This window comes from Mycobacterium sp. NGS50 (genome assembly GCF_059812545.1).
The window spans coordinates 113,830-195,061 of sequence record NZ_JCALCW010000004.1 but is presented as its reverse complement, the minus strand read 5'-3'; the positions used below and the strand labels follow the sequence as shown (position 1 = coordinate 195,061).

82 protein-coding genes and 1 pseudogene (1 of these 83 cut by a window edge) are annotated in these 81,232 nt (G+C 69.8%); 34 read left to right on the top strand and 49 right to left on the bottom strand.

Annotation, left to right across the window (positions count from 1 at the left end):
* Nucleotides 1–46 precede the first annotated feature (46 nt).
* Entirely contained in the window at nucleotides 47–727 is a 681-nt protein-coding gene (locus tag AC5Y36_RS04960) for a phosphoribosyltransferase (RefSeq protein ID WP_500039736.1), read from the top strand.
* On the opposite strand, the gene AC5Y36_RS04955 is transcribed toward AC5Y36_RS04960, so the two are convergent.
* From AC5Y36_RS04955 to AC5Y36_RS04885, 15 genes are all read right to left on the bottom strand, one after another.
* Nucleotides 724–1,062, bottom strand: coding sequence for a hypothetical protein (locus tag AC5Y36_RS04955; protein ID WP_500039735.1), 339 nt, complete (start codon nucleotides 1,060–1,062; stop codon nucleotides 724–726). The genes AC5Y36_RS04960 and AC5Y36_RS04955 overlap by 4 nt on opposite strands.
* A gap of 64 nt (nucleotides 1,063–1,126) precedes the next feature.
* Nucleotides 1,127–1,942: a DivIVA-like cell division protein Wag31 gene (gene wag31, locus AC5Y36_RS04950; protein WP_500039734.1), complete on the bottom strand. Its 816-nt coding sequence runs from the start codon at nucleotides 1,940–1,942 to the stop codon at nucleotides 1,127–1,129.
* A 204-nt stretch (nucleotides 1,943–2,146) separates the two neighbouring features.
* Complete coding sequence (locus AC5Y36_RS04945) at nucleotides 2,147–2,437, bottom strand: YggT family protein (protein WP_500039733.1); 291 nt, start codon at nucleotides 2,435–2,437, stop codon at nucleotides 2,147–2,149.
* A 105-nt stretch (nucleotides 2,438–2,542) separates the two neighbouring features.
* Nucleotides 2,543–3,172 (bottom strand): cell division protein SepF, encoded by a 630-nt coding sequence (locus AC5Y36_RS04940; RefSeq protein ID WP_500039732.1) that lies wholly within the window; start codon nucleotides 3,170–3,172, stop codon nucleotides 2,543–2,545.
* A 67-nt stretch (nucleotides 3,173–3,239) separates the two neighbouring features.
* A complete protein-coding gene (locus AC5Y36_RS04935) occupies nucleotides 3,240–3,977 on the bottom strand; it encodes a YggS family pyridoxal phosphate-dependent enzyme (RefSeq protein WP_500039731.1) in 738 nt (245 codons plus the stop codon).
* Complete coding sequence (gene pgeF, locus AC5Y36_RS04930; RefSeq protein WP_500039730.1) at nucleotides 3,974–4,678, bottom strand: peptidoglycan editing factor PgeF; 705 nt, start codon at nucleotides 4,676–4,678, stop codon at nucleotides 3,974–3,976. Before pgeF ends, AC5Y36_RS04935 begins: the two co-directional genes overlap by 4 nt.
* Before the next feature lie 44 nt (nucleotides 4,679–4,722).
* Nucleotides 4,723–5,874 carry a cell division protein FtsZ gene (ftsZ, locus tag AC5Y36_RS04925; RefSeq protein ID WP_500039729.1) on the bottom strand — a complete coding sequence of 384 codons (1,152 nt, stop codon included), beginning with the start codon at nucleotides 5,872–5,874 and terminating at the stop codon, nucleotides 4,723–4,725.
* Nucleotides 5,875–6,177: 303 nt separating this feature from the next.
* On the bottom strand, nucleotides 6,178–7,137 hold the full coding sequence (locus AC5Y36_RS04920) for a cell division protein FtsQ/DivIB (protein WP_500039728.1): 960 nt from the start codon (nucleotides 7,135–7,137) through the stop codon (nucleotides 6,178–6,180).
* Nucleotides 7,128–8,576, bottom strand: a complete 1,449-nt coding sequence (murC, locus tag AC5Y36_RS04915) for a UDP-N-acetylmuramate--L-alanine ligase (protein WP_500039727.1) — start codon at nucleotides 8,574–8,576, stop codon at nucleotides 7,128–7,130. The genes AC5Y36_RS04920 and murC overlap by 10 nt, the downstream gene beginning before the upstream one ends.
* Nucleotides 8,573–9,697, bottom strand: coding sequence for an undecaprenyldiphospho-muramoylpentapeptide beta-N-acetylglucosaminyltransferase (gene murG, locus AC5Y36_RS04910; protein WP_500039726.1), 1,125 nt, complete (start codon nucleotides 9,695–9,697; stop codon nucleotides 8,573–8,575). Before murG ends, murC begins: the two co-directional genes overlap by 4 nt.
* Nucleotides 9,694–11,286, bottom strand: a complete 1,593-nt coding sequence (ftsW, locus tag AC5Y36_RS04905) for a putative lipid II flippase FtsW (protein ID WP_500039725.1) — start codon at nucleotides 11,284–11,286, stop codon at nucleotides 9,694–9,696. Before ftsW ends, murG begins: the two co-directional genes overlap by 4 nt.
* Nucleotides 11,234–12,682 carry a UDP-N-acetylmuramoyl-L-alanine--D-glutamate ligase gene (murD, locus tag AC5Y36_RS04900; RefSeq protein WP_500039753.1) on the bottom strand — a complete coding sequence of 483 codons (1,449 nt, stop codon included), beginning with the start codon at nucleotides 12,680–12,682 and terminating at the stop codon, nucleotides 11,234–11,236. Before murD ends, ftsW begins: the two co-directional genes overlap by 53 nt.
* An 8-nt stretch (nucleotides 12,683–12,690) precedes the next feature.
* Nucleotides 12,691–13,770 carry a phospho-N-acetylmuramoyl-pentapeptide-transferase gene (gene mraY, locus AC5Y36_RS04895; RefSeq protein WP_500039724.1) on the bottom strand — a complete coding sequence of 360 codons (1,080 nt, stop codon included), beginning with the start codon at nucleotides 13,768–13,770 and terminating at the stop codon, nucleotides 12,691–12,693.
* The gene (locus AC5Y36_RS04890) at nucleotides 13,767–15,251 is read right to left on the bottom strand and encodes a UDP-N-acetylmuramoyl-tripeptide--D-alanyl-D-alanine ligase (RefSeq protein ID WP_500039723.1); all 1,485 of its coding nucleotides are present in this window, start codon (nucleotides 15,249–15,251) and stop codon (nucleotides 13,767–13,769) included. Before AC5Y36_RS04890 ends, mraY begins: the two co-directional genes overlap by 4 nt.
* Complete coding sequence (locus tag AC5Y36_RS04885; protein ID WP_500039722.1) at nucleotides 15,248–16,777, bottom strand: UDP-N-acetylmuramoyl-L-alanyl-D-glutamate--2,6-diaminopimelate ligase; 1,530 nt, start codon at nucleotides 16,775–16,777, stop codon at nucleotides 15,248–15,250. The genes AC5Y36_RS04890 and AC5Y36_RS04885 overlap by 4 nt, the downstream gene beginning before the upstream one ends.
* Nucleotides 16,778–16,914: 137 nt before the next feature.
* On the opposite strand from AC5Y36_RS04885, the gene AC5Y36_RS04880 reads away from it, so the two are divergent.
* The 4 genes from AC5Y36_RS04880 (at nucleotide 16,915) to AC5Y36_RS04865 (ending at nucleotide 18,213) form a co-directional block, all read left to right on the top strand.
* A complete protein-coding gene (locus tag AC5Y36_RS04880) occupies nucleotides 16,915–17,121 on the top strand; it encodes a type II toxin-antitoxin system VapB family antitoxin (RefSeq protein ID WP_500039721.1) in 207 nt (68 codons plus the stop codon).
* Complete coding sequence (gene vapC, locus AC5Y36_RS04875; RefSeq protein WP_500039752.1) at nucleotides 17,121–17,519, top strand: type II toxin-antitoxin system VapC family toxin; 399 nt, start codon at nucleotides 17,121–17,123, stop codon at nucleotides 17,517–17,519. The genes AC5Y36_RS04880 and vapC overlap by 1 nt, the downstream gene beginning before the upstream one ends.
* A 9-nt stretch (nucleotides 17,520–17,528) precedes the next feature.
* Nucleotides 17,529–17,663: a GH-E family nuclease gene (locus AC5Y36_RS04870; RefSeq protein ID WP_500039720.1), complete on the top strand. Its 135-nt coding sequence runs from the start codon at nucleotides 17,529–17,531 to the stop codon at nucleotides 17,661–17,663.
* A 139-nt stretch (nucleotides 17,664–17,802) separates the two neighbouring features.
* Nucleotides 17,803–18,213, top strand: coding sequence for a YbaB/EbfC family nucleoid-associated protein (locus AC5Y36_RS04865; RefSeq protein WP_500039719.1), 411 nt, complete (start codon nucleotides 17,803–17,805; stop codon nucleotides 18,211–18,213).
* 3 nt (nucleotides 18,214–18,216) lie between these two features.
* Here the strand turns inward: AC5Y36_RS04865 and AC5Y36_RS04860 are convergent, their stop codons facing one another.
* The 5 genes from AC5Y36_RS04860 to AC5Y36_RS04840 all read right to left on the bottom strand — a co-directional run bounded on the left by AC5Y36_RS04860 (nucleotide 18,217) and on the right by AC5Y36_RS04840 (nucleotide 23,812).
* A complete protein-coding gene (locus AC5Y36_RS04860) occupies nucleotides 18,217–20,145 on the bottom strand; it encodes a peptidoglycan D,D-transpeptidase FtsI family protein (protein WP_500039751.1) in 1,929 nt (642 codons plus the stop codon).
* 47 nt (nucleotides 20,146–20,192) lie between these two features.
* A complete protein-coding gene (gene ftsL / locus AC5Y36_RS04855) occupies nucleotides 20,193–21,275 on the bottom strand; it encodes a cell division protein FtsL (RefSeq protein WP_500039718.1) in 1,083 nt (360 codons plus the stop codon).
* A complete protein-coding gene (gene rsmH / locus AC5Y36_RS04850; RefSeq protein WP_500039717.1) occupies nucleotides 21,272–22,267 on the bottom strand; it encodes a 16S rRNA (cytosine(1402)-N(4))-methyltransferase RsmH in 996 nt (331 codons plus the stop codon). Before rsmH ends, ftsL begins: the two co-directional genes overlap by 4 nt.
* Before the next feature lie 313 nt (nucleotides 22,268–22,580).
* Nucleotides 22,581–23,012, bottom strand: coding sequence for a division/cell wall cluster transcriptional repressor MraZ (gene mraZ / locus AC5Y36_RS04845; RefSeq protein WP_500039716.1), 432 nt, complete (start codon nucleotides 23,010–23,012; stop codon nucleotides 22,581–22,583).
* A 392-nt stretch (nucleotides 23,013–23,404) separates the two neighbouring features.
* Nucleotides 23,405–23,812: an SCO2097 family morphological protein gene (locus AC5Y36_RS04840; protein ID WP_500039715.1), complete on the bottom strand. Its 408-nt coding sequence runs from the start codon at nucleotides 23,810–23,812 to the stop codon at nucleotides 23,405–23,407.
* A gap of 234 nt (nucleotides 23,813–24,046) precedes the next feature.
* Here AC5Y36_RS04840 and AC5Y36_RS04835 point away from each other — a divergent pair, with 234 nt between their 5' ends.
* Together AC5Y36_RS04835 and AC5Y36_RS04830 are read left to right on the top strand one after the other, a co-directional pair.
* Nucleotides 24,047–24,643, top strand: coding sequence for a GNAT family N-acetyltransferase (locus AC5Y36_RS04835; protein ID WP_500039714.1), 597 nt, complete (start codon nucleotides 24,047–24,049; stop codon nucleotides 24,641–24,643).
* 28 nt (nucleotides 24,644–24,671) lie between these two features.
* Nucleotides 24,672–25,373 (top strand): DUF3153 domain-containing protein, encoded by a 702-nt coding sequence (locus AC5Y36_RS04830; RefSeq protein ID WP_500039713.1) that lies wholly within the window; start codon nucleotides 24,672–24,674, stop codon nucleotides 25,371–25,373.
* On the opposite strand, the gene AC5Y36_RS04825 is transcribed toward AC5Y36_RS04830, so the two are convergent.
* Nucleotides 25,349–26,242, bottom strand: a complete 894-nt coding sequence (locus AC5Y36_RS04825; RefSeq protein WP_500039712.1) for a mycobacterial-type methylenetetrahydrofolate reductase — start codon at nucleotides 26,240–26,242, stop codon at nucleotides 25,349–25,351. The two genes, AC5Y36_RS04830 and AC5Y36_RS04825, sit on opposite strands and share 25 nt — an antisense overlap.
* 254 nt (nucleotides 26,243–26,496) lie before the next feature.
* Between AC5Y36_RS04825 and idsA2 the strand changes: the two genes are divergently transcribed.
* On the top strand, nucleotides 26,497–27,546 hold the full coding sequence (idsA2, locus tag AC5Y36_RS04820; RefSeq protein ID WP_500039750.1) for a bifunctional (2E,6E)-farnesyl/geranyl diphosphate synthase: 1,050 nt from the start codon (nucleotides 26,497–26,499) through the stop codon (nucleotides 27,544–27,546).
* A 15-nt stretch (nucleotides 27,547–27,561) separates the two neighbouring features.
* Nucleotides 27,562–29,076 carry an alpha-(1->6)-mannopyranosyltransferase A gene (locus tag AC5Y36_RS04815; RefSeq protein WP_500039711.1) on the top strand — a complete coding sequence of 505 codons (1,515 nt, stop codon included), beginning with the start codon at nucleotides 27,562–27,564 and terminating at the stop codon, nucleotides 29,074–29,076.
* On the opposite strand, the gene AC5Y36_RS04810 is transcribed toward AC5Y36_RS04815, so the two are convergent.
* The gene (locus tag AC5Y36_RS04810) at nucleotides 29,063–29,467 is read right to left on the bottom strand and encodes an Rv2175c family DNA-binding protein (RefSeq protein ID WP_500039710.1); all 405 of its coding nucleotides are present in this window, start codon (nucleotides 29,465–29,467) and stop codon (nucleotides 29,063–29,065) included. The two genes, AC5Y36_RS04815 and AC5Y36_RS04810, sit on opposite strands and share 14 nt — an antisense overlap.
* Nucleotides 29,468–29,537: 70 nt before the next feature.
* Between AC5Y36_RS04810 and AC5Y36_RS04805 the strand changes: the two genes are divergently transcribed.
* Nucleotides 29,538–30,677, top strand: a complete 1,140-nt coding sequence (locus AC5Y36_RS04805; protein ID WP_500039749.1) for a protein kinase domain-containing protein — start codon at nucleotides 29,538–29,540, stop codon at nucleotides 30,675–30,677.
* Between the two features lie 66 nt (nucleotides 30,678–30,743).
* Here AC5Y36_RS04805 and AC5Y36_RS04800 read toward each other — a convergent pair whose 3' ends face one another.
* From AC5Y36_RS04800 to AC5Y36_RS04790, 3 genes are read right to left on the bottom strand one after another with little or no spacing between them, the layout of a single operon-like run.
* Nucleotides 30,744–32,141, bottom strand: a complete 1,398-nt coding sequence (locus AC5Y36_RS04800; RefSeq protein WP_500039709.1) for a class II 3-deoxy-7-phosphoheptulonate synthase — start codon at nucleotides 32,139–32,141, stop codon at nucleotides 30,744–30,746.
* A 34-nt stretch (nucleotides 32,142–32,175) separates the two neighbouring features.
* Complete coding sequence (locus AC5Y36_RS04795; RefSeq protein ID WP_500039708.1) at nucleotides 32,176–32,667, bottom strand: polyadenylate-specific 3'-exoribonuclease AS; 492 nt, start codon at nucleotides 32,665–32,667, stop codon at nucleotides 32,176–32,178.
* Nucleotides 32,664–33,548, bottom strand: a complete 885-nt coding sequence (locus AC5Y36_RS04790) for a hypothetical protein (RefSeq protein WP_500039707.1) — start codon at nucleotides 33,546–33,548, stop codon at nucleotides 32,664–32,666. Before AC5Y36_RS04790 ends, AC5Y36_RS04795 begins: the two co-directional genes overlap by 4 nt.
* Before the next feature lie 82 nt (nucleotides 33,549–33,630).
* On the opposite strand from AC5Y36_RS04790, the gene AC5Y36_RS04785 reads away from it, so the two are divergent.
* Nucleotides 33,631–34,902 (top strand): glycosyltransferase 87 family protein, encoded by a 1,272-nt coding sequence (locus tag AC5Y36_RS04785; RefSeq protein ID WP_500039706.1) that lies wholly within the window; start codon nucleotides 33,631–33,633, stop codon nucleotides 34,900–34,902.
* Nucleotides 34,903–34,912: 10 nt separating this feature from the next.
* Here the strand turns inward: AC5Y36_RS04785 and AC5Y36_RS04780 are convergent, their stop codons facing one another.
* From AC5Y36_RS04780 to AC5Y36_RS04760, 5 genes are all read right to left on the bottom strand, one after another.
* A complete protein-coding gene (locus AC5Y36_RS04780; RefSeq protein WP_500039705.1) occupies nucleotides 34,913–35,641 on the bottom strand; it encodes a lysophospholipid acyltransferase family protein in 729 nt (242 codons plus the stop codon).
* 89 nt (nucleotides 35,642–35,730) lie between these two features.
* A complete protein-coding gene (locus AC5Y36_RS04775; RefSeq protein ID WP_500039704.1) occupies nucleotides 35,731–36,087 on the bottom strand; it encodes a hypothetical protein in 357 nt (118 codons plus the stop codon).
* Nucleotides 36,084–37,334 (bottom strand): ArsA family ATPase, encoded by a 1,251-nt coding sequence (locus AC5Y36_RS04770; RefSeq protein ID WP_500039748.1) that lies wholly within the window; start codon nucleotides 37,332–37,334, stop codon nucleotides 36,084–36,086. The genes AC5Y36_RS04775 and AC5Y36_RS04770 overlap by 4 nt, the downstream gene beginning before the upstream one ends.
* Nucleotides 37,327–37,764, bottom strand: a complete 438-nt coding sequence (locus AC5Y36_RS04765; protein WP_500039703.1) for an SRPBCC family protein — start codon at nucleotides 37,762–37,764, stop codon at nucleotides 37,327–37,329. The genes AC5Y36_RS04770 and AC5Y36_RS04765 overlap by 8 nt, the downstream gene beginning before the upstream one ends.
* 69 nt (nucleotides 37,765–37,833) lie before the next feature.
* On the bottom strand, nucleotides 37,834–38,229 hold the full coding sequence (locus AC5Y36_RS04760; RefSeq protein WP_500039702.1) for a polyketide cyclase / dehydrase and lipid transport: 396 nt from the start codon (nucleotides 38,227–38,229) through the stop codon (nucleotides 37,834–37,836).
* Between the two features lie 147 nt (nucleotides 38,230–38,376).
* Here AC5Y36_RS04760 and AC5Y36_RS04755 point away from each other — a divergent pair, with 147 nt between their 5' ends.
* A complete protein-coding gene (locus AC5Y36_RS04755; RefSeq protein WP_500039701.1) occupies nucleotides 38,377–40,179 on the top strand; it encodes an AMP-dependent synthetase/ligase in 1,803 nt (600 codons plus the stop codon).
* A 67-nt stretch (nucleotides 40,180–40,246) separates the two neighbouring features.
* Here AC5Y36_RS04755 and AC5Y36_RS04750 read toward each other — a convergent pair whose 3' ends face one another.
* From AC5Y36_RS04750 to AC5Y36_RS04735, 4 genes are all read right to left on the bottom strand, one after another.
* Nucleotides 40,247–41,380, bottom strand: coding sequence for a glycosyltransferase family 4 protein (locus tag AC5Y36_RS04750; RefSeq protein ID WP_500039700.1), 1,134 nt, complete (start codon nucleotides 41,378–41,380; stop codon nucleotides 40,247–40,249).
* A complete protein-coding gene (locus tag AC5Y36_RS04745; protein ID WP_500039747.1) occupies nucleotides 41,377–42,123 on the bottom strand; it encodes a hypothetical protein in 747 nt (248 codons plus the stop codon). The genes AC5Y36_RS04750 and AC5Y36_RS04745 overlap by 4 nt, the downstream gene beginning before the upstream one ends.
* A gap of 97 nt (nucleotides 42,124–42,220) precedes the next feature.
* Nucleotides 42,221–43,360, bottom strand: a complete 1,140-nt coding sequence (ripC, locus tag AC5Y36_RS04740; RefSeq protein ID WP_500039699.1) for a peptidoglycan hydrolase RipC — start codon at nucleotides 43,358–43,360, stop codon at nucleotides 42,221–42,223.
* Between the two features lie 155 nt (nucleotides 43,361–43,515).
* On the bottom strand, nucleotides 43,516–43,764 hold the full coding sequence (locus tag AC5Y36_RS04735) for a hypothetical protein (RefSeq protein WP_500039698.1): 249 nt from the start codon (nucleotides 43,762–43,764) through the stop codon (nucleotides 43,516–43,518).
* A 108-nt stretch (nucleotides 43,765–43,872) separates the two neighbouring features.
* Here AC5Y36_RS04735 and AC5Y36_RS04730 point away from each other — a divergent pair.
* Nucleotides 43,873–45,726, top strand: a pseudogene (locus AC5Y36_RS04730) (DEDD exonuclease domain-containing protein); the annotation flags it as partial.
* Here AC5Y36_RS04730 and trpD read toward each other — a convergent pair.
* The gene (trpD, locus tag AC5Y36_RS04725) at nucleotides 45,664–46,755 is read right to left on the bottom strand and encodes an anthranilate phosphoribosyltransferase (RefSeq protein ID WP_500039697.1); all 1,092 of its coding nucleotides are present in this window, start codon (nucleotides 46,753–46,755) and stop codon (nucleotides 45,664–45,666) included. The pseudogene AC5Y36_RS04730 and the gene trpD sit on opposite strands and share 63 nt — an antisense overlap.
* 124 nt (nucleotides 46,756–46,879) lie before the next feature.
* Between trpD and ctaE the strand changes: the two genes are divergently transcribed.
* From ctaE to AC5Y36_RS04700, 5 genes are read left to right on the top strand one after another with little or no spacing between them, the layout of a single operon-like run.
* Nucleotides 46,880–47,491: an aa3-type cytochrome oxidase subunit III gene (ctaE, locus tag AC5Y36_RS04720; protein ID WP_500039696.1), complete on the top strand. Its 612-nt coding sequence runs from the start codon at nucleotides 46,880–46,882 to the stop codon at nucleotides 47,489–47,491.
* Between the two features lie 8 nt (nucleotides 47,492–47,499).
* Entirely contained in the window at nucleotides 47,500–48,351 is an 852-nt protein-coding gene (qcrC, locus tag AC5Y36_RS04715; protein ID WP_500039695.1) for a cytochrome bc1 complex diheme cytochrome c subunit, read from the top strand.
* Nucleotides 48,348–49,517: a cytochrome bc1 complex Rieske iron-sulfur subunit gene (gene qcrA, locus AC5Y36_RS04710; protein ID WP_500039694.1), complete on the top strand. Its 1,170-nt coding sequence runs from the start codon at nucleotides 48,348–48,350 to the stop codon at nucleotides 49,515–49,517. Before qcrC ends, qcrA begins: the two co-directional genes overlap by 4 nt.
* A complete protein-coding gene (qcrB, locus tag AC5Y36_RS04705; RefSeq protein WP_500039693.1) occupies nucleotides 49,514–51,154 on the top strand; it encodes a cytochrome bc1 complex cytochrome b subunit in 1,641 nt (546 codons plus the stop codon). Before qcrA ends, qcrB begins: the two co-directional genes overlap by 4 nt.
* Complete coding sequence (locus AC5Y36_RS04700; RefSeq protein ID WP_500039692.1) at nucleotides 51,120–51,806, top strand: pyridoxine/pyridoxamine 5'-phosphate oxidase; 687 nt, start codon at nucleotides 51,120–51,122, stop codon at nucleotides 51,804–51,806. Before qcrB ends, AC5Y36_RS04700 begins: the two co-directional genes overlap by 35 nt.
* An 18-nt stretch (nucleotides 51,807–51,824) precedes the next feature.
* Here the strand turns inward: AC5Y36_RS04700 and AC5Y36_RS04695 are convergent, their stop codons facing one another.
* The 4 genes from AC5Y36_RS04695 to ctaC all read right to left on the bottom strand — a co-directional run bounded on the left by AC5Y36_RS04695 (nucleotide 51,825) and on the right by ctaC (nucleotide 54,943).
* Nucleotides 51,825–52,418 (bottom strand): DUF2561 family protein, encoded by a 594-nt coding sequence (locus AC5Y36_RS04695; RefSeq protein ID WP_500039691.1) that lies wholly within the window; start codon nucleotides 52,416–52,418, stop codon nucleotides 51,825–51,827.
* Complete coding sequence (locus tag AC5Y36_RS04690) at nucleotides 52,418–53,248, bottom strand: MmpS family transport accessory protein (protein WP_500039690.1); 831 nt, start codon at nucleotides 53,246–53,248, stop codon at nucleotides 52,418–52,420. Before AC5Y36_RS04690 ends, AC5Y36_RS04695 begins: the two co-directional genes overlap by 1 nt.
* Before the next feature lie 168 nt (nucleotides 53,249–53,416).
* A complete protein-coding gene (locus AC5Y36_RS04685) occupies nucleotides 53,417–53,836 on the bottom strand; it encodes a cytochrome c oxidase subunit 4 (RefSeq protein WP_500039689.1) in 420 nt (139 codons plus the stop codon).
* Nucleotides 53,837–53,845: 9 nt separating this feature from the next.
* On the bottom strand, nucleotides 53,846–54,943 hold the full coding sequence (gene ctaC, locus AC5Y36_RS04680) for an aa3-type cytochrome oxidase subunit II (RefSeq protein WP_500039688.1): 1,098 nt from the start codon (nucleotides 54,941–54,943) through the stop codon (nucleotides 53,846–53,848).
* Between the two features lie 174 nt (nucleotides 54,944–55,117).
* Here ctaC and asnB point away from each other — a divergent pair, with 174 nt between their 5' ends.
* Nucleotides 55,118–57,067 carry an asparagine synthase (glutamine-hydrolyzing) gene (gene asnB, locus AC5Y36_RS04675; protein ID WP_500039687.1) on the top strand — a complete coding sequence of 650 codons (1,950 nt, stop codon included), beginning with the start codon at nucleotides 55,118–55,120 and terminating at the stop codon, nucleotides 57,065–57,067.
* Nucleotides 57,068–57,138: 71 nt separating this feature from the next.
* On the opposite strand, the gene AC5Y36_RS04670 is transcribed toward asnB, so the two are convergent.
* Nucleotides 57,139–58,113 carry a carbohydrate kinase family protein gene (locus AC5Y36_RS04670; RefSeq protein ID WP_500039686.1) on the bottom strand — a complete coding sequence of 325 codons (975 nt, stop codon included), beginning with the start codon at nucleotides 58,111–58,113 and terminating at the stop codon, nucleotides 57,139–57,141.
* A gap of 174 nt (nucleotides 58,114–58,287) precedes the next feature.
* Between AC5Y36_RS04670 and AC5Y36_RS04665 the strand changes: the two genes are divergently transcribed.
* On the top strand, nucleotides 58,288–58,917 hold the full coding sequence (locus AC5Y36_RS04665; RefSeq protein WP_500039685.1) for an Rv0361 family membrane protein: 630 nt from the start codon (nucleotides 58,288–58,290) through the stop codon (nucleotides 58,915–58,917).
* Nucleotides 58,918–58,938: 21 nt separating this feature from the next.
* On the opposite strand, the gene AC5Y36_RS04660 is transcribed toward AC5Y36_RS04665, so the two are convergent.
* Nucleotides 58,939–59,295, bottom strand: a complete 357-nt coding sequence (locus AC5Y36_RS04660; protein ID WP_500039684.1) for a HesB/IscA family protein — start codon at nucleotides 59,293–59,295, stop codon at nucleotides 58,939–58,941.
* Between the two features lie 153 nt (nucleotides 59,296–59,448).
* Nucleotides 59,449–60,525: a glycerate kinase family protein gene (locus AC5Y36_RS04655; RefSeq protein WP_500039683.1), complete on the bottom strand. Its 1,077-nt coding sequence runs from the start codon at nucleotides 60,523–60,525 to the stop codon at nucleotides 59,449–59,451.
* Between the two features lie 69 nt (nucleotides 60,526–60,594).
* Between AC5Y36_RS04655 and AC5Y36_RS04650 the strand changes: the two genes are divergently transcribed.
* From AC5Y36_RS04650 to AC5Y36_RS04635, 4 genes are all read left to right on the top strand, one after another.
* Nucleotides 60,595–61,278, top strand: a complete 684-nt coding sequence (locus AC5Y36_RS04650; protein WP_500039682.1) for a DUF3043 domain-containing protein — start codon at nucleotides 60,595–60,597, stop codon at nucleotides 61,276–61,278.
* 13 nt (nucleotides 61,279–61,291) lie between these two features.
* The gene (gene cobT, locus AC5Y36_RS04645) at nucleotides 61,292–62,338 is read left to right on the top strand and encodes a nicotinate-nucleotide--dimethylbenzimidazole phosphoribosyltransferase (protein ID WP_500039746.1); all 1,047 of its coding nucleotides are present in this window, start codon (nucleotides 61,292–61,294) and stop codon (nucleotides 62,336–62,338) included.
* Complete coding sequence (locus AC5Y36_RS04640; protein ID WP_500039681.1) at nucleotides 62,335–63,066, top strand: adenosylcobinamide-GDP ribazoletransferase; 732 nt, start codon at nucleotides 62,335–62,337, stop codon at nucleotides 63,064–63,066. The genes cobT and AC5Y36_RS04640 overlap by 4 nt, the downstream gene beginning before the upstream one ends.
* Nucleotides 63,067–63,177: 111 nt before the next feature.
* A complete protein-coding gene (locus AC5Y36_RS04635) occupies nucleotides 63,178–64,443 on the top strand; it encodes a PGRS repeat-containing protein (protein ID WP_500039680.1) in 1,266 nt (421 codons plus the stop codon).
* A 6-nt stretch (nucleotides 64,444–64,449) separates the two neighbouring features.
* On the opposite strand, the gene AC5Y36_RS04630 is transcribed toward AC5Y36_RS04635, so the two are convergent.
* Together AC5Y36_RS04630 and gcvT are read right to left on the bottom strand one after the other, a co-directional pair.
* Entirely contained in the window at nucleotides 64,450–65,571 is a 1,122-nt protein-coding gene (locus AC5Y36_RS04630; protein WP_500039679.1) for a branched-chain amino acid aminotransferase, read from the bottom strand.
* Between the two features lie 23 nt (nucleotides 65,572–65,594).
* Nucleotides 65,595–66,689: a glycine cleavage system aminomethyltransferase GcvT gene (gene gcvT / locus AC5Y36_RS04625; protein ID WP_500039678.1), complete on the bottom strand. Its 1,095-nt coding sequence runs from the start codon at nucleotides 66,687–66,689 to the stop codon at nucleotides 65,595–65,597.
* A 32-nt stretch (nucleotides 66,690–66,721) separates the two neighbouring features.
* On the opposite strand from gcvT, the gene AC5Y36_RS04620 reads away from it, so the two are divergent.
* Together AC5Y36_RS04620 and AC5Y36_RS04615 are read left to right on the top strand one after the other, a co-directional pair.
* Nucleotides 66,722–67,813, top strand: coding sequence for an adenylate/guanylate cyclase domain-containing protein (locus tag AC5Y36_RS04620; protein ID WP_500039677.1), 1,092 nt, complete (start codon nucleotides 66,722–66,724; stop codon nucleotides 67,811–67,813).
* A 15-nt stretch (nucleotides 67,814–67,828) separates the two neighbouring features.
* A complete protein-coding gene (locus tag AC5Y36_RS04615) occupies nucleotides 67,829–69,352 on the top strand; it encodes a leucyl aminopeptidase (RefSeq protein ID WP_500039676.1) in 1,524 nt (507 codons plus the stop codon).
* A gap of 8 nt (nucleotides 69,353–69,360) precedes the next feature.
* Here AC5Y36_RS04615 and AC5Y36_RS04610 read toward each other — a convergent pair whose 3' ends face one another.
* Nucleotides 69,361–70,257 carry a hypothetical protein gene (locus AC5Y36_RS04610; RefSeq protein WP_500039675.1) on the bottom strand — a complete coding sequence of 299 codons (897 nt, stop codon included), beginning with the start codon at nucleotides 70,255–70,257 and terminating at the stop codon, nucleotides 69,361–69,363.
* Nucleotides 70,258–70,472: 215 nt separating this feature from the next.
* Here AC5Y36_RS04610 and sucB point away from each other — a divergent pair, with 215 nt between their 5' ends.
* Genes sucB through AC5Y36_RS04585 form a run of 5 tightly spaced genes read left to right on the top strand, consistent with a single transcriptional unit; the run spans nucleotide 70,473 to nucleotide 75,531 of the window.
* On the top strand, nucleotides 70,473–72,194 hold the full coding sequence (gene sucB, locus AC5Y36_RS04605) for a 2-oxoglutarate dehydrogenase, E2 component, dihydrolipoamide succinyltransferase (RefSeq protein ID WP_500039674.1): 1,722 nt from the start codon (nucleotides 70,473–70,475) through the stop codon (nucleotides 72,192–72,194).
* Nucleotides 72,195–72,200: 6 nt separating this feature from the next.
* Complete coding sequence (locus AC5Y36_RS04600; RefSeq protein ID WP_500039745.1) at nucleotides 72,201–73,112, top strand: TIGR01777 family oxidoreductase; 912 nt, start codon at nucleotides 72,201–72,203, stop codon at nucleotides 73,110–73,112.
* 13 nt (nucleotides 73,113–73,125) lie between these two features.
* Nucleotides 73,126–73,827: a lipoyl(octanoyl) transferase LipB gene (lipB, locus tag AC5Y36_RS04595; protein WP_500039673.1), complete on the top strand. Its 702-nt coding sequence runs from the start codon at nucleotides 73,126–73,128 to the stop codon at nucleotides 73,825–73,827.
* On the top strand, nucleotides 73,824–74,753 hold the full coding sequence (gene lipA / locus AC5Y36_RS04590) for a lipoyl synthase (RefSeq protein WP_500039672.1): 930 nt from the start codon (nucleotides 73,824–73,826) through the stop codon (nucleotides 74,751–74,753). The genes lipB and lipA overlap by 4 nt, the downstream gene beginning before the upstream one ends.
* A gap of 22 nt (nucleotides 74,754–74,775) precedes the next feature.
* Nucleotides 74,776–75,531 carry a DUF4191 domain-containing protein gene (locus AC5Y36_RS04585; RefSeq protein ID WP_500039671.1) on the top strand — a complete coding sequence of 252 codons (756 nt, stop codon included), beginning with the start codon at nucleotides 74,776–74,778 and terminating at the stop codon, nucleotides 75,529–75,531.
* Between the two features lie 10 nt (nucleotides 75,532–75,541).
* Here AC5Y36_RS04585 and AC5Y36_RS04580 read toward each other — a convergent pair whose 3' ends face one another.
* Nucleotides 75,542–76,003: an RDD family protein gene (locus AC5Y36_RS04580; protein WP_500039670.1), complete on the bottom strand. Its 462-nt coding sequence runs from the start codon at nucleotides 76,001–76,003 to the stop codon at nucleotides 75,542–75,544.
* Nucleotides 76,004–76,152: 149 nt separating this feature from the next.
* Here AC5Y36_RS04580 and glnA point away from each other — a divergent pair, with 149 nt between their 5' ends.
* Nucleotides 76,153–77,589: a type I glutamate--ammonia ligase gene (gene glnA, locus AC5Y36_RS04575; RefSeq protein ID WP_500039669.1), complete on the top strand. Its 1,437-nt coding sequence runs from the start codon at nucleotides 76,153–76,155 to the stop codon at nucleotides 77,587–77,589.
* Between the two features lie 79 nt (nucleotides 77,590–77,668).
* Here glnA and AC5Y36_RS04570 read toward each other — a convergent pair whose 3' ends face one another.
* Nucleotides 77,669–78,520, bottom strand: coding sequence for a putative endonuclease domain-containing protein (locus tag AC5Y36_RS04570; RefSeq protein WP_500039668.1), 852 nt, complete (start codon nucleotides 78,518–78,520; stop codon nucleotides 77,669–77,671).
* A gap of 199 nt (nucleotides 78,521–78,719) precedes the next feature.
* On the opposite strand from AC5Y36_RS04570, the gene AC5Y36_RS04565 reads away from it, so the two are divergent.
* Nucleotides 78,720–79,880 (top strand): hypothetical protein, encoded by a 1,161-nt coding sequence (locus AC5Y36_RS04565; protein ID WP_500039667.1) that lies wholly within the window; start codon nucleotides 78,720–78,722, stop codon nucleotides 79,878–79,880.
* A gap of 55 nt (nucleotides 79,881–79,935) precedes the next feature.
* Nucleotides 79,936–80,352: a DoxX family protein gene (locus AC5Y36_RS04560; protein ID WP_500039666.1), complete on the top strand. Its 417-nt coding sequence runs from the start codon at nucleotides 79,936–79,938 to the stop codon at nucleotides 80,350–80,352.
* Here the strand turns inward: AC5Y36_RS04560 and AC5Y36_RS04555 are convergent.
* Nucleotides 80,349–81,206 carry a TIGR03619 family F420-dependent LLM class oxidoreductase gene (locus tag AC5Y36_RS04555; protein WP_500039665.1) on the bottom strand — a complete coding sequence of 286 codons (858 nt, stop codon included), beginning with the start codon at nucleotides 81,204–81,206 and terminating at the stop codon, nucleotides 80,349–80,351. The genes AC5Y36_RS04560 and AC5Y36_RS04555 overlap by 4 nt on opposite strands.
* Nucleotides 81,203–81,232, bottom strand: partial view of a PaaI family thioesterase gene (locus tag AC5Y36_RS04550; RefSeq protein ID WP_500039664.1) — the final stretch only. 600 nt of this gene lie beyond the right edge of the window; the window shows 30 of its 630 coding nt (coding positions 601–630); its start codon lies beyond the right edge, outside the window; it ends in the stop codon at nucleotides 81,203–81,205. The genes AC5Y36_RS04555 and AC5Y36_RS04550 overlap by 4 nt, the downstream gene beginning before the upstream one ends.

Sequence of the window (81,232 nt, the reverse complement as noted above, 5' to 3'; positions counted from 1 at the left end):
CCAACGGGCTGTCACGTTTGCAAGCCGGTCGTAGGCTGGACAAAGCATGACTCGACCGCGCGGATTTCATCGGCGGACCTCGTGGCGCAGCTTCGGTGACCGGCGCGAGGCAGGTCGGGTGCTGGCCGAAGAACTCACCGCCTACCGCGACACCGGCGACGTCCTGGTGCTAGGTCTGGCGCGCGGCGGGGTTCCGGTGGCCTGGGAAGTCGCGCGGGCGCTAGGGGCGCCGCTGGACGTCTTCCTGGTGCGCAAGCTGGGGGTGCCGCAATGGCCGGAGTTGGCGATGGGCGCGCTGGCCACCGGCGGCCGGGTTGTGATGAACGACAACGTCATCGCCGATCTGCGTATCACCGACGACGAAGTGCAGGCCGTGATCGCCCGGGAGACGGCCGAGCTGCGTCGGCGCGAGGAGACCTATCGCGGCGGCTTGCCGCCCGCCGATCCCGGCGGCCGGACGGTGATCCTGGTCGATGACGGAATCGCCACCGGCGCCAGCATGGGTGTCGCCGTCTTGGCGGTACGGGCCGCCGCGCCCGATCAGGTGGTAGTTGCGGTGCCGGTCGGACCTACCGCGGTGTTCGAGCAATTCGGCCAGCAGGCCGACGACGTGGTGTGCGCGACGACGCCGCCGTCATTTCAAGCCGTGGGACAGGCGTACCACGATTTTCACCAGGTGAGCGACGACGAGGTGCGCACCCTGCTGACCACCCCGACCGTCGGTTAAGGGGCGGTCTTGTCGTCGGTTTCGGACTCGGCGTCCTCGTCCTCGTTCGACGGCTCGGCCTCATCGGCCTCATCGGCGGCGTCGGCCGCGTCATCGTCGCCAGGCTCGGAGGCTTCGTCCTGAGCGCTGTCGTCGGGCACATCCGATTCAGTCTCGTCCTCGGCGCTGCCCGGAACCCGGCGCCGCCGCTCCTGCACCGCGTCGATGATCAGCAGCAGCACGCCCAGCAGGCTCGCGCCGATGCACGCCCAGGCCACCACCGCGCTGCTGGTCACCACCGCGAATACCAGGGCGGCAAGCGCTATCACCGCCAGAATGAGCGCAATAATCAGCATCGGTCAACCTTCCAGCCGACGGGCACGCTACCTGACGCCACCGCGGCGACGGCCGGCGCCCCGATCAGTTATTGCCCCGGTTGAACTGGTTGAAGCCGCCGGTGTCGCTGCCCGCACTGGAGTCCACGGGCGCGGCCGAGCCGCGCTGCCCGAGCTCCTCCAACTGGGATTCCAGATAGGTCTTGAGCCGGGTCCGGTACTCGCGCTCAAAGGTCCGCAGTTGTTCGAGCCGGCCCTCCAGCACGGTGCGCTGCTGGTTGATGGTGCCCATGATCTCGGAGTGCTTGCGCTCGGCGTCGGCCTGCAAGGCGTCGGCCTTCTCCTGCGCCTGGCGCAGCTGGCTCTCCGAGCGGGACTGCGCGTCGGTCAGCATCGCGTCGGCACGCTGGCGGGCGTCGGCGACCGTCGTCTCCGCCTCGCGGCGGGCGTCGCCCAGAATCTGGTCGGCGTTGGTGCGGGCATCGGCCAGCAGCTTGTCCGACTCCGCCTTGGCGGTGCTGGTCAACCGATCGGCGGTGTCCTGGGCCAGGCTCATCAACCGGGCAGCCTTGAGGGCTTGCTCTTCGTTGGATGCCGCCGCCGGTGCCGCCGCCGCCGGGGCTTCGCGCACCGGTTCGCGCACCGGTTCGGGCTCGGGTTCGGGCTGGTAGAGCGGGATGGCCTGGGTCGGCTGAGCGCCCACGCCCGACCGCGCGCTCACGAGCTCCTGGTCGAGTTCGCTGACCCGCTGGCGAAGGTCGGAATTCTCCTCGATAAGCCGAGTCAGCTCGGTCTCTACCAGATCAAGGAAGGCGTCAACCTCGTCCTCGTTGTAACCGCGTTTGCCGATAGGCGGTTTGCTGAACGCCACATTGTGTACATCGGCTGGTGTAAGCGGCATTTTGTCCTGCCCCCTCGAGTCTTGACGGTCGTAACGATTCGGCAAGTGGAAGATCGCACTAAGTATCCGCTCGCCGTACTGTAACTGGCGCCCATCCTGTCACACCAGACGCGGCGGTCGCCCAGTAGCCCGATAATTAAGGGCGAATTTCAAACTTTTGCCACACGCCGTTGACGGGGCCGGCGGCGCGGCTGTTCGGCTGCGTTAATGCGCCGATTGGAACGCCAGCGTCATCCCGAACCAGGACAGCAGCAGCAACAACATCAGCGACAGGTCGAAGCGGACCATCCCGAGGTTCAGCGGCGGGATTAGCCGGCGCAACAACTTCACCGGCGGGTCGGTCAGGCTCAAGATCAGCTCCAGGATCACCACCAGCGCACCCCGCGGGTGCCAGTCCCGGCTGAGCGACCGGATGAACTCGATGACCAGCCGGAAGATGAGCAGCAGCCAGAACAGGAACAGCACGACACCAAGAATGTCGAAGAACCGCGCCACCTAAACCGACCTCACCGATGAGAAATAGACCCCGCTGACCGGCGGTCAGCCATGACAGGCCCCAGCCTACCCAGTCACTGCCAGCCGGCTCGCCGGCGAGGCTGACTATTGATAGGCGTAGAAACCGGTCTCGGCGATGCGGCGCCGCTCCTCCGGGGAGACGTTGACGTCGGCCGGTGACAGCAGGAAGACCTTGGTGGCCACCTTGTCGAACGAGCCGCGCAGCGCGAACGCCAGGCCGGCGGCGAAATCGACCAGTCGCTTGGCGTCGGCGTTGTCCATCGACACCAGGTCCATGATCACCGGGGTGCCGTCGCGGAACCGCTCGCCGATGGTGCGGGCCTCGCTGTAGTCCTTCGGGCGCAGCGTGGTGATCTTCGACAGCGGGCTGCTCTCGTCGAACATCATCGCCATCCGGCGCGGGTCCATCGCCAGCGCGCCGCGGGTGGAGCCACGCATCGACGTGAACCGCGGCCGCTCGAACTCGCGGGGCCGGAAGCGGGGCTCCTGCACATCCTCGTCGTAGCCGCCTTTGTAGCCCCCGGAGTAGCCGCCATCGTCGTAGTCGCGGTCGCGGCCCTCGTAACGGCCGCCGTAACCCTCGTCGGTGAACCGCTCTGAGCGACGCTGGTACCCGCGCGAGGGGGCACGGTCCTCGTCGTCGTAGTACTCGTCGTCGTAGTCCTCCATCGGCGCCATCCCGAAGTAGGCCTTGACCTTATGCAGTGTGCTCATCGCGTGACCCCTTCTAGGCTGCTGGCGACTCTGGTGTCTGTGATGAAGATGTGACTGGAGTGACTATTCACGGTGACCGTAACCGCCGTGGACCCATTAGCGCGGTACCGACACGCACACACGTAGAACCGTGTTTTACCGCGATTTCGAGGTCGCCGGACATGCCCGCCGACAATCCGGTCGCGTCCGGATGCGCATCCAGCACCCGGCGGTGCTGATCGCGCAACTGCGCGTAGGCCGTCTCGGGATCCCAATCCAGCGGCGGGATACCCATCAGACCAACCAGTTTCAGCGACCGCGCGGCGTCGATCCGGGCGCACAGATCGTCGATCGCGCCGGGCGCAGCGGGCGAAGTCGCGTCGACGCCACCGCGCTGCGGGTCGCCGTCGAGGCTGATCTGCAGGTACACCCGCAGCGGGTGTGCGCGCCGGGCGTCGGCCACCGCCCGATCCAGCGCATCCACCACCTCGGCGCTGCCCACCGAATGCACGGTGTGCGCCCACCCGGCGATCGAGGTGATCTTGTTGCGTTGAATCCGGCCCACCATGTGCCAGTGCACCGGGCGCGCCGGCTCCAGCGCGGCGAGGTCCGCCACTTTCGCCGACGCCTCCTGCACCCGGGACTCGCCGAAGGACCGGCAGCCCAATGCGGACAGAATCGCGACATCGGTGACCGGAAAGAACTTGGTGATCGGCAGCAGTTCGATCTCGCCGCTGTCGCGGCCGGCGGCCTGCGCGGCAACGTCGAGCCTGGTGCGCACCGCCGCCAGCGCCGCGGCCAATTCGGATTCCCGGCCGGTGCTCATTCCATCCACACCACCGAGGCCAGCCGACCGGTGGGCGCGTCGCGGCGATGGCTGAACAGGTTCGGGTCGGCCACCGTGCAGCGCGGGTCGATGTCGATGGCGCCGACGCCCAAACCCTTGAGCTGCCTTGCGATTCCAGCCCGCAGGTCAAGCCCCGGAGTGCCCGTTGCGGTGGTGGTGCGGCTACCCGGCAGGGCAGCCTCGACCTCGTCGGCCATCGCCCCGGGCACTTCGTAGTTGGCGCCGCTGACCGCCGGGCCCAGCAGCGCCGAGACATCCCGCGGCTGCGCTCCGGCGGCCACCATCGCCTCCAGCGTGCGGACCACCACACCGCGCTGCGCGCCGACGCGCCCGGCGTGTACCGCCGCGATGACACCGGCGCGCGCATCGGCCAGCAGCACCGGGACGCAGTCGGCCGTCACCACCGCCAGCGCCAGCCCACGCTCGCAGGTCACCAGCGCGTCGGTGTCGTCGAAGGCTGCCTCGCGGGGCCCGTCGACGACGGCGACCCGGTCGCCGTGCACCTGGTTCATCCACACCACCCGATCGACACCCAAGCCGATCCCCGAGGCCAGCCGGGCCCGGTTGGCCGACACCGCGGCGGGATCGTCGCCGACGTGGTCACCGAGGTTGAAGGTGTCGAACGGCGGCGCCGAGACGCCCCCGGCCCGGGTCGTCGTGACCCGGCGAATACGGTTCATGACCGACCGGGCAGTGTATTGGCAGACACGCTCGCGGCGGAAAGCTAGCGCCGCATGAACGGCGGCACGTCGACGTCGTCGTCGGCGACCCCGTCATCGCCGCCGCCACCGACGCTCACCGTCGCGCCGTTGGTGTGCACCGGCACGCTGACCGCCTCGACGGGCTCGAACAGCGAGGTGCCGACCTTGCCAGCCTTGCCGGGCGCGAACGCCTGGCCGCCGGCGCCGGTCGCGGCCTTGCGGCTCTGGCCGCTGGTGTCGAAGCCGGCCGCGATCACGGTGATGCGCACCTCGTCGCCCAGCGAGTCGTCGATGACGGTGCCGAAGATGATGTTGGCGTCCGGGTGCGCGGACTCCTGCACCAGCGAGGCCGCCTCGTTGATCTCGAACAGGCCCAGGTCGCTGCCCCCGGCGATGGACATCAACACGCCCTGGGCGCCCTCCATCGAGGCCTCCAGCAGCGGGGAGTTGATCGCGATCTCGGCGGCCTTGAGCGCCCGCCCGTCGCCGCGGGCCGAGCCGATGCCCATCAGCGCGCTGCCGGCGTTGCTCATGACGCCCTTGACGTCGGCGAAGTCCACGTTGATCAGGCCGGGGGTGGTGATCAGGTCGGTGATGCCCTGCACGCCGTTGAGCAGCACCTCGTCGGCGCTGCGGAAGGCGTCCATCAGCGACACCGCGGCATCGCCCATCTGCAGCAACCGGTCGTTGGGGATGACGATCAGGGTGTCGCAGCTTTCCCGCAGGGCGCCGATACCCGCCTCGGCCTGCCCGCTGCGCCGTTTGCCCTCGAACGAGAACGGCCGGGTGACCACGCCCACCGTCAACGCCCCGAGCTTGCGCGAAATGCTGGCCACGACCGGTGCGCCGCCGGTGCCGGTGCCGCCGCCCTCGCCGGCGGTGACGAACACCATGTCGGCGCCGCGCAGCAGCTCCTCGATCTCTTCCTTGGCGTCCTCGGCGGCTTTGCGGCCGACCTCGGGGTCGGCGCCGGCACCGAGGCCGCGGGTGGAGTCGCGGCCGACATCGAGCTTGACGTCGGCGTCGCTCATCAACAATGCCTGCGCGTCGGTGTTGATGGCGATGAACTCGACGCCCTTGAGGCCCTGCTCAATCATCCGGTTCACGGCGTTGACACCGCCGCCACCGATGCCCACGACTTTGATGACGGCCAAGTAGTTGTGCGGTGGGGTCATCACTCGTCTTCCTCCCGAGGACTGGGCGGGATCCGGTGGGATCCCGGTGGAACCATGGCCTGACGCCGAGCTTCCTGACCGTTTTCAAACCCTCAACCTCAACCAGAGGATTAGAGTTATGTCAAGTTGTTCCGCGCAATCAGAACCGTATGGCCGCGGCGTCGACGATTTGTGCAGGCGCGCCGAAGGTCGCCGGCGAAATTTTGGCCACCGGGCGTGAATATCACCGCGCTCGCCGCCGAGTGTGAAGCTGGCCTCACCCTCGCGATCGAACGTGAAGCTGGGTTCACGCCCGGCGGAGCGCTATTTGACGGTGGGAAGGCCCGGACTGGACACGTCGTAGGTATGCCCGGGCTGGGTCAGCACCGCGCTCAGCTTCTCGGCCTTCTCCACGGTCCGGTCGGTGGTCCCCCAGATCACCACCCGACCGTCGTTGAGGGTCAGCGTGATCGAGGAGACCGACGGGGCGGCGATCCGCCCCACCTGGCCGGCGACGTCGGGCGCCAGCGCGGTCAGCACCTGTAGTGCGGCCTTGGTCGCCGGATCCGTCGGGCCCGGGTCATCGACGTCGAGGAACGGCAGCTTGGGTGGGGGCGGTGCTGTGGCGAAGTCGACGCCGTCCCGGTCGAACAGGTGGGGACCATCAGCGAAATCCTTGGCCACCAACGGGATCCGCTCCACGATCGTGATCTGCAGGGTGGACGGGTAGTCGCGTTGCACTCGGGTGCTGGCCACCCGCCGGATCGCGGCGACCCGGTCGGCGACCTGGTCGGTGTCGATCTGCAGCAGCGGGGTGCCGACCCGCACCTGCGCGGCGGCAAGCACCTCCTGGTCGGTCACCACCTCGGTGCCGACGACCGCGACGCTGCGGGCCGACATCAACGGCGTGAAGTACAGGATGAGGCCGAGTCCGACCGCCAGCAGCACCGCGAGCACGGTCATCAGCACCATCTTCAGGCCGCGCACGGCGCCGCGGGCCGCGGGTTTGGCCGTATCGGCCGGCCGCCCCCGGGCGCGGCGTTTGGCCTCCAAGCGGGCTTGTTCGATGGCGCGGGCCCGGGCCTCGGCCTCGCGTCGTTCGGCGCGTTCCCGGCGGGCCCGCCGGCGTGGGCCCTCTTCGTCGGCCGCGGTGTCCGGCTCACCCGGGGATTCGGTGTCGGTCGCCGGTGCGGCCTCGTCGGCGGGTGCCTCGTTGGCGACGACGTCCTCGTCGGCGTCCGGCGCGTTGCGGCCCTCGTCGTCGCCGGGCGGGTTCAGCGCCACTGCCCCGGCTCCCGATTGGCCCGCACCTGCAGCGCGCTGACGATCTCCGGGCCCAGCAGCGTCACATCCCCGGCGCCCATGGTGAGGATGACGTCGCCCGGCCCGGCCGCCGCCGCCACCGCCGCCGCCACCGCGGAGAAATCCGGTACGTAGTGCACCGGGACGCCGACGCGTTCGGCGATGCTGGCGCCGCTGACCCCCGGTAGCGGCTGTTCGCGGGCGGCGTACACGTCCAATACGAATACCTCGTCGGCGGCGTCCAGGGCGGCGGCGAATTCCGCGGCGAAAGCCTGCGTCCGGGAATACAGGTGCGGCTGAAACACCACGACGGCGCGGCCGCGGCCGGACTCCTCCAGCAGCGCGCGGACCGCGGCCAGCGTCGCGCTGATCTCGGTGGGGTGATGCGCATAGTCGTCGAACACCCGCACCGACGCCGTGGTGCCGACCAACTCGAATCGGCGCCGCACGCCGTCGAATCCGGCCAGGCCGTCGAGCACCGACTCGACGGGAGCCCCGACCTCCACGGCTGCCAGCAGCGCACCCAGCGCGTTGAGCGCCATATGCTGGCCGGGCACCGACAGCCGCATCGCCTGCGGGTGCGGCTGTCCGGCCAGCTGGATGTGGGCGAGCGCGCCGGTGCCCTGCTGCTGCCAGTCCAGCAGCGTGGCGGCCCGCTCCGCGCCGGGGGTGCTGCCGTAGGTCAGGACCCGAATCCCCAGCGCCGCAGTGCGTTCGGCGAGAGCGGCCGCACCGGGATCGTCGACGCAGACCACCAGTGCGCCGCCCGGGGCGATGCGCTGCACGAACTCGTCGAACACCGCGGTGTAGGCGTCGGCGCTGCCGAAGAAGTCCAGGTGGTCGGCCTCGATGTTGGTGACCACCGCGACGTTGGGCGCGTACTCCAGCAGTGAGCCGTCGCTCTCGTCGGCTTCGGCGACGAAGCAGTCGCCGCTGCCGTGGTGGGCGTTGGTGCCCGCCTCGCCCAGTTCGCCACCGACGGCGAAGGACGGATCCAGTCCGCAGTGCTGCAGCGCGACGATCAGCATGGATGTGGTGGTCGTCTTGCCGTGCGTGCCGGTGACCATCAAAGTGGTACGGCCGTCCATCAACTTGGCCAGCACCGTGGGCCGCAGCAGCACCGGTATCCCCCGGCGTCGGGCCTCGACGAGTTCGGGGTTGGTTTTGGGGATCGCGGCGTGGGTGGTGATCACCGCGGTCGCGCCGCCGGGCAGCAGGTCCAGCGACGACGCGTCGTGACCGATCCGGATCAGCGCCCCCCGCGCGCGCAGGGCCCGCACCCCGCGGGACTCCTTGGCGTCAGACCCCGACACCTGCGCACCGCGGTCCAGCAGGATGCGGGCGATGCCCGACATGCCCGCTCCCCCGATGCCGACCATATGCACCCGCGCCAACTCGGGCGGCAGCGCCGCGGGACTCATCGCCGGCTCCGGGTCCGGGCGATCTCCAGCGCGGCGGCGGCGACGTCGTGTGCGGCGCGCGGATGCCCGACCCGGGCCGCGGCCGCGGTCATCGCGGCCAGCCGGTCCGGGTCGCCCAGCAGACCGGCGACGGTGGTGGCCACGAAATCCGGTGTCAGGTCGGCGTCGTCGACCAGCAACCCCCCGCCGCCGTTGACCACCGGCAGGGCGTTGAGCCGCTGCTCGCCGTTGCCGATCGGCAGCGGCACATAGATCGCCGGCAGTCCCACCGCGGACACCTCGGCGACCGTCATCGCCCCCGACCGGCAGATCGCCAGATCCGCTGCGGCATAAGCCAAGTCCATCCGGCTCAGATACGGCACCGCCACATACGGCGGGTCGCCGGGGCGGGGGTCGGGCAGCGCGAGAGTGTTCTTGGGACCGTGCGCGTGCAATACCGCGACCCCGGCCTCGGCCAGCGCACCCGCGGCCCCGGACACGGCGCGGTTGATCGACTCGGCACCCTGGGATCCGCCGAACACCAGCAGCACCCGGTCGTCGTCGCCGAAGCCGAACTCGGCCCGGGCACTCGCGCGCAGCGCCGCACGATCCAGCACGGTGATCGCCTCGCGGACCGGGACCCCGACCACGTCGGCGTCGCGCAGCCCGCAGTCGGGCACCGCGGCCAGCACCCGCCGTGCGCTGCGGGCGCCGACCCGGTTGGCCAGCCCGGCGCGGGCGTTGGCCTCGTGGATCAGCACCGGCACCCGGCGGCGGGCGGCCAGATACGCCGGCAGCGCCACGTAGCCGCCGAAACCGATCACCACGTCGGCGTCGACATCGCGCAGCACCGCGCGGGTCTGCCGCACCGCGCGGCGCACCCGCAGCGGCAGCCGCAGCAGGTCGCCGTTGAGCTTGCGCGGCAACGGCACCGGGGTGATCAGTTCCAGTGCGTAGCCGCGTTCGGGCACCAGCTTGGTCTCCAGGCCGCGTGCGGTGCCCAGGGCGGTGATGCGGACGGTGGGATCCAGCGCGGTCAGCGCATCAGCCACGGCCATTGCGGGCTCGACGTGGCCGGCTGTGCCGCCGCCGGCGAGCACGACTGACAATCCTGGCGCCGGCTGTGCAACCGAGTCGTTCACCCGTAACGCTGACCTTCCAGTGCGCGTGGGCGCCCCCGGGTGGGGCGCTGGCCGCTTCCATGATGCCTTGGCCGCTGCGCCGACCGTACCGCCGGACGGGGTCGCGCCGCCCGGGCGGCCGGTGGGGCCTTGCGGTCTGGTTTCCGCGGCGCATCACCGCGGCGGCTGCGCAGCCGGTCGCGCAGCGCCTCGACCCGGGTCGGTGCGTAGGGTTCGGGCAGCGGCAGCCGCAGCAGCCGGTTCATCCGGTCGTCGCTGCCGGCCCGCAGCGCGGCCACCGCCTCGGGTTCGTGCCGCGCCGCGTTGGCCAGCAGACCGACCATCAGCAGCGTTGTGGCCGTGGATGTTCCACCTGCCGAGATGAGCGGGAGCTGGATTCCGGTGACCGGAAGCAGACCGATCACGTAGCCGACGTTGATGAACGACTGCCCGATCACCCACAGGGTGGTGGCCGCGGTCAGCAGCCGCAGGAACGGGTCCGCGGAGCGGCGCGCGATGCGCATCCCGGTGTAGGCGAACAGCCCGAACAGCGCCAGCAGCCCGAAGGCGCCGACGAAGCCGAGCTCCTCACCGATGATCGCAAAGATGAAGTCGTTGTGGGCGTTGGGCAGATAGTTCCACTTGGCGGTGCCCTGCCCCAGCCCGTCACCGAAGACGCCGCCGTTGGCCAGTGCGAACCGCGCCTGTTTGGCCTGATATCCCGATCCCTGGGAGTCCGCGGTGGGGTCCAGCCAGGATTGCACCCGCGCCGAACGGTAGCCCTCGGAGATCGCCAACACCGCCGCGGCGACCACCACGGCCAGCAACGAGCTGCAGAACACCCGCAGCGGCAGCCCGGCGTACCACAGCAGGGCCAACAGGATGATCCCCAACGACACCGTCTGCCCCAGGTCGGGCTGGGCGACGATCAGGGCCAACGCGACCACGGCGGCCGGCACCAACGGGATCAGCATTTCCCGCAGCGTGGCCCGCTCCATGCGGCGCGCGGCCAGCAGATGCGCCCCCCAGATCGCGAACGCGATCTTGGTCAGCTCGGAGGGCTGCATCGAGAAGCCGTGGATGACGAACCACCCGCTGGATCCGTTGGAGACGGTGCCGATGCCCGGGATCAGCACCAGCACCAGCAAGACGATCGTCAACGCGAAGCCGGCGAACGCGATCCGCCGCATGAAGGCCACCGGCATCCGCAGCGCCAGGTAGAAGGCGACCAGACCGATCAACGTCCACAGCACCTGCTTGCCGAAGATGATCCAGGCCGACCCGTCGGCGTCGTAGGAGTGCACCCCCGAGGCCGACAGCACCATGATCAGCCCGAGCGTGGTCAACAGCGCGGTGACGGCGATGATCAGGTGAAACGACGTCATCGGCCGGCCCAGCCAGGCCCCGAAGCGGGTCCGGGGACCGGATGCGCCGGTTGCTGCCGGCTTTGCCGGGGCTTGGTCATTCTCCGCGAGACTTGATCCACTGCTAGACCCGTCGGCGTGGCGTCGCAGTGGGTTACGTGCCGCGAGGCGGCGGATTCCAGTCAGCACGCGATCAGCGGGTGGTTGCGCGGGCGGCGGCGGCGAACGCCTCGCCGCGAGCCGCATAGCCGGCGAACTGGTCGAATGAGGCACCCGCGGGCGCCAGCAGCACCGTGTCGCCCGCTCGGGCCAGGTCGCGAGCCGCCGCGACGGCCGCGGTCATCACACGAGAGCCCGCATCCGGCGCATCAACCACATGCACCACACGGGTAACAGGAGACGCACGCATAACTCGCATATCAATATCCTCACCCGTCACAATCTCAACAACGGGGACATCGGGCGCGTGTCGCGATAACGCGTTGGCAACCGCGGCGCGGTCCTGGCCGATCAGCACCACGCCGGCCAGCCGGGACGCGATCCTGGCCACCAGCTGCTCGACCGAGGCGCCCTTGAACAGTCCGCCGGCCACCCACACCACCCGCGGGTAGGCCAGCACGGAGGCTTCCGCGGCATGCGGGTTGGTCGCCTTGGAGTCGTCGACGTAGCTGATGCCGTCGGCGACGAGCACCAACTCGGCGCGGTGCCGGCCCACGGTGAACGACTCCAGGGCCGTGGCGATGGCCGGGGCCGGGACGTCGACGGCGCGGGCCAGCGCCGCCGCGCCCAGCGCGTCGAGGACCCCGACCGGACCGGGCACCGGGATCGAGGAGGCCGGCACCAACGCCAGCTCGTCGGCGAAAGCGCGGTCGGTGAGCAGGCCGTCGCGCACCCCCAGTTCGCCCGGGGCCGGGTCGCCGAGCCGAAACCCGACCCGGACCGGTGCCGGGGCCTGGTCCAGCAAGGCGGCTGCCGGTGCGTCGTCCAGTCCGACGACGGCGACCCGACCGGCCAGCACCCGGGCCTTGGCGGCGCTGTAGTGGGCCATGCCGCCGTGCCAGTCCAGGTGATCCTCGGCGATGTTGAGCACCGCGCCGGCCTCGGGTCGCAGCGACGGCGCCCAGTGCAGCTGGAAGCTGGACAACTCGACGGCCAGCAGCTCCGACGGTTCGTGCAGCACGTCGAGTACCGGGTCACCGATGTTGCCGCACAACAGGCTTCGGCGTCCGGCGGCGGTGAGCATGGCCTGCAGCATCGAGGTGGTGGTGGTCTTGCCGTTGGTGCCGGTGACCACCAGCCAGCGCCGGGGCGGCCCGTAGTGACCGGCGGCATCGAGCCGCCAGGCCAGTTCGACGTCACCCCAGATCGGCACGCGTGCCGCCGCGGCGGCGGCCAGCACCGGTGCGGTGGGCGGGAAGCCGGGGCTGGTGATCACCAGCGCGTAGTCGCCGATGCGGGCGACGGCGTCGGCCGCGGACACGGTGGGTACGCCGGCGTCGGAGTGGGGGGCCAGCGCACCCGGGTTGTCGTCGCACAACGTGGCCGCGACGTGCAGCGGGGCTAGCGCGGCCAGCACCGCCCGGCCGGTGACGCCGGCGCCGGTCACCAGCACCGGCAGTCCGGGCGACAACGGCGCCAGCATGGTCATGGTCAGTTGCCGGTGGCCGCGAGCCACTCGCTGTAGAACAGTGCCACGCCCAGCCCGCAGGCCATCGCGGTGAGCAGCCAGAACCGGATGATCACCGTGGTTTCAGCCCAGCCGGCCAGCTCGAAGTGGTGGTGGAACGGCGCCATCCGGAACACCCGGCGCCCGGTGCTGCGAAATGCCAGGATCTGCACCACAACCGAGGTGATCTCGGCGACGAACAGCGCCCCCAACACCACCGCCAGGAACTCGGTGCGACTGCATACCGACAGTCCGGCGATCACCCCGCCGAGGGCCAGCGAGCCGGTGTCGCCCATGAAGATCTTCGCCGGTGCGGCGTTCCACCACAGGAACCCGATGCAGGCGCCCGCCGTCGCGGCCGCGATCAGCGCCAGATCCAGCGGGTCGCGCACGTTGTAGCAGCCCAGGCCGGGGGCGGTCGCGCAGGCGTTGCGGTACTGCCAGAAGGTGATCAGCACGTAGGCCGCGGTGACCATCGCCATGGCGCCACCGGCCAACCCGTCCAGGCCGTCGGTGAAGTTGACCGCGTTGGACCAGGCGCTGACCAGCACCACGCAGAACAGCACGAACAGCGCCGGCGCCAGGGTGACGGTGGCGATCTCGCGCACGTAAGACAGCTGCGCGCTGCCCGGGGTCAGGCCGGCGTCGTTGCGGAAGCCCAGCACCAGCACGCCGAACAGGACCGCCGCGGTGATCTGCCCGACCGTCTTGGCGGTCTTGTTCAGCCCGAGGTTGCGCGACCGGCGGATCTTGATCAGGTCGTCGACGAAGCCGACGCCGCCCAAGGCGGTGGCCAGCGCGAGCACCAGCAGCCCCGACGCCGACGGTCCCTCGCCGCCGAAGGCCAGACCGGCCAGGTGGGTGCCGATGTAGCCGGCCCACACCCCGGCCAGGATGGCCACCCCGCCCATCGACGGGGTGCCGCGCTTGGTGTGGTGGCTGGGTGGGCCGTCTTCACGGATCTCGTGCCCGAAGCCCTGCCGGGTGAACAGCCGGATCAGCACCGGGGTCAGCAGGATCGACACCGTTACCGCGATGGCGACGGCGATCAGGATCTGGATCATCGGCGCTCCCCGGCCGCCAGCGCCGCGGCCAACCGTCCCAGGCCCGCGGCGTTGGACGCCTTGACCAGGACCACGTCTCCGGGCTGCAGTTCGGCCTGCAGCAGGGCCAGGGCGTCATCGGCGTCGTCGACCATGGTGGACTCGGATCCCCAGGACCCCTCCATGACCGCGCCGTGATGCATCGCGCTCATCGCCCTCCCTTTTCCGACGACAACCAGACGAGACACATCTAAGCGCACCGCCAGCCGGCCGATGCGGTCATGTTCGGTGATCGCGTCCTCGCCGAGTTCGCCCATCTCCCCCAGCACCGCCCAGCTGCGCCGCGTGCTGCCGGTGTGCCGGGCGATGGCGGCCAGCGCCTGCAGGCCGGCGCGCATCGAGTCGGGGTTGGCGTTGTAGGCGTCGTCGATCACCGTGACCCCGTCGGCACGGGTGCTGACATGCATGCGGTGCGCCGACACCGGGCCGGCGTTGGCCAGCGCGGTGGCCAGCTGCTGGGCGGTGGCACCGCATTCCAGGGCGACGGCCGCCGCGCACAGTGCGTTGCTGACCTGGTGGTCGCCGTGCACAGCCAGGGTTACGTCGATGGCGGCGGCGTCGGTGTGCAGCGTGAAGCGGGGCCGGGCCAGGTCGTCGAGGTCGACCGGGCCGGCCCACACGTCGGCCGGCCCGGCGCGGCTGACCCGCACCACCCGCGCCGCGGTCTGATCCGCCATCGCCGCCACCGCCGAATCGTCGGCGTTGAGCACCACCACCCCGGATGACGGGACAGCCTGCGGCAGTTCGGCTTTGGTCTGTGCGATCACCTCGCGGGAGCCGAATTCACCCAGGTGCGCGGTGCCGACGTTGAGCACCACGGCGATCGCGGGCGGAGCGATCGCGGCCAGCGCGGCGATGTTGCCCGGGTGCCGCGCCGACATCTCCAGGATCAGGTAGTCGGTGTTCTCGTCGGCCCGCAGCACCGTCCAGGGATGGCCCAGTTCGTTGTTGAACGATCCCGGCGGCGCCACCACTTGACCCAGCGGCGCCAGCACCGCCGCCAGCAGATCCTTGGTCGAGGTCTTGCCCGACGACCCGGTCACCCCGATGATGGTCAGGCCTTTGCCGGCCAGCTCGGCGGCCGCCGCGGCCGCCAGCTTCGCCAGTGCGGCCAGGACCGCCGCACCTGAGCCGTCGGCGTCGTGTTCGAGGACCCCGGCCCGGCTGTTGTGGCCGGGCGCCGGTGGCACCACGATGGCGGGCACCCCGACCGGACGGGCCGCCAGCACCGCCACCGCACCTTGGGCGATCGCCGCGCCGGCATGGTCGTGGCCGTCGGCGCGGGCCCCGGGCAGGGCCAGGAACAGCCCGCCCGCGGTGATGTTGCGGGAATCGAACTCGACGGTGCCGGTGACGTGGGTGCGCGCGGCGACGGCCGGGTCGACGTCGGCCAGGGTGCCGCCGACGATCTCGGCGATCTGGGCCAGCGTCAGGTCGATCACGCGCGGGCCTCCAGCGCGGCGGCCAGTTCCAGCCGGTCGTCGAACGCAGTGGTGTGTCCTTGGCTGGTCTGCCCGGTTTCGTGGCCCTTGCCGGCGATTAGCACCACGTCGCCGGGCCGTGCCCAGGCCACCGCGTGCGCGATGGCGGCGCGCCGGTCGCCGACCTCGACGACCTGGGCGCCGCTGCCTGCTTGGGCCGCACCGGACAGGATCGCGTGGCGGATGAGGGCGGGGTCCTCGCTGCGCGGGTTGTCGTCGGTGACGACGACCAGGTCGGCCAACTCGGCGGCGATCTGCCCCATCGGTTCGCGCTTGCCGGGGTCGCGGTCGCCGCCGGCGCCGAACACCACCGCCAGCCGGGCATCGTCGCGGTTTGACCGCAGGGTCTGCAGCACCGCCTGCAGCGCGCCGGGCTTGTGGGCGTAGTCGACGAGCGCCAGGAAGTCCTGGCCGCGGTCGACGGGCTCCAGGCGCCCGGGGACCCGCGCCTGACGCAATCCGGTGGACGCCTGCTCTGGCGAGACTCCGATGGTATCCAGAATCGCCAGTGCGACAAGGGTATTGGCGATGTTGTAGCGGCCGGGCAGTCCGATGCCGATTCGGTGGTGCACCCCGGCGGTGTCCATCACGGTGAATTCCTGGCCGCCGCCCGGCGTGCTCTGGATGTCCTCGGCACGCCAGCGCGCCGAGGCGTTGTCGATCCCGACGGTGATCGCGTCACCGAACCGGGCCGCCATCGCGCGGCCGGCGTCGTCGTCGACGCAAATCACCGCGGTGCCCGCGCGCAACGGCGAGTCGGGGTCGAACAGTCGCGCCTTGGCTTCGAAGTAGTCGGCCATGCTCGGATGGAAGTCCAGGTGGTCGCGGGACAGGTTGGTGAAGCCGCCGACCGCGAAGTCGACGCCGTCCACCCGGCCCAGCGACAGCGCATGGCTGGACACCTCCATCACCACGGTGTCGGCGCCGCGTTCGGCCATCACCGCGAGCAGGGATTGCAGGGCGGGGGCCTCCGGGGTGGTCAGCGCGCTGGGCAGCTCGGTGCCGTCGATGCGGACGCCGACGGTGCCGATCAGTCCCGCCGTGCGCCCGGCGGACCGCAGCCCGGCCTCGATGAGGTAGGTGGTGGTGGTCTTGCCGGAGGTTCCGGTGATGCCGATGACCTGGAGCCGTTGCGACGGGTTGCCGTAGACGGTGGCGGCCAGTTCGCCGAGCACCTGGCGGGGGGTGGGATGCACCAGCACCGGCACGCCGTGGTCGGTACCGATTTCGGCGACCCCGGCGGCGTCGGTCAGCACCGCCACCGCGCCGCGCTGCACCGCCTGGCCGGTGTAGCGCACCCCGTGCGTCGTCGCGCCCGGCAGCGCGGCGAACAGGTCGCCGGGCGCGCAGTCCTGTGCCCGCAGCGTCAGGCCGGTGATGCGGGTGTGGGCGATGGCGCTGCCTTCGGTGGGTACCGCGCTGATCTGGGCGGCCAGCGTGAGCAGGGGCAGCCCGTCGCCCACGGACGGACGCAGCGCCGTCGACACCGCACACCACCTCCGTCCGCCCGCGCAGTCGCGCCCTTCTCGGCCTAGCCACCCTATTCCAACCGTGCGGTGCGCCGAGCAAGGCGCGAACCGGAAAAGAGAAAGGCTGCATACACCCAGAGGTGTACGGTGGTGTCATGTCGCGGACGAACATCGACATCGACGACGAGCTGATCGCCGCCGCGCAACGCATCTACCGGTTGACGTCGAAACGCAGCGCCGTGGACCTGGCATTGCGCCGGCTGGTAGGCGACGCCCTCAGCGTCGAAGAAGCGCTGGCGCTGCAAGGGAGCGGCTTCGACTACACCAACGAACAGCTCGAAGCGTTCTCGGCTCCTGAATGATGATCGTCGACACGTCGGTGTGGATCGAGTACTTGACGACCACCGAGTCGACCGCAAGCCGTTGGGTCGCCGATCGCATTGCCGATCAAACGTCGCTGACCATCCCCGAGGTGGTTCTGATGGAGTTGCTGATCGGGACCACCGACGAGAAAGCCGCGTCGGTTCGACGGCGGTTCCTGCAGCGATTCGATATCGAACCGCTCGCGCCCGTGCGCGATGCCGAGGACGCCGCGGCGATTCACCGGCGTTGTCGGCGCGGCGGCGACACCATCCGCAGCTTGATCGATTGCCAAGTCGCCGCGATGGGACTGCGTTTGGGGCTCCTGGTGGCGCATCGCGACCGCGACTTCGAAGTCATCCGCAGGCATTGCGCGTTGCGAACGCTGCCGCTGTTCTGAGCGGCAGCGATGGCCGCCAGCGGACTGAAATATCCTGTCGATCCGAAGCCGCAGTTCGGCCACCTGCCAGGGCAGGAATTCTGGCGGCTCCGCGACCAAGCGATTTCCGAAGGCTGGTCACGACAGCCACCGGCATCGCGCTGATGAATGTCTTTGGGTATTCGCGAACCCCCGATCCCCTGGCCATCTAACCGCCGAGCAGCAACAACCGCTGAAACACCGAATTGACTCCGCTGATGCTTGATGAATCTGGCTACGCTCTCACGGCAAGGAGCCGCCGGGCATGGACACTGATGACCACTTCAACCCCAGCGAACTTGCCGACCTATTTGCCAAGGTAGTGGGCGAAGCACGGGAAGGTGCCGGACTGATCACGGTCAAGGTCGACGCCGCGGGCCGCGTCGCCGAGGTCTGGCTGGACCCCAAGGTGACGCAAATCTCCGCGGAACGGCTGGGAGAAGTGATTACCACCCTATGCGCCAGCGCGTTCGACAACCGCGTAGACCAACTCGCTGACGTCATCGATCAATACGAGCGCACACACGATCTGGGACCGGATGTGCTCGACTTCCTGCGGACCTCGGTGGCAAGTCTGCGCAAAACACAAGCAGTACCGGAGGAAACGCCGCACGAGGAACCGCCGTTTGCCGACGACGAATCGTATACCCCGCCTAGTCTTCGGGCCGAAAGGTAACCCCTACATCATCTCCAGCGTCAGCGGTCGACCCGGATCGGCGGACAGCGGCACACCTTCGCGCTGCAGCAGCCAGGACGCGATGTTGTGGAACAGCGGGGCGACCGAGGAGCCCGGTGATCCGTCGGCCGCGCGGTGCGGGTTGTCCATCATCAGCCCGATCACGTAGCGGGGGTTGTCGGCCGGGGCGATGCCGGCGAACGTGGTCCAGTAGACGTCGTCGTAGTAGCAGCCGCAGGCCGGGTTGATCTGCTGTGCGGTGCCGGTCTTTCCGGCGATTTGGTAGCCGTCGACGGCGGCCTTGGGCCCGGTGCCCTGCTGGACTCCGGTCGGGTCGTGTTGCACGACGGCGCGCAGCATGTCGCGCACGGTCTGCGCGGTCTGCGCCGACACCACCCGAACCCCTTCCGGGCGTGGCTCTTCGGTGCGGGAACCGTCCGGGGAGATGGTCGCTTTCATGATCCGGGGCGCAACGCGCACTCCGTCATTGGCGATCGCCTGGTACATGCCGGCCATCTGCAGCAGCGTCATCGAAAGACCCTGCCCGATCGGCAGGTTGGAGAAGCTGCTGCCCGACCACTGGTCGATGGGGGGCACCAGGCCGGCGCTCTCGCCGGGCAGACCGACATTGGTGCGCTGACCCAGCCCGAACTTCTCCATCATGTCGTAGAAGCGTCCCGGGCCGACCCGCTGCGCCAGCATGAGTGTGCCGACGTTGGAAGACTTTCCGAACACCCCGGTGGTGGTGTAGGCGGTCACCCCGTGTTCCCAGGCGTCGTGCACGGTCACGCCGCCCATGTCGATCGCACCCGGCACCTGCAGCACCTCGTCGGGGTTGGTCAACCCGAATTCGATGGCCGAGGCGGCGGTGACGACCTTGTTCACCGATCCGGGCTCGAACGGCGAGGTGACCGACGGATTGCCCATCTGCCTGTCGCCCTGGCGTCCGAGGTCCTGGGCGGGGTCGAAGGTGTTGTCGCCGGCCATGGCCAGCACTTCGCCGGTCTTGGCGTCGAGCACCACCGCGGCCACGGTGTGGGCACCGGAGGCGTTCTTGGCCTGCTGGACCTGTTGCTGGACGTTGAACTGGATGTCGTTGTCGAGGGTCAGCTGCACGGTGGAGCCGTCGACGGCCTTGTGCCGGTTGCGGTAGCTGCCGGGGATCACCACGCCGTCGGATCCCCGGTCGTAGGTGACCGAGCCGTCGGTTCCGGCCAGCAACGCGTCCAGCGAGTCCTCCAGACCCAGCAGGCCGTGGCCGTCCCAGTCGATGCCGCCGACGATGTTGGCGGCCAGCGAGCCGCCCGGGTATTGACGCAGATCCTGGCGCTCACTGCCGACTTCGGGGAACTTCGTGGTGATCGCCTCGGCGATGGCGGGGTCGACGGCGCGGGCCAGATAGGCGAAGCTGTCGTTGCTCTGCAGCTTTTTCTCCACGGTCGCGGCATCGGGCTTGTTGTTCAGCCGGGTGGCGATCTCGGTGGCGATCTCGTGCAGCCGCCGCTGCGGGTCGGGGGCGCTGGCGTTGAGCTGCCTGGCCTCGGTCAGCTGCTCGCGAACCTTGACCGGTTGCACGGTCAGCGCGCGGGCCTCGACGGTGAAGGCCAGCTTGTCGTTGTTGCGGTCGACGATGCTGCCGCGCATCGCCTGTTGGATATCGGTGACCTTGAGCTGCCCGGCCGCCTCGGCGCGCAACCCGGCCGCCTTGGGCACCTGCAGATAGAACAGCTGCGCGGCGGCAGCGGCGAGGGCCAAGAAGATGACCGCGTTGCCGGCCCGGTGCCGAAAGGTGAACGATTCGCCGCGCGGCTCGACGTCGACGGCCTGCCGGGTGCGGCGCACCCGCGCCGAGTGGCCGGGGGCATGCGAATCCGTAATCGCTTTACCGGATTTGGTTGGCTTGGCGGCCTTCTTTCCCTTGCCTGCCCGCAGCGGCCCCGCCGCGGCCGATCGACCGACGCGGGAGCCGCCGAGGCGGCTCACCTGGCAGTCCCCGGTGCGGCGGCGACGGGAGGCGGACCCGCCATCAGGGGTGTGCCAGGCGGCGCCGGCTGCGGGGCGAGTACCGGTTGCGGTTGCGGCGCGGTCAGCTGCGGTGGCGGTCCCGGCAGCAGGCCGACCCCGGGCACCGGCTCCGGTGCGGCCGGCAGCGGTGCGGGCAAGCCGGCCTCCGGTACCGGTGGGCCCACGGCAGCGGGAGACCCGTCGCCGGGCAGGTGCTCAGCGCCCACCGTCGTCGCCCCGTTGGGGGCGCGCAGCAACACGTCCGGCGCACCGGGCACCACACCAGGTAGCCCCGGGGCTCCGAGACTGGGCGTCACCCGGACCGGCACTTCCACCGGATCGGCGGTCGGCGCGGCGGCAGGCGCCGGCGCTTCCTCCGGAAGCTTGTTGTTCAGCGGCGGAAGTACGTTCCCTTCAGCGGGTTTCGGGCTTCCGACCACCACCCAGTTGCCGGCCGGGTCCTGGACGAGATGGGCCGCGTCCCGGGACGGGATCATGCCCAGGCCGCGGGCCGCCTCGGCCAACGCCGGAGCGGCCTCGGCCTCGAGTACCTCGCGCTCGAGTGATTCCTTCTGCTGCAGCAATACCCGGTTGCGTTCCCGGGCGCTGCTGAGCTGATAGGAACGCTCGGCCGAGTCGGTCGACAGCCACAGCGTGACACCGAGACCCACGCCGAGCGCGCCGATCACCAACACGACGAACGGGACCTTGGACATCAGGGTCCGCGGCCGCAGGTCGATGGCCGCCAGCCGGTTGATCAGGCGTTCGCGCAGCGGCAGGCGAACAACCTTGGGCGCCTTGGCTTTGCGGGCCTTGGCACGCGCCTTGGCCTGCCGCGTGCTCTTGGCCGGCGCCGGACGGCCGATCGCCGCGGTCTGTGGGCCGGTCCGCGGCGCGCGCGCTTCCCGGACGGGTGCGGCGGGCTTGCCGGCGCGGGCCCGGGTGCGGCCCGGCTGCGGCGCGTCCGCAGGACGGCGCACGCTGTTGCGAGCGGCACCATCGGCGCGGCGTCGACGTTCCCCGCCGCGACGCGCCGGCGCCTCACGCTTACTGCTCATCGGCTTCCCCCTTTGACTCCCCGGTGTTCAATGCGCTGCAGGGCCCGGAGCCGAACCGGGGCACTACGCGGGTTGTTCTCGATCTCGGCGGCGTCAGCACGCTCGGCGCCATGCGTCAGCGACGTGAATTGCGGTTCATGGCCGGGTAGTTCGACCGGCAGCCCCGGTGGCGTCGTCGACGCGGTCGCCTCGGCGAACATGTTCTTGACGATCCGGTCCTCCAGCGACTGGTAGGCCATCACCACAATGCGGGCACCCACCCTCAACGCGTCCAACGCGGCGGGCAGGGCGTCGCTCAGCGAGTCCAGCTCGCTGTTGACCGCGACCCGCAATGCCTGGAACGTCCGCTTGGCGGGATGTCCGCCGGTGCGCCGCGCCGGCGCCGGAATCGCTTCGTAGAGCAGGGCGACCAGTTCACCGGTCGTGGTGAACGGAGACTGTGCCCTGCGGCGCACGATCTGCGCGGCGATCCGCGACGCGAAACGCTCTTCACCGAAGCGGCGCAGGATGTCGGTCAGCGCCTTCTGGTCGTAGGTGTTGACGATCTCCGCGGCGGTCAGCGGCGATTCGGGATCCATCCGCATGTCCAGCGGCGCGTCCTGGGCGTAGGAGAATCCCCGCTCGACGCGGTCCAGCTGCATCGACGAGACGCCGAGGTCGAACAGTACGCCGTCGACGGATGCTGTTGTCGGGTAACCGGATTCAGTCAGGGCCTGCGAAATGCCGTCATAACGGGTCCGGACCAGGCTGATCCGATCGGCGAACGGCGCCAGCCGGCCGGCGGCAATGGCGAGTGCGGTCGGGTCCCGATCCAGACCGACCAGCCGGAGGCCGGGCAGTTCGGTGAGGAATCGCTCGGCGTGCCCGCCGGCGCCCAGGGTGGCATCGACCAGGATTGCTCCGGTCCCGTCGGGGTGGTGCCGGGTCAGCGCCGGAGACAGCAGCTCGACGCAGCGGTCGGCAAGTACCGGTAGATGGCCGTAATCGCCCACCGCACCTCCCTGTATCGGGCGGCAGTACCGGCTCCGCCGCGCTTGCGATCGACCGGAACTTCCACGGTCGACCCGCTGCACCCGGCTCCGCCGCCCTTGCGATCGACCGCACCTTCCACGGTCGACCCGCTGCACCCGGCTCCGCCGCCCTTGCGATCGACCGCACCCTCCACGGTCGACCCGCTGCACCCGGCTCCGCCGCCCTTGCGATCGACCGCATGCCTCGAGGTCCCTGTCCGATGTCGCGAACCTGGCGTCGGGGAAGTACGTCAGGGTCGGTTCGGGCAGAGGCCACGAGGCACGGGCATACGCCTCAGATGATGTCGCTGAGTGCTTCATCGCTGGCCGCGGAGAAGTTCTCTTCGTGGGTTTGCTGGTAGTCCTGCCAGGCCTGCGCGTCCCAGATCTCGAGGTAGTCCACGGACCCGATGACGACGCATTCCTTGGACAGGTTTGCGTAGCGGCGGTGGTCGGCCGACAAGGTGATTCGGCCCTGGGCGTCGGGGTGCTGCTCGTCGGTGGCCGCAGCAAGGTTGCGCAGGAACGCCCGCGCATCGGGGTTGCTGCGCGACGCGCTCGCGGCCCGCCGAGCCAGCTGCTCGAACTCGGCCCGCGGGTACACGGCCAGGCTGTGGTCTTGGCTCTTGGTGACCATCAACCCTCCTGCCAGTGCGTCGCGGAACTTGGCCGGCAGCGTCAGCCGCCCCTTGTCGTCGAGCTTGGGCGTGTAGGTGCCGAGAAACATCCCCGCACCTCCTGCTTCACCCGACATCCGCCACGATACCCCACACTCCCCCACTTCGCGCCATTCCAGCGGGTAACAGTTGGGTGTTTTCCCCACCCGCACCACAAATCGAGGGAACACACGCCACACCCGCCGCTGCGACGGCGCGAAAAAGCCAGTTCAAAGCCCGTATCGCGGCGCATTTGAATCGGTGGGGCGCGGTGGGGAAACCAGCTGCCATTCCGCGTCGGGACACCGTCAGGGCGACACGACGGTGTTGAGATCGCGTCCCGACTCGTGAGTCACAGCAACGGCAGCGATCTCAACACCGGCCGGGGGGGAACCGACCGGCGACGCACGCCCACACACGAAAACGGGGCAGCCCAGCAGGCTGCCCCGGGAAAACTCAGCGACTACTGGTCGAAGCGGCGGCGGAACCGGTCTTCCATCCGGCTGGCGAACGAACTGTTGGAGCCCTTGGCGCGACGCTGACGGTCACCGTGCGACGCCGACGAGCCCGACGGCGCGTGCCCGCCGGGAATCCGCGGGCCGGTCACGGCGAACACCGCGCCGCCGAACATCACGATGAATCCCACCACGCTCAACACCAGGAACGCGTGATTGACCGTCGCGTAGAACGGCACCCCCGCCACCAGCATCGCCAAACCGGCCACGAACAGGCCCGCACCCTGAATCCGGCGCCGAGTGCTCGGTGCGCGCAGGCCACCGCCACGAACGCTGGACGCGAACTTGGGGTCCTCGGCATAGAGAGCGCTCTCGATCTGATCGAGCATCCGCTGCTCATGATCGGAGAGTGGCATTCGTCCCTCCTTGCCGACGGCCCGTCACAGTGACTCCGGATAGCACCTACATGCCCGCACCGCGAGCAACTAACACTGATGATACGAGGTCAATCTGGGTCGTACCACCGGGTTCGACCCAGATTGTAGCCAACCGGTGTGATCGCCCGGGCCGATCGCGGTTCGGCCGCGGCCGGCCACACCGGATAATGACCAACGGCAGCATCGCACCCCAGCACCGGGAGGGCATTCGAGTTGGCGACGTTCCTCATCGATTTGGCGCCGCAGGACATGGCAGACCGCCTGCCCGACGCGCTGAGGGTCTACGTCGAGGCGATGGGGTACCCGCGCGGAACCGAGAACCAGCGCGCGGCGATGTGGATGGAACACATGCACCGAACCGGCTGGCAAGCGGTGGCCGCCGTGGAAGCCGTGGCATCCGACAGCTGGCCGGCACAAGCCCAGCTCAGCGATGCACCGCTGCTGGGCGTGGCCTACGGCTATTGCGGCGCCCCAGAACAATGGTGGCAGCAGCAGGTGATGCAGGGTTTGCGGCGCACCGGCCGGCCCGACACCGAGATCACCCGGTTGATGACCAGCTACTTCGAGCTGACCGAGTTGCACATCACGCCGGCCGCCCAGGGCCGCGGCCTGGGTGAGGCGTTGGCGCGGCGGCTGCTCTCGCGCCGGGCCGAAGCCAACGTGCTGCTGTCCACGCCGGAGATCCACGGCGAGACCAACCGCGCCTGGCGGCTGTACCGGCGGCTGGGCTTCACCGACATCATCCGCGGCTACTACTTCGCCGGCGACCCGCGTCCATTCGCCATCCTGGGCCGGGCACTGCCGCTGTAGCCTCGCTCACGTCTGGCACGATGACCAGGTGCGCACCACAACTCGCCACCGTCTCGTCGCGGTCGCGCTACTGCTGCCGCTGATGCTGCTGACCGTCGGATGTGTGCGGGTCAAGACGTCGCTCACCGTCTCCGCCGACGACACGGTGTCCGGACAAGTGGTTGCGGCGGCCAAACCGCGCAACGACCACGACAGCGGGCCACAGCTGAGCCCCGACGTGCCGTTCAGCCAGAAGGTCGCGATCTCCAAATACAACCGGGACGGCTTCGTCGGCTCGCAGGCGGTGTTCTCCGACCTGACCTTCGCCGAACTGCCGCAGCTGGCGAACATGAACCCCGAATCCGCCGGCGTGGACCTGTCGCTGCGCCGGTCCGGCAACGTGGTGATCCTGGACGGCCGGGTCGATCTGACCTCGCTGAACGATCCGGAGGCCGACGTCGAGTTGAGCATCACCTTCCCCGGTGAGGTGACCTCCACCAACGGCGATCGCATCGCCAGCGACTCGGTGCAGTGGAAACTGCAGCCCGGGGTCGTCAGCACCATGACCGCGCAGGCCCGCTACACCGATCCGAGCACCCGTTCGTTCACCAACGCCGCCTTCCGGCTGGGTGTGGGATCGCTCGCGGTGGCCGGCCTGATCGCGCTACTGGCCTGGCAGGGGCGCGACCGCTCCCCCCGCCTGACCGACGACGACGAGTCGCAGACTCACGCCGGGGCCGGCGACCAGTAATCCAGCATCGCCGCGAACGTCTCGAACGCCGGAGCGCTGACCCCGTAGGTCGCCTCGAGGTGGATGCTCAGCGGGAATCCGAGTTCGCCGACACCGTCGATGACGCGCTTGTACAGATCGAGCATCAGCCCCCGCCGCTGCGCGGGTTCGGTGCCCGCCAACGTCTTGACGAACGCCTGTTCCTCGGCCACCGCCGCGTTGCCCGGGTCCTGGATCAGCCAGTTGATGAATCCCACCCGGTTCTCCAGCTGCGGCACGAAACCGAACGACAGCAGAATCTCCGGCCGGTGATCGGTGTTCTTCGCGAAGTCGGACAAAAAGCCCACGATGGCATCGGAATACAGCAGCTGGGTCTGCGCGAAAGTCGCGCCGCGGCTGCACTTGAACCCGAAGCGTCCCGCTTCCTCGGCGCGGGTGGGGATCACGATCACGCCGCGGTTGGTCACCAGCTGGTCATAGATGGCCAGGGCATCGGTGGGTGCGACGCCGGAACCCTCACCGTCGGCCATGGTGCGCGGCACCCCGACGAACACCACACCGTCGATCCCGGCGGCCAGCAGCTCGCTGAGCCGGCCGTGCAGCGCGGCCTCATCGGAGAATGCGGTGACCTGGCTGCACAGTCCCTTCATGCCGGGCAGCTCCGGTGCGACGATCGACCAGAAATCCAGCACGTCCAGCTTCGGTTTCCACTCGATCGGGCGGTCGGCTTCCTCTTCGATCATGCCGGGCATCATGATGTGCCGGATCTGGCCGCTCAGGCCGAAGTCCGCCGCGAACTTGAGCACTTTCTGCGCGTCGTCGACCGCCTGCTGACGACCGCGTTCCACGTTGGGCGGTACCAGCTCGAGCGCAATGGTGTTCAACGTCAAAGGAATGCTCCTGTGTGTGGGGGCGAATTCGGTGCGGCAATCCGCAGCCCGGGACGCTGTGGGCGTCCGACGGGCGAGCCCCGGTTACCGAACAGCATAGGCGGGCAAGCGGCGTCGGGCCCGGCCAGCACCGGCCAACCTCGCGATGGCGCCGGCAGACAGCGGCTACCCTGATGGCACCCGGTATGAGGCCCGGCTAGCAGAAAGGGGGTGCCGCGCTGAGCGTCGAGGCAGCGGCACCGTCAGCCGTGGAGTTGGCCGGTGCCATCACCGATCAGTTGCGTGAATACCTGCGCACCCGCCGTCGCGACACCGCATACATCGGTGCCGATTACGAGGCGCTGGTCGATGGCCTGGAGGAGTTCGTGCTGTCCGGCGGCAAGCGTCTGCGCCCGGCGTTCGCCTACTGGGGTTGGCGGGCGGTGGCCGACACCGACCCGGATGCCGGGATGCTGCGGCTGTTCGGGGCCCTGGAACTGCTGCATGCCTGCGCCCTGGTGCACGACGACGTGATCGACGCCTCGGCCACCCGGCGCGGCAAGCCCACCACCCATATGAAGTTCGCCGGCCTGCACCGCGGCAGCGGATGGCGCGGCTCGGCCGACCAGTTCGGGATGTCGGCGGCCATTTTGCTCGGCGATCTCGCCCTGGTCTGGGCCGACGACATCGTCGCTAGCGTCGAGATGACGCCCGAAACCCAGCGCCGGGTGCAGCGGGTGTGGGCCGATATCCGCACCGAGGTGCTCGGCGGTCAGTACCTGGACATCGTCGCCGAAGCCAGCGGCGCGGACTCGATCGCCTCGGCCATGCAGGTCAACACCTACAAGACGGCGTCCTACACGGTGTCGCGGCCACTGCAACTGGGTGCCGCTGCCGCCGCCGACCGGCCCGATGTTCAGACCATTTTCCACGAGTTGGGCACCGATCTGGGGGTGGCTTTCCAGCTCCGCGACGACGTGCTGGGCGTGTTCGGCGACCCCGCCGTGACCGGCAAGCCGTCCGGCGACGACCTGCGTTCCGGCAAACGCACGGTGCTGTGGGCCGAGGCGGTGGCTTTGGCCGACGACACCGACCCGGCGGCGGCGCAGCTGCTGCGCAGCTCGATCGGCACCGAGTTGTCCGATGCCCAGGTCGGTGAGCTGTGCGAGGTCATCACGCGGGTGGGGGCGCTGGCGGCGGTCGAAGAGCGGATCGACACGCTGACCCGGCGGGCCCAGGCCACCCTGGCTGCCGCACCGATCCTGCCGGCCGCCAAGGCGGGCCTGTCCGACCTGGCCGGCCGGGCCGCGAACCGATCCAGCTGAGCACCCTGAACGCAGATGCCCACACCGACAGCCTCGACTGCCTCCCCGGCCGCCGCCCGCACCCGACTGCAACAGTTCGCGACCAGTCCCCAGGGCCGGCCGGCGCTGGTGGGCTTCCTGGGTGCCGTACTGATCACCACCGGCGGGCTGGGGGCCGGCAGCATCCGGGTGCACGACCCGCTGCTGGAGGCCACCCATCTGTCCTGGCTGCGGTTCGGCCACGGCCTGGTGCTGTCCTCGGTGTTGTTGTGGTGCGGGGTCGCGCTGATGCTGATCGCCTGGCTGCGGCTGGGCCGCCACGTCGTTGACGGCACCGCCACCGAATACACCCTGATCGCCACCACCGGATTCTGGTTGGCGCCGCTGCTGGCCTCGGTGCCGGTTTTCAGCCGCGACACCTATTCCTATCTGGCGCAGGGCGCGCTGCTGCGCGACGGGCTGGATCCCTACCTGGTGGGCCCGGTGGAAAACCCGAATCCGCTGCTCGACGATGTCAGCCCGATCTGGACCTCGACGACCGCCCCGTACGGCCCGGCGTTCATCCTGGTGGCCAAGTTCATCACCATGGTGGTCGGCGATCACGTCGTCGCCGGCACCATGCTGCTGCGGCTGTGCATGCTGCCGGGGCTGGCGCTGCTGATCTGGGCGGCACCGCGGGTGGCCCGCCACGTCGGCGGAAACGGGCCGGCCGCGCTGTGGATCTGCGCCCTCAACCCGCTGGTGATCATCCACCTGATGGGTGGGGTGCACAACGAGATGCTGATGGTGGGACTGATGGCCGCCGGCATCGCGCTGACCCTGCAGCGCCACCACGTCGCCGGCATCACGGTGGTGGCGCTGGCGGCGGCGGTCAAGGTCACCGCCGGGATCGCCATGCCGTTTCTGGTGTGGGTGTGGATGCGCCACCTGCGCGATCAGCGCGGCTATCGCACGCTGCCGGCGTTCGCGGCCGCCGCCGCGGCGTCGGCGCTGATTCTGGTCGCGGTGTTCGCGGCGTTTTCCGCCCTCGCCGGGGTCAGCATGGGATGGTTGACCGCCCTGCTGGCCGGCAACGTGAAGATCATCAACGCGTTGACGGTGCCGACCGCGACCGCGAACTTGATCCACGCCGTCGGCGGCTGGTTCGTGCCGGTCAACTTCTACGCCGTCCTGCACGTCACCCGCATCATCGGCGTCGTGATCATCGCCGTATCGTTGCCGCTGCTGTGGTGGCGGTTCCGCCGCGATGATCGATCCGCGGTGGTCGGCATCACCCTGGCGATGCTGATCGTGGTGCTGTTCGTGCCCGCCGCGCTGCCCTGGTACTACACCTGGCCGCTGGCGGTGGCGGCCGCGGTGGCGCAGTCCCGGGTGGCGCTGGCGACGATCGCCGCGTTGTCCACCTACGTCATGGTGATCTTCCGGCCCGACGGGGCACACGGCATGTACTCGTGGGTGCACGTCGGTATCGCCGCAACGGCGGCGGCCTTCGCCTGGTCCACCCTGTACCGGGCGCCGGAACCCGCGGCGGATTCGCCTAGTACGCCATAGCCTGCGCCCGGCGGATCACCTCACGCGCCTGGTGGGCGTGCAGCGCGTCGACAGGGCGGGCATTGTCGATCGGGTCGCGGGCCCCGTCCCGGGTGATGGTCAGCGACGGGTCGGGGGTGAACAGCCAGCGCAGGATCTCGGTGTCGTGGTAGCCGCCGTCGCGCAGCACCACCAGCAGGCCCGGCAGCAGTTTGACCAGGTCCCCGCTGTCGGTGAAGAAGGCCCGCGGCACCACCACGACCCGGTTGCGGCGCACCGCGACCAGATGCCCGTCGCGCAACTGCTGCTGCACCTTGGTGACCGGTACACCCAGCAACTCGGCCACTTCGGGCAGGTCGTAGGTCGGCTCGTCGGGGCTCAACACGTCGTCGCCGGCCGGAATGCTGCTCACCGGGCCAGTGTAGAACCTGGCGGGGACGTTCAGCGCCGCGCGAGCCCGGCACCCCTACGATGTCTGGGTGATGGGGCATCCGCACGTGCTGCTGGAGGGCCGGTACCGGGTTGACGCCAAGATCGCGACCGGCGGCATGTCGACGGTGTACCGCGGACTGGACGTGCGACTGGATCGCCCGGTCGCGCTGAAGGTGATGGACGGCCGCTATGCCGGGGATACCCAGTTCCTGAGCCGGTTTCAGCTCGAGGCGCGGGCGGTCGCGCGGCTGAAGGACCCCGGGCTGGTCGCGGTGTACGACCAGGGCACCGACGGCGGCCGCCCGTTTCTGGTGATGGAACTCGTCGAGGGCGGCACACTGCGCGAGCTGCTCAACGAACGCGGCCCGATGCCACCGCACGCAGCGGCGGCGGTGCTGCGCCCGGTGCTCGGCGCGCTGGCGGTGGCGCATCGCGCCGGCCTGGTGCACCGCGACATCAAACCGGAGAACATTCTGATCTCCGACGACGGTGAGGTGAAAATCGTCGACTTCGGTTTGGTCCGCGCCGTCGCCGAGGCCGGAATCACCTCCGCCAGCGTCATCCTCGGCACAGCCGCCTACCTATCCCCCGAACAGGTCCGCGACGGCAACGCCGGACCGCACAGCGACGTCTACGCGGTCGGCATCCTGTGTTACGAACTGCTGACCGGACACACGCCGTTCTCCGGTGACTCCACTCTGGCGGTGGCCTACCAGCGACTGGACCATGATGTGCCGCCGCCGGGCGCCGTGATCGACGGTGTTCCAACACAATTCGACGCCCTGGTCGCCCACGCCACCGCCCGTGACCCCTCCAGCCGGTTCCCCGACGCGGGCCAGATGGGTGCCGCACTGGACGCTGTCGCCGACGAGTTGGACCTGCCGCCGTTCCGGGTGCCCACACCGCGACGCTCGGCCCAACACGAGTCGGCCACCCGCACCCGCCAATTCACCCGCGCCGATCCGGGGTTCAGCGCGGCCGAGCCCACTCCGGCTCCGCCGAGCAACCCAGGGGACGAACACCGGGGCGTGGCAGGTCAATTCGCCGGTATCGAGATCGGTGCGTTCATCGCGGCACGAGAGCAAGCCCGGCGGATGGTGCTGATCTGGCTCGTCATCGTGCTGACCTGTACCGGGCTGGTCACCGCCGCGGCCTGGTCACTCGGCAGTCACCTGCTTGATCTGTGGTAGCGCGAGTGTCGGGTTAATGCACGCGATTTCGACGGAAGCGTGACATAACCCGACGCTCGGCGAAAGTTAATCCCGCAGCATCTCCGCGACCAGGAACGCCAACTCCAGCGACTGCTGGGTGTTCAACCGCGGGTCGCAGGTGGTTTCGTAGCGCCCGGCCAGGTCGGCGTCCGAGATCTCCTGGGCGCCACCGACACACTCGGTGACGTCCTCGCCGGTGATCTCGACGTGGATGCCGCCCGGGTGGGTGCCCAGCGCCCGGTGCACCTCGAAGAAGCCCTGCACCTCGTCGACGATCCGGTCGAAATGGCGGGTCTTGTATCCGGTGGACGCCTCGTGGGTGTTGCCGTGCATCGGGTCGCACTGCCAGATCACCTGATGCCCGGTGGCCTGCACCTTTTCGATGATCCCCGGCAGCAGGTCACGCACCTTGTTGTTGCCCATCCGGCTCACCAGGGTCAGCCGGCCCGGCTGGTGGTGCGGGTCGAGGCGCTCGACGTATTCGACCGCCTGCTCCGGCGTGGTGCTCGGCCCGATCTTGACGCCGATCGGGTTGGCGATCACCTCGGCCAACGCGATGTGCGCACCGTCGAGCTGGCGGGTGCGTTCCCCGATCCACAGGTAGTGCGCCGAGAGGTCGTAGAGCTCCGGAGTGCCCTCCTCGCCGTAGTCGGCGCTGGACAGCCGCAGCATGGCCCGTTCGTAGTCGAGCACCAGCGCCTCATGGCTGGCGTAGATCTCGGCGGTCTGCAGTTCGCGGTCGGCGACGCCGCAGGCGGTCATGAACTTCAGGCCGCGGTCGATCTCCCCGGCCAGCGCCTCGTAGCGGGCGCCCGCCGGCGAGGTGCGCACGAATTCGCGGTTCCAGTCGTGCACCAGGTGCAGCGACGCCAGACCCGACGACGTCAACGCGCGCACCAGGTTCATCGCGGCGCTGGCGTTGGCGTAGGCGCGCACCAGCCGCGACGGGTCGTGTTCGCGGATCTCGGCCTGGGCCGGGAAGCCGTTGACCATGTCACCGCGGTAGGACTTCAGGCCCAGCGCATCGATGTCGGCCGAGCGCGGCTTGGCGTACTGGCCGGCGATGCGGGCCACCTTGACCACCGGCAGGCTGGCCCCGTAGGTCAGCACCACCGCCATCTGCAGCAGGGTGCGGATGTTGGCTTTGATGTGGGGTTCGGTGTTGTCGACGAACGTCTCGGCGCAGTCGCCGCCCTGCAGCAGGAACGCCTCACCGCGCGCGACCTGGGCCAGCTGCCCCTGCAGCCGGACGATCTCCGACGGCACGGTGATCGGCGGCACACTTTCCAGCACCGTGCGCATCGCTGCGGCCTGCTCGACCGGCCAACTCGGCTGCTGGGCGGCCGGTTTGGCCAGCGCGGCATCCAGCCGGGCCCGCAGGTCGCCCGGCAGCGGCGGCGGCGCGGGCAGCTGGTCGATCGGGAGGTCAACGGTCCAGTTCACGCGTATATGGTACCCAGCTGCGGAGCGGCGCCGATCAGGGCTGATCGTCGCCGGATGTGATGATCCGGAACCGCCGCAGCTGGTCGCGGGCGTCGACCAGCGCGTCATGGGTGCCGGCCGACCGCGGCGGCAGCATCGGGCTGCCCCGGTCCTCCCACAGCTGACGCAACTCCCGGGTGAACCGCGGTATCGCCGACGGCAATGCCGGCATCGCCCCCCACAGCTGGCACAGCACCACATGGTCGTAGGCGGCCACCCAGGCCCACAGCTCGATCGGCTCATCACCGCCGACCCCCAGGAACGCCTCCAGGTCCGCCCGGATCTGACTGCGTGAGCGCCACAGCGGCGACGCCGGGGACGGCAGCTTGGGCAGCACGTGGGTCCGCACCCAGCGTCCGGCCCGGCCCGGGTCGAACTCGGTGGACACGCCGTAATACTCGCGGCCGTCCTCGGCGACCACGCCGATCGAGATCAACTCGATGGTGCGACCGTCCTCGATGAACTCGGTGTCGTAGAAGTACCTCAACGCGGCGTGCCCTGCGGTGTGATCCGCATGATCGGGATCGGCCCGGTCGGCGGCGGCGCGGCGTGCACCTCCCGGTCCAGCTGCGCGTCGACGGCCCGATCGTCGGGCAGGTGCGGTGAGCCGGCGATGGCATCCTGCAGCCACAGCTTGGCCTGCACGACGGGCCGGCGCAGCGTGCGTTCCCGCTGCAGCGCGCGGTGCATCCGTTCGGGATGGTTGGTGTAGCGGAACCGGGCCCACGGCGCGTGCGGGCGCGACGAGCGGATCGCGCCGATCACCAGCAGCGGGAAGAAGAACATGCCGAGCAGACCGGTCCACACCTTGCCCTTGAGCACCACCACCACCGCCAACGGCAGCGTCGAGAACACCCCGGCGATGGCGGCGTCGCGGATCAGCACCGAGTGGGTGTCATGCCAGATGGCCAGCAGGAACGTCAACGGGTGAAAGCCCAGCACCAACAGCCCGGTCACGGCGGTCGCGGCGAAAACGGCGTCCACCGAGGACCGGCCGTCCTCCTCCCAGTAGACGTCGGCCAGATGCAGGATCAGCGCGTACTCGTCGAGCACCAGCGCGGCGCCGATACCGAACACGGTGGCCGCCACGACGAACTGGAAGTCGCGCCCGTGGTTGGACAGCGCCACCAAGGTCACCCCGGAGACCATCACCAGGATGATGCCGAACACCACGTGGTGGATGTGTTTGGTCCCGACGTGGACGTTGCGCGGCTGCCACCATTTGGGCTCCGCGCCCCGAGCGTTCTGCCGACGGACGAAGCGCACGGTGGTCCGCGTGATCAAAAAGGTGAGCATGAACGCCAGCAGGCAGCACAGCAGCGGCAACCGACCGCGGTGGATGATGTCGTCCCGGAACCACTCGAGCACCTAAGAAACGTACCCGCCGGTGGCGCGCCACGTCCGGATGACAGTCGGCACGGCGGCCGCAGCCGATAGGCTGTTGCTCAACATGAGTACATCGCGGTCACCAGACGTGGCGCGCGGGCGAGTCGTCGCATGGCGCCTGTTCCAGCTGGTGACCGCCGCAGCGCTGGGCTACGCCGGTTGGCGTCTGCTGGGGCACACGCCCTATCGCATCGACCTGGACGTCTACCGGATGGGCGGCCGGGCCTGGCTGAACGGCCAGCCGCTCTACGAGAAGGATTCGCTGTTCGAGACCCCCACCGGGTTGAGTCTGCCGTTCACCTATCCCCCGGTCGCGGCGATCGCGTTCTGCCCGCTGGCCTGGTTGTCGCTGCCGGCGGCCAGCGCCGCGATCACGCTGGTCACGTTCGTGCTGCTGATGGTGGCGACGATGATCCTGCTGACCCGGCTCGACGTGTGGGCGGATTCGCAGGTGGCGCCCGGCCCCGCCTGGCTGCGCCGCGGTTGGCTGACCGCGGCGATCGTGGCGCCGGCCACCATCTGGATGGAGCCGATCTCGTCGAACTTCGCGTTCGGTCAGATCAACGTGGTGCTGATGACGTTGGTGATCGCCGACTGTGTGCCGTCGCGCACCCCGTGGCCCCGCGGGCTGTTGCTGGGCTTGGCGATCGCGCTCAAGCTGACCCCGGCGGTGTTCGTGCTCTACCTGCTGCTGCGCCGCGACGGCCGAGCGGCCCTGACCGCCCTGGCCTCGTTCGCGGCCATCACGGTGGCCGGTGTCGCGCTGGCCTGGCACGACTCCTGGGAGTACTGGACCAACACCATCCGCCACACCGACCGCATCGGTGGGGCGGCCCTGAACACCAACCAGAATGTGGCCGGCGTGCTGGCCCGGATGTCGCTGACCGGCCAGGAGCGCTCGCTGCTGTGGCTGGTGGCGGCGCTGGCAGTGCTGGCCGTCGCGGTGTGGGCGACGCGGCGGGTGCTGGCCGCCGACGAACCCACCTGCGCGCTGATCTGCGTCGCGTTGTTCGGGCTGGTGGTCTCGCCGGTGTCGTGGTCACACCACTGGGTGTGGATGCTGCCGGCGGTGGTGGTCAGCGGTGTGGTCGCCTACCGGCGCCATGCCACCGCGTTGGGGGTGATCAGCGGGCTGGGAGTGCTGATGACGGTGGTCACCCCGATCAAACTGCTGCCGGAAAACCACGAGACCACCGCACCGCTGTGGCGTCAGCTGGTCGGGGTCTCCTACCTGTGGTGGGCGCTGGCGTTCCTTGTCGTCGCCGGTCTCACCTTGACCGCAACGCCTCGATCCCCTGCCGGGGCGCCGGCCCAGCCGGTGTCGGCCCGGGCCTGACCGCAACGGGTCAGCCGGCGGCGGACTCCGGAATGCGGGTCGCCGAGTCCGCGGCATCGGCGGGTGCGTGGCCGTTCTTGAGGCTGGCGGCGTAGATGTCGACGTATTCCTGCCCGGACAGCCGCATCAGCTCGTAGACGACCTCGTCGATGACGGCCCGTTCGATGAACCGGTTGCCGGCCAGCCCGTCGAAGCGGGAGAAGTCCATCGGCTTGCCGAACCGCACGGTGACCCGCCCGAACCGCAACATCTTGGTTCCCGGCGGGTTGACGACGTTGGTGCCGATCATCGCCACCGGGATCACCGGAACCCCGGTCTGCAGCGCCAGCCGGGCCAGCCCGGTCTTGCCCTTGTACAGCCGGCCATCCGGCGACCGGGTGCCCTCGGGGTACATGCCCAACAGTTTGCCGTCGGCCAGCAGTCGCTCCGCGGTGTTCAGTGCGGCCTGCGCGGCGTCGGCGTCGGTGCGGTCGATCGGCACCTGCCCCACCACGGTGTAGAACCACCGGTTGAACCAGCCCTTGATGCCGGTGCCGGTGAAGTACTCCGACTTGGCCAAAAACGTGATCCGCCGCCGCACCACCAGCGGAAGGTAGAAGCTGTCCATCACCGCCAGGTGGTTACTGGCCAGGATCACCGCGCCATTGTCCGGGACGTGCTCCAAGCCTTCGACTTTCGGTCGGCCGAGCAGCGCCAGCAACGGGCCCAGGAGTATGTACTTGAAAAACCAATACCACATGAACCCTCCCACTTGCCCACACCGGACAGTGCTTTGCGCCAACTTTACTCACCCGGTGTGGATGCCACCACACCTCATGTGAGCGGCACTCATTCCTCGACGTTGACCGGGATGTGCTGATACCGGTTGCGGGCCGGCGGCGGATCGTCACCCGGGCCGTCCGGCGGCGGCGCGGGCGACTCGGGGTCGGCGACCATCAGGCGGATCACCGCCAGCAGCGCGGTGCTGTGCTCGGCGATGACGCTCAGCAGCGGGTGCTGTTCGCCGTTGACCAGGGCGGCCAGCGCGCACACCGGGCACCACACCTGCTGGCATTTGCCGGGCTGGCCGGCCGACGCCAGCGCCGCGACCGACCGGATCGCCGGGTCGAGACCGTCCAGGATGGCTTGCGCGACCTTGCGCAACTCGGGCCCCAGCTCGCCGAGGTCGGGATGTATGCCGCTCACTTCGGCCACACCTCCGGGTCGGGTCGGAATCGCACCGTCAGCTCGCTGCCACGCAGGGTCGCGTCGGACACCGTGCATCTTCGCAACACCGACGCCAACCGCACCCTGCGCCGCATGCCGCCGGCGCCGATGATCAGGTCTTCGTCGACCCGGCCCAATGTCAGGGTGCCGGAATCGACCTGCGGCAACTCTAGCCGCAATCGATACACCGAGCCCAATCCTGACCCGGACTCCAGGTCCACCACCGGCCGCAGCGGGCCCGGCGGCGGTGCTCCGTCGCGGCGACGGACGTTGTCGAGCAGTTCGCCCAGCGCCTTGGCCCCGATCGGTTCACCGGGCAGGTGCGGGGCCAGCAGCAGCGCCACGTCCCCGATGGCGGCGTCGATCTCGTCGAGGACGGTGCGCTGCTCGGCGATGCGTTCGGCGTACCAGTCGAAGGCCGGATGGTCGGGCAGGTTGCTGTATTCGTAGGAATCGTCCTGCACCAGAACCTGATTGACGATGAGCTCGGCGACCCGGACTCCCATCAGCGCCAGCGAACCCAGCGTCCGGACGGCCTCGGCGGCGACCACGCGTTCGGCGGTCAGCACCAGATGCGCGCTCACCAGCTCACCGTCGGTCAGCAGCGCACCCAGCGCTTCGGCGCCGGCGCTGATCCGCTCCAACAGGTCCACCACCGCCACGGATGCCGCATCGTCGACGGCGGTGGACAGCCGACGGTGACGCGGCCAGGCCCGCTCCAGATAGAACTCGACGGTGGCGGGCAGGGTCAGCATCCGCAGCGCATCGGCGGTGGACGCACAGTCCACCACGATCTGGTCCCACTGCCCGGACATGGCCAACTCCCCGACCCGGTACAGGCCGAGCACTTCCTGGATCCCGGGCACCGCCGAGAGTTCTTCGGGTGCCACGTTGCCCAACTCCGATTCCGGGAAACGCCCGGCCAGCACGTCGGCGACCGCGCGCCAGCGGGTCTCCAGCAGCGCCGCGGTGTCCAGCGCCAGGGCGTCCAGCGAGCCGGTCTCCTCGGTGATCACCCGCAGCGGGTCGTGCTGGCCGGTCGTGGGCACCGCCACACCGAGGACATCACCGAGCGAGTGCGCCTGGTCGGTCGACACCAGCAGCACCCGCTGCCCTGCGTGGGTATCCCCGACCGCGGTCGCGGCCGCCAGGGTGGATTTGCCTACTCCACCTTTGCCGACGAACAGGCTGATCCGGGCCGGTGTGGAGTTGGGAAGGTCACTCAGCCTCGACTCGTTTCTTCAGGTCCTTGAGCGCGGTGTCGGTGATCCGGCGTTCGGCCTTGCGTTTGAGCAGGCCGATCATCGGGATGGCGAGGTCCACGGAGAGCTCGTAGGTGACCTCGGTGCCGGATCCCTTGGGCGTGAGCCGGTATTCACCGTCGAGGGCGCGCAGCAACGCACCGGACACCAACGACCAGCGCACCGAGCTGTGGTCGGCCGGCCATTCATAGGTCAGCACCATGGTGTCCTTGAGCACGGCGGCATCCAGCACCAGCCGGGCCACCTTCGGGTAGCCGTCGGCGTCGGACTCCAGCACCTCGGCCTCGGTGTACTCCGACACCCAGTCCGGGTAGGAACCGATGTCGGCGATGACCTTCATCACCGTGCCCGGATCCGCCTCGATATAGATCGTCTGCGCCGTCTTATCCGCCACCTGGTCGCTTCCCTATCACTTCCCGCCGCCCCCAGGGAGGAACGGTACCCGCCGCCGGGTGATCTGTTGTCAGGCCGGTGCCAGCGGAGCGACCCCCACCGGACGCGAGACCTCTAGTGTCGCCTTGACCTGGAAGGCCATCTTCTTGCCGGCGACCCGGCGGCGATGCGTCATCTTGGCCAGGTTCATCTTGGCCAGCTGCTGGGCCGTCGCCCCGGCCGGCTCGGCGTGCAGGAAGTAGTGCAGCACCACGCCGTCCAGCGCCGGCTCCAGCCAGACCTCCATGGTGCCGGTCAACGGACCGGCCACCGACCAGCGCACACCCTTCTCGGCGCGGTCCTCCACCACGCTCAGCAGCAGATCGGGCCACCACCGCCGCCAGCTCGACGGGTCACCGACGGCCGCACCGACCCGGGCGGCGTCGGCCGCGACGAATGTCTGGTCGGCGACCTGGATGCTGCTCATCTCATTAGCTTCACATACGGATCATCGGGCGCCGCACCGGGCAGCGGGCCGGGCGGACCGTGAACACCGTCACAGCCGCCGACGGGCGCCGACTAGGCTGGCACCGCGAAACGCCCACAGGCTTGTAGCTCGAAAGAGGTCAGTTACGTGCGTGAATACACTGCTCCTGCCCCGTTCACGGTCGGCGAGCGCGACACCGTGGTTGCCGCCGTGTTCGAACACGAGCGCGACGACCCCGACTTCGCGCTCTATCAGCGGCTGGTCGACGGCGCCTGGATCGATGTCAGCTGCGCCGCCGCGGCCGCCCAGATCCGGGCGACCGCACTGGGTTTGATCGCCCAGGGTGTGCAGCCCGGCGACCGGGTGGCGGTGCTGTCGGCCACCCGCTATGAGTGGACGATCCTGGATCTGGCGATCCTGGCCGCCGGGGCGGTCACCGTGCCGATCTACGAAACGTCGTCGGCCGACCAGGTGCGCTGGGTGATGCAGGACTCCGCCGCGGTGCTGCTGATCGCGGAGACCGATGCGCACGCCACCCTGGTCGCCAGCATCGCCGACGAGCTGCCCGCGATGCGCCGGGTGCTGCACATCGAGGGTGACGGGCCTTCCGCGCTCGACGAGCTCGCCGCGGCCGGAAGCGCGGTCGACCCGGCCGAATTGGCCGCCCGCATCGACGGTCTGCGCTCCGACGCCCCCGCCACCCTGATCTACACCTCGGGCACCACGGGCCGGCCCAAGGGCTGCCAGCTCACCCACGCCAACCTGGTCTACGAGACCCGCGGCGCCAAGGAGGTGCTGCCGACCCTGCTGGTCAAGGGTGGCCGCCTGCTGGTGTTCCTGCCGTTGGCGCATGTGCTGGCGCGGGCGATCACGCTGGGCGCGATGGCCAACAAGGTCACCGTGGGGTTCACCAGCGACATCAAGAATCTGGTGCCGATGTTCGCGGTGTTCAAACCGACCGTGGTGGTGTCGGTGCCGCGGGTGTTCGAGAAGGTCTACAACACCGCCGCGCAGAACGCCGCCAACGACGGCAAGGGCCGCATCTTCGCGATGGCCGCCCAGACCGCCGTGGACTGGAGCAAGGCCGCCGACGAGGGTGGTCCCGGGCTGTGGCTGCGCGCCAAGCATGCGCTGTTCGACCGGCTGGTCTACCACAAGCTGCGGGCCGCGCTCGGCGGTGACTGCAGCGCGTCGATCTCCGGCGGCGGACCGCTGGGCGTGTGGCTGGGCCACTTCTACCGCGGCGTGGGCCTGACCATCTACGAGGGGTACGGCCTGACCGAGACCTGCGCGGCCATCACGGTCAACCAGGTCGGTGATTTCAAGATCGGCACCGTCGGGAAGCTGGTGCCCGGCAACAGCATGCGCATCGCCGATGACGGCGAGGTGCTGGTGCGCGGCGGGGTGGTGTTCAGCGGCTACTGGCGCAACGAGGAGGCCAGCGCCGAGGCGCTGTCGGACGGCTGGTTCAAGACCGGCGACTTGGGCGCCGTCGATGCCGACGGCTTCTTGACCATCACCGGCCGCAAGAAGGAGATCATCGTGACCGCCGGCGGCAAGAACGTCGCCCCGGCGGTGCTCGAGGATCAGCTGCGGGCGCACCCGCTGATCAGCCAGGCGATGGCGGTCGGCGACGCCAAACCGTTCATCGGCGCCCTGATCACCATCGACCCCGAGGCGTTCGACGGCTGGAAGCAGCGCAACGGCAAGAACCGGGACGCGTCGGTGGGCGATCTGGCGACCGACCCGGACCTGCTTGCCGAGGTGGAGGCCGCGATCAAGCAGGCCAACACCGCGGTGTCGCACGCCGAGTCGATCCGCAAGTTCCGGATCCTGCCGGTCGACTTCACCGAGGAGACCGGGGAGCTGACCCCGACGATGAAGGTCAAGCGCAAGGTGGTCGCCGAGAAGTTCGCCGGCGAGATCGAGGCGATCTACGCCAAGGACTAGAGGCGCGAGCAGCCGCAAAAGTGCCCTAGTAACGCAGTTACAGGGCACTTTTGCGTCTGCTCGGCACCTAACCCAGCAGCGCGGCCATCCGGGCGGCCAGGGTGTCCCATTGCCAGTTGCCGGTCACCCAGTCGCGCCCGGCGGCGCCCATCGCCGCCGCCCGCTGCGGGTCGGCCAGGATCGCCACCACGGCGTCGGCGATCTGCCCCACCGACCGCCCGTCCACCACCAGCCCGGTTTCGTTGTCCCGCACGGTTTCCGGCGCGCCACCGGAGTCGCCGGCCACCACCGGCACCCCGGCCGCGGACGCCTCCAGGAACACGATGCCGAGCCCTTCGACGTCCAGGCCGGCGCCGCGGGTGCGGCACGGCATCGCGAACACGTCGCCCAGGCAGTAGTGGGCGGGCAACTCGGCCATCGGCACACTGCCGGTGAAGATCACGTCCTCGGCGACCCCGACCTGCTGCGCGAGTCGACGCAGCGTGTCCAGGTGCGGGCCTCCCCCGACGATGACCAGCGCGGCTCCCTCGACTCGCCGCCGAATCTCGGGCAGCGCGCGAATCAGCATGTCCTGCCCCTTGCGCGGCACCAGCCGTGACACGCACACCACGGTCGGACGCTGCCCGAGCCGGTAGCGGACCCGCAGGTCGGCCCGCGCGGCGGGGTCGGGCCGGAACCGGTCGGTGTCCACCCCCGGCGGCAGATGTTCGAGGCCGGCCGCCGGCCCGAACGCGGCACCGAACCGGCCGCGGGTGTAGTGGCTGACGAAGGTCACCACGTCGGTGGTGTCGCCGATGCGGCGCAGCACCGAGCGGGCCACCGGCAGCATCGACCAGCCCACCTCGTGGCCGTGGGTGCTGGCCAGCACCCGGCGCGCGCCGGCGCCCCGGGCGCGGTCGGCCAGCACCGCCAGCGGGGCGGCCGCACCGAACCAGACGGTGTCGATGTCGCGCTCGGCGATCAGGCGGCGCATCCGGGCGTCGACGGCCCGGCCGGGCAGCATCAGGGTGCTCGGGTGGCGCACCACCTGGAAGCCGTCGGCCAGGGCTGCGCTGTCGAAGGCGTCGGCGCCTTTCCAGGTCGGCGCGTACACCAGCACGCTGTGCTGCGTCACCACCCGCCTGACCAGCTCCTCCAGGTAGGACTGGATGCCGCCGCGCCGCGGCGGAAAATCATTGGTTACCAGCAGGACCCGGCTCACGTGGAGAAGGCTAACCAGTGCTGCCAGCGGGTCAGCAGGTCGGGCAGGTCGACCCCGAGCACCTCGCGCACCGCGGTGGCCGCGTCCGGGTGCCCGCTACCGCAGGCCGCCAGGTAGAGCCGGCGCAACGCGCCGGCGCCGTAGCTGTCGGCGACGAAGCGCATGAACAACCACGCCTGGTCGTAGGCCAGCACCCGTCGTGGCCCGGCGGCGTCCAGGTCGGCGTCGGACGGCAGCGTCGCCGGCACCGCGCCGGGGGCGGGCAGCGTGGTGGCCGGCCGGGCGACGAAATCGGCCACCCCCTCGGTGATCCAGCGGGGCGCGTCCAGCGCGGTGTCGGCGCGCGCGGCGTAGTGGAACAGCTCGTGGGTCAGCACCAACCGCAGCGCGCCGGGGCCCATCGCGGCGGCGCCGGGCGCCAGCACCACCCGCTGGCCGCGAGCGATCCGGTGCGCCGGATCCACCCCGTCGGCGACCGCGATCGCCGCGATGTCGGCGCCCGGTGCGTGACCGCCGGCCGCGGTCTGGAACTGCTCGGCGGTGCCGGCGGCGACCACCACGATGCGATGCGACCAGTCGGTGCCCCAGAATTCCTCCACGGCGCCGACCGCGCCGCCGATGTCGGCGGTGACGCGGGCCAGCAGGGCGTCGGTCCCGGCGCCACCCAGGCTGATCAGGTCGACACTGCGGTTGTCCCCGACGATCAGGGCCGCCGGGGCGGCGCTGGGCGTCTCGGCGCTGATCGGCGGCTGTGGGGACGTCGGCCATACCAGCGCGACCGCACACACCAGCTCAGCGATCAGCAGCGCAGCCAGCGGGGCCGGTCGGACCCGCCGGCGCTCAGTAGCGGCGGGCGTTGTGGATCGGCCCCGACGAGTTCATCGGCACCACCCGGACCGGCTGCCCGTAGGTGGAGGAATGGATCATCATGCCGTCCCCGACGTAGATGCCGGAGTGGGACGCGTCGGAGTAGAAGGTCAGCACGTCGCCGGGCTGCAGATCGGACAACGACACCGGCTGCCCGCCGTTGGCCTGCGCCTGGCTGGAGTGCGGCAGCGCGATGCCGGCCTGCTGGAACGCCCACATCACCAGACCCGAGCAGTCGAAGCCACCGGGTGCCGCACCACCCCATGAGTACGGTGTCCCGACCTGGGTGAGCGCGGCCTGCACCGCGATCGCGGCCTGACCGCCACCGTCACCGCCGAACGACGGCAGCGATGCCAGCGCCTCGGTGGCGCCGCCGGGGGCGCCCTCGGCGGGCGGAGCGGCGTCGGGCGGGGCAGGCACCGCATCGGGGGCGGGTGCGCCCTCGGGTGCCGGCCCGGGAGCGGCCAGCGCGACGCGCTGTCCGGGGGTCAGCGCGAGGTACTGGGATTTCACAATGGCGATCTGGGTGCGCAGGCGGCTCTGCTTGGACTGCAACTCGGCCCGCACCGAGGCAGCGTTCTCGGCCGCCGTCTTCGCGGCGGCCGCCGACTTGGCCGAGGCCTCCTCGGCCTGGGTGGCCTTCTGGCCGGCTTCGCGGAAGTGATCCATCTGGGTGGACATGTCGGTGCCGAGGACGCGCTGAGCCGACAGCATGTCGATCATCTGCTGCGGTGATTCGGCGGTCAGGATGGCGTCCATCCCGTCGGTGCGGCCACCCATGTACGTGGCGACGGCGTAGTTGTCGACCGCCGACTGGTAGCTGGCGAGCTGCAACTTGGCAGTTTGCAGGGCGGCCTCGGCGCGCACGTGGGCTTTGTCGGCGGCGTCCTGGGCGGCGACCTTTTTGTTGAGGTCGAGCTGGGCGCTGTGCATCGCCTCGGTGGTCTGCTCGGCCTGACGGGACAGTTCGTTGAGTTTTGCCAGCGCATCGTCGGCCGGGTCTGCTTGCACGCTGCCGGCGAGGAGACCGGAGAAGACCACTAGTCCCGAAATCGCAGCGACGGCAGGTCGCTTGATCACGCGCGCGATCCAGCGATTACGGTCTAGCGTCAAGATTTCGTCCTTACAAAACAGCCGTCGAACACGTTTTGGTCTCAGCCAGGTTACGAAACGGCAACGGCGTTGTCTATCGCGAAATTCTAAATTTATCAGGATCGACGTGGGTCGCTAGTCCCGCACGCCGACTCTTAGACGATCGCCAAAGTGTCTTAGGCGATCCCCATATTGCGTTGGCCGCGGATCGGCACCAGCCGCAGCCGCGGTGCCATCCCCGCCTCGGCGAGGACGTCCAGGGCGGCGCATTCGTCCTGTGACAGGGTGTCCGGCACCCCGAGCAGCACGCTGATCACGCAGTCGTGGCAGCCCGGACCGCGTACCGCGCAGTCGTCGCAGTCGATCACCACCGGTTCGCCCGGGTCGGCGTCTCGGGCACCATCAAAGGGCGGGATCTGTCCCATCAGCGGTTCCTTTCGGTCGGCTGGCCGCACCCTAACGCCGGCCACCGACATGTCGGTTTGCCCTGCTCCGGGCTCTGCGGCCGGAACCGCGACGACTGAATTACATCGATGTCGGTAGGGCTGCCTATCGTCTGGGGCATGGGCGTGACTCCGGCCGAACAGAGGACAGCCGAACAGTTGAGCTTCACCGGGCTGGATCCCGGCGAGGCGCCCGAAACCCCGCTGCGTGACACCACCTTCGTCGTGGTGGACCTGGAAACCACCGGCGGGCGGACATCCACCGACGGCGCGGCGCCGCCGGATGCGATCACCGAGATCGGTGCGGTCAAGGTGCGGGGCGGGGCGGTGCTCGGTGAATTCGCCACCCTGATCGACCCGCAGCGCAGCATCCCGCCGCAGATCACCCGGCTGACCGGGATCACCACCGCCATGGTGTGCGACGCCCCCACGATCAGCGCGGTGCTGCCGTCGTTTCTCGAGTTCGCCCGGGGCAGCGTGCTGGTCGCCCACAACGCGGGGTTCGACATCGGATTTCTGCGCGCCGCCGCCGACCAGTGCGGGCTGGCATGGCCGCGGCCCCCGGTGTTGTGCACGGTGCGCCTGGCGCGCCGGGTGCTCAGCCGTGAGGAAGCCCCCAGCGTGCGGCTGGCCGAGCTGGCCCGGCTGTTCCGGGTCGCCACCCAACCCACCCACCGGGCCCTCGACGACGCCCGCGCCACCGTCGACGTCCTGCACGCCCTGATCGAGCGGGTGGGCAACCAGGGCGTGGACACCTACACCGACCTGCGGGCGTATCTGCCCAACGTGACGCCGGCGCAGCGCGGCAAGCGGGTGCTCGCCGAGCGGCTACCGCGCCGGCCCGGCGTGTACCTGTTCCGCGGACCTTCCGGCGAGGTGCTCTACATCGGCACCGCCACCGACCTGCGCCGCCGGGTGGGCCAGTACTTCACCGGCGCGGACCCGCGCGGCCGGATCAAGGAGATGGTGACGCTGGCCGGCGCGGTGGACCACGTCGAATGCGCACACCCGCTGGAAGCCGGGGTGCGGGAGCTGCGGCTGCTTGCCGCGCACGCCCCGCCGTACAACCGGCGCTCGCGCTATCCGCACCGCTGGTGGTGGGTGGTGCTGACCGACGAAGCGTTCCCCCGGTTCTCGGTGGTGCGCACCCCGCGCCACGACCGAGCGGTCGGCCCGTTCCGATCCCGCGCGCAGGCCGCCGAGGCCGCCGACCTGCTGGCCCGGTTCACCGGGGTGCGCACCTGCACCAAGCGGTTGGCGCGCGCCGCGCGCCACGCCTGCCCGCAGCGCGAGGTGGCGACGTGCCCGGGGGCCCGCGAGGCGACCGCCGAGCAGTACGCCCCCGCGGCGCGGCGGGCGGCCGACCTGATCGACGGCTACGACGACGCCGCCCTGGACGCGGCCGTGCAACGGATCAACGCGCTGGCCGCCGCGCACCGCTATGAGAGCGCCGCCCGGCTGCGCGACCACACCGCCACCACGCTCGACGTGCTGTGGCGCGGGCAGCGGCTGAACCGGCTCGCCGCGGTCCCCGAGCTGGTCGCCGCCGCCCCGGACGGCGCCGGCGGGTGGCAGCTCGCGGTGATCCGGCACGGGCAGCTGGCCGCGGCCGGCTGCGCGCGCCGCGGGGTGCCACCGATGCCGGTCGTCGACGCGATCTGTGCCGGAGCGCAGGTGATCGTGCCGCAACCGGCCCCGCTGGGCGGGGCGCTGGTCGAGGAGACCCGCCTCATCGCCCGCTGGCTGGCCACGCCGGGGGTGCGCATCGTGCGGGTGGACGGGACCTGGGCCACCCCGTTGCGTGCGGCCGGGCGGTGGGCGGTGTGGGCGCAGTCCGCGCGCTCGGCGCGGCTGGCGGCCGATCAGGCCGTCGCGCACGGCTCAGACCTGCTGGCTGAACCGCACCCATCGCGCGAGCAGCTGTTCGGCCGCACCGGATTCGATCGCCTCGGTGGCCCGGGCCAGCCCGTCCTCCCAGGCCGGGAGCCACTCAGCGCGGCTGGATAGCCCGGCGTGGGCGACCAGCGCACCGGCGGCGTTGAGCACTACCGCGTCGCGCACCGGTCCCGGGGCGCCGCCCAGCACCGAGCGGGCCTCGGCGGCGTTGGCCGCGGCGTCGCCGCCCAACAACTGGTCCAGTTCGGCGCGGGCGAACCCGAAACCGGCCGGGTCGAAGGTCAGCCGCTCCACGGTGCCGGCCTGCACCCGCCAGATGGTGCTGGTGGTCGTGGTGGTCAGCTCGTCGAGCCCGTCGTCGCCGTGCACCACCAGCACCGAAGACCGGCGCGCGGCGAACACCCCCGCCATCACCTCGGCCAGGTCGCCGAACGCGCAGCCGATCAGCCCGGCCCGCGGCCCGGCCGGATTGGTCAGCGGCCCAAGCAGATTGAACACGGTGGGCACGCCCACCTCGCGCCGCGCCTCGGACGCGTGCCGGTAGGACGGGTTGAACTGCGGCGCGAAGCAGAACCCGATCCCCACCTCAGCGACGCTGCGGGCCACCTCGTCGGGCCCCAGGTCGATGCGCACCCCGAGCGCTTCGAGGGTGTCGGCGCCGCCGGACAGCGAGGAGGCGGCCCGGTTGCCGTGTTTGACCACCGGCACGCCGGTCGCAGCCACCACGATGGCCGCCATCGTCGACAGATTCACCGTGTTGACGCCGTCACCGCCGGTGCCGACGATGTCGACGGTGTCGGTGCCGATCGTCTCGGTGGGCACGGTGCGGGCGTGGCGCAGCATCACCTCGGCCAGTTCGGCGACCTCGGCCGCCCGCGGGCCCTTCATCTTCATCGCCACGCCGAACGCGGCGATCTGGGCGGGCGTCGCCGCGCCGGTCATGATCTGCTCCATGACCCACGCCGACTGCCCGCGGACCAGGTCGTTCCCGGTCGTCAGGCGGCCCAGCACCTGGGCCCATTCCCGGGTGGGGCGCGTCGCGGCGCCCTGCGACGGCTGCGGAGCTGAGTCGGCCACGCGCCGATGCTCCCACGTCGACCCGTTCTGCCCCAAGCCGCGCCGGCACCCGGAGGCAACTCGCCGTAGATGAATTGGCGACCCCGCTGGAGTTCGACAACTACAAAGCGTCATACTTGCGGATGTGACGAGCGCTGTCGGGACCTCGGGTACTGCTATCACCTCGCGCGTGCATTCGCTGAACCGGCCGAACATGGTCAGTGTCGGCACCATCGTCTGGCTGTCCAGCGAACTGATGTTCTTTGCTGGGCTGTTCGCGATGTACTTCACCGCACGCGCTCAGGCGGGCGGCGTGTGGCCGCCGCCGGACACTCACCTGAACCTGTATCAGGCGGTGCCGGTGACCGCGGTGCTGATCGCCTCGTCGTTCACCTGCCAGATGGGGGTGTTCGCCGCCGAGCGCGGCGACGTGTTCGGGCTGCGCCGCTGGTACGTGGTGACGTTCCTGATGGGGGCGTTCTTCGTGGGCGGTCAGGCCTACGAGTACTACCACCTGATCAGCGAGGGCATCACCATCCCGCACAGCGCCTACGCCAGCGTGTTCTACCTGTGCACCGGCTTCCACGGTCTGCACGTCATCGGCGGTCTGGTCGCGTTCATCTTCCTGTTGATCCGCACCGGGATGAGCAAGTTCACTCCGGCCCAGGCCACGGCCTCGATCGTGGTCTCCTACTACTGGCACTTCGTCGATATCGTGTGGATCGCACTGTTCGCCACGATCTACTTCATCCGATGAAAACCCCGATGAACAGGAGCGTTCGGTTGAAGACGCCTGCGTTGACCCGATCGGGCAGCACCATCGCGCGGCGGCGGTTGCGCCGGCGCATGACCGGTGGGTTGCTGCTCTTGCTGGCGCTGACAGTGGCCGGTGGCCTGGCCGCGGTGCTGACGCCCACCCCGCAGGTGGCGGTGGCCGACGAGTCCGCGTCGGCGCAGCTGCGCACCGGCAAGCAGCTGTTCGACACCTCGTGCATCACCTGCCACGGCGTGAACCTGCAGGGCGTGCCCGACCGCGGGCCCAGCCTGATCGGGGTCGGCGAGGCGGCCGTCTACTTCCAGGTGTCCACCGGCCGGATGCCGGCGATGCGCGGTGAGGCGCAGGCCCCCCGCAAGGACCCGGTCTTCGACGACGGCCAGATCGACGCGCTGGGCGCCTACGTGCAGGCCAACGGCGGCGGCCCCACCGTGGTGCGCGACGAGCACGGCAACATCGCCCAGCAGTCGTTGCGCGGCAACGACCTGGGCCGCGGCGGTGACCTGTTCCGGCTGAACTGCGCGTCCTGCCACAACTTCACCGGCCAGGGCGGGGCGCTGTCCTCTGGCAAGTTCGCGCCCGACCTGAACGACCCCAACGAACAGCAGATCCTCGCCGCGATGCTGACCGGACCGCAGAACATGCCGAAGTTCTCCGACCGCCAGCTCCCGTTCGAGGAGAAGCAGGACATCATCGCCTACGTCAAGAACGTGACCGAGGAGCGCGACCCGGGCGGCTACGGCCTGGGCGGCTTCGGGCCGGCCCCGGAGGGCATGGCGATGTGGATCATCGGGATGGTGGCTGCCATTGCCGCCGCATTGTGGATCGGGGCGCGCGCATGAGCAACGCCGACAACACCAACCTGCCCGACGAGGCGGAACTGGCCACCATGTCTCGCGAAGAGCTGGTGAACCTGGGTGGGCAACTCGACGGGGTCGAGACCGTCTACAAGGAGCCGCGCTGGCAGGTCGAGGACACCAAGGCCGAGAAGCGTGCCGAGCGCCACGTCGCGCTGTGGTTCCTGGCCGGCGGCGGCTTCGGGCTGGCATTGCTGGTCGTGTTCCTGCGCTGGCCGTGGGAGTACAAGACCAACGCCGAACAGGGCAGCATCTTCTACACGCTGGCCACCCCGATGTACGGGCTGACCTTCGGACTGTCGGTGCTGTGCCTGGCGATCGGCGCGGTGACATTCGTCAAAAAGTTCATCCCCGAGGAAATCTCGATCCAACAGCGCCACGACGGCGCGTCCTCTGAGCTGGACCGCAAGACGGTGGCGGCCAACCTGACCGATGCGCTGGAAGGCTCCACCCTGCGCCGGCGCAAGCTGCTCGGGCTCTCGCTGGGCATCGGGTTCGGCGCGTTCGGGCTGGGCGCCCTGGTGGCGTTCGCCGGCGGCATCATCAAGAACCCGTGGAAACCGGTGGTGGACACCGCCGACGGCCGCAAGGCGGTGCTGTGGACCTCCGGGTGGACCCCGCGGTATGCCGGCGAGACCATCTTTTTGGCCCGCGCAACCGGCCAGAATGCCACCACCCCGTTCGTCAAGATCCGCCCCGAGGACCTGGACGCCGGCGGCATGGAGACGGTCTTCCCCTGGCGGGAGACCGACGGTAACGGCGACACCGCCGAATCCCACGAGAAGCTCAACGAGATCATGATGGGCGTGCGCAACCCGGTGATGCTGATCCGCATCCGCGCCCAGGACATGGCCCGGGTCACCAAGCGCAAGGGCCAGGAGAGCTTCAACTACGGCGATTTCTTCGCCTACACCAAGATCTGTTCCCACTTGGGTTGTCCGTCATCGCTTTTCGAACAGCAGACCTACCGCATTCTGTGCCCGTGCCACCAGTCGCAGTTCGACGCGTTGACCTACGCCAAACCGATCTTCGGTCCTGCTGCCCGCGCGTTGGCGCAGCTTCCCATCACCATCGACACCGACGGATACCTGGTCGCCAACGGTGACTTCACCGAAGCCGTCGGACCGGCATTCTGGGAGCGCACATCATGAGTCCGAAAATTGGTGATGTCCTGGCCCGCCAAGGCGACGACATCGATTCGCGGTATCACCCCTCGGCAGCGGTACGCCGCCAGCTGAACAAGGTTTTCCCGACGCACTGGTCGTTCCTGCTCGGTGAGATCGCGCTGTACAGCTTCATCGTGCTGCTGCTGTCCGGGGTGTATCTGACCCTATTCTTCGACCCGTCGATGGCCGAGGTCACCTACAACGGCGTCTTCCAGCCGCTGCGCGGTGTGCAGATGTCGCGGGCCTACGAGTCGGCGCTGGACATCTCCTTCGAGGTGCGCGGCGGCTTGTTCATGCGCCAGATCCACCACTGGGCGGCGCTGCTGTTCGCCGCGTCGATCATGGTGCACCTGGCCCGGGTCTTCTTCACCGGCGCGTTCCGTCGCCCGCGTGAGGCGAACTGGGTCATCGGATCGCTGCTGCTGATCCTGGCCATGTTCGAGGGCTACTTCGGCTACTCGCTGCCCGACGACCTGCTCTCCGGTATCGGGCTGCGGGCCGCGCTGTCCTCGATCACGCTGGGTATGCCGGTGATCGGCACCTGGCTGCACTGGGCGCTGATCGGCGGCGACTTCCCCGGCAACATCCTGATCCCCCGGCTCTACGCCATGCACATCCTGCTGCTGCCGGCGATCATCCTGGCGCTGATCGGGGCGCACCTGGCGTTGGTGTGGTTCCAGAAGCACACCCAGTTCCCCGGTCCGGGCCGCACCGAGCAGAACGTCGTCGGCGTGCGCGTGATGCCGGTGTTCGCGGTCAAGAGCGGCGCCTTCTTCGCGATGATCGTCGCGGTGCTGGGCCTGATGGGCGGCCTGCTGCAGATCAACCCGATCTGGAACCTGGGCCCCTACAAGCCGTCTCAGGTGTCGGCGGGCAGCCAGCCCGACTTCTACATGATGTGGACCGAGGGGCTGGCCCGTCTGTGGCCGGCCTGGGAGTTCTACTTCTGGGGCCACACCGTTCCCGGCCCGGTCGGGGTCGCGTTGATCATGGGCGGCGTCTTCATCCTGCTGATGGCCTACCCGTTCCTGGAGAAGAAGTTCACCGGCGACTACGCGCACCACAATCTGTTGCAGCGTCCCCGGGATGCACCGGTGCGCACCGCGATCGGCGCGATGGCGATCTCGTTCTACATGGTGCTCACCCTGGCCGCGATGAACGACATCATCGCCTGGAAGTTCCACATCTCGCTGAACGCCACCACGTGGATCGGCCGGATCGGGATGGTGGTGCTGCCGCCGTTCATCTTCTTCCTGACCTACCGGTGGTGCATCGGGCTGCAGCGCAGCGACCGTGCCGCGCTGGAGCACGGGGTGGAGACCGGCATCATCAAGCGGTTGCCGCAGGGCGCCTACATCGAGCTGCACCAGCCGCTGGGACCGGTCGACGACCACGGCCACCCGCTGCCGCTGGAGTACCAGGGCGCCCCGGTGCCCAAGCGGATGAACAAGCTCGGGTCCGGCGGCTCCCCCGGCAGCGGCAGCTTCCTGTCGCCCGACCCGGTGTCGGAAGACGCCGCGTTGCGTGAAGCCTCGCATGCGGCCGAGCACCGTGCGCTGACCGCCCTGCGGGAGCACCAGGAGAACAATGGCTCCCCCAACGGACAGAACGGACAGCACTGACCCTCCCCTGCGGGATGTGCTGCGCCGGTTGCCGGTCCTAACCGGCAGCGCCCCGGCGTTCGATCCGGCGCGGGCACCCGACGATCCGGTCGAGCTGTTCACCGGATGGCTGCTGCACGCCGCCGAAGCCGGTGTGGTCGAGCCCCACGCGATGACGCTGTCGACGGTGGCAGCGGGGGCAGCACCGGATGCACGAGTGCTGATCCTCAAGGACGTCGATGCCGCAGGCTGGCATTTCGCGGTCAGCACCGTCAGCCAGAAGGGCCGTGAGCTGGCCCGCAATCCGGCGGTCGCGCTGACCTTCTACTGGCCCGCGCTGGGCCGGCAGGTGCGGGTGCGCGGGGTCGTCAAACCCGACCCGCCGGGGGTGACCGCCGCCGACTTCCTGGCCCGCCCCGACGGGTCGCGGGCGATGGCGCTGACCCGTCGGCAAAGCGAACCCTACAGTGATCCCGCCGAACTGGACGAGGCCCTGGACAAGGCACACCTGGAGCTCGCCACCACCCCCTCACTGGTGCCCGACGAGTGGGTGTCCTACGCCGTGCGGGCCGACAACGTGGAGTTCTGGCAGGCCGACCCGCAGCGTAAGCACCGGCGGGTGCGCTACGAACGCGACGGTTCCGGTTGGTCGCGGACCCTGCTGTGGCCCTAGGAGTTCGGCGGGTCCGGCTCAGCGCCGATAGTCGGCGAGCAGGTCACGCAGATGCCGCAGGTGCACCCACAGCAGCACCGGCATCGCCACCGCGATGACCCCGGCCAGGCCGTAGCCGGTCCAGGCCGCCGCGTCCTTGCCGACGGCCATCAGGTACGTCGCCGCGGAGACACAGATCAGCGCCGCACCCAGGGTGCCGACCAGGGCGGTGGTGCCGCGCAACCAGATCCGATCCAGCGCAGCCTCGAACACCGCGTGCAGCCGGCGTTCGGCGGCGACATCCTCGGCGCTGCGCTGACCCGCCGATTGCACCGGCTTGCGGGGCGGCTCCGGGGAGCGGCGCAGCCCGACCTCGAACGGCGCCGCCCGGCGCGCCCGCAGCAGCACCGGGATCGCACCGACGATGACCAGCGCGGACACCCCGATGATGGTGTACAGCAGCCCGGTGTGCGGACTGCCGCCCGACTTCTCGAAACCGCGGCCGAGATCGGTCAGCGCCACCAGCGCAGCCACACCCACGCCGAGCAGCACCAGCCAGATCGCCGCGCAGGCACCGACCAGGATGCGATCCTTGTTTGCGCCGGCAGACGACATCAGACCCCTATCGGCCATCAGCAGCTCGTCTGCGGTGCGTCGTTGCTGTTGGACGACAACACCGTTCCGTCGCTGGCGGTAATCGTGCAGTTGAGCTTACTGAGCCGGAACATGCTGGACGCCTCCACCGAACCGACCTCCGATTGCGATATCGGCGTCAGCGTCAGCGACCACGGGATGTAGGCATTGTTCTGGGTGCGTCGCTGCCCGGAGGCATCGATGTAGGTGATCGTGATCTGGTCGAAGGGCGCCTTGGTGCCGGTCACCGAGTAGGTGACCTGGCGGGGCCGCGCCGGGTTGGTGGTGGCCGGTGGCGCGGGCTCCGGCGCCGGCGCCGGCGCCGGCTCGGGCGCCTCCGCCGGCGGCGGTGGCGGCGGTTCCTCGCTGGGCGGGGGCGGCGGCGGTGGTGGCGGCGCGATCACGGAGGTGGTCGTCGACGTGGTCGGGTGCGTGGTGGTGGTGATCTCGTCCTGCACCGGCGGCATCGAGGTGGTGGTGTTCTCCGATGCCGTGACATCGCTGGTCTCGGTGCGCGCCACCAGCAGCGCAACCGAGATCACCAGCGAGATCGCCGCGATGATGGTGGTCACGCCCACCACCCACGGCCAGCGGGGATGCGCGGATCGCTCGTCGCCGTCCGTCGACCCGCTGTAGCTGTCGTAGTCGTAGAGGTGCGGGTCGACCGGCAGGTAGGGGCCGCTCAGGAACTGTTCGGACTCCGGGGCCGAGTACGCCTGCGAAAACGCGCCGCTTTCCTCAAGGTGATCGACGTCGTCGGCATGCTCCGGTCCGGAACCGGCGGCGACGTCGTCGTCTGCAGACCCCGACTCGGGATTCGGCCCGCTCATCTGCGTCTGTCCTGTTCTAGCTCACCGGCAGCGCGGCCCGGACCAGCCGCATTGCTCATTGTGCACCCGGCAACCCTACCCAACGACGCCGACGAGGCAGCTTCGACGAACCGACGGTGGATCAACTGATGCCCCGATTGTGACCTTGACAGACGCGGCCGGCCCGCGTCAGTGCTTCTCGGGACCGATGTAGTACTCGAAGACCAACCCCGCCACCGACGCCAGGACGAACATCACGCCGGCCGCGATCAGCCACGGCAGCCAGAAGGCGATGCCGACCGCTGCCACCGAACCGGACAGCGCGATCAGGATCGGCCACCAGCTGTGCGGGCTGAAGAACCCGAGTTCGCCGGCACCGTCACTGATTTCGGCGCCCTCGTAGTCCTCCGGCCGGGTGTCCAGCCGGCGCGCCACGAACCGGAAGAAGGTGGCGATGATCATCGACATGCCGGCGGTCAACGCCAGGGCGGTGGTACCGGCCCACTCCAGGCCGCCGACGGCGAACAGCTTGGTCAGCACGCCGTAGACAACCGCGCTGAGGATGAAGAACACACAGACGAACTCAAACAGCCTGGCTTCGATATGCATCGGGAATCCCTACCTGCTCGTTTGGGGGGCCTGCTCACCGCGGCGGGCTTCGAACGGCTTAGTGGTGGTCGCCACCGGCGACTGGTGGATCGCCTCCAGCGCCTCGGCGTTGGTCTTCCCCTCCCGACGCTTCTCCAGGTAGGCCTTGAAGTCGTTGGGTTCAACGACCCGCACCTCGAAGTTCATCATCGAGTGGTAGGTGCCGCACATCTCGGCGCAGCGACCCACGAACGACCCGAGCTCGGAGATCTCGGTGATCTGGAACTTGCTCTCCTGGTGGTTGGCTTCCGGGTTGGGCATCACGTCGCGCTTGAACAGGAATTCCGGCACCCAGAAGGCGTGCACCACGTCGGCGGCCGCGAGCTGGAACTCGATGCGCTTGCCCTTCGGCAACACCAGCACCGGGATCTCGTCGGTGGTCCCCAGCGTCTCCACCTTGTCGAAGTGCAGGTAGGTCCGGTCCTCGGTGTTCAGGCCGCGCACCGCGCCGACGAGTTCCTCGCCGTGCTCGTCGGTGCCCTCCGGCTTGGAGGTCATCGCGCGCTGCTTCTCGGGGTCGGCCCCCTCGTAGTGCAGGGTGCCGTCCTTGAAGTCGACCTTCTGGTAGCCGAACTTCCAGTTCCACTGGAAGGCGGTGACGTCGACGACGACCTCGGGGTCCTTGAAGTTGTGCACCAGCTTCTCCTCCACCACGTAGGTGAAGTAGAAGAGCACCGCGATGATCAGGAACGGCACCACCGTCAGGACCAGCTCCAGCGGCATGTTGTAGCCGAACTGCCGCGGCAGTTCGGTGTCGCTGTCCTTCTTGCGGTGGAAGGTGCAGCTCCAGAAGATCAGACCCCACACGATCACGCCGACGACCAGCGAGGCGATCACGACCGCGATCCAGAACTTGTAGTTGGTCTGGGCTTCCGGGGTGATGCCCTTCGGCCAGCCCAGTCCCAGGGCGTCCTGGTAGGTGCAGCCGCTCAGCGTGGCCGCCAGCGCGCCCAGGGTTGCGATCGCGGCAAGCGGCCGGACCACTGACGCGGTCCGACGGGACGAGCCCCGAGCAAGGATTCCCGAGCGGCTCCGGCTGGCAGAACGGCCGTGCCCGCGAGGTGTCACGTTGGCGCCTCCTGTGTCGCAGACGAGTCGGCTGACCCGGTGCAGCAATCGAATACTACGCAGCGTAGACCACGGTGCGAGCCCAACAACGATAAGGGGCGATGTGCGTCATCCGGTGCGCCCCGACGGTGCGGTATCCGGCGGCGGCGCCGCTCTGCGGCATACTTGGGCGTTGTGTGTGGACTGCTGGCCTTCGTGTGCGCGCCGGCCGGCATCGAGACGCGTGTGGACGCGGTCACCCGTGCCGCTCACCTGATGCGCCACCGTGGCCCCGACGAGTTGGGCACCTGGGCCGACACTGCCTCGGACCCCGGTGTGGTGCTCGGTTTCAACCGGCTGTCGATCATCGACATCGAACATTCCCACCAGCCGCTGCAATGGGGGCCGGCGGACGCTCCCGAGCGCTACCGGCTGGTGTTCAACGGGGAGATCTACAACTACCTGGAGCTGCGCGAGGAGCTCACCCGCGACCACGGCGCGGTGTTCCACACCGACGGCGACGGCGAGGCGATCGTGGCCGCCTACCACTATTGGGGCGCCGACGCGCTGCCCCGGCTGCGGGGCATGTTCGCGTTCGCGGTGTGGGACTCGCTCACCCGCGAGTTGTTCTGCGCCCGCGACCCGTTCGGGATCAAGCCGCTGTTCATCGCGTCCGGGCCCGGGGGGACCGCGGTCGGCAGCGAGAAGAAGTCGCTGCTGGATCTGGCCGAAATGGTGGGTTTCGACGCTGGACCTTCAGCCATCGACGAGCGCGCCTTCCAGCACTACACGGTGCTGCAGTACGTGCCCGAGCCGGAGACGCTGCACCGCGGCGTGCGCCGGCTGGAATCGGGCTGCTACACCCGGATCCGGCCCGGACAGGCCGCACCGGAGACCACCCGCTACTTCGCGCCCCGCTTCGACGCCACCCCGATCATCCGGGGCACCGAACAGGCCCGCTACGACGAGATCACCGCCGTCCTGGAGGACTCGGTCGCCAAGCACATGCGCGCCGACGTCACCGTCGGCGCGTTCCTGTCCGGCGGCATCGACTCCACCGCGATCGCGGCGCTGGCGATCCGGCACAACCCGAAGCTGATCACCTTCACCACCGGCTTCGAACGTGAAGGGTTCTCCGAGGTCGACGTCGCCGCGGCCTCCGCCGAGGCGATCGGGGCCCGGCACATCGCCAAGGTGGTCTCCCCCGAGGAGTTCGTCGGCGCGCTGCCCGAGATCATCTGGTATCTCGACGACCCGGTCGCCGACCCGGCGCTGGTGCCGCTGTTCTTCATCGCCCGCGAAGCCCGCAAACACGTCAAGGTGGTGCTGTCCGGGGAGGGGGCCGACGAGCTGTTCGGCGGCTACACCATCTACCGCGAGCCGCTGTCGCTGCGACCGTTCAACTACCTGCCGGCGCCGGCGCGCCGGTCGCTGGGCCGGCTGTCGCGGCCGCTGCCGGACGGGATGCGCGGCAAGAGCCTGCTGCACCGCGGGTCGTTGACGCTGGAGCAGCGCTACTACGGCAATGCCCGCAGCTTCTCCGACGAGCAGCTGCGGGCGGTGCTGCCCGGGTTTCGGGCCGAATGGACCCACACCGACGTGACGGCCCCGCTGTACGCCCAGTCAGCGGGCTGGGATCCGGTGGCCCGCATGCAGCACATCGACCTGTTCACCTGGCTGCGCGGCGACATCCTGGTCAAGGCCGACAAGATGACAATGGCCAACTCGCTGGAGTTGCGGGTGCCGTTCCTGGATTCCGAGGTGTTCGCGGTGGCCGCCCGGCTGCCGGTTTCGGCGAAGATCACCCGCCTCACCACGAAGTACGCGTTGCGTCGTGCCCTGGAGCCGATCGTCCCCGCGCATGTGCTGAACCGGCCCAAGCTCGGTTTCCCGGTGCCGCTGCGGCATTGGCTGCGCGAGGGTGTGCTGCTGGACTGGGCCCACGCGACGGTGAACGCCACCCAGGCGGGTCATCTGGTGGACGTCGCGGCGGTGCGGGTGATGCTCGACGAACACCGGGCCGGGGTCGCCGACCACAGCCGCCGGTTGTGGACGGTGTTGATCTTCATGCTGTGGTACGCGATCTTCGTCGAGCACTCGGTGACGCCGCAGATCAGCGAACCCACCTACCCCGTGCAGCTTTGATGCCGAGCAGACGCAAAAGTGCCCTGTAACTGTGTTACTAGGGCACTTTTGCGTCTGCTCGGCGTAGAAAATCAGGCCAGGGCGGCGGCGATCTCGGCGGCGGCGTCGTCGCCGTAGGCGCCGGCCAGCCGGCTCACCGCGACCTCGCGGTCCCAGCCCCACTCCTGGGTGCCGGTCGACTCCAGCACCAGCACCGCGACCAGCGAACCCAGCTGCGCCGAGCGCTCCAGGCTCAGGCCGGCGCTGCGGCCGGTCAGGAACCCGGCGCGGAAGGCGTCGCCCACCCCGGTCGGGTCGGTCTGGCTGTTCTCGGGCACCACGTCGACGTGAACGACGTTGCCGTCCTTATCGATGATGTCGACGCCCTTGGCACCCAGCGTGGTCACCCGCAGGCCGACCTGGGCCATCACCTCGGCCTCGGTCCAGCCGGTCTTCGACAGCAGCAGGTCCCACTCGTAGTCGTTGGTGAACAGGTAGTCCGCGCCGTCGATCAGGCGGCGGATCTCCTCGCCGGTGAGCCGGGCCAGCTGCTGCGACGGGTCGGCGGCGAACGCCAGCCCCAGCTTGCGGCACTCCTCGGTGTGCAGGAACATCGCCTCGGGGTCGTTGGCGCCGATGATCACCAGCTCCGGAGTCCCGACGGCGTCGACGACCTTGGCCAGCGAGATGTCGCGGGCCTCCGACATGGCACCGGGGTAGAAGGAGGCGATCTGGGCCATCTCGGTGTCGGTGGTGCACACGAACCGCGCGGTGTGCGCCGTCGTCGAGGTCAGCACGTGATCGCAGTTGACGCCGTGCGAGGCCAGCCAGCCCCGGTAGTCGGCGAAATCGGCGCCGGCTGCTCCGACCAGTGCGGCGTCGCCGCCGAGGACACCGATGGCGTAGGCGATGTTGCCGGCCACCCCACCGCGGTGGACCACCAGGTCGTCGACCAGAAAGCTCAGCGACACCTTCTGCAGATGGTCGGCCAGCAACTGCTCGGAAAACCGGCCGGGGAATCGCATGAGATGGTCGGTCGCGATCGAACCGGTCACCGCTATCGTCACGAAATCTCTACCCTTCGTTGTCTAGGCTGGGCCAGGCAAGACTACCTGCGGTAGCCGTTCGACCCGCAGCCGGTAGCCTGCGTAGGCGAAGTTAGCGCTGGGTTCACCACCGGGGCCCGCACGCGCTCAGCGAGAACGCTCGCCGCCCTTTGTTCATCCCGGAGGAGACACCGAATGGCCGGACCCCACCCGCCGGACCACGGTATCGGCGCGGGCGGCCCACCCGGCACCGACCCTCATCCGAGCATGCCCATCCCCCAGCCGCAGGCCTACCCGGAGCCCTACCCGGAACCGCCCGCCTCCCCGGCCGGCTGGCTGGCGCAGCGCCGCAGCCGGCTCATCGTCGCGGGCGCGGCGCTGGCCACCGCACTGATAATCGCCTTGGTCGCCACCCTGGTGCATCTGGTGCACGCCACCACCCCCGACACCGCCATCTCCGAGGGTCAGGCCCGCACCGCGATCCAGGATTACCTCGACGCGCTGTCGAACCGCGACATCGAGACCATCGGGCGAAACACCCTGTGCGGCATCTACGACGCGGTGCGGGAGAAGGCGTCGGATGACGCGGTGGCCAAGTTGAACAGCGACGCGTTCCGCAAGCAGTTCGCCGAGGCCGAGGTGACCTCCATCGACAAGATGGTCTACCTGTCGAACTACCAGGCCCAGGCGCTGTTCACGATGCGGGTGGTGCCGGCCGCCGGTGGTGCCCCGCGCGACAAGGTGCAGGGTGTGGCGCAGCTACTGGCCACCGACCACCGGATCCTGGTGTGCTCCTACGTGCAGCACGCCTCGGGGCTGTACTGAGCCCCAAACGTCAATCAGACGTCAGTTGAACGAGTCGCCGCAGGCGCAGGACCCGCCGGCGTTGGGGTTGTCGATGGTGAAACCCTGCTTCTCGATGGTGTCGACGAAGTCGATCGAGGCGCCCTGCACATACGGGGCGCTCATCCGGTCCACCGTGAGCGTCACGCCGGCGAAATCGGCGGTCAGGTCGCCGTCCAGCGAACGGTCGTCGAAGAAGAGGTTGTAGCGCAGGCCCGCGCAGCCACCCGGCTGGACGGCGATCCGCAGCGCCAGGTCGTCGCGGCCCTCCTGGTCCAGCAGCGCTTTCGCCTTGGCGGCGGCGGCGTCGGTGAGCGTCACACCGTGGGTTGCGGTGGTCGACTGGTCGGAAACAGTCATTGCTTCTCCTCCACAGGGTTTCCATGGCTGGGTTTCCATGGGCTGGGCTTCCGGGGTGGGTTTCCAGGCTGGGGCCGATCGGCGCGACGCCGAAACCCACCTGATCAACGGTACCGTGTTTGCGCGTTATTCCCGAGTCAGCGCGCGTCTGGGCTAGTCACGGGCCAGTTGCGCCGCCGTCGCCGACGCCAGACCCATCAGCTGGTTGGTCGCATCGACCATGGCCAGGCGCACCGAACCGGCATAGTCGGCGATGGCGCGGGCGGCAAGGACGCCGGCCGAGACCAGCGCCGGTTCCTCCAGGGTGATCTGACCCGCCAGGACCAGCACCGGGACATTGCACGATTGCGCGGTGGCCGTCAGGGCCCCGATCACCTTGCCGTGCAGGGACTGCTCGTCGTACCGACCCTCACCGGTGATGACCAGGTCAGCGGCGCCGATCGCGTCGGCCAGCCGGGTGTGTTCGGCGACGATTTCGGCGCCCGAGCGGCGCACCGCGCCCAGGGCCAGCAGCGCCGCCCCGATGCCGCCGGCCGCGCCCGCGCCGGTTTCGGCGCTGACCTCCCGTCCGGCGGCGGCGTCGAGTTCGGCGGCCCAGTCCTGCAGCCGCTGTTCGAGCGCGCCGACGGTGGGCGCATCCGCGCCCTTCTGCGGCCCGAAGATCCGGGCCGCTCCCCACGGTCCCAGCAGCGGGTATTCGACGTCGGTGGCGGCGATCAGCTCGACGCCGGCCAGCCGCGACCGGCCTTCGGGCAGCCCGCCCAGTTCCTCGACCAGCCCGCGGCCCCCGTCGGTGCAGGCGCTGCCGCCCAACCCGACGACGATCCGTTGCGCGCCGTCCCGCAGCGCCGCCTCGATCAGCTGACCGACTCCCCTGCTGTGCGCGGCCAGCGCGGTGTGCACCGACGGCGCGCCGTCGAGTCGGCCCAGGCCGCAGGCTTGGGCGCTTTCCAGGTACGCCGTGGCGGTGCCGGCGTCCAGGACCCATTCGGCGTCGACGTCGGTGTCCAGCGGCCCGGCCACCCGCAGGGTGCGCACCTGCCCGAGGCCGCCGGCCAGGACCGCAACGAATCCGGGACCGCCGTCGGACTGCGGGGCGATGGTGACCCGGTCGCTGGGGCGGCTGCGGTTCCAGCCGGCGGCGATCGCCGCCGCCGCCTCCACTGCGGTCAGGCTCTCGCCGTAGCAGTCCGGTGCGATCAGCACCCGCAGGGTAGAGCTCGCGGTCATCCCTGGAACGCTAGCGACCCGGCCCGGGCGCCCGCCCGGAAACGGGGCCAGCGCAGTAACCTGGCCGGTGTGAAGCTGCTGGGCCGCAAGAAGAACACCCCCGAGGACTCCGTTGAAGAGACCATCGCCGCCTACGAGTCCGCCGCGTCGGTGAGTCTGGCGCCGGAATCCGGCGCGCGCGGGACCGCACCCAAGGGCCGGCCCACGCCCAAGCGCAGCGATGCCGCCAAGAAGCGCGGGCCCGTCGCGCCGGCTCCCATGACCACCGCCGAGGCCCGCGCCCGGCGCAAGGCGATGGCCGGACCCAAGTTGAGCCGCGAGGAGCGCCGCGAGGAGCGCACCCAGCGACGCGAACGCATGAACGAACGCCGGGAACGGATGATGTCCGGCGACGAGGGCTACCTGCTGACCCGCGATCAGGGTCCGGTGCGCCGCTTCGCCCGCGACGTGGTGGATTCCCGCCGCAACCTGCTGGGCCTGTTCATGCCGCTGGCGCTGGGCGTGGTGTTCTTCGGGATGGCGCTGCCGATGTACCAGTTCTACGTCTACCCGGCCATGCTGATCGTGATGGCCGCGATGCTGATCGACGGGCTGCTGCTGGGACGCAAAGTGAACCGGCTGGCCGACGCCAAATTCCCCGACAACACCGAAAGCCATTGGAAGCTGGGGTTCTACGCCGTCGGCCGCGCGTCGCAGCTGCGCCGCACCCGGGCACCCCGACCCCAGGTCAAGCTCGGCGACCCGGTTGGCTGACGCCTGTCCCGATATGACGTTCGCCGCGGTGCAGCCGCCTGACCCCGAGGTCGCCGCGGCGGCCCGGGTTCGCCAGGATTTGTTGACCAAGCCGCGGGGTGCGCTGGGCCGCCTGGAGGATCTGTCGGTGTGGGCGGCTTCCTGCCAGGGGCACTGCCCGCCACGGCAGTTCGAGCGGGCCCGGGTGGTGGTGTTCGCCGGGGACCATGGTGTGGCCCGCGCGGGGGTGTCGGCCTATCCGCCGGAGGTGACCGCGCAGATGGTCGCCAACATCGTCGCCGGCGGTGCGGCGATCAACGCCATCGCCGAGGTCGCCGGCGCCGGCATCCGGGTGGTCGACCTCGCCGTGGACACCGATGCCGTCCCGGAATCCGTTGGTAGCCACAAGGTGCGGCGTGGCAGCGGAAACATCGCCGTCGAGGACGCGTTGACCGATGAGCAGACCGCGGCGGCGATCCAGGCGGGTCGGCGCATCGCCGACGAAGAAGTCGACTCCGGTGCCGATCTGCTGATCGCCGGCGACATGGGGATCGGGAACTCGACCGCGGCAACGGCGCTGATCGCCACCCTGGTGGGCGCGGAGCCGGTGGCGGTGGTCGGTTACGGAACCGGGATCGACGACGCCGGCTGGTCCCGCAAGACCGCCGCGGTGCGCGACGCGATGCACCGGGCGCGGCCGCTGTCGGCCGATCCGGTTGCGCTGCTGCGCTGCTGCGCCGGCGCCGACCTGGCGGCGATGGCGGGGTTCTGCGCTCAGGCCGCGCTGCGGCGAACCCCGGTGCTACTGGACGGGCTGGCGGTGACGGCGGCGGCGCTGGTCGCCGAACGGCTGGCCCCGGACGCCCGGCTGTGGTGGCAGGCCGGTCATCTGTCCGCCGAGCCGGCGCATGCGCTGGCGCTGGCGCAGTTGGGGCTGGATCCGATTCTCGACCTGTCGATGCGGCTGGGTGAGGGCACCGGTGCGGCGGTGGCGCTGCCCGTGCTGCGGGCGGCGGTGGCCGCGCTGGCGTCGATGTCCACGTTCGCCGAAGCCGGCGTCACCGACCGCGCACGGCCGTGATCCGTTCGCTGGCAACGTCCTTCGCTTTCGGGACGATTCTTCCGGTTCCCGGTCCGGCACGGCACCCAGTGGGCCGGGGGGCGATGACGGCGTTCCCGATCGTCGGCGCCGCGCTGGGCGCGCTGGCGGCGGCGGTGTGCTGGGCCGGCGGGCTGGCGTTCGGCGCGGGCAGTCCGCTGGCCGGGCTGCTCGCGGTGGCGGCGTTGCTGGCGGCGACCCGCGGTCTGCATCTCGACGGGGTGGCCGACACCGCCGACGGGCTGGGCTGTTACGGCCCCCCGCAGCGGGCGCTGCAGGTGATGCGCGACGGCTCGACCGGCCCGTTCGGGGTGGCCGCGGTGGTTTTGGTGATCGCGTTGCAGGCGTTCGCGTTCTCGGTGCTGGCTCCGGTGACGGTCGTGGTCGCGGTCACCGCTGGACGCGTCGCCGCCGTGCTGGCCTGTCGGCGCACGGTGCCGGTCGCGCAGGGCAGCGCGCTGGGCGCCGGTGTGGCCGGCAGCCAGCATGCGCTGGTGGTGCTGGGCTGGATTGCGGCGCTGGCCGCGGCATCGGTGTGGGCGGGTGCGCGGCCGTGGCAGGGGCCAGTGACGGTGCTGGTCGCGCTGGGCTGCGCGGCGCTGCTGGTCCGGCATTGCGTCCGGCGGTTCGGCGGCATCACCGGCGACGTGCTGGGCGCTGCGATCGAGGCGACGACGACGGTGACCGCCGTGGCACTGGCCGCCGGGTAGCTCCGGCATCCCACACCGAAAATGCAGTAGTCGACTACCGCATACCTTTTCTCTCAGCTGCCTTACTGTCTGCGCTTAGTGAATTGACAGGTTTTCGGAGAGGAACAGGTCATGTCCGGTCAGCGCCGCCACACAGCTGTTCGCCGCACCCGTCGGGCCCGCCTGGCCGGGCTGGGCGCGGTGCTGGCGTTCGGGATGAGTCCACTGGGCAGCGTCCCCGCCCAGGCCGACCCGCTGACCGACTGGATCGTCGACCTGTTCGATCCGGCGAGCTGGGCGTGGCTGGACCCCAACGCCGGCGGCCCGGACGCCAGCGGCTGGGAATCGTTCCTGACCGGTTTCGGTGACCCCGGCGCGCTGGCGTTGCCGCCGGCCACCGCGGCCGCCGACATCTCGGCCGCCGAATGGTTCGACACCGCGATCTACACCCCGCTGCACGATGCCGGCCAGGCATGGCTGGCGACCCCGTCCGGCATCGCCACCAGCACCTGGATCAACGACACCTTCGGCGGCGGGCAACTGCTGATCGGCAACGGCGCGGACGGCACCTGGTCGAACCCGGAGGGTGGTGACGGCGGACTGTTGTTCGGCGACGGCGGCGACGCCTACACCTACGACACCGGCCAGTTCGGTGTCAGCGGCGGCGACGCCGGCATGATCGGCAACGGCGGCGCCGGGGGTGGCGGCGGGTCAAGCGGCGGCACCGGCGGGGACGGCGGCTGGCTGATGGGCGTCGGCGGCGCCGGCGGCGCGGGCGGGGCCGGAGGCACCAACGGGATGGGAAATGACGGCGGACTCGGCGGGTACGGCGGCTACGCACCGGGCCTGCTGTTCGGCAAGGGCGGCGACGGCGGTGACGGCGGCCCCGGCGCCGACGGTGCCGATGCCGGCGCCGTCGGTGACGGCGGGGCCGGCGGCTGGGGCGGGTACGGCGGGGTCGGCGGCAGCTACGGACGTGCGCTGTTCGGGTTGTCCGGCGACGGCGGCGACGGCGGCGCCGGGGGTCACGGCGGCAACGGCGGCACCACCTCAGGCAACGGCGGCGACGGCGGTCCCGGTGGTGCCGGCGGTTGGGGCACCACGTTGCTGTCGCCCACCGCGTCCGACAACCTCGGTCACGGCGGCCACGGCGGGCGCGGCGGGGATGGCGGCGACGCCTACGGTGCCGGCGATGCCGGCGGCCGCGGCGGCAATGGCGCCCTGGGCGGTCTGGGCGCCGTTGGCGGCGACGGCGGGGACGGCGGGAATGGCGGCGACGGCAGCGGCGGGGCCGTGGGTGGCGCCGCCGGAACGGGCGGTGCGGGCGGGGAAGGTCTGCCGACGCGGGGTGCCGACGGCGCCGACGGCAGCCCCGGCACACCCAGCCCGGTCGGGTGAGCCGGCCTAACCCAGCCGGGCCATCCAGCCGTGGGTGTCGGCGAAGGTGCCGCGCTGGATGCCGGTCAGCGTGTCGCGCAGGGCCATCGTCACCTCGCCGGGTTGGCCGTCGCCGATGCCGAACTCACCGTCGGCGTATTTGACCCGCCCGACCGGGGTGATGACGGCGGCGGTGCCGCAGGCGAACACCTCGGTGATCTCGCCGGCAGCCACCTTCTTCTGCCACTCGTCGACGTCGATCTTGCGTTCCTCGACCGTGAATCCGGCGTCACTGGCCAACTGCAGCAGCGAATCCCGGGTGATGCCGGGTAGCAGCGACCCGGACAGCTCGGGCGTCACCAGCCGGGCCGACGCGCCGCTGCCGAATACGAAGAACAGGTTCATGCCGCCCATCTCCTCGACGTAGCGGCGTTCGGCGGCGTCCAGCCACACCACCTGGTCACAGCCCTGCTCGGCGGCCTGGGCCTGCGCGATCAGCGACGCGGCGTAGTTGCCGCCGAACTTCGCTGCCCCGGTGCCGCCCGGGCAGGCCCGCACGTACTCCGTCGACAGCCACACGCTGACCGGTTTGACGCCGCCCTGGAAGTAGGCGCCGGCCGGCGAGGCCATCACCAGGTAGCGGTACTCACGCGACGGGCGCACCCCCAGCCCGGGTTCGGTGGCGAAGACGAACGGCCGCAGATACAGCGACTCCTCGCCGCCGGCCGGCGGAACCCACGCCGCATCGACGGCGATCAGCTGCCGCAGCGACTCGATGAACACCTCGTCGGGCAGTTCGGGTATCGCCAGCCGGCGCGCCGAGGCCCGCAGCCGGGCGGCGTTGGCCTCCGGTCGAAACGACACCACCGAACCGTCGTTCCAGCGGTAGGCCTTGAGCCCTTCGAAGACTTCCTGCGCGTAGTGCAGCACGATCGCCGACGGATCCAGTTCGATCGGCCCGTAGGCCATCACCTGCGCGTCGTGCCAGCCACGCCCGGCGGTGTAGTGGATCGACACCATGTGGTCGGTGTGGAATTTGCCGAAACCGGGATTCGCCAGAATCGATTCGCGTACCTCCGCCGTCGCCGGGTTCGTGTTGCGGGCGACGGTGAACTCGAGGGGGCCACCTTCCTGGCCGGCGATCGTCATGGCTGCGATTGTATCGCCGCGCACTACCGGGTTTTTGCTGCGACGAACGGCGGCGCCACCACCTCGCACGGCAGCGGCCGTCCCCGCACATCGACAATGAGTTGCGCGCCGTCGTCGATGCCGGCAGCGGTGTCGATCAGTGCCAGCGCGATGCCGGCCTTCAGCGTCGGCGAGAACGTCCCCGACGTGGTCTCCCCCACCGCGGTGTCACCGTCGAGCACGGTCAGCCCGGCGCGCAGCACGCCCCGCCCGACCGCACGCAGACCGCGCAGCAGCCGCCGGGGCCCGGCGGACTTCTCCGCCAGCAGCGCGTCGCGGCCGAAGAACGCATCCTTCTTCCAGCCGATCGCCCACCCGCAGCGGGCCTGCAGCGGCGAGATGTCCAGCGACAGTTCGTGGCCGTGCAGCGGGTAACCCATCTCGGTGCGCAGGGTGTCGCGGGCGCCCAGCCCGGCCAGCTGCCCGCCGGCCTCGGCCACCGCGGCCGACAGCGCGTCGAACACCACCGCGGCCGAACCCCAGTCCGGCAGCAGCTCATAACCGTGCTCGCCGGTGTACCCGCTGCGGCACACCCGCACCGCGACCCCGGCATACGAGGCGTCGGCGAAGCCCATGTAATCCATGTCGGTTGGCAAACCCAGCCCGGTGAGAATCTCGGTGGACTCGGGACCCTGCACCGCCAGCACTGCGCGGGAGCGGTGCTCATCGGTGATGCTGATCTCGGCCGGCGCGACGGCCTGCAGCGCGGCGACCACCGCGGCGGTGTTGGCGGCGTTGGGGACCAGGAAGATCTCGTCGTCGCTGACGTAGTAGGCGATCAGATCGTCGATGACGCCGCCGAATTCGTTGCAGCACAACGTGTATTGCGCTTTTCCCGGACCGATGCGGGTCAGGTCGTTGGTCAGGGTGGCGTTGATGAACGCGGCGGCGCCGGGGCCGCGGACCGTCGCCTTACCCAGGTGGCTGACATCGAAGAGCCCGACCGCTTCGCGGGTGGCGTTGTGTTCGCCGACCGTGCCCGCATAGGACACCGGCATCAGCCAGCCGCCGAACTCGGCAAAGCTGGCGCCCAATTCGCGGTGACGGTCTTCCAGGGGTCCATGCTGCAGTTCGCTCACGACGAGCCACCCTAACCGGCACACTTGTGCGAATGGCTGACTCCCTGGATTTCGACGCGCTGGAGGCCGCCGGAATCGCCAATGCCCGCCGGCGGGCTCCGCTGATCGAGTACCTGGCCAATCTGGGCTTCACCACCGAGCAGATGGTCGACGCCGAGCGCCGCGGCCGCCTGTTCGGCCTCGCCGGTGACGTCGTCGGGCGCTCGGGTCCGCCCAGCTACACACTGCACACCGCGGCCGAGGCGCTGGGTGTGCCCGTCGACGAGATCGAGCGGGCGTGGACCATGCTGGGCCTGAACGTCGCGAGCCGCGACACCCCCGCGCTCAGCCAGGCCGACGTCGACGGACTGGCCACCTGGGTCCAGATGCGGTCGAACCTCGGGGAGCCGGTCGACGGCTTCCTGCGGGTGCTCGGGGCGACGATGGCCCGCCTCGCCGAGGCCGAATCGTCGATGATCCGGCTCACCCAGCCCGACATGTGGCTCGGCCACACCAACGACGAGGTGACCACCGCCCGGGCGTGGCGCGCGGTGGCGCAGTTCATCCCCCGCCTGGGCGCGATGATCGACGCCGTCCACCGCCACCACCAGATCAGCGCACGAACCTTCCTGGAGGGGCTCGCCGGGGGCCCGTCGGCGAGCATTCACTGCGGCGTCGGGTTCGCCGACCTGACCGGCTTCACCGCCCTGACCCAGCTGCTGACGGCCAGCGAGCTGGCGAACCTGCTGACCGACTTCGGCGGCACCGTCTCCGACGTGGTGCACGCCGACGGCGGCCGGGTGGTGAAGTTCATCGGCGACGCCGTGATGTGGGTGAGCACCACCCCGGAGCGGCTGGCCCAAGCCGCGGTCGACCTGGTCGAACACCCGAAGGCCCGCCGGGCCGGGTTGCAGGTCCGCGCCGGTCTGGGATACGGCCAGGTGCTGGCCATCAACGGCGACTATTTCGGTAACCCGGTGAACCTGGCCGCCCGGCTGGTCGGGGCGGCGGAGCCCGGACAGATCCTGGCTCCCGCCGACGTCCGCGACGAGTTGCCGGACTGGCCGGCGGCCCTGCAGGATCCGTTGCTGCTCAAGGGCTTCGACGATCCGGTGACGTCCTACGATCTGCGGGCAGGCCGGTGATTAGGCTGATCAGTCGTGAGCACTGATTCTTACCAGCCCCCCACCGTGACCGTCGCCACCACCCTGCCCGGTCGCGGGGTCACCAAATCGGTGTTGATCGTGCCGGTGGTCTCCGCCGGCGACGAATCCGGTGCGCTGGTCGCGCTGACCGAGCCGGCGCTGCCCGCCGATGCGATCGCCGACATCGAATCCGGGCTGCGGGCACTGAACGCCAAAGGCGGCGCCGAGCAGGTGAACCGGCTGGTGATCTCCTCGCTGCCGGTGGCCAGTGTGCTGGCGGTCGGTCTGGGCAGGCGGCACGACGACTGGCCCGCCGATGTGATCCGCCGCGCCGCCGGCGCGGCCGCCCGTGCGGTCAGCGGCACCGAGTCGGTGATCACCACCCTGTCCGGCTTGCGCGGCGACGGTGTCGTGGGCGCCGCCGTGGAGGGGCTGATGCTGGGCGGCTACCGGTTCACCGCGTTCCGGTCCGAGAAGACCGCACCCAAGGACGCGGCGCTGGCCAAGGTCACCGTGCTCTCGACGGCTGAAGACGCCAAAAAGCAGGCAGCGCACGCCGCGGCGGTCGCCCGGGCGGTGGCGCGGGCCCGCGACCTGGTCAACACCCCGCCCAGCCACCTGTTCCCCGACGAATTCGCCAAGCGGGCAAGGGCTTTGGCTGAGGCTGTCGGACTGGAGGTGGAGGTCCTCGACGACAAGGCACTGTCCAAGGCCGGCTACGGCGGCCTGGTCGGGGTCGGCAAGGGTTCGGCACGCCCGCCGCGGCTGGTGCGGCTGACCCACCGCGCCCGATCCAAGAAGGCGAAACGGGTCGCGCTGGTCGGCAAGGGCATCACCTTCGACACCGGCGGCATCTCGATCAAACCGGCCGCCTCGATGCACCACATGACCTCCGATATGGGTGGGGCCGCCGCGGTGATCGCCACCGTGGTGTTGGCCGCCGAACTCAACCTGCCCATCGACGTGATCGCCACCGTGCCGATGGCCGAGAACATGCCGTCGAGCACCGCCCAGCGCCCCGGCGACGTGCTGACCCAGTACGGCGGCACCACCGTGGAGGTACTCAACACCGACGCCGAGGGCCGGCTGATCCTCGCCGACGCCATCGTGCGGGCCTGCGAGGACAAGCCGGACTACCTGATCGAGACGTCGACGCTGACCGGGGCGCAGACCGTCGCGCTGGGCGCCCGCATCCCCGGGGTGATGGGCTCCGACGAGTTCCGCGACCGGGTGGCGGCCATCTCGCAGTCGGTCGGCGAGAACGGCTGGCCGATGCCGCTGCCCGACGAACTCAAAGACGACCTGAAATCCACGGTGGCCGACCTGGCCAACGTCAGCGGCCAGCGGTTCGCCGGCATGCTGGTCGCCGGCGTCTACCTGCGGGAGTTCGTCGCCGACGCGGTGTCCTGGGTGCACATCGACGTCGCCGGACCCGCCTACAACAGTTCGGGTCCGTGGGGATACACGCCCAAGGGCGGGACCGGGGTACCGACCCGCACCATGTTCGCGGTACTCGAGGACATCGCGGCCAACGGCTGACCGGCGGATCAGGCGGCGGTCTCGGCGTCCTCGGCGGTTTCGGGGGGCCGGTAGGGGCTTTCCACGCCGTGCTGAAACGACAGTGCCGCGCTGAGGACCAGCATCAGCACCGCGAACACCGCGACCCACAGCCAGGCTTCCGTCGCATCGAGGTGGGCTGCCGAATCGGTTTTCGGCAACGCCGCCATCGAGCGGACGATCGCCGCGATGATCACGACGGTGCTCAGGTACGGAAACACCGTCCGAATGCGCCCCGCCGCGAAGCCGGTGGGTGTCTCGCCACGCCGTCTGCGGCGCCCGACGAACCACCCGGCCGCACATGCCAGCGTGATAACCGCCGTGGTGGGGATCGACCACTGGTTGGCCTGATCCCACAGCGGCTGCAGCGGCTGACGGGTGTGCGGGTCACCGAGCGAGAGCGCCAGATCGGTCAGCGTGGCTTCCACGAAGAACACCGCGATCGGTGGAACCAGTACCGCCACGATGAACACGCAGTGGCGGATCAGCGCACCGGCCGAACCCGAGACGAACTGCACGATCGCGTACAGCAGGATGTAGAGCGAGGCCACAAACGATATGCCGCCCAACAGTTCCGCGGAGGTGGCCCGGCCGCTGGTCACAGCGCAGCCCTGCTCGCCGGCCAGCAGACTGTATTGCACCGCGGCCAGGAACAGCCCGAGAAACGCGTTCATCAGCGCGACGCCGGTGAGGGTCTCGTGCTCGATCTCCCGCGCGTCCGGAGCGCCCTCGGCGCGCCGCCGGTACGCACGATCCAGCACCAAATTGATGACGACGAACGCGAACCCGGCCAGCACGCCGGCCAGCTGCGCATAGTTGCGGGCCACGATCGAGATGTCGAAGCCGGTCCATAGCAGACACGCGTCGCCGAGTTGTTCTCCTGCCATCACCGCGATGGTAGTGGCGCCGCCCCGCGGTCAACGGCGAATTTGCTCGCTGAACACGTGTCAAACAACGTCCGACCGCCACCTCGCTGTGTGCCGGCAACGCCGCAATGACAGGATGGTTTTCGACCGTCCGCCTGGGCACCGCCCCCGGCCCACCACTGTGTGGTATCCAGGGGACGACGGCAGCCGACCGATCGAGCGAGGAGTCAACAACGATGGCCTTCTCAGTCCAGATGCCCGCCCTCGGTGAAAGCGTCACCGAAGGCACGGTGACCCGCTGGCTCAAGCAGGAAGGCGACACCGTCGAGGTCGACGAGCCGCTGCTCGAGGTGTCCACCGACAAGGTCGACACCGAGATCCCCTCGCCGGTCGCGGGCGTGCTGACCAAAATCGTCGCCCAGGAGGACGACACCGTGGAGGTCGGCGGCGAACTGGGGGTGATCGGCGACGCCGGTGAGGCTCCCGCCGCGCAGCCGGCGGCCGAACCCGAACCCGAGCCCGAGCCGGCGCCCGAGCCCGAGGCGGCGCCCGCGGCGGCCGCCCCGGCTCCCCCGGCTGCTGAACCGCCGGCGGCACCGTCAAACGGCGGTGCGGCCACCTCGGTGGTGATGCCCGAGTTGGGCGAGTCGGTGACCGAGGGCACGGTGACCCGCTGGCTCAAGCAGGTCGGCGACTCGGTGCAGGTCGACGACCCGCTGGTGGAGGTGTCCACCGACAAGGTCGACACCGAGATCCCCTCGCCGGTGGCCGGTGTGCTGCTGTCCATCACCGCCAACGAGGACGACACCGTCGCGGTCGGCGGCGAGCTGGCCAAGATCGGTTCGGCCGGCGCCGCGCCCGCTGCGGCACCCGCTCCCAAGGCCGCGCCGGAGCCGGCACCTGCTGCGGCACCGCCCCCGGCGCCCGAACCCAAGCCCGAACCCAAGCCGGAGCCGAAGCCCGAACCCAAGCCGGAGCCGAAGGCCGAGCCGGCCGCGGCCGACGCGTCCGACGCCACCCCCTACGTCACGCCGCTGGTGCGGAAACTGGCCGCCGACAACGATGTTGACCTGGCGCAGCTGACCGGCACCGGCGTCGGCGGACGCATCCGCAAGCAGGATGTGCTGGCCGCTGCCGAAGCCAAGAAGGCGCCCGCCGCGCCGCCGGCGCCGTCGGCCCCGGCCGCCGCACCGGCACCCGCGGCCCCGGCGGCGGCTGCTCCCGCGCTGTCGCATCTGCGCGGCACCACCGCCAAGGCCAGCCGGATCCGTCAGCTCACCGCCAAGAAGACCCGCGAGTCCCTGCAGGCCACCGCGCAGCTCACCCAGACCCACGAGGTCGACATGACCAAGATCGTGGCGCTGCGGGCGCGGGCCAAAAACGCCTTCGCCGAACGCGAAGGTGTCAACCTCACCTACCTGCCGTTCATCGCCCGCGCGACGATCGATGCGCTCAAGGCGCACCCGAACGTCAACGCCAGCTACAACGAGGACACCAAGGAGATCACCTACTACGACGCCGAGCACCTGGGCTTCGCGGTCGACACCGACCAGGGCCTGCTCTCCCCGGTGATCCACAACGCCGGTGACCTGTCGCTGGCCGGGCTGGCCCGCGCGATCGCCGACATCGCCAACCGCGCCCGCACCAGCAACCTGCGGCCCGACGAACTGTCCGGCGGCACCTTCACCATCACCAACATCGGCAGTCAGGGCGCGCTGTTCGACACCCCGATCCTGGTTCCACCGCAGGCCGCCATGCTGGGCACCGGCGCGATCGTCAAGCGTCCCCGGGTGATCACCGACGACGCCGGCAACGAGCTGATCGGCGTGCGCTCGGTCTGCTACCTGCCGCTGACCTACGACCACCGCCTCATCGACGGCGCCGACGCCGGACGCTTCGTGACCACCATCCGCAACCGGCTCGAAGAGGGTGCTTTCGAGGCCGACTTAGGTCTGTAAGGCGGGCTGTTCGTGGCCACCATCGCGATCGCCGGCTCCTCCGGCCTGATCGGCTCCGCGCTGGTCTCGGCGCTGCGGGCCGCCGACCACCAGGTGATCCGCATCGTGCGCCGAACACCGGCGAACGGCGGTGAGCTGCACTGGGATCCCGAGAGCGGCGAGTTGGAGCCCAGCGCCTTGCACGGCGTGGACGCCGTGGTCAACCTCTGCGGTGTCAACATCGGCTCCCGGCGTTGGTCGGGCGCATTCAAACAGAACCTGCGCGATTCCCGGATCACCCCGACCGAAGTGCTGTCCGACGCCGTCGCCGACGCCGGCGTGCCGGTGCTGATCAACGCCAGCGCCGTCGGCTACTACGGCAACACCCGGGATCGGGCTGTCGACGAAACCGACTCGGCCGGAACGGGTTTCCTGGCCCAGCTGTGCCACGACTGGGAAGCGGCCACCTGGTCCGCCCAGCAGGCCGGCGTGCGGGTGGTGCTGGCCCGCAGCGGGCTGGTACTGGCCCCGGCCGGTGGCATGCTGCGCCGGCTGCGGCCGCTGTTCTTCGTCGGCCTGGGCGCCCGGCTGGGCGACGGCCGCCAGTACATGTCGTGGATCAGCCTGGAGGACGAGGTGCGGGCGCTGATCTTCGCGATCCGGCAGCCCGCGGTGTCCGGCCCGGTGAACCTGACCGGGCCCGCTCCGGTGACCAACGCCGAGTTCACCACCGCGCTGGGCCGCGCGGTCAACCGCCCGACCCCGCTGCTGCTGCCCGGGTTCGCGGTGCGCGCCGCACTCGGCGAGTTCGCCGACGAAGGACTGCTGGTCGGTCAGCGCGCCATCCCCGCCGCACTGGAAGCCAACGGTTTCCGGTTCAACCACAACACCATTGGTGAGGCGCTCGGGTACGCGACCACCCCACCGGTCACCGTTTAGTACCGTCGATGTCATGACCGCCTCGATCCGGTCCAGCACCGCTGCCGTCGACGTTCGCCAGCTGGGCACCCTGGACTACCTCGCGGCCTGGGAGATGCAGCGCGAGCTGGCCGACACACGGGTCGCCGGCGGACCCGACACCCTGCTGCTGCTGGAGCACCCGCCGGTGTACACCGCCGGACGGCGCACCCTGCCGCATGAACGGCCGCTGGACGGCACTCCGGTCGTCGACACCGACCGCGGCGGCAAGATCACCTGGCATGGCCCCGGCCAACTGGTGGGCTATCCGATCATCGGGCTGGCCGAACCGCTGGACGTGGTCAACTACGTGCGCCGCCTCGAGCAGGCGCTGATCGCGGTGTGCGCGGACCTGGGCCTTGCGACCGGCCGGGTGGACGGCCGCTCCGGGGTGTGGTGCCCACCGGCGCGGGGACGCCCGGCCCGCAAGATCGCCGCCATCGGGGTGCGGGTGTCGCGGGCCACCACCCTGCACGGGTTCGCCCTCAACTGTGACTGCGATCTGGGTGCTTTCGGGACGATCGTGCCGTGCGGCATCGCCGACGCCGGAGTGACGTCGCTGTCGGCCGAACTCGCCCGCCGGGTCGGTGTCGACGAGATCCGCGACCGGGTGGCGCACGCCGTCGTCGACGCCCTGGACGGGACACTGCCGGTGCGAGCGGCCGACCTCGTCACCCCGGTAACATCGACGCCGTGACCGTCGCTCCCGAAGGCAGAAGGCTGCTGCGCCTGGAGGTGCGCAACGCCGAGACCCCGATCGAGCGCAAACCCCCGTGGATCAAGACGCGCGCCAAGATGGGTCCGGAGTACACCGAACTCAAGAAGCTGGTGCGGCGCGAGGGTCTGCACACGGTGTGCGAGGAAGCCGGCTGCCCCAACATCTACGAATGCTGGGAGGACCGGGAAGCCACCTTCCTGATCGGCGGCGACCAGTGCACCCGTCGCTGCGATTTCTGCCAGATCGACACCGGTAAACCCGCCGCGCTCGACCGCGACGAGCCGCGCCGGGTCGCCGAGAGCGTGCAGGCCATGGGACTGCGCTACGCCACCGTCACCGGGGTGTGTCGCGACGACCTGCCCGACGGCGGCGCCTGGCTGTACGCCGAGACGGTGCGCGCGATCAAGGCCCTGAACCCGGGCACCGGCGTCGAGCTGCTGATGCCCGATTTCAACGGCGACCCCGACCGGCTGGCCGAGGTCTTCGAGACCCGCCCGGAAGTGCTGGCACACAACGTCGAGACCGTACCGCGGATCTTCAAGCGGATCCGGCCCGGATTCACCTATCAGCGCAGCCTCGAGGTCCTGACCGCGGCCCGCGACTTCGGTCTGGTGGTCAAGAGCAACCTGATCCTGGGCATGGGCGAAACCCCCGACGAGGTGCGTGCTGCCCTCTCCGAACTGCGCGACGCCGGCTGCGACCTGGTCACCATCACCCAGTATCTGCGGCCTTCGGTGCGCCACCACCCGGTCGAGCGCTGGGTCAAGCCCGAGGAGTTCGTCGAGTACTCGCAGTACGCCGAACAGCTGGGCTTCGCCGGGGTGATGTCCGGGCCGCTGGTTCGCTCGTCGTATCGGGCCGGCCGGCTCTACGCCCAGGCCGTCCAGCAGCGGGCCGGGCGCTGAGCGCGCACTATCCTAGGTAGCTATGGCTAAACCCCGCAGCATGGCTGAGAACAAGGCCGCCCGTGCCGAGGCGAAGGTCGCCCGCAAGGCCGCCGCCCGTCAGCGCCGCGCCCAGCTCTGGCAGGCGTTCGGAATGCAGCGCAAGGAAGACACCCGGCTGCTGCCCTACATGATCGGCGCGTTCGTGCTGATCGTCGGCGCGGCGACCGCGGTCGGACTGCTGACCGGCGGAACCTCCTCGTTGATCCTGATGGTCCCGGCCGGGGTACTGCTCGGCGTGCTGGTGGCGTTCATGATCTTCGGCCGCCGCGCCCAGCGATCGGTCTACCGCAAGGCCGAGGGCCAGGCGGGAGCGGCGGCGTGGGTGCTGGACAACCTGCGCGGCAAGTGGCGCGTCACCCCCGGGGTGGCCGGGACCGGCCACTTCGACGCCGTGCACCGGGTGATCGGCCGGCCCGGTGTGATCTTCGTCGCAGAGGGATCGGCGGCGCGCCTGCGGCCGCTGCTGGCGCAGGAGAAGAAGCGCACCGCGCGGGTGGTCGGCGAGGTGCCGATCTACGACGTCATCGTCGGCAACGGCGAGGGCGAGGTGCCGCTGGCCAAGCTGGAGCGGCACCTGACCAAGCTGCCGGCCAACATCAACGTCAAACAGCTCGACACCCTGGAGTCCAAGCTGAACGCGCTGGGCGCACGCACCGGTGTCGCCGGCCTGCCCAAGGGGCCGATGCCGGCCGGGGCCAAGATGCGCGGCGTGCAGCGCACCGTGCGCCGGCGGTAGACCGCGACGCTCAGCGACGCACCACCGCGGTGCGGGTCAACTGATCCTGGGCGCCGCGACCGTCGCCGTCGGTGAACAACGCCGGAATCACCAGCGCCACAATCACTCCACGGGCCAGCGCGCGCCCCAGGCCGACACCGCGCTGATCCACCGATACCACCCGCAGCCCACACAGGTACTGCCCGGGAGTGAACCCGAACAAGCGCAGCGCCGCCACACCCAACAGCAGCCAGATCACCAGCACCGCGGTCGACAGCCACGCGGGGGTGAGCACACCGAACGCCATCGCCAGCCCGGCCAGGCCGTAGGCCAGCAGCCAGTCGACCAGCAGCGCCGCCAGCCGGCGTCCCGTGCGGGCCAGCGATCCCGGGCCGTGTTCGGGCAGCCCCAGCCGCTGGCCGGGATACCCGGCCTGGCGCCCCGGGTCGTCCATCCCCGGGCCGGACAGCCAGGAGGACAGTTCGCGGGCCATGGACCCACCCTAGGCGGCGGCGGAACATACCCGGCTGGACGGGCACCGCAAGGCGTTGCGTAACGTCTGCGCAACAGACTGTTACGTGCGGGAAATATGGGCTCCATAACGTCCCCTTGGGGTCCACTTACGTAGAGGAGAACACTTCTGTGACCGACAAGACCGCCGACGACGTCCTCAAGCTCGTCAAAGACGAGGACGTCGAGTACATCGACATCCGCTTCTGCGACCTGCCTGGGGTCATGCAGCACTTCTCGATTCCGGCGTCGGCGTTCGACCAGAGTGTTTTCGACGACGGGCTGGCCTTCGACGGTTCCTCGATCCGCGGCTTCCAGTCGATCCACGAGTCGGACATGATGCTGCTGCCCGACGCCAACACCGCGCGGATCGACCCGTTCCGGGCCGCCAAGACGCTGAACCTGAGCTTCTTCGTACACGACCCGTTCACCCGTGAGCCCTACTCGCGTGACCCGCGCAACGTCGCCCGCAAGGCGGAGAACTACCTGGCCAGCACCGGCATCGCCGACACCGCCTTCTTCGGCGCCGAGGCCGAGTTCTACATCTTCGACTCGATCGCCTTCGACTCGAGCATCAACGGCTCGTTCTACGAGGTCGACTCGACGTCGGGATGGTGGAACACCGGGCAGGCCACCGAGCTCGACGGCAGCCCCAACCGCGGTTACAAGGTCCGGCCCAAGGGCGGCTACTTCCCGGTGGCGCCGGCCGACCAGTACGTCGACCTGCGCGACGAGATGACCACCAACCTGATCAACGCCGGGTTCACCCTGGAGCGCGGCCACCACGAGGTCGGCACCGGCGGCCAGGCCGAGATCAACTACAAGTTCAACACGCTGCTGCACGCCGCCGACGACCTGATGCTGTTCAAATACATCATCAAGAACACCGCCTGGCAGGCCGGCAAGACCGTCACGTTCATGCCCAAGCCGCTGTTCGGTGACAACGGATCCGGCATGCACGCCCACCAGTCGCTGTGGAAGGACGGCAGCCCGCTGTTCTACGACGAGTCCGGCTACGCCGGCCTGTCGGACACCGCGCGGCACTACATCGGCGGCATCCTGCACCACGCGCCGTCGCTGCTGGCGTTCACCAACCCCACCGTCAACTCCTACAAGCGGCTGGTGCCGGGCTACGAGGCCCCGATCAACCTGGTCTACAGCCAGCGCAACCGGTCGGCCTGCGTGCGCATCCCGATCACCGGCACCAACCCCAAGGCCAAGCGCATCGAGTTCCGCTGCCCGGACTCCTCCGGCAACCCGTACCTGGCGTTCGCGGCCATGCTGATGGCCGGCATCGACGGCATCAAGAACAAGATCGAGCCGCAGGCGCCGGTGGACAAGGACCTCTACGAGTTGCCGCCGGACGAGGCCGCCAACATCCCGCAGGCCCCGACCCAGCTGTCCGCGGTGATCGACCGCCTGGAGGCCGACCACGAGTACCTCACCGAGGGCGGCGTGTTCACCTCCGACCTGATCGAGACGTGGATCAACTACAAGCGGGAGAACGAGATCGCGCCGATCAACCTGCGGCCGCACCCGTACGAGTTCGCGCTGTACTACGACGTGTAAGTCGGCGCCTCGCGCTGACTCCGACTGAAATAGACGTCTAAATTCGCATACAGCCCCGAAAATCGGCGGTTTACGCAATTTAGACGTCTATTTCAGCGCGACGCAGGTGTTCGCCACGGCTGATCACCGCGTCCAGCGCCGCCGCCACGGCCTCGAACCGGTGAAACACCTGCTGGTAGGAGGCGCGGAAGGGCAGATAGCCCAGGCGGTGCGCCGCCAGGTCGCGGTCCCGATCCGGTTCGATGCCGTCACCGGCATGGTGCGCCCGGCTGTCGGCCTCGACCAGCAACCGCCGCCCCACCAGGAAATCGACCCGCCCCACCGTGGGAATGACCACCTGGCTGCGGTACTCGATGCGACGGGCCCGGAAGTACAGCCGCAGCACCGTTTCGGTGCCGGACTCGGCCGACCCGTCGGCTGCCGCCAGACAGCGATGCACCCGAGCCGACCGGCCCGACAGCATGTCCCGCAGGTGCTCGGGTTCCACGATCCGCCTGTTGAGCAGCGAATCGAACACCGCGATCAGTTCGGTGCCGTCCAGGCAGTGGGTCGCGGCGAGCACCGACGATTCCAGGTCGTCCACCGGTCGGCGGGTCGGCGCCACGCCCGCGCAGAATCGGACACCGGAAACGTTGCCCGCCGCCCGCCGCCGGTAGCCGTTCATCCGCACGTGCAGCACCCAGGCTTCCCGTTCCGGAATCCACACGCCGCGTTGGCTCAACGCCGAGACACAGCTGAGCGCCCCGCCCAGGGCCACGGCGCGGCACACCGCCGGGTCGGCGTGCGGCCCCGCGAACCAGCCGGAGCGCAACCGGCGCAACGCATCCGAGGCCACCATCTCGCGGATCCGCGAATCCCCGACTCCCGCCGCGACCAGTTCGCGGCGCGACACCACCCCGGAGCGGCCCAGCAGCCAGTCGAGTTCGGCCACGCCTGTGATCGTCGCCGCCCGCGACGGGTTCCGGTGTTCACTCCGGCGGCTGCTGTGGACAACCGGAAAGGGCCAAACGAGCCGGTCGGACGGCCCGATGCGGGGCTGAGCTCATCCCGTGGGGGGTAGGCCACAATCACGGCAAGCACTCAGGTAGTGTTCAGAAGTCTGGTTAGCCTTACCTTAGGAGAAAGTGGTTATGGAGCTCGCTGCTCGCCCGTACGTCACCGCTGGTGTGGTGCTCGCCGCCGCCGGCATGATCGCCGCTACACCGGTGGTCGCCCCGGCCCTGTCACAGGTGCACACACAGAACATTCAGCTGACCGCTGGGGAGGCCGGCAGCTTTCTGGAGGACATCCTCGGACAGCAGCTCGCCTCCAACTCCTCGCTGATCGAGGGGCTTTTCAGCTCCAACGCGGACATCGTCGCGGGTCAGACCACGTTCATCGCCGACGTGTTCAATTCCCTGAAGGAAGCCGTGGCCAACGGCGACCTCGAGGGCATCCGCCCCTACGGCGTCAACGTCACGCTGCAGCAGTTCTTCGACGCCAACAACGCGCTCGGCGGCGCGGCGCAGGCCTCGATGCTGGGCCTGCTCGGCGCCCGCGGCACCCTCGACGACGAAGGGGTCTTCACCTCCTTCGACCCCGCTCAGCTCAACGCCGGTCTGCTGGTCGACCCCAACCACACCAACAGCATCCCGTTCGCCGGGCTGGAGAGCGCCATCGGGCACTACATCGGTGCGCTGGCGTTCGCTGCCGCCATCGACAGCTCGGTTCCCGGCAGCAGCATCGAAGACGGCCCCGCCGGTGAGGCCTTCGAGGAGCTGGTGGCCAGCGTCACCAACTTCAACGACGAGCTGGTCTCCGCGCAGCAGGCGTTCAGCACCAACCTGGTCGACGCCGAGCTGGCGCTGGAGCAGGCGCTGTACGGCACCGACAACGCCTACAACGGTGTCGTCAACAACGCGTTCAACATCTTCAACCTGATGTTCGACGCCCAGCAGCAGAGCCTCAACGGTCTGCTCGGGATCACCGCCTACGACCCGCAGGAGCTCACCGGCCTGCTGCTGATCGGCAACGACTCCGGCGCCCTCGACGACGGCAGCATCGGTGGCCTGATGGGCGCGTTCGACCAGAGCATGGCGCTGTTCGCCAACCTCGGCGGACTGCTGGGCGGCGCCGACACCGGCATCCCGAGCGGCTTCGAGTTCGACCCCGACGCTGTCGGCACCGCGCTGAACGACCTGTTCGCCACCCTGGGCAGCGGCCCCTTCGGCGACGTGTTCAGCGCCGACGGCGCGTTCTCCGATCTGATGAGCGACCTGGGCACGATGTTCACCGCGGCCTTCGCCGGCTGATTCGCGGTTGTCGAACGGCGGGCCACCCCCGGGTGGCCCGCCGTATCGTTTGGCTATGACGCTGCAGCGGTACTCCCCCGCCGTCCTGAGCCTGTTCCGGGTGGTGTTCGCACTGCTCTACACCGCGCACGGCACCTCACTGCTGTTCGGTTGGCCGATCGGCACCCGCATCCCCGTCGGCGTCTGGCCGGTGTGGTGGGCCGGCATCATCGAGTTCGTCGCCGGGACACTGATCATGTTCGGGTTGTTCACCCGCCCAGCAGCATTCATCGCCTCCGGGCAGATGGCGGTGGCCTACTTCTGGCAGCATCAGCCGCACGCGCTGTGGCCGATCGACCCCGCCCAGGGCGGCCACGGCGGCGGCGAACCGTCGGTGTTGTACTGCTTCGCGTTTCTGCTGCTGGTGTTCTTCGGACCCGGCGGCTACGCGCTGGACAACACGGTGCGGACGCGGCTGGCCCCGCGCAGCTAGTCCAGGCCGAGGTCCTTGCGGAAGCGCCGCATGTCGTCGAACTTCTGCTCCAGGGTGGCGCTCGGCCCGGTGTAGAACATCCACGGCATGGTCAGCACGCCGGTGATGCCGGCCGCCTCGGCACGCTGGTAATCGGCGGTGGTGAACGCATCGGTCAGCGGCGTCAGGATGGTGAAATCGTCTACCGGCAAACCGTTCTCGGCGCGCAGCTCACGTAACCGCCCCGCCGCCTCGATGGCCCGGTCGGTGGTGATCAGGTCGCCGATCCAGCCGTCATTGCGCGCGGCCCGGCGCAACGCGATGTCGCTGAGTCCGCCGACGTAGATCGGGATCGGCGGCGGCGTGGGCATCATCTCCAGCTTGGGCGTGGAGTAGAACTCGCCGTCGAACTCCGTCCAGCCCGGCGCCCACAGCGCCCGCATCAACTCCAGCATCTCGTCGGTGCGCTTGCCGCGCGCCGCGAAACGCTGTCCCATCAGTGCGAACTCCTCTTCGCACCAGCCGACACCCACGCCCAGCTCGACCCGGCCACCGGACAGATACGCCGCCGTCCCAATGGCTTTGGCGGCCGAGTACGGGTCGCGCATGCCCGGAATGTAGACAGTGGTGACGAACCGCAGCCGCGTGGTGGCCTGCGCCAACGACCCGACCAACACCCACGGGTCCGGCCAGTCGGTGAACGGCTGCCAGCGACGCTGGCCGTCGCGGGTGTAGGGATACGGCGTCTTCAGCGTCTCCAGGTTGACCACGTGATCGGGAATCGCCATCCCGTCATAGCCCAGTTCATCTGCGACGCGGGCGATCTCGACAACCTCGCCGGTGTCCAGGAACGCGGTGCTGATGTAGAACTTCATTCGGCTTCCCGGGCCCAGGCCGGCAT

Coding starts and splice junctions, on each gene's coding strand:
- AC5Y36_RS04960 (WP_500039736.1), top strand. CDS start 47: ATGACTCGACCGCGCGGATTTCATCGGCGGACCTCGTGGCGCAGCTTC.
- AC5Y36_RS04955 (WP_500039735.1), bottom strand. CDS start 1,062: ATGCTGATTATTGCGCTCATTCTGGCGGTGATAGCGCTTGCCGCCCTG.
- wag31 (WP_500039734.1), bottom strand. CDS start 1,942: ATGCCGCTTACACCAGCCGATGTACACAATGTGGCGTTCAGCAAACCG.
- AC5Y36_RS04940 (WP_500039732.1), bottom strand. CDS start 3,172: ATGAGCACACTGCATAAGGTCAAGGCCTACTTCGGGATGGCGCCGATG.
- AC5Y36_RS04935 (WP_500039731.1), bottom strand. CDS start 3,977: ATGAGCACCGGCCGGGAATCCGAATTGGCCGCGGCGCTGGCGGCGGTG.
- pgeF (WP_500039730.1), bottom strand. CDS start 4,678: ATGAACCGTATTCGCCGGGTCACGACGACCCGGGCCGGGGGCGTCTCG.
- ftsZ (WP_500039729.1), bottom strand. CDS start 5,874: ATGACCCCACCGCACAACTACTTGGCCGTCATCAAAGTCGTGGGCATC.
- murC (WP_500039727.1), bottom strand. CDS start 8,576: ATGAGTCCCGCGGCGCTGCCGCCCGAGTTGGCGCGGGTGCATATGGTC.
- ftsW (WP_500039725.1), bottom strand. CDS start 11,286: ATGCGGCTCGCGGCGAGGCGTTCGCCGCCGCCGCCCGCGCAACCACCC.
- murD (WP_500039753.1), bottom strand. CDS start 12,682: ATGCTGGCGCCGTTGTCGCCCGGACTGCCGGTGCTGGTGACCGGCGCC.
- mraY (WP_500039724.1), bottom strand. CDS start 13,770: ATGATCCAGATCCTGATCGCCGTCGCCATCGCGGTAACGGTGTCGATC.
- AC5Y36_RS04880 (WP_500039721.1), top strand. CDS start 16,915: ATGTCGCGGACGAACATCGACATCGACGACGAGCTGATCGCCGCCGCG.
- vapC (WP_500039752.1), top strand. CDS start 17,121: ATGATCGTCGACACGTCGGTGTGGATCGAGTACTTGACGACCACCGAG.
- AC5Y36_RS04870 (WP_500039720.1), top strand. CDS start 17,529: ATGGCCGCCAGCGGACTGAAATATCCTGTCGATCCGAAGCCGCAGTTC.
- AC5Y36_RS04865 (WP_500039719.1), top strand. CDS start 17,803: ATGGACACTGATGACCACTTCAACCCCAGCGAACTTGCCGACCTATTT.
- ftsL (WP_500039718.1), bottom strand. CDS start 21,275: ATGAGCAGTAAGCGTGAGGCGCCGGCGCGTCGCGGCGGGGAACGTCGA.
- mraZ (WP_500039716.1), bottom strand. CDS start 23,012: ATGTTTCTCGGCACCTACACGCCCAAGCTCGACGACAAGGGGCGGCTG.
- AC5Y36_RS04840 (WP_500039715.1), bottom strand. CDS start 23,812: ATGCCACTCTCCGATCATGAGCAGCGGATGCTCGATCAGATCGAGAGC.
- AC5Y36_RS04815 (WP_500039711.1), top strand. CDS start 27,562: ATGCCCACACCGACAGCCTCGACTGCCTCCCCGGCCGCCGCCCGCACC.
- AC5Y36_RS04805 (WP_500039749.1), top strand. CDS start 29,538: ATGGGGCATCCGCACGTGCTGCTGGAGGGCCGGTACCGGGTTGACGCC.
- AC5Y36_RS04785 (WP_500039706.1), top strand. CDS start 33,631: ATGAGTACATCGCGGTCACCAGACGTGGCGCGCGGGCGAGTCGTCGCA.
- AC5Y36_RS04780 (WP_500039705.1), bottom strand. CDS start 35,641: ATGTGGTATTGGTTTTTCAAGTACATACTCCTGGGCCCGTTGCTGGCG.
- AC5Y36_RS04760 (WP_500039702.1), bottom strand. CDS start 38,229: ATGAGCAGCATCCAGGTCGCCGACCAGACATTCGTCGCGGCCGACGCC.
- AC5Y36_RS04735 (WP_500039698.1), bottom strand. CDS start 43,764: ATGGGACAGATCCCGCCCTTTGATGGTGCCCGAGACGCCGACCCGGGC.
- qcrC (WP_500039695.1), top strand. CDS start 47,500: ATGAACAGGAGCGTTCGGTTGAAGACGCCTGCGTTGACCCGATCGGGC.
- qcrA (WP_500039694.1), top strand. CDS start 48,348: ATGAGCAACGCCGACAACACCAACCTGCCCGACGAGGCGGAACTGGCC.
- qcrB (WP_500039693.1), top strand. CDS start 49,514: ATGAGTCCGAAAATTGGTGATGTCCTGGCCCGCCAAGGCGACGACATC.
- AC5Y36_RS04700 (WP_500039692.1), top strand. CDS start 51,120: ATGGCTCCCCCAACGGACAGAACGGACAGCACTGACCCTCCCCTGCGG.
- AC5Y36_RS04695 (WP_500039691.1), bottom strand. CDS start 52,418: ATGGCCGATAGGGGTCTGATGTCGTCTGCCGGCGCAAACAAGGATCGC.
- AC5Y36_RS04690 (WP_500039690.1), bottom strand. CDS start 53,248: ATGAGCGGGCCGAATCCCGAGTCGGGGTCTGCAGACGACGACGTCGCC.
- AC5Y36_RS04685 (WP_500039689.1), bottom strand. CDS start 53,836: ATGCATATCGAAGCCAGGCTGTTTGAGTTCGTCTGTGTGTTCTTCATC.
- AC5Y36_RS04665 (WP_500039685.1), top strand. CDS start 58,288: ATGGCCGGACCCCACCCGCCGGACCACGGTATCGGCGCGGGCGGCCCA.
- AC5Y36_RS04660 (WP_500039684.1), bottom strand. CDS start 59,295: ATGACTGTTTCCGACCAGTCGACCACCGCAACCCACGGTGTGACGCTC.
- AC5Y36_RS04655 (WP_500039683.1), bottom strand. CDS start 60,525: ATGACCGCGAGCTCTACCCTGCGGGTGCTGATCGCACCGGACTGCTAC.
- cobT (WP_500039746.1), top strand. CDS start 61,292: ATGACGTTCGCCGCGGTGCAGCCGCCTGACCCCGAGGTCGCCGCGGCG.
- AC5Y36_RS04635 (WP_500039680.1), top strand. CDS start 63,178: ATGTCCGGTCAGCGCCGCCACACAGCTGTTCGCCGCACCCGTCGGGCC.
- AC5Y36_RS04630 (WP_500039679.1), bottom strand. CDS start 65,571: ATGACGATCGCCGGCCAGGAAGGTGGCCCCCTCGAGTTCACCGTCGCC.
- AC5Y36_RS04620 (WP_500039677.1), top strand. CDS start 66,722: ATGGCTGACTCCCTGGATTTCGACGCGCTGGAGGCCGCCGGAATCGCC.
- AC5Y36_RS04610 (WP_500039675.1), bottom strand. CDS start 70,257: ATGGCAGGAGAACAACTCGGCGACGCGTGTCTGCTATGGACCGGCTTC.
- sucB (WP_500039674.1), top strand. CDS start 70,473: ATGGCCTTCTCAGTCCAGATGCCCGCCCTCGGTGAAAGCGTCACCGAA.
- lipB (WP_500039673.1), top strand. CDS start 73,126: ATGACCGCCTCGATCCGGTCCAGCACCGCTGCCGTCGACGTTCGCCAG.
- AC5Y36_RS04585 (WP_500039671.1), top strand. CDS start 74,776: ATGGCTAAACCCCGCAGCATGGCTGAGAACAAGGCCGCCCGTGCCGAG.
- AC5Y36_RS04580 (WP_500039670.1), bottom strand. CDS start 76,003: ATGGCCCGCGAACTGTCCTCCTGGCTGTCCGGCCCGGGGATGGACGAC.
- AC5Y36_RS04565 (WP_500039667.1), top strand. CDS start 78,720: ATGGAGCTCGCTGCTCGCCCGTACGTCACCGCTGGTGTGGTGCTCGCC.
- AC5Y36_RS04560 (WP_500039666.1), top strand. CDS start 79,936: ATGACGCTGCAGCGGTACTCCCCCGCCGTCCTGAGCCTGTTCCGGGTG.
- AC5Y36_RS04555 (WP_500039665.1), bottom strand. CDS start 81,206: ATGAAGTTCTACATCAGCACCGCGTTCCTGGACACCGGCGAGGTTGTC.